General features: G+C 61.1%; 101 protein-coding genes and 3 tRNA genes (2 of these 104 cut by a window edge). 65 read left to right on the forward strand and 39 right to left on the reverse strand.

Annotated elements, in window-relative coordinates:
- On the reverse strand, window positions 1-761 hold the beginning of the coding sequence (locus tag VFG26_RS01215; RefSeq protein WP_325021381.1) for an L-lactate MFS transporter. Its footprint begins 931 nt before the window's first position; 761 of the gene's 1,692 nt are visible here — the first part of the coding sequence; it begins with the start codon at window positions 759-761; its stop codon lies beyond the left edge, outside the window.
- 287 nt (window positions 762-1,048) lie between these two features.
- Between VFG26_RS01215 and VFG26_RS01220 the strand changes: the two genes are divergently transcribed.
- Window positions 1,049-1,122, forward strand: a tRNA-Gly gene (locus VFG26_RS01220).
- Between the two features lie 179 nt (window positions 1,123-1,301).
- Window positions 1,302-1,616 carry a hypothetical protein gene (locus tag VFG26_RS01225; protein WP_325021383.1) on the forward strand — a complete coding sequence of 105 codons (315 nt, stop codon included), beginning with the start codon at window positions 1,302-1,304 and terminating at the stop codon, window positions 1,614-1,616.
- An 18-nt stretch (window positions 1,617-1,634) separates the two neighbouring features.
- Here the strand turns inward: VFG26_RS01225 and VFG26_RS01230 are convergent, their stop codons facing one another.
- Complete coding sequence (locus tag VFG26_RS01230; RefSeq protein ID WP_325021385.1) at window positions 1,635-1,916, reverse strand: hypothetical protein; 282 nt, start codon at window positions 1,914-1,916, stop codon at window positions 1,635-1,637.
- Window positions 1,917-2,193: 277 nt separating this feature from the next.
- Here VFG26_RS01230 and VFG26_RS01235 point away from each other — a divergent pair, with 277 nt between their 5' ends.
- The 9 genes from VFG26_RS01235 (at window position 2,194) to VFG26_RS01275 (ending at window position 12,196) form a co-directional block, all read left to right on the forward strand.
- Window positions 2,194-3,099 (forward strand): MBL fold metallo-hydrolase, encoded by a 906-nt coding sequence (locus VFG26_RS01235; RefSeq protein WP_325021387.1) that lies wholly within the window; start codon window positions 2,194-2,196, stop codon window positions 3,097-3,099.
- Between the two features lie 53 nt (window positions 3,100-3,152).
- On the forward strand, window positions 3,153-4,115 hold the full coding sequence (locus tag VFG26_RS01240; RefSeq protein ID WP_325021389.1) for a LysR family transcriptional regulator: 963 nt from the start codon (window positions 3,153-3,155) through the stop codon (window positions 4,113-4,115).
- 77 nt (window positions 4,116-4,192) lie between these two features.
- Window positions 4,193-5,047 carry a hypothetical protein gene (locus VFG26_RS01245; protein ID WP_325022000.1) on the forward strand — a complete coding sequence of 285 codons (855 nt, stop codon included), beginning with the start codon at window positions 4,193-4,195 and terminating at the stop codon, window positions 5,045-5,047.
- The gene (locus VFG26_RS01250; protein WP_325021391.1) at window positions 5,044-6,114 is read left to right on the forward strand and encodes a putative urea ABC transporter substrate-binding protein; all 1,071 of its coding nucleotides are present in this window, start codon (window positions 5,044-5,046) and stop codon (window positions 6,112-6,114) included. The genes VFG26_RS01245 and VFG26_RS01250 overlap by 4 nt, the downstream gene beginning before the upstream one ends.
- 41 nt (window positions 6,115-6,155) lie before the next feature.
- Complete coding sequence (locus VFG26_RS01255) at window positions 6,156-7,190, forward strand: isopenicillin N synthase family dioxygenase (RefSeq protein WP_325021393.1); 1,035 nt, start codon at window positions 6,156-6,158, stop codon at window positions 7,188-7,190.
- A gap of 157 nt (window positions 7,191-7,347) precedes the next feature.
- Window positions 7,348-7,797, forward strand: coding sequence for a DUF1810 domain-containing protein (locus tag VFG26_RS01260; RefSeq protein ID WP_325021395.1), 450 nt, complete (start codon window positions 7,348-7,350; stop codon window positions 7,795-7,797).
- A 734-nt stretch (window positions 7,798-8,531) separates the two neighbouring features.
- Window positions 8,532-9,575 (forward strand): hypothetical protein, encoded by a 1,044-nt coding sequence (locus VFG26_RS01265; RefSeq protein WP_325021397.1) that lies wholly within the window; start codon window positions 8,532-8,534, stop codon window positions 9,573-9,575.
- Between the two features lie 137 nt (window positions 9,576-9,712).
- Window positions 9,713-11,080, forward strand: coding sequence for a hypothetical protein (locus VFG26_RS01270; protein ID WP_325021399.1), 1,368 nt, complete (start codon window positions 9,713-9,715; stop codon window positions 11,078-11,080).
- Between the two features lie 162 nt (window positions 11,081-11,242).
- On the forward strand, window positions 11,243-12,196 hold the full coding sequence (locus tag VFG26_RS01275; protein ID WP_325021400.1) for a GNAT family N-acetyltransferase: 954 nt from the start codon (window positions 11,243-11,245) through the stop codon (window positions 12,194-12,196).
- On the opposite strand, the gene VFG26_RS01280 is transcribed toward VFG26_RS01275, so the two are convergent.
- Window positions 12,173-12,364 (reverse strand): hypothetical protein, encoded by a 192-nt coding sequence (locus VFG26_RS01280; RefSeq protein ID WP_325021402.1) that lies wholly within the window; start codon window positions 12,362-12,364, stop codon window positions 12,173-12,175. The two genes, VFG26_RS01275 and VFG26_RS01280, sit on opposite strands and share 24 nt — an antisense overlap.
- A 314-nt stretch (window positions 12,365-12,678) precedes the next feature.
- Here VFG26_RS01280 and VFG26_RS01285 point away from each other — a divergent pair, with 314 nt between their 5' ends.
- Entirely contained in the window at window positions 12,679-13,455 is a 777-nt protein-coding gene (locus VFG26_RS01285) for a glycosyltransferase family 25 protein (RefSeq protein ID WP_325021404.1), read from the forward strand.
- 244 nt (window positions 13,456-13,699) lie between these two features.
- Here VFG26_RS01285 and VFG26_RS01290 read toward each other — a convergent pair.
- Window positions 13,700-13,774, reverse strand: a tRNA-Thr gene (locus tag VFG26_RS01290).
- Window positions 13,775-13,956: 182 nt separating this feature from the next.
- Between VFG26_RS01290 and VFG26_RS01295 the strand changes: the two genes are divergently transcribed.
- Entirely contained in the window at window positions 13,957-14,145 is a 189-nt protein-coding gene (locus tag VFG26_RS01295) for a hypothetical protein (RefSeq protein ID WP_325021407.1), read from the forward strand.
- Window positions 14,146-14,236: 91 nt separating this feature from the next.
- On the opposite strand, the gene VFG26_RS01300 is transcribed toward VFG26_RS01295, so the two are convergent.
- Window positions 14,237-14,512 carry a hypothetical protein gene (locus tag VFG26_RS01300; protein WP_325021408.1) on the reverse strand — a complete coding sequence of 92 codons (276 nt, stop codon included), beginning with the start codon at window positions 14,510-14,512 and terminating at the stop codon, window positions 14,237-14,239.
- Window positions 14,513-14,706: 194 nt separating this feature from the next.
- A complete protein-coding gene (locus VFG26_RS01305; RefSeq protein ID WP_325021410.1) occupies window positions 14,707-15,537 on the reverse strand; it encodes a WecB/TagA/CpsF family glycosyltransferase in 831 nt (276 codons plus the stop codon).
- Between the two features lie 438 nt (window positions 15,538-15,975).
- On the opposite strand from VFG26_RS01305, the gene VFG26_RS01310 reads away from it, so the two are divergent.
- From VFG26_RS01310 to VFG26_RS01320, 3 genes are all read left to right on the forward strand, one after another.
- Window positions 15,976-17,418, forward strand: a complete 1,443-nt coding sequence (locus tag VFG26_RS01310) for an exopolysaccharide biosynthesis polyprenyl glycosylphosphotransferase (protein ID WP_325021413.1) — start codon at window positions 15,976-15,978, stop codon at window positions 17,416-17,418.
- Between the two features lie 166 nt (window positions 17,419-17,584).
- On the forward strand, window positions 17,585-17,917 hold the full coding sequence (locus VFG26_RS01315; protein WP_325021415.1) for a hypothetical protein: 333 nt from the start codon (window positions 17,585-17,587) through the stop codon (window positions 17,915-17,917).
- A gap of 184 nt (window positions 17,918-18,101) precedes the next feature.
- Window positions 18,102-18,431 (forward strand): hypothetical protein, encoded by a 330-nt coding sequence (locus VFG26_RS01320; RefSeq protein ID WP_325021417.1) that lies wholly within the window; start codon window positions 18,102-18,104, stop codon window positions 18,429-18,431.
- A gap of 67 nt (window positions 18,432-18,498) precedes the next feature.
- Here VFG26_RS01320 and rlmB read toward each other — a convergent pair whose 3' ends face one another.
- Window positions 18,499-19,380 (reverse strand): 23S rRNA (guanosine(2251)-2'-O)-methyltransferase RlmB, encoded by an 882-nt coding sequence (gene rlmB, locus VFG26_RS01325; RefSeq protein WP_414653248.1) that lies wholly within the window; start codon window positions 19,378-19,380, stop codon window positions 18,499-18,501.
- A gap of 156 nt (window positions 19,381-19,536) precedes the next feature.
- Here rlmB and VFG26_RS01330 point away from each other — a divergent pair.
- Both VFG26_RS01330 and VFG26_RS01335 read left to right on the forward strand, forming a co-directional pair.
- Window positions 19,537-19,621, forward strand: a tRNA-Tyr gene (locus tag VFG26_RS01330).
- A gap of 189 nt (window positions 19,622-19,810) precedes the next feature.
- Complete coding sequence (locus tag VFG26_RS01335; protein WP_325021418.1) at window positions 19,811-20,299, forward strand: hypothetical protein; 489 nt, start codon at window positions 19,811-19,813, stop codon at window positions 20,297-20,299.
- Between the two features lie 310 nt (window positions 20,300-20,609).
- Here the strand turns inward: VFG26_RS01335 and VFG26_RS01340 are convergent, their stop codons facing one another.
- Window positions 20,610-21,200 (reverse strand): TetR/AcrR family transcriptional regulator, encoded by a 591-nt coding sequence (locus VFG26_RS01340; protein ID WP_325021420.1) that lies wholly within the window; start codon window positions 21,198-21,200, stop codon window positions 20,610-20,612.
- 356 nt (window positions 21,201-21,556) lie between these two features.
- On the opposite strand from VFG26_RS01340, the gene VFG26_RS01345 reads away from it, so the two are divergent.
- The 8 genes from VFG26_RS01345 to VFG26_RS01380 all read left to right on the forward strand — a co-directional run bounded on the left by VFG26_RS01345 (window position 21,557) and on the right by VFG26_RS01380 (window position 30,575).
- Window positions 21,557-22,411 carry an ABC transporter permease gene (locus tag VFG26_RS01345; RefSeq protein WP_325021422.1) on the forward strand — a complete coding sequence of 285 codons (855 nt, stop codon included), beginning with the start codon at window positions 21,557-21,559 and terminating at the stop codon, window positions 22,409-22,411.
- 3 nt (window positions 22,412-22,414) lie between these two features.
- The gene (locus VFG26_RS01350) at window positions 22,415-23,245 is read left to right on the forward strand and encodes an ABC transporter ATP-binding protein (protein ID WP_325021424.1); all 831 of its coding nucleotides are present in this window, start codon (window positions 22,415-22,417) and stop codon (window positions 23,243-23,245) included.
- A 106-nt stretch (window positions 23,246-23,351) separates the two neighbouring features.
- Window positions 23,352-24,290, forward strand: a complete 939-nt coding sequence (locus VFG26_RS01355; protein WP_325021425.1) for an ABC transporter substrate-binding protein — start codon at window positions 23,352-23,354, stop codon at window positions 24,288-24,290.
- Window positions 24,291-24,393: 103 nt separating this feature from the next.
- Window positions 24,394-25,755 carry a type III glutamate--ammonia ligase gene (gene glnT, locus VFG26_RS01360; protein ID WP_325021427.1) on the forward strand — a complete coding sequence of 454 codons (1,362 nt, stop codon included), beginning with the start codon at window positions 24,394-24,396 and terminating at the stop codon, window positions 25,753-25,755.
- A gap of 10 nt (window positions 25,756-25,765) precedes the next feature.
- On the forward strand, window positions 25,766-26,533 hold the full coding sequence (locus VFG26_RS01365) for a creatininase family protein (RefSeq protein WP_325021429.1): 768 nt from the start codon (window positions 25,766-25,768) through the stop codon (window positions 26,531-26,533).
- A 287-nt stretch (window positions 26,534-26,820) separates the two neighbouring features.
- Window positions 26,821-28,581: an N-acetylglutaminylglutamine amidotransferase gene (locus VFG26_RS01370; RefSeq protein ID WP_325021431.1), complete on the forward strand. Its 1,761-nt coding sequence runs from the start codon at window positions 26,821-26,823 to the stop codon at window positions 28,579-28,581.
- The gene (locus VFG26_RS01375; protein ID WP_325021433.1) at window positions 28,571-29,764 is read left to right on the forward strand and encodes a carboxylate-amine ligase; all 1,194 of its coding nucleotides are present in this window, start codon (window positions 28,571-28,573) and stop codon (window positions 29,762-29,764) included. The genes VFG26_RS01370 and VFG26_RS01375 overlap by 11 nt, the downstream gene beginning before the upstream one ends.
- 10 nt (window positions 29,765-29,774) lie before the next feature.
- Entirely contained in the window at window positions 29,775-30,575 is an 801-nt protein-coding gene (locus tag VFG26_RS01380; protein WP_325021434.1) for a class II glutamine amidotransferase, read from the forward strand.
- A 572-nt stretch (window positions 30,576-31,147) separates the two neighbouring features.
- On the opposite strand, the gene VFG26_RS01385 is transcribed toward VFG26_RS01380, so the two are convergent.
- Window positions 31,148-31,339 (reverse strand): hypothetical protein, encoded by a 192-nt coding sequence (locus tag VFG26_RS01385; protein ID WP_325021437.1) that lies wholly within the window; start codon window positions 31,337-31,339, stop codon window positions 31,148-31,150.
- A 136-nt stretch (window positions 31,340-31,475) separates the two neighbouring features.
- On the opposite strand from VFG26_RS01385, the gene VFG26_RS01390 reads away from it, so the two are divergent.
- Together VFG26_RS01390 and VFG26_RS01395 are read left to right on the forward strand one after the other, a co-directional pair.
- Complete coding sequence (locus VFG26_RS01390) at window positions 31,476-31,925, forward strand: host attachment protein (protein WP_325021439.1); 450 nt, start codon at window positions 31,476-31,478, stop codon at window positions 31,923-31,925.
- 75 nt (window positions 31,926-32,000) lie between these two features.
- Entirely contained in the window at window positions 32,001-32,642 is a 642-nt protein-coding gene (locus VFG26_RS01395; RefSeq protein ID WP_325021441.1) for a CBS domain-containing protein, read from the forward strand.
- A 350-nt stretch (window positions 32,643-32,992) separates the two neighbouring features.
- On the opposite strand, the gene VFG26_RS01400 is transcribed toward VFG26_RS01395, so the two are convergent.
- Window positions 32,993-34,543, reverse strand: coding sequence for a DHA2 family efflux MFS transporter permease subunit (locus VFG26_RS01400; RefSeq protein WP_325021442.1), 1,551 nt, complete (start codon window positions 34,541-34,543; stop codon window positions 32,993-32,995).
- On the reverse strand, window positions 34,530-35,411 hold the full coding sequence (locus VFG26_RS01405) for an HlyD family secretion protein (protein ID WP_325021444.1): 882 nt from the start codon (window positions 35,409-35,411) through the stop codon (window positions 34,530-34,532). The genes VFG26_RS01400 and VFG26_RS01405 overlap by 14 nt, the downstream gene beginning before the upstream one ends.
- Window positions 35,412-35,718: 307 nt before the next feature.
- Between VFG26_RS01405 and VFG26_RS01410 the strand changes: the two genes are divergently transcribed.
- Window positions 35,719-36,342: an N-acetyltransferase gene (locus tag VFG26_RS01410; protein ID WP_325021446.1), complete on the forward strand. Its 624-nt coding sequence runs from the start codon at window positions 35,719-35,721 to the stop codon at window positions 36,340-36,342.
- Window positions 36,343-36,422: 80 nt separating this feature from the next.
- Here the strand turns inward: VFG26_RS01410 and VFG26_RS01415 are convergent, their stop codons facing one another.
- Window positions 36,423-36,596, reverse strand: a complete 174-nt coding sequence (locus tag VFG26_RS01415) for a hypothetical protein (protein WP_325021448.1) — start codon at window positions 36,594-36,596, stop codon at window positions 36,423-36,425.
- Between the two features lie 122 nt (window positions 36,597-36,718).
- Window positions 36,719-38,359 (reverse strand): L,D-transpeptidase family protein, encoded by a 1,641-nt coding sequence (locus VFG26_RS01420; protein WP_325021449.1) that lies wholly within the window; start codon window positions 38,357-38,359, stop codon window positions 36,719-36,721.
- A gap of 436 nt (window positions 38,360-38,795) precedes the next feature.
- Here VFG26_RS01420 and VFG26_RS01425 point away from each other — a divergent pair, with 436 nt between their 5' ends.
- The 3 genes from VFG26_RS01425 to VFG26_RS01435 all read left to right on the forward strand — a co-directional run bounded on the left by VFG26_RS01425 (window position 38,796) and on the right by VFG26_RS01435 (window position 42,484).
- Window positions 38,796-40,298 (forward strand): undecaprenyl-phosphate glucose phosphotransferase, encoded by a 1,503-nt coding sequence (locus VFG26_RS01425; protein ID WP_325021451.1) that lies wholly within the window; start codon window positions 38,796-38,798, stop codon window positions 40,296-40,298.
- Window positions 40,288-41,562 (forward strand): O-antigen ligase family protein, encoded by a 1,275-nt coding sequence (locus tag VFG26_RS01430; RefSeq protein ID WP_325021453.1) that lies wholly within the window; start codon window positions 40,288-40,290, stop codon window positions 41,560-41,562. Before VFG26_RS01425 ends, VFG26_RS01430 begins: the two co-directional genes overlap by 11 nt.
- A 175-nt stretch (window positions 41,563-41,737) precedes the next feature.
- Window positions 41,738-42,484, forward strand: a complete 747-nt coding sequence (locus VFG26_RS01435) for a DUF1194 domain-containing protein (protein WP_325021455.1) — start codon at window positions 41,738-41,740, stop codon at window positions 42,482-42,484.
- A gap of 15 nt (window positions 42,485-42,499) precedes the next feature.
- Here the strand turns inward: VFG26_RS01435 and VFG26_RS01440 are convergent, their stop codons facing one another.
- From VFG26_RS01440 to VFG26_RS01460, 5 genes are all read right to left on the reverse strand, one after another.
- A complete protein-coding gene (locus VFG26_RS01440) occupies window positions 42,500-42,700 on the reverse strand; it encodes a hypothetical protein (protein WP_325021457.1) in 201 nt (66 codons plus the stop codon).
- A 109-nt stretch (window positions 42,701-42,809) separates the two neighbouring features.
- Window positions 42,810-43,622, reverse strand: coding sequence for a formylmethanofuran dehydrogenase subunit C (locus tag VFG26_RS01445; RefSeq protein ID WP_325021459.1), 813 nt, complete (start codon window positions 43,620-43,622; stop codon window positions 42,810-42,812).
- Complete coding sequence (fhcD, locus tag VFG26_RS01450; RefSeq protein ID WP_325021461.1) at window positions 43,622-44,527, reverse strand: formylmethanofuran--tetrahydromethanopterin N-formyltransferase; 906 nt, start codon at window positions 44,525-44,527, stop codon at window positions 43,622-43,624. The genes VFG26_RS01445 and fhcD overlap by 1 nt, the downstream gene beginning before the upstream one ends.
- On the reverse strand, window positions 44,524-46,188 hold the full coding sequence (locus VFG26_RS01455) for a formylmethanofuran dehydrogenase subunit A (protein ID WP_325021463.1): 1,665 nt from the start codon (window positions 46,186-46,188) through the stop codon (window positions 44,524-44,526). The genes fhcD and VFG26_RS01455 overlap by 4 nt, the downstream gene beginning before the upstream one ends.
- A gap of 20 nt (window positions 46,189-46,208) precedes the next feature.
- A complete protein-coding gene (locus tag VFG26_RS01460) occupies window positions 46,209-47,495 on the reverse strand; it encodes a formylmethanofuran dehydrogenase (protein WP_325021465.1) in 1,287 nt (428 codons plus the stop codon).
- Window positions 47,496-47,727: 232 nt separating this feature from the next.
- On the opposite strand from VFG26_RS01460, the gene VFG26_RS01465 reads away from it, so the two are divergent.
- The 4 genes from VFG26_RS01465 to VFG26_RS01480 all read left to right on the forward strand — a co-directional run bounded on the left by VFG26_RS01465 (window position 47,728) and on the right by VFG26_RS01480 (window position 50,542).
- Window positions 47,728-48,270 carry an SRPBCC family protein gene (locus tag VFG26_RS01465; RefSeq protein ID WP_325021467.1) on the forward strand — a complete coding sequence of 181 codons (543 nt, stop codon included), beginning with the start codon at window positions 47,728-47,730 and terminating at the stop codon, window positions 48,268-48,270.
- 101 nt (window positions 48,271-48,371) lie between these two features.
- On the forward strand, window positions 48,372-49,235 hold the full coding sequence (locus tag VFG26_RS01470) for a beta-propeller fold lactonase family protein (protein WP_325021469.1): 864 nt from the start codon (window positions 48,372-48,374) through the stop codon (window positions 49,233-49,235).
- Window positions 49,236-49,478: 243 nt separating this feature from the next.
- Complete coding sequence (locus VFG26_RS01475; protein WP_325021471.1) at window positions 49,479-50,171, forward strand: hypothetical protein; 693 nt, start codon at window positions 49,479-49,481, stop codon at window positions 50,169-50,171.
- 56 nt (window positions 50,172-50,227) lie between these two features.
- Window positions 50,228-50,542: a hypothetical protein gene (locus VFG26_RS01480; protein WP_325021473.1), complete on the forward strand. Its 315-nt coding sequence runs from the start codon at window positions 50,228-50,230 to the stop codon at window positions 50,540-50,542.
- Between the two features lie 77 nt (window positions 50,543-50,619).
- Here the strand turns inward: VFG26_RS01480 and VFG26_RS01485 are convergent, their stop codons facing one another.
- Window positions 50,620-51,471, reverse strand: a complete 852-nt coding sequence (locus VFG26_RS01485; protein ID WP_325021475.1) for a quinoprotein relay system zinc metallohydrolase 2 — start codon at window positions 51,469-51,471, stop codon at window positions 50,620-50,622.
- Window positions 51,472-52,034: 563 nt separating this feature from the next.
- On the opposite strand from VFG26_RS01485, the gene VFG26_RS01490 reads away from it, so the two are divergent.
- The 10 genes from VFG26_RS01490 (at window position 52,035) to VFG26_RS01535 (ending at window position 65,584) form a co-directional block, all read left to right on the forward strand.
- Window positions 52,035-53,861, forward strand: a complete 1,827-nt coding sequence (locus VFG26_RS01490) for a methanol/ethanol family PQQ-dependent dehydrogenase (protein WP_325021477.1) — start codon at window positions 52,035-52,037, stop codon at window positions 53,859-53,861.
- Between the two features lie 281 nt (window positions 53,862-54,142).
- On the forward strand, window positions 54,143-54,958 hold the full coding sequence (locus tag VFG26_RS01495; RefSeq protein WP_325021479.1) for a c-type cytochrome, methanol metabolism-related: 816 nt from the start codon (window positions 54,143-54,145) through the stop codon (window positions 54,956-54,958).
- Window positions 54,959-55,152: 194 nt separating this feature from the next.
- Window positions 55,153-56,109: a substrate-binding domain-containing protein gene (locus VFG26_RS01500; RefSeq protein WP_325021481.1), complete on the forward strand. Its 957-nt coding sequence runs from the start codon at window positions 55,153-55,155 to the stop codon at window positions 56,107-56,109.
- A 132-nt stretch (window positions 56,110-56,241) separates the two neighbouring features.
- Complete coding sequence (locus tag VFG26_RS01505) at window positions 56,242-56,781, forward strand: PQQ-dependent catabolism-associated CXXCW motif protein (RefSeq protein WP_414653249.1); 540 nt, start codon at window positions 56,242-56,244, stop codon at window positions 56,779-56,781.
- Window positions 56,782-56,984: 203 nt separating this feature from the next.
- The gene (locus tag VFG26_RS01510) at window positions 56,985-58,826 is read left to right on the forward strand and encodes a monovalent cation:proton antiporter-2 (CPA2) family protein (RefSeq protein WP_325021484.1); all 1,842 of its coding nucleotides are present in this window, start codon (window positions 56,985-56,987) and stop codon (window positions 58,824-58,826) included.
- Between the two features lie 210 nt (window positions 58,827-59,036).
- Window positions 59,037-61,043, forward strand: a complete 2,007-nt coding sequence (gene tkt, locus VFG26_RS01515; RefSeq protein WP_325021486.1) for a transketolase — start codon at window positions 59,037-59,039, stop codon at window positions 61,041-61,043.
- 51 nt (window positions 61,044-61,094) lie between these two features.
- Complete coding sequence (locus VFG26_RS01520; protein ID WP_325021487.1) at window positions 61,095-62,294, forward strand: phosphoglycerate kinase; 1,200 nt, start codon at window positions 61,095-61,097, stop codon at window positions 62,292-62,294.
- 44 nt (window positions 62,295-62,338) lie between these two features.
- The gene (locus VFG26_RS01525; RefSeq protein ID WP_325021489.1) at window positions 62,339-63,136 is read left to right on the forward strand and encodes a cytochrome c biogenesis CcdA family protein; all 798 of its coding nucleotides are present in this window, start codon (window positions 62,339-62,341) and stop codon (window positions 63,134-63,136) included.
- 19 nt (window positions 63,137-63,155) lie between these two features.
- Entirely contained in the window at window positions 63,156-63,971 is an 816-nt protein-coding gene (gene thiD / locus VFG26_RS01530; protein WP_325022004.1) for a bifunctional hydroxymethylpyrimidine kinase/phosphomethylpyrimidine kinase, read from the forward strand.
- Window positions 63,972-64,339: 368 nt separating this feature from the next.
- Entirely contained in the window at window positions 64,340-65,584 is a 1,245-nt protein-coding gene (locus tag VFG26_RS01535) for an OmpP1/FadL family transporter (protein WP_325021491.1), read from the forward strand.
- Between the two features lie 75 nt (window positions 65,585-65,659).
- Here the strand turns inward: VFG26_RS01535 and VFG26_RS01540 are convergent, their stop codons facing one another.
- The gene (locus tag VFG26_RS01540) at window positions 65,660-66,208 is read right to left on the reverse strand and encodes a hypothetical protein (protein ID WP_325021492.1); all 549 of its coding nucleotides are present in this window, start codon (window positions 66,206-66,208) and stop codon (window positions 65,660-65,662) included.
- 156 nt (window positions 66,209-66,364) lie between these two features.
- Here VFG26_RS01540 and VFG26_RS01545 point away from each other — a divergent pair, with 156 nt between their 5' ends.
- Window positions 66,365-67,585: an MFS transporter gene (locus VFG26_RS01545; protein ID WP_325021495.1), complete on the forward strand. Its 1,221-nt coding sequence runs from the start codon at window positions 66,365-66,367 to the stop codon at window positions 67,583-67,585.
- Here VFG26_RS01545 and dgcA read toward each other — a convergent pair.
- On the reverse strand, window positions 67,551-68,528 hold the full coding sequence (gene dgcA / locus VFG26_RS01550; RefSeq protein ID WP_325021497.1) for an N-acetyl-D-Glu racemase DgcA: 978 nt from the start codon (window positions 68,526-68,528) through the stop codon (window positions 67,551-67,553). The two genes, VFG26_RS01545 and dgcA, sit on opposite strands and share 35 nt — an antisense overlap.
- A gap of 60 nt (window positions 68,529-68,588) precedes the next feature.
- Window positions 68,589-71,402 (reverse strand): hypothetical protein, encoded by a 2,814-nt coding sequence (locus tag VFG26_RS01555; protein WP_325021499.1) that lies wholly within the window; start codon window positions 71,400-71,402, stop codon window positions 68,589-68,591.
- A 376-nt stretch (window positions 71,403-71,778) separates the two neighbouring features.
- Between VFG26_RS01555 and VFG26_RS01560 the strand changes: the two genes are divergently transcribed.
- The 3 genes from VFG26_RS01560 to VFG26_RS01570 all read left to right on the forward strand — a co-directional run bounded on the left by VFG26_RS01560 (window position 71,779) and on the right by VFG26_RS01570 (window position 73,749).
- On the forward strand, window positions 71,779-72,171 hold the full coding sequence (locus VFG26_RS01560) for an Hpt domain-containing protein (protein WP_325022006.1): 393 nt from the start codon (window positions 71,779-71,781) through the stop codon (window positions 72,169-72,171).
- Between the two features lie 159 nt (window positions 72,172-72,330).
- Entirely contained in the window at window positions 72,331-72,651 is a 321-nt protein-coding gene (locus tag VFG26_RS01565) for a 2Fe-2S iron-sulfur cluster-binding protein (RefSeq protein WP_325021501.1), read from the forward strand.
- A 15-nt stretch (window positions 72,652-72,666) separates the two neighbouring features.
- Window positions 72,667-73,749 (forward strand): NAD(P)/FAD-dependent oxidoreductase, encoded by a 1,083-nt coding sequence (locus tag VFG26_RS01570; protein WP_325021502.1) that lies wholly within the window; start codon window positions 72,667-72,669, stop codon window positions 73,747-73,749.
- Window positions 73,750-73,754: 5 nt separating this feature from the next.
- Here VFG26_RS01570 and VFG26_RS01575 read toward each other — a convergent pair whose 3' ends face one another.
- From VFG26_RS01575 to VFG26_RS01600, 6 genes are all read right to left on the reverse strand, one after another.
- Window positions 73,755-75,026, reverse strand: a complete 1,272-nt coding sequence (locus tag VFG26_RS01575) for a GNAT family N-acetyltransferase (RefSeq protein ID WP_325021504.1) — start codon at window positions 75,024-75,026, stop codon at window positions 73,755-73,757.
- Between the two features lie 109 nt (window positions 75,027-75,135).
- Window positions 75,136-75,501 carry an ABC transporter permease gene (locus VFG26_RS01580; RefSeq protein WP_325021506.1) on the reverse strand — a complete coding sequence of 122 codons (366 nt, stop codon included), beginning with the start codon at window positions 75,499-75,501 and terminating at the stop codon, window positions 75,136-75,138.
- A 50-nt stretch (window positions 75,502-75,551) separates the two neighbouring features.
- The gene (locus VFG26_RS01585; RefSeq protein ID WP_325021508.1) at window positions 75,552-76,061 is read right to left on the reverse strand and encodes a hypothetical protein; all 510 of its coding nucleotides are present in this window, start codon (window positions 76,059-76,061) and stop codon (window positions 75,552-75,554) included.
- Window positions 76,062-76,227: 166 nt separating this feature from the next.
- Window positions 76,228-77,403 carry a VWA domain-containing protein gene (locus VFG26_RS01590; RefSeq protein WP_325021510.1) on the reverse strand — a complete coding sequence of 392 codons (1,176 nt, stop codon included), beginning with the start codon at window positions 77,401-77,403 and terminating at the stop codon, window positions 76,228-76,230.
- A gap of 124 nt (window positions 77,404-77,527) precedes the next feature.
- A complete protein-coding gene (locus VFG26_RS01595; RefSeq protein ID WP_325021512.1) occupies window positions 77,528-78,850 on the reverse strand; it encodes a porin in 1,323 nt (440 codons plus the stop codon).
- A gap of 384 nt (window positions 78,851-79,234) precedes the next feature.
- Window positions 79,235-80,524 carry a porin gene (locus VFG26_RS01600; protein WP_325021514.1) on the reverse strand — a complete coding sequence of 430 codons (1,290 nt, stop codon included), beginning with the start codon at window positions 80,522-80,524 and terminating at the stop codon, window positions 79,235-79,237.
- Between the two features lie 747 nt (window positions 80,525-81,271).
- Between VFG26_RS01600 and VFG26_RS01605 the strand changes: the two genes are divergently transcribed.
- Together VFG26_RS01605 and mdoH are read left to right on the forward strand one after the other, a co-directional pair.
- Window positions 81,272-82,849 carry a glucan biosynthesis protein G gene (locus VFG26_RS01605; RefSeq protein ID WP_325021516.1) on the forward strand — a complete coding sequence of 526 codons (1,578 nt, stop codon included), beginning with the start codon at window positions 81,272-81,274 and terminating at the stop codon, window positions 82,847-82,849.
- Entirely contained in the window at window positions 82,834-84,810 is a 1,977-nt protein-coding gene (mdoH, locus tag VFG26_RS01610; protein ID WP_325021518.1) for a glucans biosynthesis glucosyltransferase MdoH, read from the forward strand. Before VFG26_RS01605 ends, mdoH begins: the two co-directional genes overlap by 16 nt.
- An 18-nt stretch (window positions 84,811-84,828) precedes the next feature.
- Here the strand turns inward: mdoH and VFG26_RS01615 are convergent, their stop codons facing one another.
- From VFG26_RS01615 to VFG26_RS01625, 3 genes are all read right to left on the reverse strand, one after another.
- Window positions 84,829-85,860, reverse strand: a complete 1,032-nt coding sequence (locus tag VFG26_RS01615; protein WP_325021520.1) for a TIGR01620 family protein — start codon at window positions 85,858-85,860, stop codon at window positions 84,829-84,831.
- Window positions 85,857-87,305, reverse strand: a complete 1,449-nt coding sequence (locus VFG26_RS01620) for a YcjX family protein (RefSeq protein WP_325021522.1) — start codon at window positions 87,303-87,305, stop codon at window positions 85,857-85,859. The genes VFG26_RS01615 and VFG26_RS01620 overlap by 4 nt, the downstream gene beginning before the upstream one ends.
- 356 nt (window positions 87,306-87,661) lie before the next feature.
- Window positions 87,662-88,159, reverse strand: a complete 498-nt coding sequence (locus VFG26_RS01625; protein ID WP_325021524.1) for a hypothetical protein — start codon at window positions 88,157-88,159, stop codon at window positions 87,662-87,664.
- A gap of 84 nt (window positions 88,160-88,243) precedes the next feature.
- Between VFG26_RS01625 and VFG26_RS01630 the strand changes: the two genes are divergently transcribed.
- Both VFG26_RS01630 and ypfJ read left to right on the forward strand, forming a co-directional pair.
- Complete coding sequence (locus VFG26_RS01630) at window positions 88,244-89,686, forward strand: malonyl-CoA decarboxylase (RefSeq protein ID WP_325021525.1); 1,443 nt, start codon at window positions 88,244-88,246, stop codon at window positions 89,684-89,686.
- A gap of 141 nt (window positions 89,687-89,827) precedes the next feature.
- On the forward strand, window positions 89,828-90,781 hold the full coding sequence (gene ypfJ / locus VFG26_RS01635) for a KPN_02809 family neutral zinc metallopeptidase (protein WP_325021527.1): 954 nt from the start codon (window positions 89,828-89,830) through the stop codon (window positions 90,779-90,781).
- Between the two features lie 59 nt (window positions 90,782-90,840).
- On the opposite strand, the gene VFG26_RS01640 is transcribed toward ypfJ, so the two are convergent.
- Window positions 90,841-91,686, reverse strand: a complete 846-nt coding sequence (locus VFG26_RS01640) for an SPOR domain-containing protein (RefSeq protein ID WP_325021529.1) — start codon at window positions 91,684-91,686, stop codon at window positions 90,841-90,843.
- Between the two features lie 358 nt (window positions 91,687-92,044).
- Here VFG26_RS01640 and glmU point away from each other — a divergent pair, with 358 nt between their 5' ends.
- The 4 genes from glmU to VFG26_RS01660 all read left to right on the forward strand — a co-directional run bounded on the left by glmU (window position 92,045) and on the right by VFG26_RS01660 (window position 97,670).
- Entirely contained in the window at window positions 92,045-93,412 is a 1,368-nt protein-coding gene (gene glmU / locus VFG26_RS01645) for a bifunctional UDP-N-acetylglucosamine diphosphorylase/glucosamine-1-phosphate N-acetyltransferase GlmU (RefSeq protein ID WP_325021531.1), read from the forward strand.
- Between the two features lie 140 nt (window positions 93,413-93,552).
- Entirely contained in the window at window positions 93,553-95,373 is a 1,821-nt protein-coding gene (gene glmS, locus VFG26_RS01650; RefSeq protein ID WP_325021534.1) for a glutamine--fructose-6-phosphate transaminase (isomerizing), read from the forward strand.
- 163 nt (window positions 95,374-95,536) lie between these two features.
- Complete coding sequence (locus VFG26_RS01655) at window positions 95,537-96,796, forward strand: SPOR domain-containing protein (RefSeq protein ID WP_325021536.1); 1,260 nt, start codon at window positions 95,537-95,539, stop codon at window positions 96,794-96,796.
- A gap of 43 nt (window positions 96,797-96,839) precedes the next feature.
- Entirely contained in the window at window positions 96,840-97,670 is an 831-nt protein-coding gene (locus tag VFG26_RS01660) for a DUF502 domain-containing protein (RefSeq protein WP_325021538.1), read from the forward strand.
- On the opposite strand, the gene recG is transcribed toward VFG26_RS01660, so the two are convergent.
- Entirely contained in the window at window positions 97,667-99,781 is a 2,115-nt protein-coding gene (recG, locus tag VFG26_RS01665) for an ATP-dependent DNA helicase RecG (RefSeq protein ID WP_325021540.1), read from the reverse strand. The two genes, VFG26_RS01660 and recG, sit on opposite strands and share 4 nt — an antisense overlap.
- A 207-nt stretch (window positions 99,782-99,988) precedes the next feature.
- On the opposite strand from recG, the gene VFG26_RS01670 reads away from it, so the two are divergent.
- Both VFG26_RS01670 and mfd read left to right on the forward strand, forming a co-directional pair.
- Window positions 99,989-100,264: a succinate dehydrogenase assembly factor 2 gene (locus VFG26_RS01670; RefSeq protein WP_325021542.1), complete on the forward strand. Its 276-nt coding sequence runs from the start codon at window positions 99,989-99,991 to the stop codon at window positions 100,262-100,264.
- A gap of 10 nt (window positions 100,265-100,274) precedes the next feature.
- Window positions 100,275-103,760 (forward strand): transcription-repair coupling factor, encoded by a 3,486-nt coding sequence (gene mfd, locus VFG26_RS01675; RefSeq protein ID WP_325021544.1) that lies wholly within the window; start codon window positions 100,275-100,277, stop codon window positions 103,758-103,760.
- Between the two features lie 24 nt (window positions 103,761-103,784).
- Here the strand turns inward: mfd and VFG26_RS01680 are convergent, their stop codons facing one another.
- Together VFG26_RS01680 and VFG26_RS01685 are read right to left on the reverse strand one after the other, a co-directional pair.
- Window positions 103,785-105,320, reverse strand: a complete 1,536-nt coding sequence (locus VFG26_RS01680) for a class I adenylate-forming enzyme family protein (protein ID WP_325021546.1) — start codon at window positions 105,318-105,320, stop codon at window positions 103,785-103,787.
- Window positions 105,317-107,065 (reverse strand): extracellular solute-binding protein, encoded by a 1,749-nt coding sequence (locus VFG26_RS01685; RefSeq protein WP_414653250.1) that lies wholly within the window; start codon window positions 107,063-107,065, stop codon window positions 105,317-105,319. Before VFG26_RS01685 ends, VFG26_RS01680 begins: the two co-directional genes overlap by 4 nt.
- 382 nt (window positions 107,066-107,447) lie before the next feature.
- On the opposite strand from VFG26_RS01685, the gene VFG26_RS01690 reads away from it, so the two are divergent.
- The gene (locus tag VFG26_RS01690) at window positions 107,448-108,341 is read left to right on the forward strand and encodes an invasion associated locus B family protein (protein ID WP_325021550.1); all 894 of its coding nucleotides are present in this window, start codon (window positions 107,448-107,450) and stop codon (window positions 108,339-108,341) included.
- A gap of 108 nt (window positions 108,342-108,449) precedes the next feature.
- On the opposite strand, the gene hspQ is transcribed toward VFG26_RS01690, so the two are convergent.
- On the reverse strand, window positions 108,450-108,782 hold the full coding sequence (gene hspQ, locus VFG26_RS01695; RefSeq protein WP_325021552.1) for a heat shock protein HspQ: 333 nt from the start codon (window positions 108,780-108,782) through the stop codon (window positions 108,450-108,452).
- 47 nt (window positions 108,783-108,829) lie between these two features.
- A complete protein-coding gene (locus VFG26_RS01700) occupies window positions 108,830-109,891 on the reverse strand; it encodes a CoA ester lyase (protein ID WP_325021554.1) in 1,062 nt (353 codons plus the stop codon).
- A gap of 738 nt (window positions 109,892-110,629) precedes the next feature.
- On the opposite strand from VFG26_RS01700, the gene VFG26_RS01705 reads away from it, so the two are divergent.
- The 3 genes from VFG26_RS01705 (at window position 110,630) to VFG26_RS01715 (ending at window position 114,432) form a co-directional block, all read left to right on the forward strand.
- Entirely contained in the window at window positions 110,630-112,273 is a 1,644-nt protein-coding gene (locus VFG26_RS01705) for an isovaleryl-CoA dehydrogenase (RefSeq protein WP_325021555.1), read from the forward strand.
- A gap of 81 nt (window positions 112,274-112,354) precedes the next feature.
- Window positions 112,355-113,236, forward strand: coding sequence for a glycoside hydrolase family 16 protein (locus VFG26_RS01710; protein WP_325021557.1), 882 nt, complete (start codon window positions 112,355-112,357; stop codon window positions 113,234-113,236).
- A gap of 209 nt (window positions 113,237-113,445) precedes the next feature.
- Window positions 113,446-114,432 (forward strand): hypothetical protein, encoded by a 987-nt coding sequence (locus VFG26_RS01715; protein WP_325021559.1) that lies wholly within the window; start codon window positions 113,446-113,448, stop codon window positions 114,430-114,432.
- Window positions 114,433-114,449: 17 nt separating this feature from the next.
- Here the strand turns inward: VFG26_RS01715 and VFG26_RS01720 are convergent, their stop codons facing one another.
- Window positions 114,450-114,797 (reverse strand): DMT family protein, encoded by a 348-nt coding sequence (locus tag VFG26_RS01720; protein ID WP_325021561.1) that lies wholly within the window; start codon window positions 114,795-114,797, stop codon window positions 114,450-114,452.
- On the opposite strand from VFG26_RS01720, the gene VFG26_RS01725 reads away from it, so the two are divergent.
- Entirely contained in the window at window positions 114,796-115,194 is a 399-nt protein-coding gene (locus tag VFG26_RS01725) for a hypothetical protein (RefSeq protein ID WP_325021563.1), read from the forward strand. The genes VFG26_RS01720 and VFG26_RS01725 overlap by 2 nt on opposite strands.
- Before the next feature lie 140 nt (window positions 115,195-115,334).
- On the opposite strand, the gene VFG26_RS01730 is transcribed toward VFG26_RS01725, so the two are convergent.
- Window positions 115,335-115,343, reverse strand: partial view of a hypothetical protein gene (locus tag VFG26_RS01730; protein ID WP_325021564.1) — the final stretch only. It continues 285 nt past the right edge of the window; 9 of the gene's 294 nt are visible here — the last part of the coding sequence; its start codon lies beyond the right edge, outside the window; the stop codon is at window positions 115,335-115,337.

The following is a 115,343-nucleotide window of genomic DNA, read 5'->3' on the forward strand; positions in this document are numbered from 1 at the left end:
CATCCCGCTGGCGGCAGGCGATAAGCGAACGCGCCGATGAGCATGAACACGGCGTAGATCGCGGCCATGACGAGGAAGGTCTGCCAGACGCCCGGATCGCTTTCGGTCTTGAAGTGACCCATCAGCAGCGTGGCCAATGGCGAGCCGATCATGGCGCCGCCGCCGAAGCCCATGATGGCGAGGCCAGTCGCCATGCCGCGGCGGTCGGGGAACCATTTGATCAGGGTCGAGACGGGGGAGATGTAGCCGAGGCCGAGGCCGATGCCGCCGATCACGCCGGCGCCGAGCCACATGAGCCAGAGCTGATGCTGGTAGACGCCGAGCGCGGAGATCACCAGGCCGCCGCACCAGCAGATGGCTGCCACGACGCCGGCTTTGCGCGGGCCTGCCCGTTCCAGCCAGGCGCCCCAGATCGCGGCTGAGACGCCGAGCAGGACGAAGAAGAACGTGAACATCCAGCCGAGATCGAACTGGCTCCAGTTGCAGTCGGTGGCCGTCAGCGCTTTGAGGGTGCCTGCCGCCTTCTCTCCAAACGTCACCGCGCCGGCGGAGCATTCGGGCAAGGGCTTACCGTCGGCACCGAGGAGTGCGCCCTGGAGCGGCTTCCAGAACACGGAGAAGCCATAGGCCATGCCGATGCAGAGATGAATGGCGAGTGCGGCCGGCGGGACGAGCCAGCGATTGAAGCCTGCCTTGGCGATGATGCGTTCTCGAGCGAGCAAACCGGACGCGGATGCGTCGGCCGAGCTGGCTAGTGTCATGCGTTATTCCCCCCCGATGGTCCGAGGCAGTCTCGGCTGCCTTTTTCTCCTTTGTCGCAGGGGGGAAAGACACAATCAACCTGGGTTAGGCGAGATTTGTAATTTGCTTGCGACTAATGCGACTAAGCCGATGGTGACTTCCGTTGCGTGGTTCGCGGCGAAGCCGATGCAACCTGAGCCTTTGTTGGATAACTCGCCCGTTGCAAGCATTTGCGCAGTTTTGACCGTTTGCATGTTCTGCGGGGCTATGGCAGAAACCCGTCTCTTCCGGGCAATTAGAGTCCGTTGCGGGTGTAGCTCAATGGTAGAGCAGCAGCCTTCCAAGCTGAATACGTGGGTTCGATTCCCATCACCCGCTCCAAGCCTCCAGTACAATCTCTAAAAATCAAAGACTTGCGCGCTACTTAGGCGGCTGAAGCATTCTTGCGCGCGGGTGGCTGTTCAAGTGGCGGGAATGCGGAGTACAAAAGAGGTCAAGACTGCGGCTGCAACCTGTTAAGGGATGCGGCTTGTCGAGGTCGCACGGGTTCAGGGGATTACATGGCCAAGTGGCGTCGTCGCGTCCCGTCCGGTCCGGCTGAGCGCCGTCTCATTGCGCTCGATCTTCCTCGCTTCACCAAGCTCTGCGCCATGCTTGCGTCTCCCAATGAAGGCGAGCGCGCGTCGGCGGCGGCAAAGGCTTCCGAAATGCTGAAGGCTGCGGGACTTGGCTGGGAAGACGTCCTCAAGGATGCAAATGCGCTAGTCGAGCATCTGGTGCTCGCCAATCCGGACAACGACGAGGCGCGGGCGCATCGGTTCTGGAAGACGAAGGGATCGGCGGACCAGTCGGGGGCCGGGTCCGAGCCCACGTGAGCGGGCCTCGACAGGTGGCTAGCGATCCATTTCGAAGCCGCGTATCGCCCAGGCGGCTGCCAGGCCAAACAGCCAGAGGGCGATCGGCGGAGCGAAGAGCAGTATCGGCACTTCGATGAAATCGCCACGCGTGGTCAGGCTGCCTTGGACGCCCTGAAGCAGGAGATAGATCGTCCATCCCATGATCCATCCGGCGGAAATCAGGAGCCAAACCCGGAACAGGCCACGCTTCCAGTTCACGGCGGCGGACTCGGCCTTGAAATCCGCTCCAGCCCGGCGAGGAATTCCAAAGTTTGGCATGCCACCCCTCCTGGTTCCGGCGGGAGGCTCGCCCGTTCAGTATGTGAAGAGGACCCGCGCCGCACGTCTCTCACGGTAGCATGGGTGGCAAGGGCGTGCACGTCCTTCAGGGGGCGGGAGGTATGTGCGAGGCGGCTTGTCCGCAGGTTGATGTGATGTAAAGCGGAGTCTATCCCTGTGCGGAGTGCGTTGCGTTTGCCGCGTGGCGGTTTTCGGCGCTCTTCGGGCATAACTGCGACCGTACCTCATGCGAAAACCCTGATTGGCGGATGACCGGATGCCCGATGAACCATCGACGATGAGGCTGCTTGAACTCGGGCCTCATCTGCTTGGCTTTTATGACGGCCGGGTGCCGGGCAAGCGGTACCATTCGGCTGAGCCCAATTGGCTCGATGATGGCGGTTATGCGCTGGGCATTTGCAGCTACGCGATCGTCGACGGCGTGTCGGCGATCGTCTACGACACGCACCTGTCTGTCGCGCATGCAACTTTGATCAGGCGCGCGCTCGAGGCTCGTGGTGTTCGCGATATTCGCGTCGTGCTCAGCCACTGGCATCTCGATCACGTGGCGGGCAATGCCGCTTTCGCCGACTGCGAGATCATCGCGTGCGATGAGACGGCGCGGCTGCTTTTGGAGAAGAGGGCTGAGATCGAAGCGGGCAGCCTCGACGGGCCGCCCGTAATTTCGCCGCTCATCCTGCCGACGACGACGTTCTCCGGCGGGTTGGAACTCAGTTGCGGGAATGTGGGCGTCGAGCTCAGGCCCCTCGACATCCACAGCCGGGACGGCGTCGCGCTCTATCTTCCCGCCGACGGGACTTTGCTGGCGGGAGACACGCTCGAAGACACGGTGACGTATGTCGATGAACCCGGCCGGCTGCAGGCGCATCTTGCCGGCCTTGCCGAGGTTGCGGGCTGGGATTTTTCGCGCATTCTCCCGAACCACGGTGCGGCGGAGCGCATCGCGGGCGCGGGTTACGATGGCGGTCTGATCGATGCGACGCGGATCTATGTGGAGCGCCTGCTCGCCGCTGCAACGGACGAGCGCTGGGCGGCGCTTCCGCTTCAGGCTTTTGTAGCCGAACCTCTGGCGAAAGGTTCGATCGCCTACTTCGAACCCTATGAAGCTGTTCATAGGTCGAACGTTGCCAAGGTGCAGGCAACGGTTCACGGCGTGCCGTAAAGCGCTATGGTTGGGATGGCGCGAGTTTGGCTTCTTCTGATGGACGCACCGTGATGGCTGATGATTTGCGGGTGTCGAAAGCCGGTCTGCTCTTTGCTCGCAATCTCGATTGGAACCTCGTCAAGCTGTTCCTGGGTATCGTGCGTTCGGGAGGGATTAGCCCGGCGGCGCGTGCTCTCAACCGGCAGCAGCCGACGATCAGTGCCGGTCTCAAGCGCCTCGAGGATCATGTCGGCTCACAACTGTTCATGCGGAGTGCCAGGGGCGTTGTTCTGACGCCGGCCGGGCGTGCATTCTTGCGAGCAGCCGAGGAGATCGAAATCTTGATCTCCGGATTGCCGGGCGAGGTCGCGCGCACGTCGGGACGGCTGCAGGGGCTCGTAACGGTCCGTGTCATCTCGGATCTCGTTTCGCCCGCGTTCGACCAAGCCATGCTGACCTTCCACCGGAACAATCCGGACGTGGAAATCCATCTCGATATCGCGCCGTGGCGCGACGTGGTTCTGTCGGTCAAGGACGGCAGCGCCGATATCGGAATTGCTTGCGACACCGCAACAAGTCTGGAGCTTCGTTACCGGCCCATTGGGCGGGAGTGGCAGCAGCTCTTCTGCGGCCCAGGGCATCCTCGTTTCGGTAAAGAGGTGGCAAAGCCGGAAACCTTGGCCGATGAGGTTTTTGTTCTGACGGGTGAGGATGAGCCTGCCGAACTCGCGAGTTTTCGCAAAACGTATGGGTTGGGCGAGCGGACGGGCGGTTCAGCCGAGACGCTGCACGAGGTGAAGCGTCTCATTCAGATCGGCATTGGCATCGGCTTTCTGCCGACGGTCGTGGCAGCGGATGCCATCGAGTCCGGTCAGCTTTGGCCGATGCTCGACCCCGCGGTTCTGCCGAACTATGAGGTTTACCTCATCACGCGCGATGCGAAGCTCTCGGAGCCGGCTCGCGCCCTGCTTGATACGATCGACATGCACATCGATCCAGCTGGCGGCTCAAACCCTGAGCAGGAATTCGAGTGAGTCATAAATCTCATCAATGACTCGTATCGTTATCGGACGGCTTCTGGCGATCGGCCCCTGCTGTCATCGTGCGTCTTATGCAAGAGACGCAAAGAATACAGATCCGCGATACGATCGGTCTTTGGGAGCGCTCGCTGATCGCTTGGCCCGACGGTCGCCAGGACACCACGACCTTCGTCGCATGGCTGCAGGGGCCCAACCTTTTTGCCGATTTGCGGCAACCGGCCAATCCACCCTCATTCGACGGCGTTGCGTGCCTCGGCGATTTGGGCGCGCAGCACCTCGACTGGATGGCGCAGCAGGAAGGATTTGCGGGCCGGTTCGTCAAGGCCGGCGATGCTTTCGAATGGCAGCGCATCATCAATCTCCAGTGTCCCAGCGATGCGGCTGACGCGGGCTATCTGGACTTCGTCGATGGCGTCCTCGTCGAGCGCGGGCGGGATATCGCCTACATCGAGCATTGGCATCGGACGTCGCCAACTTTGGCGCCGCGCTTTGCTGTTCAGCTGCAGGACCAGGACGGCCGCGACGGCTTCCTCGTCAGGGTTGGCGAAATCTTCATGTATGCGAGGGGCCGGATAGAGCCGTTGCCGCACAACGGTTCTCTTTCCGAACTCGTCGCGACTTCCTCTCTGGAGGAGGCGCGAGCGCTCCTCGATTGCGAAATTTCGCTCGGCCGCGAGCGCAATGGTTCGTGGATGATTGGACGGTCGAGCCTGCCTTTCCGGGTTGGAGCCGATCTCGCGCCCAGCTTTTCGATCGATGATGGAGGTCTTGCGATCGCGGACGTCACGGGAGCGGGTCAGGCCTGCTCGAAAAACTGGAAAATCGTCGACCTCGACGTCGACGTTCAAGAACAAAAGTCATTAGGGCAGGAAGACAACCAAGAAGCGCTTTCCTTCCTTCGATCAGTGATAGGGAGAGCCTCATGACTAAGCGTTCGATCCTCACGACCGTCCTTTGCACGGCGGCGATTGTTGTTTGTGCCGGTGCGGCGCATCCGGCGCGGGCGGAAGAGACCTTCAAAGTCGCATGGTCCATCTACACCGGGTATCTTCCTTGGCCCTACGCGCAACACGCTGGCATTCTTGAAAAGTGGGCGAAGAAGTACGGTATCAAGATCGAGCTTGTGCAGGTCAACGACTACGTCGAGTCGATCAACCAGTACACCGGCGGCAAAGCCGACGCTGTCGCTGCAACGACCATGGACGCGCTGACCATTCCCGCCGCCGGGGGCGTCGACACGACCATCGCCATCCTCGGTGACTACTCGAACGGTAACGACGGGATTGTCCTCAAGGGAGAGAACAAAACGTTCGCCGATCTCAAGGGCAAGAAGATCAATCTCGTCCAGTACTCCATCTCGCACTACATGCTGGCGCGGGCCTTCGAGGCGAACCAGATGACGATCGACGACAGCAAGCTACGGAACGTTTCCGATGCGGACTTCGTCGCGGCCTTTCAGACAGCGGACGTCGATGCGGTTGTTGCCTGGAATCCGGGCTTTATGGAGCTCAAGAAGCAACCCGGCGTCAGCGTGGTCTATCAGTCGGGAGAGATGCCCGGAGAACTTGTCGATGCGTTGCTCGTCAACACCAAGGTTCTGAAGGACCATCCGGAATTCGGCAAGGCTCTCACAGGTGCTTGGTTCGAGACGCTCGCCGTCATCAAAGGCGATGACGAGAAGGGCAAGGAGGCCCGCAAATTTATGGCCGAGCTTTCTGGGACGACGGTCGAGAGCCTCAACGCGCAGATTGAAACGACGGCCTTCTATTACGACCCAGCGGAAGGCGCCAAGGCGATCCGTTCGCCGGACATGGTGACGGCGATGGATCTCGTCCGGACCTTCAGTTTCAATAATCAGCTCATGGGGAATGACGCGAAATCCAAGGACGCAATTGGCATCGAGCTTCCCGGCAAGACGCTCGGCGATACCTCGAACGTGAAGCTCCGGTTCGACGATACGTTCATGCAGCTTGCAGCCGACAACAAGCTTTAGGCCAATCACCACTTTCCAATTCAACGGAGCGAGAGGAAAAGATGAGCGCATCTGAAACCTTCCAGAGTATCCCGATTGTCGACGTCACCAAGCTCCGCACCGGTACGCTTGACGAGCAGAAGGCCGTAGCCGAAGAGCTCGGCAAGGCAGCGCGCGACGTCGGCTTTGTCTACATTACGGGCGGTGGGATCGATGAATCGCTTTTCGAAGGCGTTCTCGATGCAACCAAGCGTTTCTTTGCGCTGCCGCACGAAGAGAAAATGAAGGTCTATATCGGCAACTCGCGTTGCCATCGCGGTTACGTGCCGGAAGGCGAAGAGGTCTTCGCGTCGGGCTCCAAGGACAAGAAGGAAGCCTACGACCTCTCGATGGATCTGCCGGCCGATGATCCGGACTACGTTGCGGGCAATCCGCTTCTCGGACCTAATCAATGGCCAGACCTGCCCGGTTTCGCCCAGGCCGTTGATGACTACTATCGCGCGGTGTTCGGTTTGGGACGTGTCTTGTTGCGCGGTTTCTCGCTTGCGCTCGGGGAAGAGCCGACGTTCTTCGACAAGTACGTCACCAAGCCGCCGAGCCAGCTGCGCCTCATTCACTATCCGTTTGACGCCAGCGCGGAAGACCGGCCAGGCATCGGCGCTCATACCGATTACGAATGCTTCACTCTGCTGAGGTCTACAGCTGCGGGTCTCGAAGTCTTGAACGGGGCAGGCGAGTGGATTGATGCGCCGCCGATCCCCGGGGCTTATGTCGTCAACATCGGCGACATGATGGAGGTGTGGACGAACGGCACGTTCGTCGCGACGTCGCATCGGGTGCGGAAGGTTTCGGAAGAGCGCTATTCCTTCCCGCTGTTCTTTGCGGCCGACTACGACACGGTTGTTGCGCCTCTGCCGCGTTTTGCGGAGGAGGGGAAGGCGCTGCGTTCACCGCTGAAGGCCGGCGAGCATCTCTTCGCGCAGACGGCGCAGAGCTTCACCTATCTGAAGGAGCGGGTGGCGCGCGGCGAGCTTGCGCTGCCGCAAGATGCTGCGCCGCTGTCGTCATTCGGTCAGGAGGCCCGGCTAAAGTACTGATGCCTGCGTAGGATCAGGCCCGCTGCACCCAACACGTCGACTACGGAACGTCAGCATTGTGGGAAAGTTTGCGGTTTCGCGAATTGATCCCATAATGTTGGCTGAGGGGCGCTAAGTTTGGTGGGCGGGCCGGTCTCACGCCGGCCCAGGGAGATCCATGGAGCATCGGGCTGATCCTTACGACCTCGAGCGCTTCGTCGTTGCGCAGGAAGATATGTTTGCGCGAGCGGTCGCAGAATTGACGGCGGGGAAAAAGCGATCGCATTGGATGTGGTTCATATTTCCCCAGCTGCGCGGGCTTGGATCGAGTTCGATGGCGCAGACATACGGCATCGGGAGCTACGAGGAGGCGCAAGCGTACGTCAGCCATCCGGTCCTTGGTCCGCGTCTCGCGCATGCGACCGCACTGATGCTCGAGCATCGAGATAAGGCGCTGATCGATATTTTGGGCGCGCCTGATAACTTGAAGTTTCATTCCTCCATGACGCTTTTTGCTGCGGTGACCAGCCACGAAAGTATTTACGCGCGGGCGCTCTACACGTTTTGCAACGGACCTGACAGAAAGACCCTCACGCTTTTGGGGAAGGCGAACAGGGAGGCCTCGTGACCGGGCCCAGGCTCACGATTGCAATGCCGCGGCGGGGAAACGATCCCGACTGAGGGCTTGCGGTATTCTATCAACCACGCATCAAGTTTGCACTTTCTGAGATGCAAGCCGATTACGAGCCGGGCTACGCCACGCGGTCGCGAGGCCGGGTTTTTTTTGCGATAGCCAGCGTTCAGTGGAGCTGGGCTGGGCGACTTCGATGCGACCGACTCCGAACGTCGCGCTTGAGCGATGCAGCGGTCAGATCACCCTTCATATGCTCCCACACTTCGATGCCCCGAGTTTTTGGAACCAGGATTTTTCCATTGGGGCCGGATATGTAATTCGAAGCTCAACCCTTCAATGTTTTGCTTTTTGGAGGGATGGGTCATTTCTTGATATATTGCGCTGACATAAGTCTTTGAACGTGCGTCGCGGGAAAAACTCCCATTGTGTGGCGAAAAGTTTCCCGAAATGTGGATCTGAGTGCAGATCTATCATTTCCGTTCAAAAATTATTCCGGGAATTGTGTTTGCGCTATCGAACGGCTACCAGATCCGGGAAGGTCAGTGCTCGGTCGAGAGATTTCGATCAGCGATGCTGTGGGCGGACGAAATATGCGTATTGGCCAGCCGGTAATAGAGCGGGAAGCAGGGTGTTCTGTCCTGCGGGCCAGCGTTTCTTGCGAGGGGCTCACGCGGCAGAAATTTCCCGACACTCTGTGGTTTTCCGTTCCCGAGAATTTTGGACATCTCTTGCACGCCGCGTTTGAACCGTTCGTTGTTACGCTGAGTTCGCTAGCATCGGCGCGCGGCGAGGAGATTGCCTTCGACGGTGAATTGTCTGAGCAGTTGAGCGTCGGGCTTAATGAATACTGGCGGATTTTGAGCAGGTGGGATCCCGCCAAGTTCAACCCGATCACCGTCAAGGCGACTAGCCTTTCGAGCAGTGCTCCCGCTAAAGAGGGTGTGGCTGCGGCAGCGTTTTCGGGCGGTGTGGATTCATTCTTCACGCAGTACTTGAACTTCGATCGCCCCCCTGGCTTCAGAACGAAGTATGCCGTCTTTATTCACGGGTTCGACATCCCGCTTTCAGAAGCGAAGATCTTCGATGACGCGGCATCTGCTTATGAGGCGGCGCTTAGGAAGGAGGGCGTCGAACTCGTTCGAGTCACGACAAATGCCAGAGCGTTCATTCCGCCGGGTTTTTGGGAGATGGGACACGGCAGTGGACTTATTGGGACGGCGCTCGCATTGTCATCGGGCATCAACCGTTTCTTTGTTCCCTCGTCGAAAAGTTATGGCACGTTGGAGCCCTGGGGTTCCGATCCGCTGACGGATGGGCTGCTGTCAACTGAACGCGTGCACGTCATCCACGATGGCGCCTATTATTCGCGGTTCGACAAGATCAACCTTATGAAGGACTGGGACACCTTCCGGAAATTGGTCCGAACTTGTTACGTAAAGCCGGCCGCATTCGAGAACTGCGGCAAGTGTCAGAATTGCCGAAGAACGATGATGGTTCTTGCTTCGCTTGGCGTGCTTGACCGGTTCGAGACGTTTCCCAAAGTCTCGAGCCCATTCCATTTCGTGACTTGCAATTGGGAAACGCCGCACGAGAAGTTGTTTGGCTCTCAGGCCATCGCACATTCGATGAAGAATGGAAGGTTTGGCTTGGCCGGCGCTGGGATCGTCGCAATGCGTACGAGCCCCATCGCGAAGCTTCTGAAGAAGCAGAAAAAGATATCCCGGAGAATTCGCGGCGCATTCCAGGGGGAGAGCAGAGTTCTAACGAATTGATTGGCCGTGATCTCGATCACGGGAGCGCGCCGAAAGGAAGGCCGGACGAACCAACGAGGAACTTTCGTGCGTTTCGAAACGCACGGGATTGGACGGTTGGAATACAATGGCGAGGGCGCGAGAGGGCGGGGACTACCATGTCTGAAGTTACAAGTCGCAAATTCACATCAGTCTTACCTCAAAACTTGAGTAACTCGAGCCCGCTTTCGGGTGCAACGACGAACCACGTAAAATCTACAAGCGCCCTTGCGGCTCGCCCGGTCCGTGGCGAACAGCCCGGTCGAAAAACTCTCGAGACCAAAACGAGCGTTCTGCTCCTTGGCAACTACCGGCCGACGCTGACGCTTGCGCGCACGCTGTCGGCTTTGGGCTACAACGTCATCATCACACTCGAGCCCGAGAGCGTCGCCCAGTTCTCGCGTTTCGTTGACGAGTGCTGGCACAGTCCGTCCATCAATGATCCGCCTGCATTCTTCGAAGCTCTCGGCGAATTTCTGCGCAAGCGCCCGGATGTCTCCGTGGTTTACCCAGTGCTCGAGGTGTGCTTGAGGCATTTCGCGCGCCACGCCCACCTTCTTCCGAACGATCGCCTCTACGTGAAGACCGACGATGAGACGATCGCGACCTGTTTGAGCAAGCCCAAGATGATGGCGCTCGCAGCCGAGGTGGGTGTCTTGTGTGAGAGGCACGTGGAGGTATCCGATTACGCCGCCCTACGCGCAGCACTTCAGACGATAGGTTTCCCCCTCATTGTGAAGCCTTCGAACTCCAGCGCGCGAATGGGCACACGCAAGGCGGTGATAGCGAGCTCGGATGGCGAACTGTCCGCGGCGCTACCAGAATGGCCTGAAGGTCATAGCGATCTCATCGTCCAAACCTACGTGGATGGTCCTCGCATCAACCTTTATTTCGCCGCTCAGAACGGCGTGCCGATCAGATACCTCGCCGCCGAGATCCTTCGAACGGATGAGGAAGACGGGACCGGCTTGGCCGTCGATGGCCGCACGATCGAACTCGACGCCGAAATCAAAAGCATCGGCGACCGTTTGCTGGGCCGGCTCGAGTATCATGGAATCGGATGCATACAGATGTTGAGGGATACGCGATCCGGAAAATACTACTTCCTCGAGCTCAATCCGCGCATCGCCGGTAATCACGCTGTGCCCGAGCACTGCGGGCTGGGTCTCGGACCGCTTGCCATCGAACTGGCGCAAGGCGCCGCTGCCGACAGCAATCTCAGGATTGGCCCCGCAGGCAAGCGTTATGTCTGGACGTCATCAGCCGTCTACCGAACCTGGACCGCTGCGCGTTCGGGGCGGATCGGCTGGCCGGCTGCCGTGCGAAGGCTGGCGGCAACGATCGGTGCGGCGGCCGTAGCGGATGTGCACATGAATTGGCACAGGCGCGATCCTGTTCCGGCGCTCGCCGAGATTGGCAAAAGGCTGCCGTTCATCCGGCGCGTTAGAAAGCACTATTCGAAACGCCTCAAGCGTATTGTCGACTGAGCAATCGGTGCGAACGATGCGCTACTCCGCGCATATTTTGCGCCAGCCAATCAAGCAAATCGGGGAATGTCGTACTGCGTGTCAACTCAGGGGAAGCGCTTCGAACTCACAATCATTCGCGATGAAGCGGGTCTCTCGGCCCTGAAGCCGGAATGGGAAAGCTTGTTCGAGCGCAGCACCGTGCCGACACCGTTCCTGCGCTATGCTTGGGCGAGGCTCTGTTGGGAGCGGCACAGGAACAGCCCGGTACGCCTCTTCATCGTCGTGGTTCGCGAGCAAGGACGCACGGTGTTGATCGCGCCTTTTGTCGCCCGCCGCCGCAGGCTGATCTTCTATGACCTAGCCTTCTTGGACTCGCTGACGCCGCACTACAACGAAGTTTTGGTCGAGCAGTCCGAGAATGCTCAGGCATATGTCGGCCACCTCTGCGATTTTCTGAAGCGATTGTACCGTCTGCGGAAGCTGCAACTGCAATGGCAACGCGACGACAGTCCGCTATGGCAGCACTTCAAGTCGATCCCAATCTCCACCGGCGAAGACGTTCCCTCGCCCTATATCGATTTGACGAACTTCCCCAACTGGGAGACCTATTACTCCGGCCTTTCAAAAAACCTACGTGACGACCACGGACGCAAGCTGCGTCAGCTGGCCCGAATCGGAACCGTGGATTTTCGCCTTTCGACAGCCGCAACAGTTGAAGCCGATGTTGCGTGGCTCTTTGCTACCAAGAGGGAGTGGCACACGCGGAAACAAAAGCCTTCGGCTTGGCTTTCAGCGCCGGGCACAGAGGAACTGTTTGCTGCAGTGGCTGCCGATGGCATCCGCTCGGGCCGAACGTGGCTCACGGTTCTCTCCGTCAACGGCGAGACGGTGGCGGCATATTTGAACTTCCGCGAAGGTGCGACGCTCTATCTCTCGAAACTGACCTATGATGAGAAGTGGCAGCGTTATTCTGTGGGGCGCGCGCTCATGCTCATGACGATTGAGCATGCCTTCAAGAACGGCATTGAAAAATATGACCTGATGATCAGCGATGATCCTTGGAAGGAAAGGTTCGCGACAGGTGTCGTGGCTACCCGCAACGCCAGGGTCTTAATGCAAAAACGCTTCTGGTGATCTTGAGGCTGCGACGGCGGCATCCTGACAATCGAGCTCGGTCGCGTAGCGCGGCTCGTCGCCATGGCGGCGGCATGTCCGGTCCCCGCCAATAAAGCGATTGTCGGCGGCAACGTCTTTACGCACGATGCAATAAGGAGCGCCGATGAAGGCCTGCGCCGTCTTCAAATCGTTCCCGAGAGCGTCTGGAGCCGAGCCTTGCGCAAGGTGAGGAAAAAGTCCTTTGGAAAGCGTGCCTAGCTGACATGAAGTAGGCCATTGCGGACCTCTGTTGGGCCTCCGGCAAATGGAATTGGATATCGCGTTTAATCCTGGAATTAGCGAGCATTCTCCATATATCCAATAAGCAAGCCTCGCGTGCAATGAACAGTGGATGCTGCATTGCGAGGGGATAAGTTCCCTCACTTTCCATTATCTATTTAATATAGATTTCCGGCGTGCTGAGATGATTCAAATCTCTCGTTTCGGTATGGGGACCGTAAGTGGATATCCAGCGCATTCCTACCTTCTTCATCAATCTTGACCGCGATACATTTCGCCGTGAGCTGATTGAGGAGGAGTTGGCTCGCGCGGGTCTTGCCGGGGAACGGCTTTCGGCAATTGAAGGACGCTCGGTGCCCGATTGGCTGCGGTCATATTATGGTTGCGACCTCAGCGACGCAGAAGTCGGATGCTCGGCAAGTCATCTGGTGATCTGCAAGAGGATCCTAGAGCGTGGGTTGCCTTACGCTCTCACTTTTGAAGACGACGCACACTTGGCGGAGCACAGCAGGGACATCATTGAGGCGGCTATTGCGAATGCTCCGCAAGGCTGGGACGTCATCCGTCTAATAGAATCCTCGTCGCAACCGTTTCAGGCCCTTGCGGAGCTGGGCTTTGGAAGATCTCTCGTTCGGTATCTGCGGGTGCCAAGGAGCACGACGGGGATCATCGTCAGCACGGCCGGTGCGCGTAAGCTCTTGAGCCCCCGCGTCATCAGGGAGCCGATCGACGTTGAAATCAGATGGCCATGGCAGCTCGATCTGAATGTCTACGGAATTGAAGCACCCATCGTGAGTCAGAAGAGCGGCGTCAGCCTGGAAAGCACCATCCCCATCCGGCAACGCCCCAAGAAGTTCAACCAGCTGCAAAGGCTCGTATTCAACGTCAGGAAGTTCGGTCCAGCAGATTATCTTCGGTGTCGCTTCCTTGGGGCCAATGTGGGCGTGCCCGCTTCGCAACCCAGTTTCAGTGCTGTTCCCGAAGCTAGCCGCACCTGACCGCGCGCCGAGGACAACGTATCTGGCGAATGTCCTGTTTTCCCGGGAAACCAAAGAACGGAGCGCGGGAGCACACCTAAGCTCCTTTGCGCCCTCATCACCGGCCGCAAACGAGAAGGGCCGAAGAGGGGCGTCGGCCTCATAGAGAAGCTCCAGGAATGTCATCGTCGAGCCAGCAGTCATCGGATGCAATCCCACCGCCGCTGCGGGTACGTCAGAATGAAAACCGGAGGCTGGTTTTGATTGGTGCCGGCTGAGGGATTTGAACCCCCGACCCCCTGATTACAAATCAGGTGCACTACCACTGTGCTAAGCCGGCTTGCCAAGGAACATCAGCGCCATACGCCGCTACCAGATCTGAGATTCCGGCGGCGAGGGACGCGCCCGCGCTTGATACAGGAGGTTGCGTGCAATGCGCAAGGCGGCGAAGGGGCAACCGGGCATTATCTGGCGCGTTATGCTTGCCTCGGTTGGTTCCTTTCCCGGGCGGAGTTACGGCAGATGCAGTTCACTATCGGGTTCAACGTCGAAGGGCAGGCGGGCCGCGCGACGGTCGAAGGTGACGATGCGCTCGCGGCCGCGCTGAAGCTGAAGGCCGAGCGCCCTGCGGCGAAGATCACCTATGTCCGGCGCCAGAATCGCCGAGGCGATGCCCGTCATCCCGCGCCCGCGGCACTCGGCTCGAATTGAGACTGGCCTCCGGTATGTGCCCGTCGCCTTAGTGGCGGGGGCCAGGGAGCAAAAAAAAAGCAGAGATTGCTCTCTGCTTTCTTCGAGTTGGTTACGGGCACCACCAGATCGAACCGATCGCGAGGCAGCCGCGGCGGCTCCAATCGTGCGGGCGCTTGTTATGGCGATGCCAGCCTTTGGGCGGATGCCTGTCGTGGCGCTTGCGGAAGGTGTGGTGCTTCTTTTTGTGATGGGGCTTGTGGTCGACCTTCTGGATGGCCGTTGAATGTGCGGCGTGGTTTGCCGCCCCAACCGTGAGTGCCGATGCGGACGTGACCGAGACGATCGACGCAGCCGCCGCCAGCAGGGCAAGGTTTTTGATTTTCAAAATGTTCCTCCCGTTGATAACCACGTTAGAACGTCGCTGCGTTCATTCTGGTTCCCTTATCAACGTGACGGCAGAAAGCCAATCCTATCTGCGGTGTATGTGAGACGAGTGCTTCGACATGATCATCGCTGCCGGGTGGTCTGGCTCCTATCCCTCACTTCATGCCGGCCGTTCCCATCATACCCGCTGTTTGTTTAAAGCCTGGGTTGCGCGACGTAGCGGCGTACCGGTAGGGCCACGAGAATGCCGGCCAGGAGGACAGCGCATTCGGCGTAGCGCTTGGCGAGACGGCGCGGGTTGGTGGCCAATCTCCACAGCCATTCCATGCCCAGCGTTCTGAAAAGGCCGGGCGCGCGTATTTGAGCGCCGGCGATGAAATCGAGCGAGGCGCCCGAGCAGATCATCGCGCAACCCAATCCGCGGGCACGGGCGCGCTCTGCAAAGATCTCCTGCTTCGGAGCGCCAAGCGCTACGATGCAGATGCGGGCACCCGATCGTTTGATGGTGTCGATGGCACGGTCTGCCTCGGGGCCCTCTGGATCGAACGTGTGAGACGGCGAGAGCATGCCGGCGATGTTTGAGAGGCCATCCGTCACGTTGGCGATCTCATGGGCTGCTTTCGCCAGTACGACTTCCGTGGAGCCGAACAAAAAGACGGGCAGGCGCGCGTGTGCGGCGGCGTCGATCAATGGCAGAAGCATGTCGGATCCCGTCGCGCGGACGATGTCCGGACTTTGCGTGCGCGCGAGCCACGCGATTGGCGCGCCGTCGGCCGTGACGATGCTCGCTTGGCGGTAGGCGTGCCGGAAGCGCTCGTCACTGCGAAGCTTCACGAGGTGGTCGAGGTTCAATGTGAAAACCGTGCATGGCACTCCGGCTTTCGCACGGTTGAGGATCCGGCTGATCGCGGTTTCCATGTTCGGGGTGTTGATGGACCAGCCGTCGACGTAGGCGAGAGCGCGGGCCGGTTCTTCATTGGCGTCGCCCAATCCGGGATGCGCCAGGTCGAGGGCGGCTGTGGTCATCTGTTGCACTTGGACTCTTCTCATCTGGCTGCCGATTGCTCGGTAGCCAGAGGCGCAAGTCCCATGCCCGCGGGGAGGGCCCCGTAAACGCCCGTTAATTGGAGCGCAGAGCTGTTCGCGGGTTAATGATGTGTTTCATTTTGCGGGTTTGGACGTCCCGTTTTCGAACAACCGCGGGCGCTGGGTGTGGACGCGCGTGACGGAGGGAAGCGCAAACGGGACCTTAGCGAGTGCTGAGCGCTCTGCGCACATATCGCGGAAGCTCCACGTTTTCAGGGGATCTGCGCGCCTGAGCGCGCCACTGCAACTTAAAATCCGCAATCGGCTCAGGCTGGCTGCTGTGGCGGACCGCACGATACCGGGGCGCGGCCCGGGGAATGCATTGGACCCGTAGGGCAGGGCCGTGACCTGCTGGCGTTCTGACGGGAAAGACGATCCGTGCTTGGTAGTATCCGACAATTCGCTTCGCCGAACTTCGTGAAGGTCTCACGTTTTGCGTTGACGCAGGCGGGCATCGGCGCAGCGGCATTCGTTATCGAGCTTGCCAGCATCGCACTGATCGCGCTCGCGACGGGCGCGGCGTACCACTGCTTCGTCTATGGTGAGCAAGGATTGGTTGGGACTTACGCCGCGGTCGGCGGGCTCGCCGGGCTCGGCTATACTTCGGCGTTTCTGTTGCGCGACGAGTACGCGGCCGGCGCGATGCTCGAAGGCGGACGCAGCCCGGGGCGCATCTTTCTGACGTGGGGCCTGGTCTTCACGGGTCTTTCCCTGATTGGCTTTCTGACAAAGAGCACGCACGAATTTTCGCGCGGATGGCTCCTCGTCTTTTTCGTATCCGGTCTTGCCGGCGTGCTCGTCCTCAACGCGGCGTTGAACATCGGTATCGCACACATCATGGCGCGCGGCTGGGTGCGGAGGCGGAAGGTAATGATCGTTGCGCTCGCGAGCGATGCCATTTCGCTCGAGAGGGAAATCAACGAAGGTACCACCGGCTTTTGGGTCATTGCGCGCACGGCTGTTCCACAAAGTGCGCAGCAGCCCGAGGAGATCGATGCGGTTCTGGACGCCGCCGTCGTCAACGCACGGATGCTCGGCATCGACGACGTCGTCATTTCGGATGCGCTCTACGGCAGCCCCTTTGTGGAGCGCGCCGTCAACGCCTTCAACGTTCTTCCTATCGCCTTACACTTGACGACGAGCGGCTTGGTGAGACGGTTCAAGGATGCCCGTATCGCTCGGTTTGGGCAGACTGCTACGGTATCCCTGACGCGGCCGCCACTGGGGACCTTCGAGGCTGCCACCAAACGCGGGTTCGATATGGCCGCAGCCGGCTTGGCGCTGCTCATCCTCAGCCCGCTCTTTGCGGCGATCGCTGTGCTCATAAAAATCGATAGTCCGGGGCCGGTGTTCTTCAAGCAGCGGCGGCGCGGCTACAACACCGAGGAATTTCGCATCTGGAAATTCCGCACCATGACCTCGCTCGATGATGGGGATGTCGTCGTTCAGGCGACTGAAAACGATAGCCGCATCACGACCGTCGGCAACTTCTTGCGGCGTACCTCGCTCGATGAGCTGCCGCAGCTCATCAACGTGCTCAAAGGCGAGATGTCGCTCGTCGGCCCGCGGCCGCATGCGGTTGCGCACGACCGCTTCTTCGAGCGGCGCATTGCGCTCTATCCGCGCCGCCTCAACGTCAAGCCCGGGATTACGGGATGGGCGCAGGTGAACGGTTTCCGCGGCGAGACGCGGACCGAGGAGATGATGCGGCAGCGGGTGGAGCACGACCTCTATTATATCGACAACTGCTCGCTGGGCTTCGATCTCTACATCCTGCTGCTGACGCTGATTTCGCCGAAAGCCAGCCGCAACGCGCGGTGAACTCCGCGAGTCTATCGGCAGAGATGTAACGGCGGCTTCGAATTCAAGCCGCCAGGGCTCGTTGGCAGATGGCATTGAAGCGTTCTTAAGATAGTCTGGGCAACGATTCTTGCTGTTTTCGCGTCTTGCGTTACGCGAGCCAATGGAACCACGAGGGAGTTCACCAATGCGCTTTAAGTCCTTGATGGCGCTGGCCGTGCTTGCGGCCGCTTCGCTGGCGCCCAGCGGGGAAGCCTCTGCGTTTGGTCGCAACAGCCCGGATCTGAGATACCGCCCGTACCGCCCCAATCCTGCGCTGGAGCAGTATTACTCGTACTACTACGATCCACGCGGGTATTATCCCTACTACAACTCCGGCGAGTGGGGCCCACCGATCATCGCTCGTTTCAGAGGTCCGTTGCCGCCGTACTATGCGGCGTGGGGCGCACCGAACCGCCGCTACTATCACGAGGAATGGCACAACCGGCACTATCGTGGTCACCGCCGCGGCGACTGGTGATCTGGCGCCAAGTCATATGATCTGAGTTCGCGCGCCCGTCCGCATTCGGCCGGGCGCTTTTTTTGCGATATCGCCCGCGCAGCATCGGCTCACATTCAGGACATGTTCATAGGTGCTCGGCGAGTATTGGCACAACTCGCGGGATAAGAACGCGTATGAGTTCCTGTTGAAGGGGGTACAACCCATGATGAGAAGATTTGGCAATGCGATGATGGCGCTTGCCGCTGCGACTTCGATGACGCTCGCCGCCATTCCTGACGCGCAGGCGCGGCACGGCCGCGGCGCCGCGGTCGGCGCAGGCGTTGCTGCCGGCATTATCGGTCTTGGCATTCTTGGTGCGGCTGCGGCTGCGCGTGACCGTCCGCGCTACTATTCGCGTTATGACGACGGTGCTTGCTATCGTGGTCCTCTCGAGTGCCGCTGGACGGGCCGCCGGTGCTTCGAAAACGAATTCGGCGACACGATCTGCCGTGGCGGCCGTGAGATCTGCGAGCGCCCTCTCATCTGCGATTGATCGTGATCGATTGCTGAATTGATTTAACGGCTGGCGCGGGAACGCGCCGGCCGTTCGTTTTTCGCGTTCATTTTCTGCGGGCGAGGAGCGCGGTGTGAAGCGCTATTGCCGCCGCGTTGGAGACGTTCAAGCTCGCGAGCGTGTCGTCCGTCGTGATGCGGGCGAGGCTGTCGCACGTCTTTCGAGTTAGCTCGCGCAATCCTTTGCCCTCCGAGCCCATCACCAGTGCGGTCGGTTGCGACCAGTCGAGGCTTTCGATGCTTTGATCGCCCTGGCTGTCGAGACCGACCACGGTGAAGCCCGCGGCTTTCAATTCATCAAGGGCGCGCGAAAGATTGGCGACGAGGGCGACGGGAACGAGTTCCAGGGCGCCTGATGCAGACTTTGCGAGGACGCCGTTGAGGGGCGGACTATGCCGGCGCGTCATGACGAGACCGCTCGCGCCGAACACAGCGGACGACCGCAGGATCGCGCCGACGTTATGCGGATCCGTCACCTGGTCGAGGACGATGAGCGGGCGCCCGCCCGCCGATGCCGCCAGATCATGCCAATCCGGCTCGGGCAGGGGCTCCACGTCGAGAGCCGCGCCCTGATGGACCGTATCGGACCCTAGGAGCTTGTCGAGGTCACGGGGCGTCACCCGCTCGATCGGATGCGTGATGGTACCGACCGCCTCCAGGAGGCGGCGTTCGGCATTCTCAGTCAGGAGAACGCGCAAGACGCGTCGCGCCGGGTTTTTCAAGGCCGCCTCGACCGCGTGGAGGCCAAACAGACGAATCGGGCCATCCGCGTCGTCCGCGCGGCCACCGGCGTCCCTGGAGCGCGCGCTGGGATTGAAGCCCGATCTGGGCTGGCGGGAGGAAAAGTCGCCCGAGCGCTTCTTATCGCGCCACGGTTTGTTGAATCGCGGTTTTTGCAGGGGTCGCCTCGATAAATTGGTCGTTGTCAGCCCGCCGAAATGCACTCTGCGGCAACGGGATGCTGGGCTGAAGCGCACATTGCAGCTTTTCTGATTGACATGAAAGGCCCCCGTGAAGATAACGCGGGCGAAGGCCCTGCCCGGTTGGCAGGGCGCTTTCATTTTCTGAGCCGCATCAGCGGCCTGGGAGAGGTGCCCGAGTGGCTAAAGGGGACGGACTGTAAATCCGTTGGCTTCGCCTACGCTGGTTCGAATCCAGCCCTCTCCACCAATGACTTGTTTCAGGCAGTCACCGTTCTCCTGAAATTTTAAAACTTCTCCGTTCCAACAGCTTCGTTCTTCGCGGTCGTTCGAGGACGCCGACGATCATCCATTGCACCTCACGGGAAGCGCCGTTGACCTTGACCATATGCCGGTTATGGTTATGTCGAGCACATTGGGGGGATTCATGAGGAAGCTGTTGCTGGCCGTTCTCGGCCTATTGGTCACTGGTCCGGCGTTTGCGGAGGCGCCTTGGGACGCATTGGCCAAGATTGAGAGGCAGCTGCGCCCGCATTTTCCGATGGCGAATTTCGAAGAGTTCGAGTGCGCGGACAGCGACGGCACCTACTTGTGCAAGAATGTCGTCAGCTTCGGTGAGTTCGGCATCAATTATCTTCTTAAATTTTCCCTGGCCGGTGAACTCACATCGGCGATGCTCATGATGGCGGGACCCGCATATGTTGCGCAGGACGATCCCGCGATGACGAAGTTGATGACGATGGCGTTTGGCGAAGCGTCACTTTCTGTTTTGGAACTGACAGCATCTCCTATTCCCGTAGGCAAGAGATTAGGATTCATTACCAAAGCCATGGGAGCCGGCGATGACGGAGTCGTCCGCAATGGGTGGCGCTATAGCGGCGGAGCTGGCTTTATGACGACGTTTATGGCCGAGAAGGTCGGCCGCTGAACGGGCCGCGCCGAAAGGCCGGGCATCGCTGGGCTGGCCTGTCGTTTATCCCATCATGAGAGGGGAACAGAAGCGCACTTGCAGTCCGATCACGATGGGCCGATGCGCTTCCGTTCCTCGTGGGTGAGGGTGATTTCAGGCAACGGCCTGGGCGCGAAAAGCGCCGCCGGGTCCTTGTTACGTCAGCGAGCATCGCGAAGAGCTGCGCCCTTTCAAGCTCCCGTAGAGCAGGCGTGCGCGCTTCTCCTTCGATCACAGTGCCGAGGCCCGACCGGAGATCGCAGCGTAACCCGCCCTGGCTGCCGCCAACTCACTTCTTCCATTTCAACTGGGTGTTCAAGAAGGACCGGAGGTCGCCGATTGCATGGACTGGATCGAAGTCCTTCAGGATCATCGCGCGTGCGAACACGCCGTCGAGATAGGTGGAAATGAAGCTCGCCGTCTCTTCGACGTCGAGATCGCGGAAATCGCCGCGCGTTACGCCTGCTGCAAGCGCGGCCTTCAACACGTCCCGTTCATCGACATAGAAGCGCCTGATCGCATCGTCGATACGCACGTTCCGTTTTGATGTCTTGGCATAGTCGATGCCGATCTTGATGAGCTTCGATATCGTCTCGAATTCTTTCACGTGCGTATCGAGCCAGCCGTATATGATGTCACGGGGATGCTCCAATCCCTCGCGCGCCACGCGGAACTGCTCGAACGCGCGTTCGACGGCAAGCGTCACCGCGCGCCGGAACAAATCTTCCTTGCTGCCGAAGTAGTAATAGATCAGAGCCGGATTGAAGCCCGTCGCAACGGCGATGTCCTTCGTCGTGACGGACGAAAACCCGCGCTCGGCGAAGAGGTCGAGCGCGGCTGCGCAGATTATCATCTCCGCATCGGGTGAGTCGCCGTTCAATCGTGGCCTGCCGGCGCGCACCGGACGCCGCTTGGGCGCTCCTTTGGCCTTGCGTGGCTTACGTTTGCGTGCGGCTACCGATGAACTGCCTTCCGTTTTCAACCTCGTGGCTCCCCTCAAATCACCATTTGCGGCGTTCCTACCAAACTCGAAGGTCTTGCATTCGTCGTGCCTTGAGAATGTGCGAGCTGGTGCAAAGATTGTTCAAAAAAGCTGCATTTTGCTGGCCTCAAACACTTGCCTGCGAATATTAATTAAGCGTTTAATTAGTGAGGCTCAAGCGGGACTTCGACAACGCTCAAAGTCATCGCCAAAAGCCTGAATGACGAGCGTTTGGCCGATACGGAAGAATTTGGATGGATGCTTCGCCTCTGAAACTTGAAGCCCCGCAGGCAAACAAGCCCGCACGTAAACCGCCCCCAGCTAAGCGCCAATGGACATTGCGCGGCACGCTCACGAAGCGCCAGTACGCGCTCTACGCCTTCCTCGGGGTGGCTACGCCGATCGTTGTCTGGGCGTTTGTCAACGAGGCCGGCATCGTACCGAAGATGTTCATGCCCGGTCCGATCGACGTCGTGAATCGCTTTTGGTCCTGGATCGTGAACGAAGGCTTCGCCGGAGACTTGGCGATTAGCGTTCAGCGCGTCTCACTCGGCTTCCTTGCATCGCTCATCATCGCGCTTCCGCTCGGGCTCGTCGCAGGCACGTTCAAGCCGGCTGAAGCGTTTCTCGAGCCGGCGATGGATTTCATACGGTACATGCCGGCCGTCGCTTTCGTTCCGCTGATGATGCTGTGGTGCGGCGTCGGCGAGAATTCGAAGGTTGCCATTATTTTCGTCGGCACGTTCTTCCAAATGGTGCTGATGTTTGCGGACGACGTTCGCAAAGTGCCGATGCAGCAGATTGAGGCCGCGCAGACGATGGGCGGCACCCGGCGTGAAATCGTCTACAAAGTCATCTTCCCCTCGGCCGCGCCTGCGATGCTTACCACCTGCCGCATCACACTCGGATGGGCGTGGACATACCTGGTCGTTGCCGAAATCGTCGCCGCGAACTCAGGCCTCGGCTACGCGGTGCTCAAAGCTCAGCGCTTCCTGCAGACGGACAAGATCTTTGCCGGCCTGATCGTCATCGGATGTCTCGGACTTATCCAGGATCAGCTGCTGCGTGCGCTGCATCACGCTCTCTTTCCTTATCTCCGGAGGCAATAGGCGATGACCAAAGCCATCGAGATCAAAAATGTCGTCAAGGTTTTTGAAGGCAAGCGCGGTAGCAACCTCGTACTCGACAACGTCAGTCTGACGATCGAGGCCGGTACCTTCCTGACCATCGTGGGTGCGTCGGGCTGCGGAAAGTCGACACTTCTCCGCATTGTTGCGGGCCTTGAATCTGCCGACGACGGTATCGTCCTCATCGGCGGGAAGCCGATCACGGGGCCCGGCGTCGATCGCGCCATGGTCTTTCAAGATTACAGCCTCTTCCCGTGGCTCACGGTGAAGCAGAACGTCCTCTTTAGCCGCCGTCTCGTGGCGAACAGCCATGACAACCTCGCACTTGAACGGGGTGCCGAAGAGGCACGCGCCTCGCGCTTGATCTCGCTCGTCGGGCTTGCCGCTTCGCAGGATCTTTACCCCTCGCAGCTTTCAGGCGGTATGCGCCAGCGCATCGCCATAGCGCGCGCTCTGATGTCGAAACCGTCAATCATTCTGATGGATGAGCCCTTCGGAGCACTCGATGCGCAGACGCGCGAGGTCATGCAGGATCTCGTGCTGGACGTCGTCGAGCAGGAAGGCACGACGATCATGTTCGTGACGCACGATGTCGAAGAAGCGATTTATCTCGGCAAGCGCGTCGTCCTCATGTCGCCCCATCCGGGCCGGATCGACACGATCTACGACGTGCCGCTCCCGGACAAGCGCGACGGCGAGATGCGCGTCGATCCCCAATTCTTGAAACTCAAGCGGACGGTGATGGACCGGATCCGCGAAACGGTTGGCCTGTCGCTCGACAGGTCTGCATCGCGAAGCGTCGAAGCCGGTGCATGACGCCCGGTACCTTAACGGAGGAGTATACCAGACTATGCGTAGGCTTTTGTCACAACTGCGGACTGTGGGAATGGGCGCAGCGGCTGCGTTGGCTGGAATGGCGTCCATGCACGCCAGCTCCGCACGCGCCGAAGAGGTGAATCTCGCGACAGTCGCATGGATCGGCTACGCGCCGTTCTATGTCGCGGCTGAGAAGAACATGTTCGAGAAGTACGGCGTCAAAGTCGCTCTCAAGGACTTCGCTGATCCGGCGCTTATTCCTGCGGCTCTTCAGAGCGGCGGCATCCAGGGCGCGATGTACACCTACGATCAGGTGATCAATTTGGTCGCCAACGGGAACGACTATCGGGTCGTGATGCCTATCGATTATTCGAACGGTGCCGACGCCATCCTCGCCGAGAAGTCGATCAAGTCGATTGCTGACCTGAAAGGCAAGAAGGTCGCCTATCCCTTCGCAACGTGCGACAACCTGCTCGTCGCCTACGCGCTGCAGCAGGCTGGTCTGACGGAAGCCGATGTCGAAGGCCTCGACGCGACGCCTGAGAGCGTTGCCGCGGCCCTCATGGGCGGTGCGGTTGCCGGCGCTACGTACGAGCCCAACGTCAGCAAGATCCTGAAGCTCGAAGCCAACGGCGGTTACCACGCGCTCTACACATCGGCATCCGCTCCGGGTCTCATCACCGACGTCCTCTATTTCTCGGCCGACTACATTGCGAAGAACCCGAAGACGGTCGAAGCTGTGATCAAGGGCTACATCGATGGCATGGCCTTCCTGAAGGAAAATCCCGACGAAGCCTACGCGATCGTCGCGAAATACTTCTCGACGTCGGTTGACGACGTGAAGGAGCAGGCGAAGGGGGCCTACAACATTCCCGTCGCCGAGATGTCCGGATATTTCGCTCCGCGCGAAGATGCCAAGTCGTTCTTCACTTCGGGCAAGCTGATCGCCGACGTCCTCATCAAGCGGGGACAGATCAAGGCTGAGCCGAAGATCGAGGACACTTTCGACGCGAAGTTCGTCAGCGCTCTCGTCGCCGCGAAGTAACCAAGCAACAGACGAACCGGCGCGGATTGGCGAACAGCTAACGGCCTTGCCGCGCCGGCTTCAAGCCCCCAACACCTAAAACGGACACGGAGACTATAGGACAATGGACGCCATCGTGAACAAAGGGCGCTCGCAGCTTGAAGACCAGCTGGTATCGCAAGGGGTGAAGTACCTGCTCGCCAGCTACGTCGATATGCATGGCGTGTCGAAGGGCAAAGCGGTGCCGGTATCGCACCTGGAACGCATGCTCGGCGGATCGGAGCTTTGCACCGGCGCGGCTCTCGAAGGCGTTCCGCAGGACGTCAGCGACGAAGAAGTGGCTGCACATCCCGATGCGGCCTCTTGCACCGTTCTCCCTTGGAAGAACGATGTTGCGTGGTTTGCAAGCGATCTGTGGTGCCGCGGGCAGCCGTTCGAAGCCTGCAGCCGCAACATCCTGAAGCGCGTGCTCGCAAAAGCCGACGCAATGGGTTACGGCATGAACCTTGGCATGGAAGCAGAATTCTTCGTGCTGAAGGACGATCCGGTGCTCGGCTTCAAGCCGCTGTCGGAGCGCAAGCATCTCGAAAAGCCCGCTTACGATGTCACGCGCACGCTCGACAACATGGGTTGGATCGGTGAACTCGTCGACGCCATGAACGGGCTCGGCTGGGATGTCTACAGCTTCGACCACGAAGACGGCATCGGACAGTTCGAAATCGACTTCCGTTACTTCGATGCGCTCTCGATGGCGGACAAGTTCGTCTTCTTCCGCCTCATGGCGCACGAGATCGCCCGCAAGCACGGTGGCTTCGCAACCTTCATGCCGAAGCCCTACGCAGACCGGGCCGGCAGTGGCGCGCATTTCAACATGTCGCTCTCGGATAAGAAGACGGGCAAGAACCTGTTTGCCGATCCGGCAGATCCGCGCGGCTGCGGGCTTTCCAAGCTCGGCTACCAGTTCCTGGCCGGTGTCATGAAGCATCTGCCGGCGATCTGCGCCGTGGTTGCTCCGACCGTGAACAGCTACAAGCGCCTCGTTCTAAAGGGCTCGATGTCGGGCTTCACCTGGGCGCCAGTGTGGGCCTGCTACGGCAACAACAATCGCACCAACACGCTGCGCATTCCGCAGGGTGGCGGCCGTGTCGAGCTCCGTGCAGCAGACAGCGCCTGCAATCCGTACCTCGGTGCAGCGCTCGTTCTTGCCGCCGGTCTCGAAGGCATCACGAACGAACTCGATCCCGGCGATCCGCACACCGAGAACATGTATCTCAAGAGCGAAGCCGAGCTCAAAGAGATGGGTGTCTATCATCTCCCGCGCACGCTCGATGAGGCCGTCTCGGCATTCGATGCCGATCCGCTGAGCGAAGACGTGTTTGGCGCCGCGATGAAGAAGACGTGGGTCGATTACAAGCGCGATGAGTGGCTGAGCTACCTCAATCACGTTTCCGACTGGGAACGCGCCCGTTACCTGAAGTTCTACTAAGGGCGCGCGGATGAACTGGGCGGAAAGAACCTGGAGCGAACTGCCGGGTGACTTGGCGAATGCCAAGCACTCGGCGATCCTACCCGTCGGCGCAACCGAGCAGCACGGTCCGCATCTCGGCACAGGCATGGACTACGTTCTGGCAGATCGCCTCTGCCAGAAAGTGGCTGAGCGGACGAGCGTTCCAATGCTCCCCGTTCTGCCTTACGGCTGCTCGGTCGGCCATAGCCGCCGTTGGCCCGGCACGATTGCTCTTCAGCCGATAACGCTGATCAACGTCGTGAAGGAGATCGGCGACTGGGCTTATCACAGCGGGGTGAGGCGGCTCTTCATCGTCAACAGTCACGTGACGAATGCAGCACCGCTGAGATGCGCTCTCGAGATGCTGCGGGCCGAGCATGACGATATGATGATCGCGCTCATCAACACGGCGACTGTCAGCGAACGTGTGCGCGCTGCGCACTTTGCTGACGGAGATGATTGGCATGCGAATGCGGCCGAGACGTCGCTCATGCTCGCATCAGCTCCTGAGATCGCGCGGCCTGAATTGTCGGCGAGCTCGGATGATCCGGATCGCACAGGCGGGCTCGTTTTTGCGCACCCTGTTAACAGAACGAGCTTGAACGGGGTCACGGGTAAGCCAAGCCTTGCGAGTATCGATGAGGGCAGGCAGCTTTTCAGCTGGATGGTGGAAGATCTTGCAGCTGTCATCGAGCGAGGTAAGTCCGAACAGCCGCCGCTCGATCGATCGTACTTCGATGGACCCGTGACGAGCTGATGTGCAGCTTACCTGCATATAACAATTAAGGTGGCGGCAGGGGTTCGTCCCGAGCCGCCACTTTTTTGATGTTGCGTCCGCTAACCCTCATGCGACTCTGAATTGAGTGCCCATAAGGCCGAGCTTCGCTGGGTGCCGCATATGTCTGGGCGTACATTGGCAACTGCGCTGCGGTGCACCTAAGCTCAACTCCCACATATGAATTTGCGTTCGGTTACGCAAAGTTTGCGGAACCTTTTCCAAGGCCGACAGGTTTGCCAGGGCTTGTTTAGGCTGGAATGGGAATCATGTGCGGACTGTGCGGAGAAGTGAAGTTCAACGGGACAGCTGATCCCGCCATAGCATTCAAGATGGCGAACCGCCTTCAGCATCGAGGTCCTGACGCCGGCGGGGTCTATTCCAACGACCGCTTCGCTTTCGGTCATCGCCGCCTCAAAATTCTTGACCTCTCTTCTTTGTCCAGTCAGCCGCTGATCGATGGCGAACTTGGGCTCGCTTTGGCCTTCAACGGCTGCATCTATAACTTCAAAGAACTTCGCGAAGAACTCACACTGCGAGGGCACAGGTTCTTCTCCGGCGGTGACACCGAGGTGATCGCGAAAGCCTACCGCGAGTGGGGCACAAAATGCGTCGAGCGGTTCCAGGGCATGTTCGCGTTTGCGATCATGGAACTTGCCAGCGGGCGTCTTGTGCTGGCGCGCGATCGTCTCGGCATCAAGCCGATGTATATCGCAGAGTCGGGTGATGCCTTGCGCTTCGCATCAACGCTGCAGGCTCTCCTGGTTGTTCCTGGCGTCGACACATCGATCGACCCGGTCGCGCTGCATCATTATATGAGCTTCCACGCGGTCGTGCCCGCACCTTTGACGATCTTCAAAGGCATCAGGAAGCTGCCGGCAGGGACAATCCTGACAGTCGAGCCGAACGGCACGCGCTCCGAACATGTTTACTGGAGTCTGGGCGGCAAAGCTCAGGACAGCATCAACGCTGACGAGCGGGAAATTCTGGAAGAGGTGCGGGAGCAGTTTCGCACCGCTGTTCGGCGCCGGACTGTTGCCGATGTTCCGACGGGCGTCTTGCTCTCGGGCGGTCTCGATAGCTCGCTGATAGTTGGTATGCTGGCCGACCAGGGAAAAGAGACGAAGACGTTCTCGATTGGCTTTGATGCGGTCAACGGCTTGGCCGGCGATGAATTCCAGTATTCGGATATCGTCGCGCGCCACTTCGGTACCGACCATCATCGCATCGTGATCGATGGGCGCGAGACTGTCGAGGCGCTGCCCGGCGCGATTGCTGCCATGTCAGAGCCGATGATGAGCCACGACTGCGTCGCCTTTTACCTTCTATCGCGGGAAGTCTCCAAATGCGTGAAAGTGGTACAAAGCGGCCAGGGCGCGGACGAGGTGTTCGGCGGATACCATTGGTACCCGAAGCTGATGGACTCGAACGATCCGTCCAGCGATTACGCTGCGTTGTACTTTGATCGTGATCATAACGAGATGCTCAGGGCGCTCGATGATCGATACCTCGGCCGCGATTACAGTGGCGATTTTGTTGCGCAATATCTGGCTGATGCCAAAGGCTCAGGGATCGATCGCATTCTTCAGCTCGACACCTCGATCATGCTTGTCGACGATCCCGTGAAGCGCGTCGACAACATGACCATGGCGTACGGTCTGGAGGCGCGCGTGCCGTTCCTCGATCACGAACTCGTGGAATTCGCAGCGCGCATTCCCGCTCCGCTGAAAGTCGGCAACGGCGGCAAGTACATTCTGAAGGAAGCCGCGCGCGGGATTATCCCGGATGAGGTGATCGACCGGCCGAAGGGATATTTCCCGGTTCCAGCGTTGAAATACATTCAAGGCCCGGTCCTGGATTTTGTGAATCAAACGCTCACGAGCCGAGCTGCGCGGGAGCGTGGAATTTTCAAGCCGGAGTATGTGGAGTCGCTGCTTCGAGAACCTGAGAGCTGCCTCACTCCGAAGGGGCACTCCAAGCTGTGGCAAGTCGCTGTCCTTGAGGCATGGTTGCAGACCAATGGCATCTGACGTGAACGGTATATGTCATAGTCCCGGGTCCGAGGCGCTGGCCAACGCGCTGCGTGAGCGCGCCGTGGCGGAACCCGCCGGCTTTGCATTCGGCATCGAGGAAGAATATTTTCTCGTCGATTCGACGGGCAATCTTGCCTTCATCACGCCGGACAGCCTTTTTGAAAGCGCGAAATCGGCAACCGAGGGACAGGTCGATCGCGAATTCCTGCAGTCGCAGGTCGAAATTGCGATACCGCCTCAGCTCAAGATGTCTGATGCGAGAACCGAGCTGTCCTATCTGAGGAGGGTTGTCTCACAATACGCGAAGGCTCACGGCCTGCGGATCATTGCGTGCGGAACGCATCCGACGGCGAATTGGGAGCAGTCCGTTCAGTCACGCAAGCAGCGCTATGACAAAGTCATGGACGATTTGCAGATCATCGGGCGGCGAAATCTGCTCTGCGGCATGCACGTTCATGTCTCCGTGCCGGATCCGGCGCTCAGGGTTGAATTGATGCGGCGGATTACACCCTTCGTGCCGCTGTTCATCGCGCTTTCGACGTCGTCGCCGTTCTGGCAGTCCCATGTCACGGGGCTCCGCGGCTACCGGCTTGCGGCCTACGACGAGCTGCCGCGAACGGGCATTCCGGAGTACTTCAGCAGCACGCACGAATATGAGGCGTATGTTCAGGCGTTGGTAAACGCTGGCGCGATCGAGAGCTCGAGTTCGCTGTGGTGGACTCTACGTCCGTCCGCCAAGTATCCGACGCTCGAGCTGCGGGCGCCGGACTGCTGCACGCGGATTGACGACGCCATCGCCATTGCGGCTCTTTATCGCTCTCTCGTCAGACACTTCGTGTTGCGGCCCAATCTCGGGCGGCCGCCGGACACGGTTTCCAGGGCCTTGGCTGTCGAGAACAAGTGGCGAGCGCAAAGGTATGGGATCCACGGGACATTCGCCACGGAGGATGGCCCCATTCCCGTGCGGGACTTCTTGGATCGCACTCTTGCCATGATCGAAGAGGATATCGGCGCACTTCAGTGTGCGGATGAGATCGAGCGTTGCCGGACAATCGCCGCAGAGGGCACTTCGGCGGACTCTCAGGTGGCCATCTATGATAGGAACAGGCAGACGCCGGAAGCGTCCGATCCTTTCGCAGCTGTGATCGATTGGATCGCCCAAACGACTGTTTCAGTTTGATGGACCTCATATGTGCCGTTGGATCGCTTATCGGGGCGCGACAGTCGCGCTGGAGCATTATGTCACTCGCCCCAGCCATTCGCTGATTTCGCAAAGCATACGTGCTCTTGAGTCGACAGCCGCGACCAACGGCGATGGGTTCGGTCTCGGCTGGTATGGCGAACATCCCGAGCCTGGCCTTTATCGCGAGATCCAGCCCGCTTGGTCTGATGAAAATCTGCGCTACCTCTGCCGGCATCTCCATTCCCACTTATTCTTTGCGCACGTCCGCGCGGCCACCGGGACAGCGGTGACGAGACAGAATTGTCATCCGTTCGCGTGCGGGCGATGGCTGTTCATGCACAACGGCTTCGTCGGTCCTTGGACGCGTGTTCGCAGGAAGGTGGAAGCCTTAATTCCCGACGCGCTCTATCCATCGCGCGTCGGCACGACGGATTCCGAGGCGATGTTTCTGGCGATCCTCGGGCAGGGGTTGATATCGTCCACCGGAACGCCGGATGTTTTGGCCGCGACCGAGAACGTGCTCGGGAAGCTTGCGGATATGATGGGTAGTGAGCCGTTGCGCTTTACGTCGGCGCTGAGTAATGGCCGCGATCTCTACGCATTCCGTTATGCGATCAACGACAGAGCCAACAGCCTTTATTATCAGGCGTCGGAAAACGACGTCGTGATCGTATCCGAGCCCATCGATGGCGAGCACGGCAACTGGAAAGAGGTTCCGGAAAACTCGGCCCTCGTATGCCGCTTTGGGCAGCGCGTGGAAATCACATCGCTCGTGCCGGGCAAGCGGATGGCGGCGGCTCAAGGCTGAGCCCACGCCATTGGCATCGAAGCGTCTGATGAAGTTGCCAGATCATCTCCTCTCGGATGCGGACCAGGGAACGGACCCAACTGAGCGATGTTCCCCAGTCACAAAGACAGGAGAACAACATGAGCGCAAAAGCACCGCCAGTGCCTGAGGAAAACCGGAGCCACGCGGGGACGGGTTCGAACCCGTCTGAAGCGAAGCAGCAGAAACCCGACGACCGGCAGCGAAAACTTATCCGAGCAAGGCCGGCAGGAAAACATCCATCAGAACACGACCCACCAAGGCCGGCGGCAGGAACGCTGAGGCTTTATCGGCTCGGCCGCTGGCCGGCTGCCGAGCCGTCCCACGGGGAAACATCCCAGCTCTGCCCAGGCAGCAGGTGTGCGGGCCCTTTCCGACCCGGCCCGTAAACATGTCAACTCAGTTGCGGCTGCTTCCGGCGGATCACGGTGGCCGGAGATGCCGGTGATGGCTGCACACGCCCGGACACTCTCCCGATCAGGTGTCCCTTTGGGTAATCCTCTTCAGAATCTCCCCCGTAGAATCTGCCCAAGTTCAAATACTCTGTGTTATGATCAGTTGGTCCGCACGACCGGTCGACTTTGACGGACTTTAGTCATTAACCAGTCAGGTGCCCCCATGATAAATTGGGCTATCCGCTTGGTCATGGTGGTCTCGGCATTCATTGCCGGCTTGTTTGTTGCTCGTGATGCAACCAACTTCCAGATCGTCGAGATGGTCGTGGCGCTTTTGTTGATCACGGTCATTGTGGCGATTTCCGCTTGCCTGGAAAGCGTGGTTGGCCGTTTCAGGGACCGAAAGAAAACTCCTAAGTAGCCTGCGCTCTGCTTCCGATGGGCGGCATGGAAAAGCGCAAGTTTCTTGAAGTTTTAGGAGAGTGCTATGAAACCTACGCGCACATGGATCCTGGTTGCTGACGGCGGTCGCGCTCGGATACTGGAAGCGGTGGGCCGCGGCAAAGGCGTTCATCTGGTTCCTGGCTCGGAAAAAAGGCTCGATAATCCGCCAAGCCACTTACAGGGAAGGGACAGGCCGAGCCGGGTGCACGAGTCCGTCGGGCACACACGTCACGCCGTGGAGCCCCGGCAAGATTTGCATCGCGCGATGGAAGATCAGTTTGCAGGCCAGCTGGCCGCAATGCTCGGCGATTACGCCCAGAAGGATTCCTACGATCAGCTTGTGCTAGTGGCGCCGCCAACCATGCTCGGGGAATTGCGCAAGGCGTTGCCTTCCAGCGCACGAGAAAGGCTGGCTGCGGAAGTCGATAAGGACCTCACGCACGTCGGTGACGCTGACATACCTTCTCACATCGAAAATGTGATTGCGCTCTAGGGTACGCCCGCATTCTGCGGCTGCGCGCGAGTGCAGAATGTTTGAACACAGAAGTGCTTCAGCCCGGAGGATCTGATGATGCAGGCCAAGGACGTCATGACCAAAGACGTGGTGTCGGTCACACCCGATTGTTCGATCCCCGATATGGCAGCGAAGATGCAAGAATACCGGGTCAGCGGCTTGCCCGTCATCAATTCGAAAGGCGAGCTTGTCGGCATCGTGACCGAGGGCGATTGCCTCCGCCGCGCCGAGACGGGAACCCAGGTGAAGAGATCGCGGTGGTGGTCATTTCTCGTTTCTCCCGAAACGCTCGCCGAGGAATATATTCGCTCTCACGGGCGGACGGTCGGAGATGTGATGACGCACGATCCGATCACCATCACCGAAGATACGGATCTCGACGAAGTTATTCATCTGATGGAGAAGCATCAGATCAAGCGCTTGCCGGTCGTGCGGGACGGCGCGGTCGTCGGGATCTTAAGCCGGGCCAATCTGGTGCAGGCCCTCGCAGGCCTCGTTCGCGGCGGCGCCTCCCTTCGGCCAGATGATCTTGCGCTCCGCGAAAACGTACGTCAGGCCGTAAGCGATCTTCCGTGGGCCGCCAGTCAGTTCATCAGCGTGACTGTCAAGGACGGCATTGTCGACCTGTGGGGCGCGTTCACGCCTATCAGCAGGATGAGGCCGCCGTGGTTGCCGCAAAGAACGTGCCCGGCGTGAAAGAGGTGCGGAGCCACCTTGCGTGGGTCGATCCCGTTTCAGGGCTCGTGATCTATGCGCCTGAAGACAAAGTTTCGTCAGCCGCGTCAGCGTAGTCCAGCCGATCTGCCAGCACTCTCGTTGTGAAAGGCAGGCAGCGTTGCTTAGGGAGTGAGGCACGGCCCGTGAGGAGCACTTAAGTTGGGCCGTACCCGCCAAGTCAGAATTCTATTCTGCTTGAGCAGAGATTTCATTACCGGCGATCGCGGCGATAGGGTTTTGCAGCTTCTATCGATTAATCGGGCGAGGCGGCGTGTGGTGAGCCGTGGACATTGCCGGTTACGCCAAGAGGATGAGTTCTGCGGCGACGCTTAGTTCTGCGTGCTTGGCGCGTATGGAGACCCTGCGCCGGTATCCCGAAGGAGCAGCACGAAGGGGATCAGGACAAGGAAGCTCAGTTTGACGAAGCCGAAGGCCTCGATGAAGCCGATCATCATCGACTGGCGCATGAGTTCGGCGCCGAGCATCTGCTGCGCCTGAGGATCGGAGGCTGCCAGTCCCGTTGCGCCGAACCATGCGTGAAGGGTCGGATTATAGGGATCGAGTGAGCCTCCGAGGCTTTGCCAATTGCGCTGCGACGCGCGCGTTAGAATGGTTGCGGCGATCGCAATGCCGATGGAGCCGCCGATCGTACGCGCGATGTTGAAGATGCTCGCGGCTTGGTCCGAGGCATCTTTTGGCAAGGTCTGATAGGCGAGCGATGACAGCGGCACGAAGATCATGCCCATGCCGATGCCTTGTGCGATGGTCGGCACGATGATCCAGAACCTGTCGATCTCGAGATTATACGTTATCGTCGTCACGTAGGTGCCGGCGGCCGCGAGCGCGAGGCCGAAAAATACAAGCCATCTCGGGTCCACACGTGAAATCAGCGCGGCGACGATGATCATGCCGACCATGACGGCGATTCCACGGGGCGCCATGACAAGTCCCGCTGTGCTCGCAGGATAGCCGAGCAGGTGCTCGAGGAAGAGCGGCTGCAGCGCTATCGTGCTCAGCATGCCTACGCCGAATGCCATGATGAGAAACGTCGATGTGGCGAGGTTGCGATCCTTCAGGAGGCTGAGTTTCAGGATTGCATCGGGCCGGTTGAAGCTTCGCGCCACGAATGCCACGAGACACGCAGCCGATACGATGCCTAGTGAGACGATCACCGGTGATTGCAACCAGTCTTCGACGTTACCGCGGTCGAGCAACATCTGAAGGCTGCCGACGCCGATGGCGAGAAACGCCGCTCCCAGCCAGTCGATGGGCACGCGCATGGCCTTTGTCGGTCTGATGTAGGCGGCGAGAAGGGCTAAATTGACGATGCCGATCGGCAGGTTGATGTAGAACACCCATTGCCAGCCGAGATGATCGGTGATGAAGCCGCCGACTGTCGGGCCCATGATCGGGCCGAGCAGAACGCCTATGCCCCAGATGGCCATAGCCTTGCCGCGGTTCGCAGCGTCATAGGAATCGACCATCGTCGCCTGCGAGAGCGGTACGACGCTCGCGCCAAACGCGCCTTGGAAGAGGCGGAACAGCACCATTTCGAACAAGGTGGTCGACTGTCCGCACAGCATGGATGAAACAACGAAACCGCTGACGCTGACGAGCAGAACGTTTTTCCGTCCGAACCGCTGTGCAAGAAAGCCGCTCATCGGAATGATGATGGCTTCGGCAACGATGTAGGACGTGAGGACCCATGTGATTTGATCGGGCGTCGCGCCGAGCGCGCCCATCATGTCGGGCAGCGCGACGTTCACCACGGTCATGTCGAGGATGACCATCAGAACGGCGAGCAGAACGGCTAGGGAACTCAGAAGCCTTTCCGGCAGGGGCGCACTCTGCTGATCTGCAACGCGATTACTTGACGTCACTGTTCGCCTCTTCGGCGGTGTCGACGGTGACGTATGCCGAGGCGCCGACGCCGATTGCTGGATCATCCGGCTTCAGCGTCAGTCCGATGCGAACGGGGAAGCGCTGGACAACCTTCACCCAACTGCCCGTGGCGTTCTCCGCTGGCATCAACGAGAAGGCGGCATTGCTGGCTCGGCTGACAGCTTCAACCTTGCCGTCGAAGGTGCGGGAGGGGAACGCATCGATCGTGATGGTGGCGGTTTGTCCGGGCTTAATGCGGGCGAGATCGGTTTCCTTGAAGTTCGCATCGACCCACCAGTGCGCGGTGTCGACGAGAGGGAACATGGCCATTCCGGCCTTGGCGATTTCGCCCGGCCGGATGCGGACTTTCCCCACAGTTCCATCGACCGGCGCCTTGATCGTTGCATGATCGAGATCGGCTCGTGCCTGGTCGACGGCCAATTGCGCTTGCTCGAGGTTGGCTTTGCCTGCCGCGGCTTGTGGGCCCTGACCCGCGGGCTGCTGCTGGGCCAGATTGAGCCGCGTCTCTGCAAGTTTCAGCGCCGCTTCGAACGGAGCGCGGTCCAACTGAACGAGGACGTCACCGGATTTGACATCAGCGAAGTCCTGCACCTTGACCTCGGTGACGGACCCCGTGACCAATGGCGTAATCTGCACGATATTGGCGTGAACCTGAGCGTTCTCCGTCGAGGGGTGGAGTGCCGCGTTTTGCCAGTAGAAGTACCCGCCCGCGGCCATGGCGATGAGTGCAAGAACGCCAAGGACTGCTGCTGCTCGCCCGGAAAGAAGCGGGGCGTGCGCGGACGAAGGGCCTGGGCTTTGGACAGCACTGGGCGCCGGCTTCTTGTCTAGCGATCGATCGTGCATCGATTTTTTCCGATTATTTGTAACCTGCAACTTTCATGTTCCTTTAAAGTTGCCATTAGGGCTCAAGCGGATGGGGGCTCTATACGTGCAGTCACGCATGAAGCCCAAGAAATATTGATGACAACGCTAAAGCGGTGGCGGCCCGTGCGTATGCGTTCTGAACTGAGGGTTTTGCCAACATCGCGGCGCTTGCGCTGCATGGGGATTCCGGTGGGGTGTTAACGCCTTCAGGGAGATCTTCATCGTAGTTTGGGTAAATTGCTCTGCACGATGCCTAATACGCGAATAGGGTGGGAGGGGCCAGCCTGTGTCTCAGCTGCTTGATCGAGCTGAAGCGACTTATGCAAGGCTGATAGCGCAACAGGCGAAATCGGATTTTGCGCCGGTCGAGGCGGAGACCCGGCTTGGTGCTCTGGTGCGCGATCAGCCCCTGGTCAAAATTTACACCCAAAGCGGCAGAACCTTTTTCGTGCGGCGGGCGCTGTCGGACAGCGGCATCACGTACCGCGTTTTTCGCACCGAACTCTCGGCAATCATCGGCGAGGAGGCGATCGGTATTTGCGAGGTGGGCCGGATGATGAAGGGCATCGCGCGCATACGGAGAGCCGAAGTTCAGGGATCCTATCAGCGCAAGGGAATAGCGACGGCCGTCTACGATTTGGTGTGCGCGGATATGATCCATGCAGGCGGGCTGCTATGGCCGGTATCGCCGCGAGAGATGAATGACGCGCAGTTTAAAGTCTGGTGGCGGCGTTCGCCGGTGCTCGTATTTTACTATCCGCACCGGCACCGGCTTGGTTTGAAGCCGCGGTTCGAATTCGAAGAGTTGTTCGAAGGGGCGCGCAAGCCCAACCTCTGGGATCAGTCGCGCTATTTCTTTCAGGCAGTTGTTTCACGCCTGGGCCGAATTCTGCGTTTGCCGTTTGCCTGATCAAAGCTGCCCGCGACGTGCCACCACCGCATACGGTTCGTAACCGTTTCAAGCTCGAGCCGAGGGCTTCAGGCGTCCCGTCAGGCGCTGGCGTTGGCGAGGAAGCGTTCGGCCGTCCTCAGAGCGTCGCGCACTTTGGTCGAGATGACACAACGGCGCTGCAATTCGCCATCTGCATACTTCAAAGCATCGCGAAGTTGTTCGATGACTCCGAGCGTCGTCACATCGCTTGCGAGCCGCGATTGGGCGTTCATAACGTATCCTCCGAACTGGTTTGTTCGCAGGCAATAACGTCCTCGCGGCATTTTCAAGGAGAGGCGCGCGCCGCGGGCAATAATTCCAGCGGTGCGAACAGAAAGCTTAGACCGTTGTCAGATCACCACCAGAACAGCGGCTTCTGGCGCGGATAATACGGCCGCCGGCCGTTGCGGTCGTATCCGTAATAGAAGTCGTCAGAGCTATCCCGATAGAAGTTGTCGTAGCGGAAGAATTGCTTCGGACGCTTCTTGATACCGCCTTGCGGCTCTGTGCTGATCAAAACCACGAAGTCGGTCGCCTTCGAGGTTTCTTTGCTCATAGGCTCGTCGGAGATGATCAGCGACGAACCTGGCCAGGCTGCCTCGGACACGCGTTCGATGACATCCGCCGGAATGGTGATGCGGTCGAGGGCGGCTGCGGCTTTACCGGCTTCGGTCTGCGGCCTTCCTTCGGCGTCGCTCGCTAGGCGGTCGTCAGACGATGCGTAGTTGGAGCCTCTGTGCTCCAAGGTCACGGCCGTCCAGCGCAGATCTTTGCCGTCCTTCGTGAAATCGACTGCGGTATAGACGTGCGTGCCAATCGGCCTTTCGGGCTCGCTAATCGTAACGGGAGACTCGAAGACCGGCTCGTGGCCCTGGCGCACGTAGAGCTTCTGCGTCTTGAGGCTGATGAAGATGGAGACAGGTTGCGTTTTGCGCTTGGCCTCCTTGGCGCGGGCAACGGCTGCAACGCGGGCCTCTTCGACGGGGGCCGCCTGCTGCATGGCGAGCTGCAACTCGGACTCCTGCGTGGCAAGAGTTGCGCTCAAAGCCGCAAGCTTGGCGGCCAGGTCTTCGGCGGCTTTCACGGCCTTTGCCTTCGTGGCCTCCCAATTGGCTACCGCCTTGGGCGATTTGGCTCCGGCGAGGCCCTTGTCGGCGCGCGCAACTTTATCATCCGCGGACTTCTTGGCCGCTTCGAGCTTGCGCAGAGCCTTTGCCGTCTTATCGCGCGGCTCCTTCTTTTCGGCGACGATCTGCTTCATCTCGTCGGCCTGGCTGTTGGCAGCATCGGCTTCGATCTGCTTGCCGGCCGCCACCGACTTCAATGCTTCAAGCTGTGCGAGGCGAGCCGGCCAGCGCTTCACGTTCGGCTCGAAAGGGCTGCGGTCCTCGTCGCCGTAATCCTCATGGTAAGACATCGCTATGGGAACGGCGGCGTCGATTGCCGGCGGCGGCGTGGGCTTCAGCAGGAGAGGGTGCGAGATCTCGACGGGGGCCACGTCATCATATGAAATAACGACGCGCATGCCGATCTTCGTCATCGGGAAGAGGCGGCGGGCAAAGCTTTCGGGCAGGCGAACGCAGCCGTGAGAGGCTGGATAGCCTGGCAGCGCTCCGCCGTGGAGTGCCACGCCTGACCAGGTGATGCGCTGCATAAAGGGCATCGAAGCGTCATCGTAGAGGTTCGAGTAGTGTTCCTCTTCTTTCTGCAACACGCTGTAGACGCCGACGGGCGTCTCGTAGCCCGTCCGTCCGCTCGAAACGCGGGCGCGCATCCGGCCGCCGTCGGCATCGTAGATAGTGACGTGCTGATCCTTGATCGAGACGACGGCCATAACCGCGTCGCGGCTCAGGCTCTCCTCAGCGGCATCACCCGAATGCCGCTGGCGGCTTGCTGCGCTTGCGCTGTCGAGCGTCGATACGGATGCCAATGCAATCATCGCCAACGAAGCCAGACCCAATTTGGGGTGCTGCTGCTTTGCGTGCAGATGATCCATTTTTTTGACCTTGGATGTGTGGCAAGCCGGAGAGCCAGCCTAGACTGAAGAAGATTGAGCATCAATTAGCGGGCCGGCAAAAAGCCGCCTTTCGGCGTGCCGGACATTTCAAAATGCAATCATTGCTTCTGAAGTTTCCTCGCTTCGCTCTCGGACAGTGCGGGAAGGAAAGAGGAGTGGCACGCCGGCCATACGTGCAGGGTGTTCGCTTCGAGCAAATGGGCAGTAGGCGGGATATGCAAGCTGCTGTGGTCAGCAGGCGGACCCTGCGCGGGGAAAATTCCCATTAAGGAACGAAGCTAAGCAAAAAACACCGTTCATTAACCAAGGATGCGGTGTTACCCGTCGCGCATTCCGCAAAGTGCCGGCCGTTTACCGTCGCCTCACCAGGGCGATCGTATGGAATTGTATTCAATTCCCAAGGTTCCGAGTAGCAATGTCCGAGAAGTCCAGCTCTCCCCAGCTCGTCGTCCATGCCGCCTATCCGCGTGCAGCGGGCGTTGGCGCTTTCGCCAAGTCGTTTTTCTTCGACAGGCTCGGCAATGCCTCACGTCCGAAAATTCTCCTCGTCGTGACTTTGGCCGATCTTCTGGCGATCATCGCCGCTTGGCCATTATCGAACCTTCTGTTGGGGAATTCGCCCTCGCTGTCAGTCATGAGCTTGGCTCTGACCGCTCTGGTCGGTGTGCTGTCGATCTGCATACTGCGCCGGAACTGGTCCTATTCCATTCCCTCGCTGCGCAACTTCAGCAGCCAAGTCTGGAAGGTTTTGACCTCTCTTGCAGCCGTCGCGCTGGGCATATCAGGCCTTGCGTTTCTCTTCGACCAGACCGCCGTTGTCCCGCGCGAGGTTGCCGCCTGGATGGAATTATCGGCAGTCTTTCTCTGTCTTATTCGTTCGGTTGCGGCTTGGACCATTGAACGTTTGACGCGCGCCGGGCGTCTTGTCAGGCGGACAGTCATTGTCGGTGGCGGGAAGGACGCCGAGGAACTCATCGCTGCGCTTTCCAGCGATCCGTCGAACCATATGCGCATTCTCGGCATCTTCGATGACCGGCAGGATGATCGCGCCGTCGGCAACTATGGCGGCATCGCGCGGCTCGGCACGTTCGAGATGCTGACGGATTTTTGCCGCGACGCGGGAGTCGATTTGCTCATCGTCACCGTTCCCGCGCGTGCCGAAGAGCGGCTGATGCAAATCCTCTACAAGCTCTTCACGCTTCAGGTTGACGTTCGTGTCTCGGCTTTGAACTCGAAGCTGCGGCTCAACTCGCGCGCCTACACCTTCATCGGCCGCGTACCGATGCTGGCGGTCATGGACAAGCCGCTCAGCGACTGGGATCGAGTGTTGAAGAACATCGAGGATCGGGTTCTCGGCGCCCTGCTGTTGTTGCTGGTCTCGCCCGTCATGGCGCTCGTCGCCATCGCTGTCAGGCTGGACAGCAAGGGGCCGATTTTCTTCCGTCAGAAGCGCTATGGCTTCAACAGCGAACTCATCGAAGTCCTGAAATTCCGCTCGATGTACGTTGAGAAACAAGATGCGACGGCGAGCAACCTCGTCACGCGCGGCGATCCACGTGTGACCCCGGTCGGCCGCTTCATCCGGCGTACGAGCCTTGATGAGCTGCCTCAGCTCATCAACGTCGTGAAAGGCGAGATGTCGCTTGTCGGGCCGCGCCCGCATGCAACCGGCGCCAAGGCCGACCGCGATCTCTACGAGAATGTCGTGCAAGGCTACTTTGCGCGCCACCGGATGAAGCCAGGCGTTACGGGCTGGGCGCAGATCAATGGCTGGCGCGGCGAAACTGACACGCACGAGAAGCTCGTCCGCCGTGTCGAGCATGATCTCTACTACATCGACAACTGGTCGGTGCTGTTCGACCTTTACGTCATCGCGATGACGCCGATCTCGCTCATCACAGGTAAGAATGCGTACTGACGCCGCTTCAGCTCCTGAATTCTATTCCGCGGCGCCAAGGTCACTGGCTATCCGCCGGAGCACGCTTGCCGGCCTCTTCGTCGCTGTTGCGACGGCACTCAGCACGATCGTTTTTTCGGAGCCTGCGATTGCGGATGCGTTGATGGCCGCGGTCATCGGCCTTCTGCCGGTGCTCGGCGTATTGAAATTCGGGAAAGCTGCGTTCTTCAACTTTGCGGCTTGGCTCGCGATCTTTGCGCTGGGCTTCGCGGCGACCATGCTGTCGACGACGTTCTCGACGGCCGTCATCCATCAGTTGGTGACGCTATTTCTCGCGGCGGGCGCTTTTATTATCGCGGGGTATGTCGCGGAAGATCCCGAGCCGCGAGCGAAGCTCGTGCTCAGCTGCTACGTGATTGCCTGCCTGATCGCCACGGCGGCCGCGCTCGCCGGTTATTTCCGCCTTGTCCCGTCGGCGTATGAACTCTTCACGAATTACGATCGCGCGCGCGGCACTTTCAAGGATCCGAATGTCTACAGTGCCGCCGTCGCTCCGGCGATCGTCACCGTCGTTTGGGTGATGTTGCGGGGCAGACCCCTGCACGCGCTCATAGCGGCGGCGGTGGCGTTGCCGCTGGTTATCGGCCTCCTCGTCAGCTTTTCGCGTGGCGCCTGGATTTCGACATTCCTATCCGTTGCGATATTGGCCGGGTTCGTCCTGTTCCGGTCGCGGCGCGCCACGGATTTCAATCGCTTCGGGAAAGTGAGCATCATCGGCATCGCAGGGCTCATGTGTGCGCTCGCTATGGCGACACAACTTGATCAGGTCCGCGACCTGCTCAGCCAGCGGGCCAACCTGGATCAGAGTTATGACGAGGGCCCGAATGGGCGTTTTGGCGGCCAGCAAAAGGCGCGTGCGTTGATCGTGGAGCATCCCTTCGGGATCGGGACCCATACCTTCCGCGACACCTACCATCACGAGGAGCCGCATAACGTCTATCTCACGATGTTCCTGAACGCCGGATGGCTCGGAGGGATGCTCTACGTTGTGACAGTGATCGCGACGCTCTACGTCGGGTTTCGAACCGCGCTGCAGCGGACGAGGATACAGGGGCCTGCCGTCATCGCGTTTGCGTCGTTCGCAGGGTTGGCGTTCGAAGGTTTTGTGATCGACAGCGATCACTGGCGCCACTTCTTTCTGATGGCGGGCCTGATCTGGGGCCTGGCCGACGCTGCACCTCTCAAGAGCGACGCGCGGCGGCGAGCCGGTGACGTGAATATCTAGGGGCCCTGTAAACGTTGATGCCCCGGTCCCCGGCTTCAGGGGACGGCTTGGCGGGGAAATTTCCCTTTGGTAGGTTTGTCACCATAGGCTCGGCATATGTCGCCGTGCGCTGCCTGCAGGAGTTTTTTCCATTTTCAGCTTCATCAATCAGCGGCGGGCGGCAATTGCCGCCGTCATGTCGGCCGGCGCAATTTTGGCCGGAGCTTTCTCGTTATGGGCGCAAGAGGGGGCACCGGCCGACACCGCGCTCGTCGTCTCCGTGGACGTCTCGAACTCGGTCGATGACTCCCGCTACAAGCTCCAGATGGAAGGCATTGCCAAGGCGCTTGAGGATCCCGGCGTGATCGAGGCGATCACCGGCGGATCCGCAGGCGGCATCCTCTTCTCCATGGTGACGTGGGCCGACACGCCGACGTTCGTCATTCCGTGGATACGGATCGCGAACAAGGCGGATGCTCTGGCCGCCGCCAAACGCGTGCGGGCATTGCCGCATCAGGGTGGCGAGTTCACCTGCATGACCCGCATGCTGCGATCGGTGAACGATAAGATCGTCCCGCAGATCCCAGCCAAGGCGGCTCGCATCCTCGTTGATGTTTCGGGAGATGGGCCCGACAACTGCAACGCCGAGGAATCGATTGAAAGCGTCCGCAACGAGCTCGTGGCCAATGGTGTCACGGTCAACGGACTGCCGATTCTGCTCGATACGCCAGAGAGTTCAGCGCTTCTGCCGAAGGCCGTACCGGGAGGCAAGCACCCGCTCGAAGAGTGGTATCGCGCGAACGTCATGGCTGGGCCCGGCAGCTTCGTTCTGCCTGCTCAGGGCTATGGCGATTTCGAACGCGCCATCCGGCAGAAGTTCGTCATCGAGGTTAGCGGCGCGCAGCCGCCCGCCCCTTATCGCGTGACGAACGTCGACCGTTGAAGCGTGAGTTCCGGCTCAGATATCGTTCTCAGACGCGCTTGCGCAGCGCCAGCGCATCACCTGCCAGCCGGGATGCTCCTCGGCCCATTTTGCGAAATGGGGAGGGGCCTGGGCCATGCAAGTCATAGCGTCGACATCCGCCTGGATCGGGATCTTGTAGTCGCGGCAGACATTCGGATCAGTCGTGAGGCATGCAGAGAGAACGAGTGCAAGCATGGCGTTTGTCCGGTTGAGCGTCAGCGGTACTTGACAATAAAATGACGTCGCGACCCGGGGATTTGTTTCGGGCCGCCTCAACCGGAATTGTAGATGCCAAATGCGCGCGTCAGGACGCCGGCAATAGGATCTCGCCTCGTCCGATGGTCGCGAGGTCGCCACCAATCTTCTGCACAAACAAAGGCATAGGCTTGGGCGCCAAATCGCCAAGCACCGTCTTCAGATAGCGCGAGATAATGCGCACGATCACGAGATCGTGTTTCCCCGTGTCGACAAAAGTCGGCAGCAGCTTCTCGACGCTCGGGCCGATCAAGGTACCACGGCGCATCATCAGGCCGGGTTCGGGACCAAAGCCGCCCTCAGCCCAGATGGTGCCGCCGATCATGCGCGAGCCGGTGTGGGCGCCCGTCTTGCCGCGAACGACGATGGTGCCGCGGCGCATCTTATCGCCGGCGCGGGCACCGATATTGCCCTCTACAACTGCGAGACCGCCCAGCATGCCGAAGCGGTCGCCTTGCACCATGCCGCCGAGGTTATCGCCGGCATTGCCGCGAACATGGATCATGCCGCCGGTCGATCCGGAGGCGAGAAAGTCGCCAGCGTTGCCGTGGATCTCGAGCTTGCCGCCCGACATCTTGCGGCCCGCGTACGTGCCGGCGTTGCCGATGACGCGGATCGTGCCGCTGTCGAGGCCGTGGCCGATGTAATCGAGTTCGGCCGTCGCGCCTTCAAGGGTCAGGACGTCGCCGGCGCTGCCTGAGATCTCGAAGGCGTCTCCGAGCGTCACCCCGCCCTTCTCGACACCGACGGGGAGGCGCGCAATTTCCAGGGCCGAAAGGGCCGAGAGCTTGGCGGGCGTTATACCGGAGAGCGTCAGCCGCTCGGTCGCGGGCGCCTTAAGGCGCAGCGTGAAGCCGCTCATCAGATGAGATCCTTCAGATGATAGTGATGCTGTCCAAGCTTGCCGCCGTAGTTGCCGGCTGTGATGCGCGTGACGCCGCGCTTGGCGCCGATGTCGGTCACGGCCTTGAGGCCGGCACGCATCGCGTCAGCGACGGCTTTCGAGGTCAGGCCGTCGATGACGATCTCGAGGACCGCAAGCGTATCGGGCGCAAGTTCGGTCTTCTTGGTCGTGCCGCGCAGCGTCGGGCAGAAGGCGTCGTTCGTGGACGCAAACATGCCCGCGTACTTGGCGCCGACCTTTGAGCCCGAGCGAACGATGCCACCGGGAAAGGGCGTGATGACGTCATCGACCTTGGCGATGGCGTCGACCGCGGCTTCCGCCGTCTCGAGAAGTCCTGCGCGATCGGTGCCGAGGATCAGCATGTTGCCGCCGCCAACGGCGTCGGTGGTCAAGCCGGTTTCCTCTTCGATCACGAACTCGCCGTCCATGACGGGTACGCGCCAGTAGCGCGTGCCGCCCAATTTCTTCGCCGTCTGGAAGCCGTCGCCGAAGAGGCGAGGGCCTTTGCCGAGGCCAATCGTCTTGTCGGCTTTGAAGCCCGCGTAGCAGGCGGAGCCGGGGCTCGTCAGCACGCACTGGCCGATGCGGTTGCGGATTTGCGGAACGAGTGCGTCGGGCGAGAACCCGAAGATGAGGATGCGAACGCCGGGACGGCCGTCGGGCGTCTCGTCGGGCGACAATTCCTTGTCGATGCCGCATTCCGCGCCGCAGCCGATGACGGACGTGCCGAAGCCCGTTGCGACGGTTGCCGCGATGCGCGCCCATTTGAGCGTATCGGCCGTAATGATGATACCGGTTCCGCTCATGCCGAAGGCTTCGGCGAAAGTATCGTCGATGACGACCCCGTTGACGGTCTTGCTCATGCTGCGCGCGCCCTGGTCGGTTGAATGATCAGCGAGCCGCGGCCGCCGTCGATGATTTCATCGTCCGTGAGACGGAAGTTCTCCATGCGGACGGTGTGATAATCCTCGAAATACCGCTTCAGCGATCTCTCGATGCCCGGATCGTAGTTCGGACGCGCCACGTGCGTTCCGCCGTTGACGACCTTGATGATCTTGCCGTTGCGCACGATCAACTCCCCGTTCTTGAACAGAAGCTCGGGCGTCGAGAACATGGCTTCGCGGTCGGGATTGTCGTCGTAGACGGTGATGTCGGCCCAAGCGCCGACGCCGAGGTGGCCGCGATCGACAAGTCCGAGGCTCTTTGCCGGGCCGGCGCGCGTCATGATCGCGATTTCGTAGAGAGTATATTCGCGGTCGAGAGAGGCGAGCGTCGAATACTTCAGCGCGTCGGGATTGATCTTCTGCATCATGTCCTGACGGAAGTTCTTATCCATCAGGAGGCGGATGAGATGCGGGTACCAGGTGAACGGACCGCCGTTGGGATGGTCCGTCGTCAGGAACAGGCGCCACGGATCGTTGACGAGTAGGAACAACTCAAGTCCGATCGCCCACTGCAGCGCGTTGACGAAGCTCTTGTCGCGATACTTGAAGGGAACGACGCCGCAGCCCGCATCGCATTCGATGTCCATCACGACCCACTTCTTCGGATCGGCGGAACGGCTGGTCACGAACTGGCGCATGGAGTCGCCTGATGCCGTGCAGGTCTGCCCGAACATGACTTGGCCGACGTCGCACGAGACGTTCTTGTGCTGGTTGATCGCTTCGGCGATGGGAGCCGCGGCGGAGGAGAACTTCAAATCGCCTTCGGTACCGTAGCTGTGGAACTGAATGTGGGTGAGGTGGATCGGCAGGCCTTCCGAGCCCTTGATCGTATCGAGCGTCGTCTCGTAGCCGCCGGGGACGCCCAGGTTGCAGCCATGAACGTGCAGGGGATGGACGACGCCGAGTTCGTTCAGGCCACGCGCCAGCGTCAGGATGATGTCGCGGGGCGTGACGCCGTAATAGACGTGCTTCTCGTCGAGATCGAGTTTGCGCTGATTGAATTTGAAAGCGCTGATGCCGCCGGGGTTTACGACCTTGACGGCGATCGCCTGCGTGGCGTGCATCGTCCAGGCGATGTAGTCCTTGATCGCGGAGAAGTCGGCCTTGCCGGCGAGCTGACGCAGAAAGAAATCATCGGAGCCGAGCATCGCGAAGGCGCCTTTGTCGATGATCGACGTATCGGCCATCTCCATGTGCGTTTGGCGAGCGTTCACGGGAAGCATCGCGGGCTCAAAAGCTGCGGTGTAGCCCATCTCCGCGTAGCGATAGCCCGTCAGCATCGTCGAGGGGACCGCGTGGCCGGCGCCGGCGCGCGTCAGCTCGGTGCGCGCCACCTCATGGCCGAGGTGGTCCTCGGGCAGCATCATGCGGGCGATGTTCATCTTGCCGCCGCCGATGTGGGAGTGCGGATCGATACCGCCCGCCATGATCACGCGTCCGTGCAGCGCGTATTCCTGATCAACCTTGGCGTTCGGTTCGGGAGAGACGATGCGGCCATTCTCGATAAAGATATCGCGAACCTCGCCGTCCACGCCATTTGCGGGGTCGTAGACTTTGCCGCCGGTGAGCTTAATCAACATTATCGATCTCGATATTGGGCCTAGAGGGCAGCTTCAATTTTTTCCAGTACGCTGGCAGCGCTAGGCAGCTTCGACTGCCTGAGCTTGCGCAACGGGAGCGATACGGCGCTGTCGACGCGCATCAGCACGCCGGTATGATCGACCCCGGGTGTTCCGACCGGAATATAAACCTTGGGCGTGCGCGCCGGTTTGATCGACGGCGTGCCGAGCAGGATCATCGGAATATCGGTATCCGGCGGCGTCAGGTCGGGCGAGAAGGATGCGAGCCACAGCAGCAGGTCGCCTTCCTTCGCAAAGAGCAGGCGGTTCAGCGAATAACGCTCGACATCGTAGTCGGGCTTGCCGCTGGTGTAGGACACGCGCAGAGGGAAGCCTGACTGCCAGGTGCAGACGGCGCCTGCAGACGTGCTGCCTTCGCTGCCGCCGAGGGAAAGACCTGCGAAACGCGACGTGAGGTTGATTTCCTTCACGAACTCGTTGACAGCCTGCACCGTGAGATCGGCGCTCGGGAAGCCGAGCGACGAGGGCGCCCATACGATGACGCCGTAGCTTGCCGCCTTGCAGCGGGCCAGAAGGTCGTCGACGGCGGCGCGCGGTAAGCCACCAATGTCGTTGCCGGGGATCGTCGCGCCTTTATTCAGCGCACGCATGGTGTCGAGGACTTCCCCAATCCGCTCCGCTTTGACGGGCAGCGTGATGACCTCGCCGATGCGCTCTTGTCCCTTAAGGGCGGAATGATCGAGGCCTTCGCCGATGAACACGACCGTTCGCTTCGGCGGGGTATCGGAGAACATCGAGGCTTCGTTGCAGACGATGCGTTCGAAAAAGCGCGGGTGCATTTTCTGCACATCGCAGCCGGCGATGATGAACAGGTCGGCGCGGTTGCGCGCTTCCGTCAGGGTCGTCGTCACCCAGCCGGAGGACTGCATAACGCGGTAATTGCGATACGAACCGTCGCTCAGCGCATGGTCGACGATGCCGCCGCCCTTTTCAGCTAGCGCGATGACTGAGCGGACGCCATCGATGTCGGTGCCAAGTCCGCCGAAAATCGGCAGGCGGCTTTCCTTAATAAGACGAGCGGCCGTCGCGATCGCTTCATCGAGCGACACGTCTTTGCCGTCGACCTGCGGATTGGGTTCCACGAGCGGGCGTTCGAAGCCGGCAACCGCCTTGGCGCAACCGTTCTTCAGGACTTTCAGACCGTCACCAGAGGGGCCGATCTCTAGATCGTCGCAATGAAGGCCGCAAAAAGGACAGGCGACATTTTCAAAATGATTGGCGCCGTTACTCGACTTTTGGGAATTCAAATCCTGCTCCTCATGGTCCCTGGTCACGCAACCGGCGGGATTCGACCAAAGCACGCGGGGGCAGGTAAAACAACGGAGTGCAGACGGTCAAGAGTTGCGAACGGTCACCTAGAATGCGACGAATGCGACACATTTTGCCGTCTTTCCGTTGATGATGAACCTGCCTAATGTCCCCGCGCTCGGCCCCGGCCCACAATCCGGCCAAACGCATGAAACCTTCCGGAGGAAATGTATGCTCAAACGCTTGCTGATCGCCGCGGCGATCTTCGGCCTCGCGCCGCTGTCCATGGCCGCTTCGGCGTGGGCGCATGGCCCGTCGCGCCAGAAGGTGGTCGAGACGATTGAAATCAACGCGCCGGCCGACAAGGTCTGGGCTGCTATCGGCAACTTCCAGGACGCGAGCTGGATCCCGGTCGTCGCCAAAACGGAAGGCAAGGGCGGCAATGAGAAGGGCGCAACGCGCACCCTGACGTTGCAGAACGGCGGCACGGTCGAAGAGCAGCTCGACACGTATGACGCCGAGGGCAAGTCCTACAGCTACGAGATCACCAAGGTCGACGTGAAGGTTCTGCCGGTCAACGATTACTCGTCGCGCATCACGGTTTCCAGCGAAGGCGACAAGACCACGGTGGAATGGAAGGGCGCGTTCTACCGCGGCTACATGCTTAATGACCCGCCGCCGGAGCTTTCCGACGAAGTTGCCTTCAAGGCCGTCAAAGACCTCTACACCTCGACACTCGAAGCGCTGAAGAAGAAGATCGAGGGCGGAAGCTGATCGCGCGCTTGCGGACTACAAGCTTTGGGCGCGAGCTGGGTTTTTGCCTGCTCGCGTTCATCTGCCTGAGGGCGGTTTCTGCCGTTGCGGGCGAGGCGGTCGTGACGGATCAACCGTCCGATAGCGTTTCGTTCGTCGATCTCAAAACCATGAAAGAGATCGGCCGCATCAAAGCAGGCAGCAAGCCTGCGGGCGTCGCCCTATCGCCCGACAAGGCAACGGCGTACGTCACAGCGCCAGACAGCAAAGAGCTTATCGAAATTGACGCCATATCGCGCAGCGTGAAGCGGCGTCTCGTTCTCGGCGGCGCTCCGCTCGGGATTGCCGCGCATCCTTCGCGACCAGAGGTTTATGTCGCCGACTGGTATGCGCATAAGCTGATTATCGTCGATACAGGAAAACTCGAGGTTTCGGGCGAGGTCGCCGTCGGGCAATCTCCATCCGGACTCGCGGTGACGCCGGACGGCCGTCTTTTACTGTCAGCGGACCGGGACAGCGACGCGATATCGATCATCGATGTCGAGACCCGAACGCGTCTGGGCTCGGTTGCGGTTGGGAGCCGCCCGTTCGGGATCACGATCGACGGAGCCGGTGCGCGGGCCTTCACAGCGAACGTCAAAAGCGACGACGTTACCGTGATCGACATTGCGAAGCGCGCGGTCGTGGGCCGCGTGCCATCGGGCCGGCGCCCTTATGCAGTGGCTTTGGCGCAAGGGCGCGGGTTCGTCACCGATCAATATGACGGCACGATCACGGTGTTCGACGAGAAGACGCTTACACCCATCACGCGGATCACGGCCTGCGATCACCCCGAAGGCATCGAGGCAGATACAAGCGAAGCCAATGTGTATGTCGCCTGCTGGGGCGATGACGTGTTGCTGCGGATCGATCCCAAGACGCTCCAAGTCACCGGAAAGGCCAGCACCGGCAGCGGCCCGAGGGCGTTCGGCAAATTCGTGCGCTAGTTGAGTCTCGCAACGGCTGACGAGCCGCAATTGTAAGCCCGTGTTCCGCATCGCCGGCTTACTGCCTTGTAAGTTGAGACTTTGGGATCTTGCGTCATCCTGTCCGGACATTTGCTCCGGCCGGGACGGGGCAGGGCCGCCGCTCGTTGACCGAATATCGCAACTCATCTGGTCAAGCCGCCGCAGTACCGCTACACACCCGGGCAAAAAAATTCGCAATAGACGGCTGGAGGATCGCCCCGAATGTCCAAACTTTCCATCCGCAAAGCCGCCCTCGCGGCCTTCGCGGTTACTTGCTTCAGCGCTTTCGGCGCCGCTGCTGAAGACACGCCGAAACCCACCGAGATTCTTTTCAACCGTCCGCACATCGCGTCAGTCGCGCCCGGCACCGATCTTGTCTACAAATTCGAGCGCAAGCCGTCAGATCCGAAGGCGCTGGGCGAGGGCTTCACCGACGACATCGTCGTGAAGGTCGAGAGCGACGGTGCGCCCGGCAAGAAGAACGTCCTGGTCAACATCTATACCGGCGATAGAGCCCGCGAGCCGCAACGGATCACGGATATGGACGGCAATCCGATGCTGATCGTATTCCTGGACAACTCGGTTTCGCATTTCCGTATGCTGGCAGGCGGAGATACGGCTTATCTCAAGGGTATGTTCAGCAGGTATCTCGCCAAGAGTGCCACCGTCACCCCGGGTACGATCGTCTACAAGGGGCAGCCGGTTGAAGGCTACAAGGTGACCGCTACGCCATTCGCCGAGGACCCGAACCGCGCGAAGATGAACGGTTTTGAAGGCGCGACGTTTACAATTGCACTCTCGGACAAGATCCCAGGATACTTGGCCAAGATGACCGCGAGTTTCACGAACACGGACAAGAAAGCGCCGACTCTCGAAGAGACGACGACGCTCGAGGGGGTAGGAGACGTGAAATGACAAGACACTTTGCGGGCCCCGCATGCAGGGGGCTCTTCGCAGCGGCGGCGCTATTGATGTCAGCTTCTGCAGCGCGTCTCAACGCGCAGGAGCTTCCGGCGAACGATTATCCGACGTCCGTGCGCGCCGACTATGTTTATGCGTGCATGGCGGTGAATGGACGAAGCCGCGAGATCCTCGAGAAGTGTTCGTGTTCCATCGACGAGATCGCGAACATCTTGCCTTACGCCAAGTACGAGGAAGCGGAGACGCTTTTGTCCGTCGGCTTGCGCGGCGGGGAAAACGTTGCGTGGACTCACGCACCGGAATTCCAGGAAAAGATCAAGGATCTGCGGCGCGCGCAAGTCGAGGGCGAGTTGCGCTGCTTCTGATTTTTAACTCCGCCGAAATCGCTCGTTTGCGCTTGGCGATTCCGCTTCGTGGAGCCGGTGGAGGGCGCTTGGCGAGCTTACTCCCATTCGAGTTCGGTAAAGGCTGCCGTAACATTGCGCGGGTGGTGCTCGTCGAATAGAGCCCACTTGCCTTTCTCGGACGGTCCTGCGGTTGCGACCGCTTCTTCGATCGTTCCACCGTCCTTGATGATCTTGCGCACATCACGTGCAAGAACGCTCAGATAGCGCTCTACGGGTGTAATAGCGTCAGGCCAGGACATCGCGTTCGGCCCATGTCCCGGGACGGCACGCGCCGCGTTCTCCCCCCGAAGCACCTCTATGAGATTGAGCCAACCGACGAGCGATCCGTCGAGGGTTGGTATGTGCCCGGAGAACAGAAGATCGCCGAGAATAGACGTGCCGGTGGCTGAATCGAAAACCGTGAGATCATTATCGGTGTGCGCCGTCGGCCGTGCCTTCAAAGTCAGCGTCCGCCCGCCGAGATCGAGGTCGAGCGTGTCTTTGACCAGGAGGCTCGGCGCGATGATTTCGGTGCCAGCGAACGCCGTTTCGCCAAGGCGTTCACGCGCATTGTTGAGATAGCTTTCCTTCCGCGCATTGAGGGCTGCCGGGAGTTTATGATGGCCCACGAACTCGACGCCTTGCGCTTTGAAGGCCGCATTTCCCATTACGTGATCGGGGTGCATGTGCGTGTTGATCACGTAGCGAATGGGCGTATGGGTTATCTCCTGGATAGCCTCGCGAAATTCATTACCGGCGGCAAACGAGCCGCTGGTGTCGATGACGGCGACAGCGGATGTGCCAACAACACAAATCGCATTCGAAATATCTCCGCGATTCCCGCTCGTTACCAATTCGAATCTGCCGGTGTGGACGAAGATCCCCGGCGCGATTTCAGCAACCCCCATGCGCAGAGCGTTAGCCCGCGAAATGCGAGGCAGTAGAGGTAACAGGCCTATCAGGGTTGCTCCGCGTATGAACTTCCGGCGGGAAGTATTTGCAGCGTAAGCAGGAATTTCGCTCATTTTGGTCCTGGTTCGTGGAAGTCACGGATTATGACTGGCAGAAAGGGCACTTTCGCCTCGAATTTTCACGAACGCGCGAGGATTCGTGATCAGAACGCTCAATTTTCAGTCCGGGAGAAGAACTAGACGTGCGTTGCAGCAATTTTTGTGCAGCGCAATTTACCCCCGCGAATACAGGTGTTTTTTGGGTCAGAAGTATTGTCCTAATTTGCCGCAGCGGAATGAGTGTCGCAGTTCGTGTTGCGGGCGGGAAAAAAAAGTGTCTACATGCCGCTCGTTCACGAGGACTACCGATCTCTACACGGTTTCGTGAAGAACCTCTCGCTCCGGCAGGCAAAGACGGGAAGAAAATCCCGCAATTCCTAAGTTCGGAGAAGGGGATATCGGGAGTTTTCGGGATCGACTTGCAAGCGTGGCAAGACTTTTCTCAAAACGGAGGAAGCGCGATGCGCAAAAGTGCATTCGCCTACGGTTTGCTCGCAACTGCCGCGTTCTCGTCGCCCGTCTGGGCGAACGAGGACGTGATCAAGTTGTCGAGCGATCCGAATAACTGGGCCGTCCAGTCCGGCGACTATGCCGGTACGCGGTATTCGACCCTGGATCAGATCAACACCGAAAACGTTGGTCAGCTCAAAGTGGCTTGGACGTTCTCTACGGGCGTTCTTCGTGGTCACGAAGGCGGTCCGCTCGTCGTCGGCAATACGATGTACCTTCACTCGGCATTCCCGAACATCGTGTTCGCGTTGAACCTTGACGACGAACAGAAGATCATCTGGAAGTACACGCCGAAGCAGGATCCCTCGGTTATTCCTGTGATGTGCTGCGACACGGTCAACCGTGGCGTTCAGTATGCCGAAGGCAAGATCTTCCTCCACCAGGCCGACACGTCGCTCGTCGCTCTCGACGCGAAGACGGGTAAGGAACTGTGGAAGGTCGTCAACGGCGATCCCAAGAAGGGCGAGACGGGCACGGGTGCTCCGCTTGTCACGAAGGACAAGGTGATCATCGGTATCTCGGGCGCCGAATTCGGCGTTCGCTGCCACGTCACCGCCTACGACATCAACAGCGGCAAGAAGGTCTGGCGCGCCTACTCGATGGGCCCGGATTCCGACATCCTTGTTGATCCGGAGAAGACCCTGTCGCTCGGCAAGCCGGTCGGTAAGGACTCTTCGCTCAAGACCTGGAACGGCGATCAGTGGAAGATCGGTGGCGGTTCGACCTGGGGCTACATGGCCTTCGATCCTGAACTCAACCTGATCTACTACGGGACGGGTAACCCCTCCACCTGGAACCCTGCACAGCGTGCGGGACCGGATGGCAAGCCGATCGACCAGAAGTGGTCGATGACCATGTTCGCTCGTGACGTCGACACCGGTGTTGCCAAGTGGGCATACCAGATGACGCCGTTCGATGAGTGGGACTATGACGGCATCAACGAGCCCATCCTCGCTGAGCTCGATTTCGATGGCACGAAGCGTAAGACGGCGACCCACTTCGACCGTAACGGCTTCGGCTATACCTGGGATCGCGCTACCGGTGAGCTTCTCGTCGCTGAGAAGTATGATCCGGTCGTGAACTGGGCTTCGGGCATCGACATGGACAAGTCGTCCAAGGAGTATGGCCGTCCGATCCGCGTCGCTAAGTACTCGACGTTCAAGGATGGCAAGGGCCAGGACGTGAACACGAAGGGCATCTGCCCTGCAGCTCTCGGTTCCAAGGACCAGCAGCCGGCTTCTTACTCGAAGCTGACGGGCTTGTTCTATGTTCCGACGAACCACGTTTGCATGGACTACGAACCCTTCAAGGTTTCGTACACGGCTGGTCAGCCCTACGTTGGCGCCACGCTGTCCATGTTCCCGGGTCCGGATGAGCCGAAGCGTATGGGTAACTTCATCGCTTGGGACGGAACGAAGGGCAAGATCGTCTGGTCGAAGCCTGAGCAGTTCTCGGTCTGGTCGGGCGCTCTGACCACCGCTGGCGGCGTTGCCTTCTACGGCACGCTCGAGGGCTACTTCAAAGCCGTCGACCAGAAGGATGGCAAGGAGCTCTTCAAGTTCAAGACGCCGTCGGGCATCATCGGCAACGCTATGACTTACACCCATGGTGGCAAGCAGTACGTTGCGATCTTCTCGGGCGTTGGTGGTTGGGCCGGTATCGGTCTCGCCGCTGGCTTGACGAACCCGACCGATGGTCTGGGTGCCGTTGGTGGCTACGCCGGTCTGTCGGAGTACACGAACCTCGGTGGTTCGCTCACCGTGTTCGCTCTCCCATAAGGCGCGAGCCTACACATAGAGGAGCCGGTGCGGGGAAACCTGCACCGGCTCTTTTTGCCGTCCGAAATCAGCGCTTGCCCAAAAAGCTAAATGGCCGAATACAAACGCCGGCGCCCCAGGTGGCGATCTTCGTTCGTTTGAGAACGCGGACTTAAAGTGTATGCGTTCGATGCGACGGAAGCTCACCACCGACGATCCACGGTCAAAAAACAAAAACGGATCAGGAAGCGTTCAGTGAAGTGGGGACCCACGCAATTAACGACAGGATGAAGAGGAACCTCGTGAACAAGTTCAGTAAGAGACTGGCCGTCGCGCTGATGGCCTGTGCCGCGGCTGGCACTGCCGCTTGCCAGGAACAGAGCAAGCCTGAAGACAAAGCTGCCGCTTCGACGCCTGCTCCGGCAGCGGAGACGAAGTCTGAGGCCGCTGCAACGCCTGCAGCCGAAGCGCCTGCAGCAGCACCGGCAGCCGAGCCCGAGAAGACAGCCGAAGCGCCTGCAGCGCCTGCTCCTGAAGCTGCTCCCGCTCAGCCGCAGCAGGTTGCTCAGGCCGAGCCCGCAGCAGCAGCTGCTCCCAATCCCGATGATCCGAACGCGCCGGAAGCTGGATCGCGGAAGCCCGATGGCGACGCCGTCTATCCGAACCCGGTCAGCGAACTCGCCAAGAGCGAAGGCCTCAAGTTCGAAGATGGCCGCTATCGCACGAAGGATGGCGACCCCGCACCCGTCGTGACGAAGGACTATATGGTCGATTGGGGCACCTGGAATGGCTTCCGCCGTTACCACGACGCTTGCCACGTCTGCCATGGTCCGAACGCACTGGGCAGCACGTTCGCTCCGGCGCTCGCCGAAAGTCTGAAGACCATGGACTACAATGAGTTCCTTGCGACCGTCTCGAGCGGCCGTGTCGCCAACCGCGGCGGAACGGAGTACGTGATGCCCGCGTTCGGCGAAGACAAGAACATCATGTGCTACATCGACGATATCTACACGTACATCAAGGCACGTTCGACGGGCGCTATGCCTGCTGGCCGTCCGAATGGCCGCGAAGATATCTCGCCGGAAGCAAAGAAGGGCGCCGACGATTGCATGGGCTGAGGATCTGGGAATTTTATCCAGTCCTCATCATATGATCATCGGGCTTCATTGCAGGCTTGCCGTGACAGCGTCGCGTCAAGCTGCCTGATATCGCAAGGAAGATTTAAGAGGGGGGGCGGGCCGCGATGCGGCGTGCCCCCACTTCTTATCAGGAGCCGCGACGTTCACGCCGCCATAACAAAAAGGTCACCAACGTGAGGAAACAAGCGCTCAAGATTTCATCCTTCTCAGTGGCTGCATTGGCGCTGGCGGCAGCCGCCGGCGTTTCGCTCATTGCTTCCGCATCTCATTTGCGAGCCGCTGAAACTCCCAAGGCCGATCTCGTCAACAGGCAGCAGCTGCGCGTATGCGCAGACCCGGCGGACCTTCCGTTCTCGAACCAAAAAGAAGAGGGTTTCGAGAACAAGATCGCGAATATCATCGGTGACGAGCTTAAGCTCCCTGTCACCTACACGTGGTTCCCGAAGGCAACGGGTTTCGTGCGCATGACACTCGGCGCCAAGCGGTGCGATCTCGTGATCGGTTGGGGGCAGGGCGATGATCAGGTCCTCAACACCAACGCGATCTATCGTTCGACGACTGCGCTCGTCTACAAGAAGGGCACCGGGCTTGATGGCGTAGACACGCTTGCTGATCCGCGTCTTCAGGGTAAGCGGTTCGGCGTACAGCAGGGATCGGCCGGCGGCACGCTTGCTGCGCGCTACGGCCTGATGAGCAACGTGCACGGCTATCCGATGATGGTCGATCGCCGGTTCGATAATCCGGCCAAGACGATGATCGAGGATATCCGCAAGGGTGATGTCGATGCCGGCGTCCTGTGGGGGCCGATCGCTGCCTACTGGGCTGCGCGCGATGGTGAGCCGCTGGTTGTCGTACCGCTCGTCAAGGAGACTGGCGCGGAGCGGATCGCCTTCCGCATCACCATGGGTGTGCGCAACGGTGACGATGCCTGGAAGCGCAAGCTCAACGAAGTCATCCGCAAGCGGCAGGGCGACATCGACAAGGTTCTGCTCGATTATGGCGTGCCGCTTCTCGTGGATGACGATACTTCGACGGAGATGATCACGAAGCCACGCACCTCTGCTGCCGCAGAGCCTGCGCCGGGCGGAGACGCTGCAGCGGCGCAAGCTCCCGCTCCTGCTGCGCAGTAGGATCGAAGTTTACTCGGAAGCGGCTGACGGTTGCCGCTTCCGTTTCTACCCGGACGGCAAGCTGCCCAAAGGAAAGAGCCGCGCTTGCGATTGATCGTTGCGTTGATTATCTGCGCGGCGCTTTTTATGCCGATGGCGGCCGGCTCCGTGGTCAATGCGGAGGAGGACGTGTCCGGTCCCGCACCCTCCGGCGAGCCACCTACCGAGCCGCCTTCCTATCGCACCTCTGATTATCGCCGGCCTGTTCCTCTCACGCTCAAGGGCGCCCAAGTGCTCTCGGACGATGCGGCCATGGAACTGTGGTCGCGGAAGACCGCGATATTCATCGACGTTTATCCGCATCCGCCAAAGCCGGCAGGGCTTCCGGCGGACACGATCTGGCGCGATCCCACTCATATGACGATCGAGGATGCGGTGTGGGTCCCGAACGTCGGATATGGCGTGCTGGCGTCCCCGGCCGCCGACTACTTTCGTCGGAGCCTTGAAAAGCTGACGCAGGGCGACAAGGCGAAGCCGCTCGTCTTCTTCTGTCTGAAGAATTGCTGGATGAGCTGGAACGCGGCAAAGCGGGCCCTGAGCCTCGGTTACACGAACATTGCCTGGTACCGGGATGGAACCGACGGTTGGCAGGAGGCCGGCGGACTTGTCGTCGAGGCGCATCCGTTCCGTTAATGCCCCGGGCCCGGCCGGGCCTCTGAAACTTTCAGTTCAAATGCAATCTGTCGCATTCAGGCGTCATGCTTTGCACGCGTGTGCGAATTACCCCGGCGCGTGACGGCGTTCGGCGTTGTAACATGGTGCTGTGCACGGCGTATTCTGGACGCGCGGTGAAGCTTCGCTTCATCCGCCCACACAGCTAGACCAGCGGGGACAGATTGACACTACACGAACTCGCCATCCTCTTGGCCGCATTGGCGCTTGCCGCGCCGCTTGCTCGCTGGCTCGGCATCGCTGCCGTTCTTGGCTATCTGATCGCGGGCGTCGTCCTTGGTCCCTACGGCGTCGGGCGGCTCTTCAATGAGCACGATGCCAAGCAGGTTCTCGATTTCGCGGAATTCGGCGTCGTTCTTCTCTTGTTTTTGATCGGCCTCGAACTTCGGCCGAAGCGGCTTTGGTCCATGCGCCAGGCCATTTTCGGCATCGGCACGATGCAGGTGGCGATCACGTCGGTTGCGCTGGGCCTTCTTTGCATTCTGTTCTTCGGCACGCAGTGGCAGCCATCGCTCTTTGCGGGCGCGGCTTTGGCTTTATCGTCCACGGCCTTTGCTTTGCAGGTGCTCGAAGAAAATAACGAACTCTCGACACGTCACGGCAGGCTCGGGTTCTCGGTGCTCCTGTTTCAGGACCTCGCAGCCATTCCGCTCATTGCGCTTGCTCCGTATTTCGCCGTCAGCGCGGCGAAGGCAGCGCCGTCGATCGACTACATTGCATTCGTCAAAGGGCTCGCAATCATCGTTCTCGTCATTGTCGTCGGGCGCTATGTGCTCGATGCTTTTTTGCGGCTCGTCGCCCGGTCGCGCGTGAAGGAAGCGATGACGGCGGCGGCGCTTCTGACGGTGGTCGGCATTACGTTGATCATGGAAACCGTCGGACTGCCGGCCTCACTCGGTGCCTTCATCGCGGGCGCGCTGCTTGCTGAGAGCAGCTACCGGCACGAACTCGAGGCGGACATCGCGCCGTTCGAGGGACTGCTGCTCGGGATCTTCTTCACTGCCGTCGGCATGTCGCTCAATCTTGGGCTTATCCTCGCCGAGCCGGTGCTGATCCTGGCGCTGACGGCGTCGCTGATCCTGGTCAAGGCGGTCATTCTGTTTCTGCTGGGCCGCTGGCAGGGTCTGGAGGCAGGGCCGTCACGGCGGCTTGCGTTTGCGCTGTCGCAAGGCGGCGAATTCGCGTTCGTCCTCCTGTCGGTCGGGCAGGCGGCCGGTGTTCTCGGCAGCAAACCCTCGCAGATCCTCGCGGTCGTCATCACGCTATCGATGGCGATGACGCCGATCCTTTTGCTGCTCGACAGCAGGTTGTCGAAGAAGGCCAAGCCCCACAGTCGGCCCTTCGATACCCTGCCTGAAAAAGACGGGCATGTGGTCATCGCCGGTTTCGGACGCTTCGGGCAAATCACGGCACGTATTTTGCGCGCGAAAGGGATCCCGTTCACCGCGCTCGATATCAGCGTCGAGCAGGTGGACTTCGTCAAACGCTTCGGCAGCAAGGCCTTCTTTGGCGATGCGAGCCGGCCGGAAGTGCTGGAGGCCGCGCAGACGGGGAAGGCGCGGGCGTTCGTGCTCGCCATCGACGATGTCGAGGCCTCGATGCGCGCGGCGGAATACGTCAAGACGCACTATCCGCATGTTCCGATCTACGCACGTGCGCGCGATCGCATGCACGCTTACCGGCTGCTCGATCTTGGCGTGACGGCGCTTCAGCGCGAGACCTTCGCGGCATCCCTCGACCTCACGCGATCGCTGATGCTGGGGCTTGGCTATTCCGAGCGGGTCGCGACGCGGATCGTCACGACCTTCAAGGAGCACGACGAACGCCGCCTCAACGAGGACTACAAGCTGTCCTCGGACGTCGAGAAGCTTCTGGAGCGGGCGCGAACGTCGCAGGCGATGCTCGAGAAACTGTTCCGCGAGGACGAGGTGGAGGAGGCCAAGACCGCGCAGAAGGAAAAGAGCCTGCGCGAGGTCAAGGCCAAGGCGGGCGGCATTCCCTCGTGAGGGAGCGGTCTGGCGCGGTCTTCGAACATGAAAATATGCGCGGTCAGCCGCGTGACACTTGGTCCTCACGGGTAAGGGGACCTAAAGGTGCCCTTTTGCCGTGCACCAAGGGGCTCGGCGCGGTAGACGACGCTGCAACTCCCCGGTAAATGTCCCTCGTCCTTACGGCGGCGCTCGGGCGACGCTCATAAATGCGGATTCACGAACAGAATGAGTAAAGCTCAGATCAAGGCCGACACGTCGCCGGCGGCAAGCCTCAGCGAAATGGCCAATGCCATCCGCGCGCTCGCGATGGATGCCGTTCAGGCGGCTAATTCCGGCCATCCCGGTATGCCCATGGGCATGGCGGACGCCGCAACCGTGCTCTTCACCGAAGCCTTAAAGTTTGACGCGAGTGCGCCCGAGTGGCCGAACCGCGATCGCTTCGTTCTCTCGGCCGGTCACGGCTCGATGCTTCTCTATTCGCTCCTGCATCTCACCGGCTATCCGGAGATGACGATCGAGGAGATCCGGAATTTCCGTCAGCTCGGATCGAAGACGGCCGGCCACCCCGAATATGGCCATGCGCCGGGTATCGAAACGACGACAGGTCCGCTGGGGCAGGGGATTGCTACCGCGGTCGGCATGGCTCTCTCGGAGCGGCTGCTGTCCGCGCGCGCCGGCTCGGATCTCATCGACTATCATACGTACGTGATCGCCGGCGACGGCTGCCTGATGGAGGGCATCAGCCAGGAAGCCATTTCGCTCGCGGGCCACTTGAAGCTCGGCAAGCTCATCGTGCTGTGGGACGACAACTCGATCACCATCGACGGCGCGACGAACCTTTCCGTCTCGGACAGCGAAGTGAAGCGGTTCGAAGCCTCGGGCTGGAACACCATTCGGGTTGACGGCCACGATCCTGCAGCCGTGTCAGACGCGATCAAGGCCGCGAAGGCGGATCCATCGAAGCCGTGGCTCATCGCCTGTAAGACGCAGATCGGATACGGCTCGCCGAACAAAGCCGGTAAGGCGTCGGCGCACGGCGAACCGCTCGGCACCGATGAGATCAAGAACACGCGCGAGAAGCTCGGCTGGCCGCACGGCGCGTTCGAGATCCCGGACCATGTTCTCGCCGCCTGGCGCGCCGCCGGCAGCGCGCACGCGAAGACGCGCGCGGAATGGGTCAAGCGTTTTGCCAATGCGAGCGCCGAAACGAAGGCGCTGATCGAGGGCCGCAATACGAAGGAGATCGTCGCCAAGGCGATTGCCGAAGCCAAGACCGCCTTCGCCGGCGACAGCGCCAAGCGCGCGACGCGGGTCTGGTCGCAGCTCACGATCGAACGCCTCGTTCCCGTCTTGCCTGAACTCATTGGGGGTTCGGCCGATCTTTCGGGATCGAACGGTACGCGGACCAAGCATCACAGCTCGGTGACGCCGGAAAACTTCGCCGGCAACTATCTGCATTACGGTGTGCGCGAGCATGGCATGGCGGCGGCGATGAACGGCATCGCGCTTTCCGGCTCGTTCATTCCCTACGGCGGCACGTTCCTTGTTTTCGCGGATTACTGCCGTCCTTCGATCCGTCTTTCCGCACTGATGCAGCAGCGCGTGCTCTACGTGCTGACGCACGATTCCATCGGGCTTGGTGAAGACGGGCCGACGCATCAGCCGGTCGAGCACTTGAGCTCGCTGCGCGCCATTCCGAACCTCAACGTGTTCCGTCCCGCCGACGGCATCGAAACCGCCGAGTGCTGGGAGGTTGCGATCGCTTCGGAAGGAACGCCCTCGATCCTCGCTCTGTCGCGGCAGGCCGTGCCCAATCTCCGCTTGGATGGCCGCGAGAACCTGAGCGCGAAGGGTGCCTATGTTTTGAAGGCACCTGAGGGCAAGCGCGATGTGACCTTGCTCGCGACGGGCTCTGAAGTCGGCCTTGCAGTCGAAGCCGCTGAGGCGCTCGCCAAGGACGGGATCAACGCAGCCGTCGTCTCGATGCCGTCGTTCGAACTCTTCCGGGCGCAACCCGAGAGCTATCAGCGCGAAGTTCTGGGCGACGCACCGCGCGTTGCCGTGGAGGCCGGCATCGCGCAGTGCTGGTACGAATGGCTCGGCTCCAATGGAACCTTCGTCGGCATGAAGAGCTTCGGTGCCTCGGCGCCTGCGCCTAAGCTCTACGAGCACTTCGGCATCACGGCCTCTCACGTTGCGGACGCAGCGCGCCGCTTGGTTTCGAAAGCCTGACGCCGAGCTAACTCCAAGACACCATCATCGCAAATCGGGAACGGAAGTCGAATGAACCTCGACAAGTTGAAGACCACGGACGGAACCGACGTCAAAGGCAAACGCGTCATCGTTCGAGCGGATCTCAACGTTCCCGTGCGCGAGGGCAAAGTGACGGACGCGACGCGCTTGGAGCGTTTGCTTCCGGGTCTGAACGCGCTCGCCGATCGCGGCGCGAAGGTGATCGTCATCTCGCATTTCGGCCGGCCGAAGAACGGCCCCGAAGCCGAGTATTCACTGCGGCCCGTCGCCGTGACGCTGCAGCATCTTCTGGGGCGGCCCGTCGAATTCGGCGAAGACTGCATTGGCGAGGAAGCTGCCAAGACGATTGCGACACTCAACGACGGCGACATTGCCGTTCTCGAGAACCTGCGCTTCCACAAGGGCGAAGAGAAGAACGATCCGGCTTTCGCCGAGGCGCTTGCAAAGCTCGGCGATATCTTTGTCGGCGATGCGTTTTCGTGCTCGCACCGCGCGCACGCCTCAACCGAGGGGCTCACGCATCATCTTCCGTCCTATGCGGGACCGCTGTTGATGGAAGAGATCAACGCGCTCCGCACCGCGCTCGAGAAGCCGACCCGCCCGACGGCGGCCGTCGTCGGTGGTGCCAAGGTTTCGACCAAGATCCCGGTTCTGACGAACCTCGTGTCCAAGGTCGACCACCTGATCATTGGCGGCGGTATGGCCAATACCTTCCTGCAGGCAATGGGGCATGCCGTGGGCAAGTCTCTCGCCGAGCCCGATTTCCACGACACCGCATTGAAGATCATGGCGGAAGCCAAGGCTCAGGGCTGCGAGATCGTGCTCCCCGTCGATGCCGTCGTCGCACGCGAGTTCAAGGACGGCGCGGCGCACATGGTCGTCGGCATCGACAACGTTCCCGACGACACCATGATCCTCGATGTCGGTCCGCAGTCGGTCGCGCGCACGAGCGAATTGCTCGAGCATACGAAAACGCTGCTATGGAACGGCCCGCTCGGCGCATTCGAAATTGCGCCGTTCGGAGAAGGCACGTTCGCGCTCGCACGTGCGGCTGCGGCTTTGACGCGAGAAGGAAAACTCGTGTCGGTTGCGGGCGGCGGCGACACGGTGGCCGCTTTGAATTCGGCTGGCGTAACGGATGATTTCACCTATGTCTCGACGGCAGGCGGCGCCTTCCTCGAGTGGCTCGAAGGCCGCGAATTGCCGGGCATCGCTGCGCTCGCGCGCTAAAGGCGTGCTGAGACGGCAGTAGCACGTTCGTTAGGAAGCAAGGCATGCTGGCAGATGCGCAAATCTATTTTGGGGTCGCCCTGGCCGGCCTCGCCAGCTTCCTATCGCCATGCGTGCTGCCCCTCGTTCCGCCCTATCTCGGTTATATCGGCGGCACGACGCTCGATCAGCTGACGGGCGAGGAGCGGATCGACCGCCGCGTCTGGGCGCGTGTTGTGGTCTCCTCGATCTTCTTCGTGTTGGGCTTCACGACCGTTTTCGTCAGCCTTGGCGCCGGAGCCAGCACGATCGGGCAGGTGCTGCTGTCCTACCGCGCCATCCTCGGAACGGTCGCGGGCCTCGTCATCATCCTCTTCGGCCTGCACTTCCTCGGCATTTTCCGGGTGCATCTTTTCTACAATGAGGCGCGCTACTCGAAGGCGGCATCGGAGGCAAGCTTTGCCAGCGCCTACCTGATGGGGCTTGCCTTCGCGTTCGGCTGGACGCCGTGCATCGGCCCGATCCTGGCGACTGTGCTGACGGTTGCCGCGAGCGCATCGAGCCTGTGGACCGGCGTCAGTCTGCTCTTCGTGTATTCTCTGGGATTGGGTATTCCGTTCGTGCTGGCCGCCGTCGCAATCAGGCCGTTCCTCGGCTTCATGCAGCGGTTCAAACGGCACTACGCGACGCTCGAGAAGTTCATGGGGCTCGTGCTGGTGGTGACGGGTCTGTTGTTCGTATTCGGCGCGCAGAACTGGTTCAGCCAGTGGATGATCGAGAATTTTCCTGCGTTGGGGCGGATCGAATCCTGGATTACGCCTGCGGATCTCGGAAATGAGATTTTGAGGAAGGGCGCGCCTTAAGCGTGTTGGAATGACAGTTATGGCTGCCGAGGCTGTTCCGATCGCGCTGACAATTGCCGGATCCGATCCTTCCGGGGGCGCTGGGATTCAGGCGGATCTCAAAACGTTTTCGGCATTCGGAATTTACGGCGCGACGATCATCACCGCGCTTACGGCGCAGAATACGCACGGCGTGTCGGGTGTCTTTCCGATATCGCTCGAGTTCATCGCCGCGCAGTTTCATTCCGTCGTCTCCGATCTCGAAGTCTCCTCGATCAAGACGGGCATGCTGGGTGATGCCGCAACGGTGGAGACCGTCGCGCGGCTGCTCGCGGAAGTGCCGCGTGTTCCCGTCGTCGTCGATCCGGTGATGGTGGCAACGAGCGGCGACGTTCTGCTTCGTGCCGATGCTATCGAAGCGGTGCGTTCAGCGCTTATTCCGCGGGCGCAGTTGATCACGCCGAATATCCCCGAGGCGAGTAGGCTGCTCGATTGTCCCGAGGCTGAGACTGAAGACGAGATGCGCACGCAAGCCGAAGCGTTGATGAAGCTCGGCTGTGGCGCTGTTCTCGTCAAGGGCGGGCATGGCGCTGGTGCGGACGCCGTCGATGTTTTCTTTGATGGGCGGGAGCATCAGGCTTTCCGCCGTCCCCGAGTCGAGACGAACAACACGCATGGCACCGGCTGCACGTTGTCGGCGGCGATCGCTGCGGGCCTTGCCGCGGGTAAGCCGCTGCCAGAGGCGGTGGAAGCTGGCAAACTGTTCGTTTGGCGCGCGCTCGATGCGGGGGCCGACATGCGAATCGGTTCAGGCCATGGTCCAGTCGACCATAATTTCGCGCTTCGAAAAGCGTAGCTTCACTCGCTCGCGCTTTGCTCCGTACGCTCCGCATCTGTTGCGAGTGAGCATCAAGGAGGATCGACTCGCACGCCGATAAAAACGTCAAGTCTTGCGCCGCATCTGAGACTTTGGCAGCTTGCGCGCGATTTCGGCGATAGACGCCGTTCACCGACTCCGGGGGGAGCGCCAAGCGAAGTTTCGAGGGATTGAAACGGGGCTTGGCAAGAACCGGTCCGCCACTGGCGGGCCGGTTTTTTGTTGCTCAAGTAGCACATATACCAGCTTTCAGCATGAGCCAGCGTCCCGACGATGTCGTAAGCGCCCGATGCGCGGTATTGTGAACGATAAGTTTAACGCTGTTTGTAAGCGTCGGGGGGCGTGAAATGCGGAACTTCAAAAGTCGTCAAAACGTGTTCCGTCTGGCAGCAGCGGGTCTGGCCGCATCGGCGGCTTGCTCAAGCGCGGCGACGGCCGGTGGATTTGACATTCACGAGCAGTCGACGGTCTTCCTTGGATCGGCATCCGCTGGCGCCGCAGCGGGCGGCAGCCTTGGCTCGATGTTCTGGAACCCGGCCGCGACGGCGCAGTTTCCGGGGCTCAATTCGGAATCGTCCTACACGCTGATCCTGCCGGACGCGAACATCGACATCAATTCTCCCCTTGCCGGCAATAGCGGCAACATCGGCATCGACGCAGTGGCGAGCGCGAGCTACGGCGCCTATCAGGTTTCGAAGGACGTTTGGGTCGGTATCGCGATCAATTCGCCCTTCGGCTTGGCATCGAAGCCCGAAAACGTCGGTTATCCCGGTTCGTACCTGGGGGTCACAACCAAGCTGCTGACGATCAACGCCAATCCGACGATTGCCTATCGCATCGCACCGGGCATTACGATCGGCGCAGGTGTGCAGATCGAATGGGCGCAGGGCAAGCTGCAGTTCCGCGAGAGTCCCGATTCCATCGCTCAGTTCGGAGGGACCGACTGGGCGTTCGGCGGCACGGCGGGCATCACGATCGAGCCGCGAGCAGGCACCACGATCGGTCTCGGCTATCGCTCTCAGATGACCCATGAGCTCGAGGGTACGTTTCACTCGGATGGTATTACCTCCGGGTTCAACGTTCCCGGAACTGCCAAAGTCAACCTTCCCGATATCGTGACGTTGAGCGCAAGGCAGGAAATCACGCCGACGACGCGGCTGCTCGGCACAGTCGAATGGAAGAACTGGAGTGTGTTCAAACAATTGCCGCTCGATCTCCCGGGTGGCAATCAGCTCGCGCTCGACACGAACTGGCACGACGGCTGGTTCTTCTCGGTCGGCGGTGAATACGATTATTCTCCAGTTCTGACGCTCCGTAGCGGCGTTGCCTACGAGATTTCGCCTATCCGAGATGCTTCGGAAAGAATCGTTCAGATTCCCGACAACGACCGAGTTTGGCTGAGTATCGGTGCGAGCTACAAGTGGAGCGACTCCATCACGCTGGATGCTGGCTATTCGCATATCTTCGTTCAGGATGGCGGCATCAGCCGGAGCCCTGCAACCTTCAACGGTTTTCCAACCGGTCCGACGTTCAACGGTACGGTGGAAGCATCGATCGATCTCTTCTCGGTCGGCGTGCGGACGAAGTGGTAAGCCGCTTCAAGAGCTAAACAAAAAACCGGGCGCTTCGGCCCGGTTTTTTTGTGCGCAGCTTTTCGATGATGCGATCTATGCGGCGCTGTCCACCTGCATCTCGTGCATGATGCTTTCGAGAATGCCCTCAAGTTTGTTCGCGGAGGTTTCCAGCGCGGTTGCGGCGGCGACGACGCGCTTCGACTGCGCGGCCTGCGATTGGCTCATCGCATAAAGCTTACCGGCGTTGCGGGCGATTTCCTCGCAGCCCTTCGGATCGAACGGATTGGCCTGCAGCGACCAGGCGATATCGTGGATCTCCTCGGCCGCCTTCAGGATCGCGTGTGTCGGGAGAATGCTTTCATCGAGAACAGGTTTGGCGAGCAGGGTGGACCGTGTTTCGGCCATCTGCGCCTTGATACCCTCGATCTCGGCCTTCAGCTGCCCGAGGAGGGCCGGGGGCTCGCGCAACGAGCTTTGCAAGCGCTTGATCGCATCATCAAGAAGAGTGCTGTCGAGCCTGCGCGCGCGGCGCCCGTGCTCAGCCAGGAACCATCGGCCGCGAGCGGTTTCCAGCAGCGTCGTTTCGATAGCTCGATATTCGGTTTCAGTGTCGCTAGGGAGAGCCGGAGTTAGAGGCTGCATGCCGTGTGTTGCTCCGCAAAATGATCAGCTCAGAGACTTACGCGATTCTCGAAAAGCGCAGGCGCAACCTCCAGCTGAACCCACTTGAACACTGACCATCCGCAGCGGTCCGGCTTATACGGTGACCTGAGCAAATTGAGAGGACGAGACAAACGCATGAGCGCTGACGGCCGAAAGCGGCAAGCCTTTGCGGTGCGTGTGGCGCTGTTCTTTGCGGCGCTCTTCGTCGTCTATGGGATGAATGTTCCGTTCATGCCGGTATGGCTGAACTGGCGCGGCCTGACTCCCGGAGAGATCAGCGTCGTCATAGCGGCTCCGCTGTTTCTCAGGCTGTTCGTCACTCCCATTATCGCCATGGCGGCCGACCGCGAGATGGCGCATCGGCGATACCTGATCATCCTGGCGTGGCTGAGCTTGGTGTTCGTGGTGTCGCTTGGGCTTTCGTCGTCGTTCGGCACGATCCTTCTGTTTGCGACGCTCCTCATGCTCTGCAATTCGACGATCATGCCGCTGATCGAGACGATTGCCGTCGGGGGCATGCGGCAGAGTGGGTTCGATTACGGCCGGGTGCGCCTTTGGGGTTCATTATCGTTCGTTGCGGCGAGCTTCGCGGGCGGCTTCGCGATCAACGCGTTCGGAGGCGGCGCTGGCGTCTGGCTCATTGCGTTCGGCTGTGTCTTGACGGTCGCCGCGGCTCACATCCTGCCGTCGCAAGGTGGTGTCGATGAGCGCGCGAAGCCATCGGTGACGCTTTGGCGAGCCGATGCTATCCGTGAGCTCGTTCAGAGGCGCGAATTCCGCTTCTTCCTGCTTGCTGCCGGCTTGGCGATAGGCTCGCATGCCGCGTTTTACGCCTTCGGCATTCTGATCTGGGAGGCGCACGGGCTGTCGGCGGCGTGGTGCGGAAGCCTGTGGGCGATCGGCGTTTTTGCCGAGGTGTTGCTGTTCTCCGTTTCGGGGCAGCTCCTTCAACGTATCGGCGCCGCGCGGCTGATCGCACTAGGCGGTGCGGCATCGATCGTGCGCTGGCTGGCGATGGCGTTCGATCCGCCGCTTGCCGTGCTGCTGCCACTGCAGATACTGCATGGTCTGACCTATGGGGCGACGCACATCGGCGCGATCCACTACATCCACGAGACGGTCTCGCGCGACAAGCAGGGCACTGCGCAGGCGCTTTACGCGACGATCTCTTCGGGCCTCGCAATGGGCTGTTTAACGCTGATAGCGGGCTGGATTTACGCGAGCGGAGGATCGCTGTCCTATCTCGCCATGGCCGCCACATCCCTTGTCGCGCTGGTAGCGGGCCTGTGGCTCGTGAGCTCGCAGCAAAGAGTTGACGTGATCAGCCCCAGAGTTCCGGCTGAGGCGGATAGATGATGCCGTTTTCGACGTGCAACCCGTGCTCACGATCGTGCGCGAGGAGCAGGGGGCCGTCGAGATCGATCCAGTCCGCTTCGGGCGCGAGCAACATTGCAGGTGCGACGGCAAGGGAGGTCGCCACCATCGACCCGACCATGATTTTGAGCCCGTGCCGCCGGGCTTCGCGAAGAAGCGCGATGGCGCCGGTCAAGCCGCCGGCCTTGTCGAGCTTCACATTGACAGCATCGTAGAGAGCGGCAAGACGCGGCACGTCCGCTGCGGTGTGCACGCTTTCGTCGGCACAGATGGGCACGGAGCGATCGAGGTGGCGCAAGGCGTCATCGCGGCCCGCGGGTAGCGGCTGTTCGATCAGCTCGATGCTGCACTCGGCGGCGACGGAAAGGAGATGCGCGAGGTTCTCTGACGTCCACGCCTCGTTGGCGTCGACGAGCAGGCGGGCATCGGGACGCGCTGCCCGTACGGCTCGCATCCGGTCATCGTCGCCGAGGCCGCCGAGCTTCAGCTTCAGGAGCGAAAGGTTCGAAGCGTGAGCGGCCTTTTCCGCCATGGTCGCGGGCGCATCGAGGCTCAGCGTAAAGGCTGTCGTCTTCGCTTCAGGCGGAAGAAGCCCCGCGAGTTCTGAAGCGCGGGCGTTCGACCGTTTGCATTCCAAATCCCAGAACGCGCAATCAAGAGCGTTGAGTGCGGCGCCGGGCTTCAGATGATTTGTGAGATCTGCGCGGGCGGAAACACGTCCGGCGATGGCGCGGATATCCGCGAGAACGCCTTCGACCGTTTCGCCATAGCGCGCGTACGGCACGGCTTCGCCGCGGCCACGATGCTCGCCATCGGTGACGGTTGCGACGACGACGTCTGCTGCGGTTTTAGCGCCGCGTGAGATGACGAAGGCTTCTCTAAGGGGCCAGCTTTCGCCGCGAGCTTCGATGGTGGGCGCCGTCATCGGAGGGTCTGGGCCTGCATCATGTTCATCGCCGCCCGGTCGCAAGCAGGCGGCGCGATCCTAGCGGATGCGGCCTACTGCGTGGGCGAGGAACAGATACACCCGGCCGGTTTCGGAGACGAGATGCGTTTGTGCCGTGCGGCCGCTCGTGTCGCGGGCTTCCGCTTCCTTGATGATGCGTTCGAAGTCCGCAAGATAGCGGTAGATCGATTGCGAGAGCTCGTTATCGGTTTTGACGCGGTTGGAGATTTCGTCGAACAGTGCGCGGGCTTCCGGAGCGTAGATGCTGCGCACAAGGACGTTGCGCTGTCCGGCGCGGATACGGTTCCAGATCGCGCCGGCCGTAGCCTGATCGAGCGAGCGTGCAATCATGCCGACGTCAAGGCGGACGGGCGCCTGGGCCGGCGGCGGCTCAGGAGCTGGAGCCGGGGCTTCATCCTCGTGCGAGGCGCGGGCCAGCAGATCACCGAGCGACCAGCCTTCGCGAGATTCCGGTTGTGCGGCAGCCCTGCTGCGGCTCGGCGGGCTTTCCGGGTGTGCGAGCGAGGAGCTCAGCGCGTTCGTCAGGCGTGCCGGAGCGGGATCGGGACGAACGATTTCGCGCGGTGCGTTGGCGCGCTGGGAAATCTGCGTCAGCTGCTCGATGGCGCGCAGCTGATCCTGGAGGGCGCGGCGCATGGATTCTGCCGTTTCGCGCGTGGACGCCGGGAGGCGCGCTGCTTCCTCGCGGATTCGCGCCTGTTCCCGGGCGAGGGTCGCTGCTGCCTCGGCGGCCCGCATGCGCGTTTCGTCCGATGCAGAGGAGAGCCGCGTCGTCAGCGTTTCGAATTCGCGGGAGAGTTCACCCGAAACGTTCTGGAAGCGGTTCCGAAGATCGGCGAGTGCGCGCTCGCCTTGGGCTTCGGTCTCGTGCTTGACGCGGTCGAGTTCCGCCATGAGGGCACGCGAGCGGCTTTCGGCACTGTCGCGCAGCTCTTCGGCGATGGCGCGCGCCTTGAGCTCGATATTCGAGAACGAGCCTTCGAGGTTCGTCGAGTAGCCAGCGATGGTGCGGCCGAATTCGTCGGCCTTGCCGGAGAGACGATCCAGCGTGTGGGAGAGTTCGGCGTGCCGCGATTGCAGCGTCGAGTCGATCTTATGGTTGGCCGAGTCGAGCACGGTCGCCGCTTTGAGAATTTGCTGGCCCTGGTTCTCGAAGCGGTCGGTGACGCCGTGGATTTGCGCGAAGAGGTTTTCGGCAACATCCTGGAGAACGCCTGTCTGCTTGGAGAGCCCGTCGATGGCCTTCATGGTCTGGCGGGTGATGTTCTCGCTGGTGCGGCGGACGGCGTTGATGCCGTTCATCACGGAGTCGTCGAGTTCTGCCGCCTGGTGCGCAATCGTTTCGCGGAACGTGCGCGAATGCAACTCGAGCGCGTTGGTGAGGAGCGATGCCTTTTCGCTGACGGCGTGATCGATCGCCGTCGTCGAGCGCATAATCTGATCGTCGAAAAGCTCGAGACGCTTCTGGAAGGCCTCATCGAGAGAGCGCGTGCGTTCGACAAGTTGCACGTCGAGCGCCTGAGCGCGGTTCGACAGCGTGGTATCGAGGGCGCGCGCATACTCCTCGAACACGGTCTGCAGGTTTTCGGTGCGATTGCCGAGCGTGGTGTCGAGCGTCTGCATGTAGCCGTCGAACGTGACGCGCATCTGCTCTGTGCGGGCGCCGAGCGCGGTCGAGAATGCGGCCGTGTAGTCTTCGAGAACGGACTGCAGCTGCAGCGTGCGGGATCCCACCGCGTTCTCGAAGCGGCCGGTGGCGGTCGCCAGTGAGCCTTCGAGGTTTGCGAGGTTCTCGCCAGCGTTTGAGATGATGCCGCGAAGCGTCAGCTGCTGCTGGGAGAGTTTCTCGATCAGCGTCGGAATTTCGGTGCCGAGCGTCTTCAGCGTTTCTGTGACGTTTGTCGAGGTATCGAGGAGGGCGTGCCGTTCGCCACCCAGTTCGTTGATCAGCTCGCGGATACGGCGTTCGTTGTGCTCGTAGGAGCGCTCGAGTTCGGCGACGTGATTGTGCACGAGTGCTTCCAATTCGCCGGCGCGGCCCAAGGCGCGCGAAACGGCGTCGTTCATGAAGGAGACTTGGCGCCGGACGGCTTGGCCGAGGCTTGCGATCGACTGCTCGGCGGTTCTGTCGGGTTCGGCGAGGCGGATGGCGACCTCGCTCATAGTCGCGGATTTGAGAGCGAGCGAGGCGATGTGCCAGTTCAAGAGCGCCAGCAGCCAGATGATGCCGATCGGCGCGACGATGGCGGTAATGGTGTAGAACGTTGCCGGCTGCAGGAGCAGCGCGGAGAACGCTTCGCCTGCCTGCCACCCTGGCGCGATCGTCAGAGCGCCTACGGTCAATCCGGCAAGCGCCCACACGGCACTGCCGATGGCGGCGAAGCGGAAAACCTTGCTCGAGGGTTTTTGCTCAAGCGCGTAGATCAGACCGCCGATGCTCGGCACGTCGTCGTTAGCGGCGATTTTGCCGCGTACGGGGCCGGCGGGCCGGCGGCGCGCTGTGCGGCGGCTTGGCGGCTCATCGTTTGAAGCTTCATTGCCGGTCTTGAGCTGCGCCGCGGATGAGGGGCGGGGCGTGTCGTCACCGAGCATGGGCGGTGGCGGCGGCAGCGCGAGCGGCATGTCGATCGAGCCCTTCTGAATGGCTGAGGGGCCTGACGGCTGGCTTGATGTCTGGTTCGTTGTGGGCGTCGATGATGGGGTTGCTGTTTGGCTCGCGGCTAGACCTGTCGCTTGGCGCAATCCGTCGGGAGCGCTCAACGTGGGCTCCGCCGATCCCGGCTGCGTTCTGCCGCCGATAGCCATGAGCTTCGCAATCTGATCCTGCGACATGCGCAATGCCCCCCACTTGATCCGGTACGCGACACAAGCCCGTGCGCTTCAGGCCCACCGGAACTCCCACTCGCACCCTATAAGATTTTTACTTGGTTACAAAATGGAAACACATGGGTAACCAAACGGAATGTCTATGCATCCAAATGGTTTAGCGATTTTGGGCCACGCATTGCGGCCGGAATGCGGCCGATCCTGCCGGATGGCGAGCCTGCGGCCTCACGCCAATAGGTTAACTAACCGTTTATGGAGGTGTCTGAAAGACGGCAGCGGACTTTACCCAGAGTTATCGCGGCTTTGCGAGCATGTTGCTTCAAATGCCGGCCATGGCGGCTTGTGGGTGCAGCGATGAGAAGTGCGGTTTCGCGTGGGTGATATGGACAGCTGCCGGGCGCAATCGTTCGATATCGAGGCTCCTGCTGATCAGGAATATTCGAGCGGACAGCCGGTCAATCTCGCGCATCTCAGGCGCTACACACTTGGGGATAAAGCACTGGAAGACGAGGTTCTTCAGCTTTTCCTCACGCAATTGCCCCTGACGTTGGCCGCCTTAGGCTCTGCTGCGACCGAACGCGACTGGAAAATCGCGGCTCATACGTTGAAAGGGGCGAGCCGGGCCGTGGGTGCTTGGCGGATTGCCCGAATGGCGCAGCTCGCAGAAGAACTCGCCGGGAATGAGAGCAAGGCCCGCTCGGAGGTGCTTGCAAAGCTCGACGCCGCTGCCTCGGAGGCAAGCCGGTTCATCCAGCAATCCGAGAAGCTTGGCTGAGCATTGAAGCCACAGCACCGGCGCGTCGCAGGGGGCGCGCTCCCGTGCGGCTTGAAATGCTTGCGGTGTCCCTCTAAGTGTGCCCGCTAACTAATCAATCCCTAACGTTCGCGCGCCGCTGACGAGCGGTATTTCCAGCTTGAGGATTCGTACGCAACCATGACGAAAATAACGTTCATCCAGCCCGACGGCGAAAGTCAGACGGTGGAAGCGGAAAACGGACTGACCGTCATGGAAGCGGCTAAGCTTAACGATATTGCCGGCATCGAGGCTGAGTGCGGTGGCGCCTGCGCCTGCGCCACCTGCCACGTCTATGTCGACGAAGCTTGGCGGGACAAAACGGGCAAGCCCGCCGATATGGAAGAGGACATGCTGGATTTCGCGTTCGATGTCCGCGAAGGCAGCCGGCTCTGCTGCCAGATCAAGATCACGGACGCTCTCGACGGGCTCGTCGTCCGCGTGCCGGCAAAACAGTTCTAGGAACGGACGATCGCGATGATCGAAGACACTGCCGCGGCAGCTAAGACGACTGAAATTTTGGAAGCCGAGGACAACTCCGGGTCGATCGAAACCGATGCCGTCGTGATCGGCGCGGGACCTTGCGGTCTCTTCGCGGTGTTCGAACTGGGTCTGCTCGATATCAAGTCACATGTGATCGATATCCTGGATCGCCCGGGCGGCCAGTGCGCTGAGCTTTATCCCGAAAAGCCGATCTATGATGTTCCTGCGCTTCCCATCGTGACGGGTCAGGAATTGACCGACCGGCTGATGGAGCAGATCAAGCCCTTCAACCCGCAATTTCATTTCAACGAGCGCGTGGACGGCTTGAAGCGCGAAGCCGACGGCCGCTTTCGCCTGACGACGGATGCGGGCACGGAATTTCTCGCTAAGGTCGTCGTCATCGCAGCGGGCGGCGGATCATTCACGCCGAAGCGGCCGCCGCTCAACGGCATCGAGGAATACGAAGGCAAGTCGGTCTTCTACTCGGTGCGCAAGATCGAGACGATGCGGGGCAAGGATATCGTCATCGTCGGCGGCGGCGACAGCGCGCTCGACTGGACGCTCAATCTCGCGCCGGTCGCCAAGAGCCTGACGCTCATCCATCGCCGCGATGAATTCCGCGCGGCGCCGCATTCCGTCGAGAAGATGCGCAAGCTCGTCGAAGAGGAGAGCGTGCGCCTGCTCATCGGTCAGGTGACGGCGCTCGAGGGATCGAACGGGCAGCTGTCGGCGCTGGACGTCAAGACGGCATCTGGCTCCGAGCGCATCCCCTGCACGGCCATGCTGCCGTTCTTCGGGCTGACGATGAAGCTTGGTCCCGTCGCCAACTGGGGCCTCAATCTTCACGAAAACCTTATTCTGGTCGACACTGAGCGCTTCGAGACGAGCGAGCACGGCATCTTCGCGATCGGCGATATCAACTGGTATCCCGGCAAGCTGAAGCTCATTTTGTCGGGCTTCCACGAAGGCGCGCTGATGGCCCAGGCGGCACACAAGATCGTCTATCCGGACAAGAAGCTCTTGTTCCAGTACACGACGTCGTCATCGAGCCTGCAGAAGAAACTCGGCGTGAAGTAACCGCGTCACTCAGACGTGGGCGACGCCGTTTTAGCCCAGCCCTCGCGCATCAAGCGGCGCAGGGGCTGGGGAAGCTTCTTGAGCCACCTCTTGAGACGGCCGCGCAAAAACTCAAGATACACGCGCGTGTAAAGCTCGCCCTTCAGCGTGAGGGGCATTACCCAATCCGTGACGCCATCGGATTTATCGCACCAGTCGAATTTGTAATCGTCTCCGGGCGCCAGCATATCGAGCGCGTCGAAGCCTTCTGCGTACCCATCTTTCAAGCCCTGCTCGAGAAGCAGGACGCCCGCGCCTGATTTCTCGAAGGCCAGATTGAAGACGATCATGTGCATCGCCAAGCGGGCTTTGCAGCCGAAGGAGACTTCGAGCGCTGCGATCTCGCCGTTCGATTTCAAAGCCGAGACAACGCAGCCTACGGGTCTTGTTTTGCCTTCGGCGAAGTCGGCGAAAAGGCCTACCATGCGCCGGTCCGCTATCGCGTTAGAGACGAGCCCCCGCGATTGGAGCCACTTTGCTTTGAGGGCAACGGCTTTGCCCGCAAGCTCACGCGCTTCATCGCCGCCATGGAGGCGGAGGAACTGCATCGGCCCTTTTTCTTCGAGGCGGCGCGCAAGGCGGCGGCGGTTTTTTCGCGTCTTGCTTGCGTAGCGTTGCTCGAACGCCGAAAAGTCTCCCGCTGTCGTCAAATCCATATAGGGCGCGAGCTGACGGTCGGCAGCGGTGGCGCCGATTTCGGTCATCAAAGCGGTTATATTCGCGTCATCACGAACGCGGCGCAGGCGGAGGATATCGGCTCGCGCTTGTGCCCGTATGAACTTGAATGCGGACCGGAGGACCACCGCTTCGTCGGGCCCGGCGTCGATCAGCACGTCACCATATTGGCTGACCGAGCCGCCCATCCAGAAGAGCTGAGTGATGCCGCGTACGCGTTCGCAGACGAGGGGCCAGACCATGATCAGGCGGCCATCGCGGCGTGCCGTGACAATACGAAGTTGCAGTCCGCTTTTGGCTCTGCCGCGCGGTTCGCCATGGGCCGGCTCACGCACATAATGATTGGCCCAATGCCAGCAGAAATTGAACGTTTGGAAGACGTGGTGGGATTTGCCGGCGCGGTCGAAGAGGCCGTTCCACTCAGCTTCGAGAGCGTCGAAGGCTGCGCGTTCGGTGATGAGGTCGAAGTCGCAAACCGTGGGATGGCGCGCTACATGGCAAGAGACGCGCTCGTCCGCGGCCGGTAGCTCAAGAGATGTCAGCGAACGAGCGGCAACAGGCATGTGTCGGTGCGACCTAGGTCAGGCGGGTCCCCCCGCGGCTGCACGATTTTCATAGATGTAGCGAGGAAATGTTAGGTGAGCGTTACGCCGCTTAAATTTGAAGAAAGTCTTAGGCGTGTGCGATTTCGAGAAACCCAAGCGCAGCCAGGAGGATAGCGCTCAACCCGATTGCGAGCTTGCCCCGTTTTGTGGGGGCCGCCACTCCCATGACCAGGGCTGAGGCCAGTACGGCTGCGGGCAGGAGATTGAGGGGAACGAGGGCCGCCGGACCAATCGAACCCCGCGCTCCCGGATATTGCAGTCCTATCCAGATGCTGGCTGCAATAGCGAGCAGCAAAGCACCTACAAGGCGTGGCCAAAGGCCGGTGATAGGCCGCGCCAAGCCAATGATGGCAAGCATCTGTTGCGGCGCGATCAGGAGTAGGAGGCCGGCGACGGCTTTAAGCGCGATCTCGGTCCAAAGGATCTGCTGCACGCGTTCGCTCCGGCCAAGCGTGAGTTAGATCGGCTGCCAGTTCGCCATCGCTACTGGAACATGTCCTGCATGTTCGCGCCTTTGTTGGAGCTGCTCGAGTCGCCGCCGCCCCAGCCGCTGAGCAGTCCACCTTCGTCTTCGGAGGGTTCGGGAGGCGAGGGCGTGTAGTCGCCATTGAGGTGGCGCGCCAGCGCAAGCTTGATGCGGGCCACCTTGAGTGGCGAGCAATAATCCGCGCCCTTTTGAGCAAGCGCCTTCGAGACGCCGTTGAAGGCCGTATCGTAGACCTGCGCGAACTTTACGGCATCGGCCGGATTAGCCGCCGTTTCTGCGGTGATGAATTGGTTCTTAAGTTTTGCGGGATCGAAATTATAACCGCACTTGATGGCGCGCGCGGACGTCGCCGCAACGTCCATCGTTCGTGTCAGCGGGTCGTTCGGCGTGACTTTCGGCTGGGTGCCTAGAAGCGATCCGGTCGTCGGAAGGCTTGGCAAAGACGCGCCGCAACCGCCAAGCGCTGCAGCGGATAAGGCCACGAGAAGGACTTTTAGGCTTTTCATTGGGATGTTTCCCCCCACCCCTGACATTCCAAACCCATTGTCCCCAGACGGGGCCCAAGGTCAACGTTTAGAATCACGTTTGCCACACCTGGAGCCTAATGGTTTGTGAAGCAACTTGACAGCGGCATGGGCATCTTAGGGCTCGAACTGCGTCAGCGTGATGATTTCAGCGCATCAGGCTGCGCATTGCAGCATCGAGGCCATCGAGCGTGAGCGGAAACATGCGGCCCTCGAGAAGCTGGCGGATCATGCCGATCGAGGGGGTCCAATCCCAATGCCGTTCATCGACGGGGTTGAGCCAGACGGCGTGCTTATAGGTATCCGTCACGCGTTTCAGCCAGACGGCGCCCGGCTCCTCATTCATGTGTTCGACGGAGCCGCCTGGGACGGTGATTTCGTAGGGGCTCATCGAAGCATCGCCGATGAAGATCACTTTGTAGTCGGCAGGGTAGGTGTGCAGCACCTGCCAGGTATCGATCCTGTTCGTGTAGCGGCGGGCGTTCTCCTTCCACACGCCTTCGTAGAGACAATTGTGAAAGTAGTAGTATTCGAGATGCTTGAATTCGGAACGAGCCGCCGAGAAGAGGTCTTCAACCTCGCGGATGTGATCGTCCATCGAGCCGCCGATGTCGAAGAACATCAGGAGCTTTACCGCATTGTGCCGCTCCGGGCGAAGGCGAACGTCGAGATAGCCTTTTTCAGCGGTGCCGCGGATTGTACCATCGAGATCGAGTTCGGAGGCAGCGCCGGTGCGGGCGAATTGCCGTAAGCGCCGGAGCGCGACTTTGATCGTGCGTGTACCGATTTCCGCGGTGCCTGCGAGATCCTTGAACTCGCGCTTATCCCAAACCTTGATGGCGCGGCGATGCCGGCTCTCGTGCTGCCCGATGCGGATGCCGGCGGGATTATATCCGTAGGCGCCGTAGGGCGAGGTACCGCCGGTGCCAATCCATTTGTTGCCGCCTTGGTGGCGCTCTTTCTGTTCGGCGAGGCGCTTCTTCAGCTCCTCCATAATCTTGTCCCAGCCGCCGAGGGCCTCGATCTTCTTTTTGTCTTCTTCGGAGAGGTGCAGCGTGCTGATCCGGCGAAGCCATTCCTCGGGAATTTCGGCTTCGATGGCTTCGGGCAGCAGGTCGATGCCTTTGAAAACGTGCGCAAAGATCTGGTCGAAACGGTCGAGATTTCGCTCGTCCTTCACGAGCGTGGCGCGGGCAAGATAGTAGAAGTCCTCGACGCGGCCGCCTGCAACGCCGGCGCCGACGGCTTCGAGCAACGTCAGGTATTCCTTGAGGCTTACCGGCAGTTTGGCTGCGCGGAGCTCGGCAAAAAAGGTCTCAAACATGGCCAAGAGGTAGGCGCTTTCACCGGCGCCGGCAATGCGCCCAAGAGCCCGTGGCGGCCTTGCAAAAAAGCAAAGAAGCCGCCGGATCCGGCGGCTTCCTGCATGTCTGTGATCGTGCGCCGGATCAGTAATTGATCAGACCGCCGAAGGAGAAGTACTGGAAGTCATCGTAGCGGATGCCGGAGTTGTCGTCGTAGTCGAGGTGGCGATACTTGAGCCATACGGACATCGCCGCCGCGTCGATTTCCTGCACAATGCCGCCGCCTGCAACCTCGGTCGTGTCTCTGTTGCGGGGGCTGAAGTCGCCGAGCGGAGCAAAGCCATCGATGCCCGATTCCGCGAAGACGCCGACGCCGTGAGCATGCAGGAACTCGCCGTAGAGAACGGTGTGCCCGAGCGGGGTCCAACGCTGACGGATACCGCCCTTCAAGTACCATGTCTCTTCCTGGCCGGGTCTGCCGGTCAGGTTCGTGTCGTCGTCATAGTCGTTATGACCGTACGCACCGTAGATCCAGAGGCCTGTCGCGATGTGCTCGACGTAGCCGGCAGTCTGGAAGTACTGCTGCGTGTTGTTCAAGACGGTAAAGCCGCTCGCATTGTTGCAGCAGAACTCGTCGGTGCTTTCCGCGTAAGAGGCGACGGCTGCAACCTTGAAGCCGTGCCATTCGCCAGCATAGCGGGTCGTGACGGCCCAGATGTCGTCCTCACCCCACGAGGCCGAAACTGAGAAGCCACCAAAGGTCGGCGAGTCGTAGCGGACGACGTTGCGCGGTACGCCATCGCAGTCGCCCCATGCGCCGCCAAAAGTCTGGCAATAATTGCCGCCCCAATGGAGGGGCGTGAGGTCGCCGCCCTTTTCGCGAATGAAGAAGCTGTTGACGTCGAAGGCCACCCAGTTGGCTGGGATGAGAGAGCCCGAACCGTCAACCAGGATCGCGGAGTTGTCAGCCGCGTCGGACTGTTTGCCGATAGAGACCTTGCCGAGCTGGTCGCTCTTGACGAACCAGAACGACTGCAGGGTGCTGACGCCGTTGATCGTGGCGGGCACCAGAAGCGCATTAGGGCCATCGGGCACGAATTGGTTGGTCGTCAAGCTGTCGGAGCCGATGGCTTCGAGTTGGAGGACATAGCCTGCGTACCAGCCTGGCAGGATCGTCGCCTGGCCGGTGAACTTCACGTGGCTCGCAATGGTCGAGCCAAGGTCGGTGACATAGACGTTCGATTCGCGTCCGTCGTCCCACCACATGACCTGTTGGCCAACCCAGCCGGAGATTGTCAGTGAGACTTTCCGGTTGCCCTTGCGCGCGGTGGTTGCTTCCAGCTCTGCGATGCGTTCCTCTAGGTCTGCGCAGCAATTGCCCCCGAGGTCGGCTGCAGAGGCGCTCGTGGCGAGACCGCCAGCGAGGACGCCTGCAGCGACCAGAGCGCCTACCCTAAATTTCGTCATTCTGCCTTCTCCCGTCTTCAGCACTTCTATCCTGGACGCGGTACTTCGGCGTTCGCCGTAGAGGCCACTCTGGAGCAGCGCGAGGCTGAACACCTGGCAAGTGACTTCGCCGCTTGGACGGGGAGATTAGTGATTCGTACGTGCGCAACAATTGAGCTTCGCACTTCGCATATTTATTCCTACGTGATGCGAGAAAAGCTCATTCAGATTAATTGTCTGTGTGCGCTCTAAAATTGAAATGCAAAATCAGGGGGCTATAAAATGGGGTGACGACTAGGTGGCAACACTTCATTGTTGCTCAGCGGCCACTTCCACGAATTCGTGCGACACGCAAAAAGGCCGCCCAAATTGGGCGGCCTTTCGTATTTCCGGAATGGTCTCGGATCAGAAGTTGATCAGAGCGCCCATGCCAACGTACTGGAAGCTGTCGGTCGGGATGCCGCCGGTTTCGAAGTCACGCAGGTCGGCATCGATGTGACGATACTTGACCCAGAGCGACATTGCAGCAGCGTCGATTTCCTGGACAACGCCGAGGCCCCACATGCTGATGTGGCTCTCGCCGGTGAAGGTTGTAACGGGGACGCCGCCGTCGTCAATGAACCCAGCTACCAAGCCGTTGTTCTCAGCACGCTCGTACTCGCCGTAGAGGACGGTGTGGCCCAGCGGATTCCAACGCTGACGGATACCGCCCTTTACGTAGAACGTTTCGTTTGCATCAACGCCCGAGTCATCGATGTCCAGGTGGCCATAGGCACCGTAGGCGAAGAGACCGGTCGGGATGTGCTCAGCGTACAAGCCAACCTGCAGGTACTGGCTGCCAAAGGGCTGAACCATGTTGGGCGAGTTACGGTTGAACTCGGAGCTCTCGCTATATGCGACAGCGCCCGACACCTTGAAGTCAGCCCATTCGCCAGCGTAACGAGCTGCGACGTCCCAGAAATCGTCTTCACCCCAAGAAGCCGAAACCGAGAAGCCACCAAACGTCGGTGAGTCGTAACGGACGCTGTTCGTGGGCAGACCGTTGCAGTCGCCCCAGACGCAGCCGCCAGCAGCACCCAGTGTCACGTCGGTGAATGCTCCGCCCGACGTACGGACGAAGAAGCTGTTGACGTCGAACGACACCCAGTTGGCAGGAACGAGCGAACCCGAACCGTCGACCAGGATTGCCGTGTTGTCCGAAGCCTGCGACTGCTTACCGACCGAGACCTTACCCAGCTGGTCGCTCTTCAAGAACCAGAACGACTGAAGCGTACCAACGCCGTTGGTGCCACCAGTCAGAACCGAAGGACCATCGGGTGTGAACTGGTTCGTCGTCAAGCTGTCAGAGCCGACGGCTTCGAGGTGAAGAACATAACCAGCCGTCCAGCCCGGAAGGATGGTCGCCTGACCCGTGAACTTCACGTGGCTGGCGAGCGTGGTGCCGAGATCGTGCACATAGACGTTTGACTCGGTGCCGTCATCCCACCAGGTGACCTGCTGGCCGACCCAGCCAGAGATCGTGAGGGAGACCTTGCGGTTGCCCTTACGAGCCGTCGTTGCTTCGAGTTCTGCAATCCGCTCCTCGAGGTCTGCGCAGCAGTTACCCCCCAGATCGGCTGCAGAGGCGCTGCCGGCCGACAGACTGCCTGCAACCAGGCCTGCCGCCATAAGCGCACTCAGACTATATTTGTTCATGAATAGCTCCCGTCTGCTTCGACTTGAGGAATGAGGACGGAACGGTCTGTTCAGCCCAACACTCTTCTTCAGTGGTGCTTCTTTTTTAACCGTCCTCAAACCCGTCTTCTGCGGTCACGGGCTTCCCCCCGAATTACCGCTCAGGCCCAATGTATAGGCAGATCCGTTTCGGGCGGGAAATAGGGTTTAGAGTTGTGGACAGTTGAATCGCCGCGGGTTGTGACAGAATGGCAACGAGAGCTGATGTTGCCACACGGAGGCCACTGGGCGGCCGAATTGCGGACGAACTAATTTTGAAGGCATTTCGAGTGGTTGCAATTTTCAATCGCTGCAACGTGTGCGTTGAGCACAAGGATTATACGATTTGCGACCTTATTATATGGAGCCTCCATAGCGGGGTGCTTTGGATAGGCCAAGAGCATTTCAATAATGATTTTTGAGTGTGTGCTGTTTGCATCACCGATTCGATGCTGATTCGGGTTCTGCTCGCCACTGGATATTGCGTTAGTGCGCTATTGTTTAACAGGAAAAACTGGTTTCGGTATTACGCGTCGGGCGCCATTATGGGTCCGGTGATGTTGAGTGTGTCGAGTCCTAAATCGATGACGGGAAAGTCACAGGGCGCGCTGGTGCACGTGGAAAATCTGCCACAATCGTCCCATACCGATTTCACACCGGCCGCCCGCTGCGCTCGTGATAGAGCGTGGGGCGAAACGTTTGCACCGCAAGAGTTGGCTGACATCGGAAATGACAGGTAATTTGGTTGATCGCCGCAAACTGCTCGAGAAGGCGGTGGCGGGAAGTTTTGCGCTTGGACTCGCGAAATTGGCCCTGGCCGCCACCGAGGCCCACGCTCAAGGGGAGGCCGCGGCGCCACAGGCGACCCCGCAGGGCATGTCCTTTGGGCCGACGACTCTGAAGGCGGAAGCCAAGCGCTTGGCGGATCAGCCGTTCGCGAAGCCCGCCATGGACGCGCTGCCGCCGCCGTTCAACAAGCTAACCTACGATCAATACAGGGATATTCGCTTCCGGTCCGAGAAGGCGATCTGGAAGGGTGACCACGTCGACTTCCAGGTCCAGCCGTTCGCCATGGGCTGGCTGTACGACGTTCCCGTCGATCTTTGGATCGTGGAGAACGGCAAGGCCACGCGACTCGTCGCGGACGGCAATCTGTTTTCCTTCGGTCCGCTCATCGGCCCGGGTCCCGATTCGGCGCCTTTTGGATTCTCCGGCTTTCGAATCCACGGACCGATCAACCGTGCGGATGCCTTCGACGAGTACACAGTCTTCCAGGGCGCGAGTTTTCTGCGCGCGGTTGGGCGCGGTCAGGGCTACGGCACGTCGGCGCGCGGTCTTGCTCTCAACACTGCTCAGCCATCCGGCGAAGAATTTCCGTTTTTCCGGAGTTTTTGGATCGAGCGGCCGAAAACGATTGCAACCGAGATCATTGTCCACGCGTTGCTCGACAGCCCGTCGACGACAGGCGCCTACCGGTTTGCGATTTCGCCTGGAGAGACGACGGTGATGGACGTCGAAGCGACATTATATCCGCGAACGACGCTCACGCATGTCGGTATCGGCCCTTTGACGAGCATGTACTTCCATGGACAGGCGAGCCAACGACGAATCGATGATGCCCGTCCGGCTGTGCACGACAGCGAAGGCCTGGCCATGATCAATGGCAGCGGCGAACGTCTCTGGCGGCCGCTCAACAATCCCAAGACGCTACAACTCAGCGCCTTCACGGACCGGGATCCGCAAGGGTTCGGCCTTTGGCAACGCGACCGTTCCTTCCGCAACTATGAAGACCTCGAGAGCCGGTATGAGCGGCGGCCCTCCGTGTGGGTTCAGCCTGAAAGCGGGTGGGGCGACGGCTTTGTCGAACTCATCGAGATTCCGATCGAGGATGAGATCCACGACAACATCGCCGCCTATTGGAAGCCGGCAAATGGGCTGGCTGCAGGCGGTCCGCATGTCTTCAATTACAAGATCTACTGGGGCCCCGATGTGCCTCCATCCTGGTCCGGCGCCCGCGTCCTCAAGACGCGGATCGGACGCGGAAAAAAGCAGGGGAACGTCATCTTCGTCATCGATTTGACAGGACCTACTGTCAAAGATGCCAAAGACTTGCCTGCCGTCGACCTGTCGGCGAGTGCGGGCAAGGTCTCCAATGTATCCGTTCAGCGAAATCTCGAAATTTCAGGTGTTCGAGTGACGTTCGAATTGGCACCCGGCGACAGCCAACTGGTTGAGCTGCGGGCTGTGTTGAAAGCAGGCGATCAGGCGGTTTCGGAGACTTGGCTCTATAGATGGACGAAGCCGTAAGCGAGAATTTCGTACACGGGGTGCGGGGGGACGCATCTCCCGATTCCAATACTCATCGCGATGCGGGTCCGTGGCGGCATTTGCCGGCTGCGGCTCCGCTCGACATGCCCGTTCAGGATTTCGCAACGCCGGTAGCGGCGGTCGCGGATCCGGACCGGGCCGGGTATTGGGTGCCACGGACGGCGATCTTCGCGGGCGCTGCCGTTCTGACCGGCGCTTTCGCGCATGAGCTTTTTACGATCCTGTCGTTCGTCGTCATCACGCCAGTACAGTTTCTCTTTCTTATCCTGTCGACGATCGCGTTCGGATGGATCGCGATCGGTAGCCTCAGCGCGGCTCTCGGGTTCCTGCCGCTCTTTACCGGGGAGCGGCCGGACAGCATTCCGCCGCCACCGCCGACGTCGCCTTTGACTTCGCGCACGGCCTTGCTGTTTCCGGTCTATCACGAGGACCCGACACGAATTGCCGGCGCCGTCGAGGCGATGATGCGTGAGCTCGATGAACTCGGCCGCAGCCGCTACTTCGATGTGTTCCTGCTTTCCGATACCCGCGGCGATAACGACGGCGACAAAGAAGCCGCTGTCTACCGGGCACTCAGCGAACAATTGCGCGGGATCGCTCCGGTCTATTACCGGCGGCGACTGAAGAACACCGGGCGCAAGGCCGGCAATATCTCCGACTGGGTCGAGCGGTTCGGCGCTGCTTATGAGTCCTTCATTATTCTCGACGGCGACAGCGTCATGTCGGGCGGGACGCTCGTTTCGCTAGCTGCCGCCATGGAGGCCGACGAGAAGGCTGGGCTGATCCAGACGGTGCCGAGGCTCGTCGGCGGCGAGACGTTGCTACAACGCTTGCAGCAGTTCGCTTCCAATACCTACGGGCCGGCCGTCGCCGCCGGTCTTGCATTCTGGCATCGCGACCAAGGCAACTATTGGGGCCACAACGCCATCATCCGCACGGCGGCTTTCGCCGAAGCGGCGGGTCTGCCCGAGCTTCCGGGCCGGAAGCCTTTCGGCGGCCATATCATGAGCCACGACTTTGTGGAGGCGGTTCTTCTCCAGCGGGCCGGCTACGGCGTGCACATGATGCCGTCGCTGCAAGGTTCCTACGAAGGCATGCCACCCAACATTATAGATGTCGTGGCGCGCGACCGCCGCTGGGCGCAGGGCAACCTGCAGCATCTGGCCATCGTCTCGCAGCCCGGATTGACGCCGATGGGCCGGCTGCATCTGGGCATGGGCGCGGCGTCCTATCTGATCTCAGGCATCTGGGCGCTGTCGCTCATCGTGGGCGTCGTGCTGGCGCTGCAGGGTCAGCAGATGATTCCGAGCTACTTCAGGGATGACAAGACGCTGTTCCCGATCTGGCCGACGATTGATCCCGGCGCGGCGCTCCGGCTCTTCATGGCGACCATGGTCGTGGTGCTGCTGCCGAAGGCGCTCGGGCTCGTGCTTGCCTGGCAGCAAGCGTGGAAGGAACGTAATGTGTTCGTGGCCATCCGCGTTTTTGTGGGTGTGCTGATCGAAACCGTCTATTCGATGCTCATCGCGCCCATCTTCATGGTGACGCAGACGGTCGGTGCCGCCGAAATTCTGGCGGGGCGCGATTCCGGCTGGAAGGCCCAGAAGCGCGGAGACGGAGCCCTGACGTTCGACGACGCGATGTGGTTCGCGCGCTGGCACACGGCAATCGGCGGCATCGCCGGTGCGATCGCCTGGACGGTGTCGCCCGCATTGCTCGCGTGGATGTCGCCCGTCATCGGCGGGCTGGTGCTCGCGGGTCCGGTGAGCTGGCTGACGTCGTTGAGGGCTGGGCCGCTCGAGCGGTGGGCGCTGGCGACGAACGAGGACCGGAAGCCGCCGCCCGTGCTGGTCGATGCGGGGCATCGCTCCAACGACTGGGCACGAAAGAGCGCCACGCCCGGCGGCTTGGCACGGCAGCCCGACGCCGCGGCGGCCTAGGGGCTCATTCGGCTACGGTTACACCCCGGCTTTTTCGGAGCCGCGCAACGAGCGGAAAAGCTCGTTGAAGATTTCGCGTACGCGCAGAGGCTCGGCATCGAGATAGGGAAGCGGGCGGATGACTTCGACCGCGACGACGCCGAGGCGGGAGGTCAACGCGCCATTGAAGGCGCCTTCTCCAAGACGGCGTGACAGTCGCCTCAGGACGTCCTGGCCGACGAATTGACCGAGCAGGTCGTCCGTCATGGCAATGCCGCCGGTCGCGATGATGTGGCCGACAACGAGCCGGGCAAGGCGAAGCGCTCCGAGCACGCCGGGCCTGCCACCGTAGAGCGCGGCGATGGCGCGGAACATGCGGACGTTCTCGACCAGAACGAAACCCATGGCGATCCACATCATCGGGGAGATCGCCGTGACGGTCGCCACGCGCTTTGCGGATTTGAGGATGACGCGCCGGCTTTCGCCATCGACCGGACGGAGCAATTCGCGATCGGCGAGGCGGAGAAGGTCGCCTTTTTCGAGCACGTCGCCGGTGTGATCCTTCACGCGCGCCAAGCCCCAGGCGAGGTCGGGCCGCCCGCGAAAGTGCGATAGGAGAGCCGAAACGGCCTTCCGTTCGCTCTGAACATTCGGCTTGGCAATCGCGTCGCGGACGAGCGTGCGCAACCTCGCCAGCCGAGCCAAGCGCCGGAAGCCTAAGAGCTCGCGCAGCACGATGCCGAGCAGTGCCAGGGCGATGATCGTCATCAGCCCGAAGGCGACCCAGCCGACCCAGTCCTGCCGCTCCAGCGCGACCGAGACGAAACGGGTGAACCAAAGTCCCGCCGCCAGCGAGGCGAGCGCGGCCATGGCGGAGAACAGAATGCCGCCGAAGCGGAAGCCACGATTGATGTCGCCGACCGTTAGGCGCTGCGATGCGGGCAGCGCCGTTCGTCTCGAAGTCACGGCTCCGGCGCCGGGCACGGCCTCTTCGAGTTCGGGCTCGTCGGCGATGTCGTCGAGCTTGAATATGCGCGGCTTTCTGGGCGGCTGATCGTTCTCGAATGTCATGCGAGATAATCCGAAATCAGGAAATCGAGCGCGCGGTCCAATCTGATATGCGGAAACGCTGCCGGTTTGCCATCGGGAAGCGTGTCGAGGAGCTTCGGCGGCGCAAACCGCACGAGTTCCAGAGAGGCCGCCTTGGCGTGGCGGGCGGCGTCGAGCGCGGCTGCGGGATCGGCGGGAAGGTCGCCGGGAAAGATCGCGGCCTCGGTCGCCCCGTCGAACGTTACATTGCCGATCTTCTCGCCTTTAATCGGCGTGCCGCGCAGGCAGGGGAGGATTTCGCCGCTGTGTTTGACTGTGGCTTCGCGTGTCGCGCGCAGCGCTGACAAAGCCAACGAATGGACGCCCGCGCCTTCGGTCTCGGCGCGCTTGGCGGCGTCGTCGACGATCTCTTTCAGCAAAGCCTCCAGGCGATCGTGGCTCGAGGCCGGTAGATGGTCGGCCTTGGTGGCAGCGAACAGGACGCGGTCGATCTTGCGGCTCAAGAACACGGATAGCCAGGAGTTGGCTCCGGGCCGGAAGGCCGACAGGATGTCGGTCATCGCGCGGTCGAGATCGCCCATGGCTTCGGCGCCGCGATGAAGGGCAGTCAGCACGTCCACGAGCACGATCTGGCGATCGAGGCGGGCGAAGTGGTCGTTGAAGAACGGTTTGACGACGGACTGCTTATAGCTTTCAAACCGCCGTGCCATCATGGCGGCGAGCGATCCGCGCGGCAGGCGCGCCTCTGATGCGAGCGGCATTGGAAAGAACGTGAGCAGCGGCGAGCCTTCCAAGTCTCCGGGAAGCAGAAAGCGGCCCGGAGCGAGCGTCGATTGCGCGCCGCTATCGCGCGTTGCGCGGAGATAGTCCGTGAAGAGCTTGGCGCCCGTCATGGCGATATGCTCATCCTCGGCAGCTGCCGGATCGGTGCCGGCGAGAAAGGCGAAGAAGGGTTTGGCGAATTCGGCACGCGAGGGCGCGCTCGCGAGCTTCAGCGCCTCGTTCGAGAAGGCGCGATAGTCCTGTTCGAGAAGCGGTAAATCGATCAGCCATTCGCCCGGGTAATCGACGATGTCCAAGTGAAGCTTGGAAAGCCCGATGGCGCGCTTCAGCAGATAGGCCGAGCGATATTCGATGGTGACGCGCAGCTGCGATATGCGCTTGGTGCTCTCGGGCCAGACGGGCGGCGCCGACAGAAGGTCGGCGAGGTGCGCCTCGTAGTCGAACCGGGGAATGCTGTCGTCAGGCTGCGGCTCGAGATAGGCGCGGATGATGCGGCGCTCGGCGTCGGGGGCGAAAAACGGCAGGCGGCCTCCAGCGACGAGATTGCGGACGAGGGCGGTGATGAAGACGGTCTTGCCCGCGCGCGACAGGCCGGTCACGCCCAATCGCACCGACGGCGTCAGGTAATCGGCGAAGCGCGCCTGAGCATCTTTGAGAAGATCGGAGTAGGAGGTGTCTGCCAAGTGATGCCGCGCATGAGGCCAGAGAATAAAGGGGGCAATCGAAGCCCCCTCTAAGTGGCGTAACTTGCGCGTCTCGACAAGGCGGCTTCGTAAAGCGCCGCTTGGCGGGTGCGCCTTATCCGTAAAAGACCACGGCGACGCCTGCTGCCAGCACCACGACCGCCATTAACATGATGGCGCTCGAACGAACGAACTCGGCCACGGCCTCTTCTCCCTTTGCCCGGTCCAATGATGGGTGATGGAACCATCTATAGGCTCAAGCCTTGAATAGGCCGTGAAGCGCGGGTTCATACGCCGTTCATCCGCCGCGCGATGATCTGACCGGCCGGGGAGACGCGTGGATGCCCGAAGGGCTTTTAAGCGTCGTGTGCTTTCTTGACTTCGAAGACTTCCATGATGCGGCAGCCGCGATGCGGACCGTCGACCACGAAGGTCCATTTGCCCTCCGTGAAGGTGTCGCACATCTTCACCCCCTTCACGAGGATCCAGTGCCCTTCTTTGCCCTTGTGAATCGCCAGGATGTAGTAGGCCCAGGCGTTGCGCGGCTTCTGCATCCACGTCCAGAACGTCGGGCGCTCTTTGCGCGCCCGGTGCATGAAGCTTTCCTTGAGCTCCATGCGAAAGCCGAAGTAGGCGAGCGCGGCTTCGACTTCGTCGGCGTAGGTGCCGCGCACGACGGGCTTGCGATGGGGAGGCAACTCGCGTCCTTCACGGATCACGTCCTCGATCTTGGCGATGCCGTAGCCCGTGATGGCGGAGAGGACGTAAGGTCCGCAGAATGCGACCCGTCCGGTGTCATTCTTGGCCGCGTCGAGCGACGACGCGGGCCAGCCCGAAGATAATCGATCGGTCATGGAAAGGCCCTATACAAGTTAGGACGGGATGCTCGTTCGATACGGTTAAGCAAAGGTTAACGCCTGTAAGGAGCTCCACAGCTGATGGCAGAACGCGTGAACGTTTCGTTCTTTCAGGAATTGATGGCGACCGTCGCCGAGCAAGGTCGTGCGCTGCTGCCGAAGGCGCTCTTTCGCGAGGCCGGCGGCGAGTCCATCGAGGTTTTGTCGCGCGCGCTGATGTCGGGACGCGGCGAAGCGTCGGGCGTTGCCATTGCGCGGCAGCTTCTCAATCAGCTGAGGAAGGCTTCGAGCGAGGAACGCCTTCAGTTTTTCCGCTTCCTCGCGGAAGATTTACAACCCGATCCGGCTGTCGTTGCGGACGCTGCGCGCAGCTATCTCGAGCATCCTTCCGAGAAGACGCTGACGCGACTGCAGAAGGCCTCCTACAGCCCTCGGCTCGAATTCTTCCGCCGCTTGAACCTTGCGGCCGGCGCGACAGCGGAGATCGTGGCGCTGCGAGGCGACCTTCTTCGCCACATCAAGTCGGATGAAGCGCTCGCCGCCGTCGATGCCGATCTCGAGCGGCTTTTGACGTCGTGGTTCAATCGCGGCTTCCTCGTGCTCCGGCGCATCGACTGGCAGACGCCGGCGGCCATTCTGGAAAAGATCATCGAATATGAAGCGGTGCATGAAATCCGCGGGTGGGACGACCTCAGGCGGCGGCTCGACCCCAAGGACCGGCGTTGCTTTGCCTTCTTCCATCCCGCGCTCGTCGACGAGCCGTTGATCTTCGTCGAAGTGGCGTTGATGCGCGAGATGCCCGATGCCATCGCGACCGTGCTCGACGGACATCGCTCGGACGAGGACGATGCGCCGCCCACGACGGCCGTCTTCTATTCGATCTCCAACTGCCAGGAAGGTCTCAAAGGCATTTCGTTCGGCAACTTCCTCTTGAAGCAGGTGGTCGAGGATCTGGCCCGGGACGTATCGAGCCTCAGGACCTTCGTGACCCTCTCGCCCGTGCCGAGCTTCGCGCGCTGGGTGGACCGGACGCTCGCCAACGGCAGCGACGTACCGATTTCGCCCGCAGACCGCCAGGCGCTGTCGCGGCTTCGCGATCCGCGCTGGGTCGAGGATGCGATGAAGGACACCCCGGAGGCCGAGGAGATCAAATCCGCTCTGATGGGCCTGGCTGCGCATTACTTTCTCGTCGCCCGGTCAAGCGACGCGCGGCCGGTCGATCAGGTGGCCCGCTTCCATCTGGGCAACGGCGCCCGTCTCGAGCGGTTGAACTGGCTCGCGGACACTTCCGAGAAGGGCCTGCGCGAGGCGCATGGATTGATGGTCAATTACCGCTACGATCTCACCGAGATCGAGCGCAACCACGAGGCATACGCCGATGACGGGACCGTTGTGGCCTCCCGATCGGTCCGTGCACATCTGAAGCCGGCGCCGAAGCCGAAGGGCCTCGCAGTGCCGGATCTGCTGGCGCTTCCGGGCACAGCCAAGACCAAAAAGGCGCGCTCCGACGAGCCCAAAACGTAGCGGGAGGGGCGCCGCGGCCAGTTTGCAGGGTGCTGCTTGTAAAGGTTCGACACGCGTGCAGTATGCGGATCGGTGTTGCGGCCCATGCGTTATCTTGGGCCGCCCCCGAACCGTACTGCTTCGCCATTTGCAGAGGCTGACATGCGCTACGATCAGAACGACCGTGAAAGCAGCAACGTCGAGGATCGTCGCGGGCAAGGGCCGGGCGGTTTTCCATTCCCGCGCGGGGGCATGCAGATCCCGATTGGGGGGCGGGGCGGTTTCAGTCTGACGTCATTGCTGATCATCGGCGCGGTGATGCTGCTCTTCGGGATCAACCCGCTTGAAGTTCTGCTTGGCCCGAACAGTCAGATCAGCATGCCGGACATGCCGCATTCGGAACGGCCATCCCGTGGGCCGTCCGACATTCCCGGGCTTCCGGGTTCGCGGCAAAGCCAATCGCCGGGAAGCGATGACGAAGCCATCTTCGTTAAGCGCGTGCTCGCCGATACGGAGGACGTGTGGAATTCCGTCTTCAAAAGCTTCGGGCGGGCGTACCGGGATCCGCCACTCGTGCTCTATTCCGGCATTACGCGGACGGCGTGCGGCGCAGGCCAAGCGGCCATGGGTCCCTTCTATTGCCCGCTCGATCAAAAGGTCTACATCGACCTCGTCTTCTATGATCAGTTGAAGCGCAAGTTCAATGTTAGCGGAGACTTCGCGCAGGCCTACGTCATTGCGCACGAGGTCGGCCATCATGTGCAAAAGCAACTTGGCATTCTCGACAAGGTGCAGGCACTCAAGGAGCGTTCCTATGATGAGGCGACCGCCAATCAGATTCAGGTGCGTGCCGAACTCCAGGCTGACTGCCTTGCGGGCGTCTGGGCCAATCTCAACGATCAGATGAAGAACCGCCTGCAGCCGGGCGATGTCGAAGAAGCGCTAAATGCCGCGACGCAGATCGGCGACGACATGATTCAGCGCAGAATGACGGGGCGGGTCATTCCGGATGCGTTCACGCATGGTACGGCGGCCCAGCGCGTGCGGTGGTTCAAGACCGGATTGGAATCGGGCCGGATGGAAGTCTGCGATACCTTCAATACCGCGAGCCCCTAGGCGGCGAGCTTGAAGCGGCTCAAGGGACGGGCTGCATCCCGTCCCTTGACGTTCAGCTCTTAAAGAGCTGCCCCCTTGAAGTCGCTGATCTTGCAGCTCACCGATTGCGCGGCGAGTTCCTTGCAGATCTTCTTCGCCTCAGTTTTCGATTTGATCGGGCCCGCGATCAAACCGTAGTTCGGATTGGCCGCCGTTCCGAGATCGGCGTACTGCGCGGTCAGCGAGCCGAGCGTATCGCCGTGGAGCTGGGCCAATGCGCTCCAGGTAATGCGAAGAGCGTCGACCGATCTATCGGTGGCGAGCTGAATACCGACCGGCTTTGGCTCGGCCTTCACGACGGCAGGACCGAAGCTGATGGCTTCCTCGCTGGCAGCCTTGTTGCTCTTGTTGACGCTGCCCGTCACGATCTCACCGACCTTCGGCGCGGCCGGGGCGGCGTTGATGACCTTCGTGGGGGGGGGCGTGTCGTGAGCCTCTTCTTCAGCGTGCTGCTGAGGTGCGCCCGAGAAGTCCGGCACATCCGGCGTGGGCGGTGGCACGGGTTCGGCGAGCGCCGACGTTTGCATCGGCGGAGCCTGCATCTTCTCGTCGAGGGCGGCGAGCTTTGAACTCAGCTGGTCCGTGTGCGCCGCCTGTGCGCTGACGTCAGCCTTGACGCTGTCGACGTCGAGCTGAAGTTTGCTCAGCGATGATTTCAAGTCTTCGACATCCGCCGCCACCCGCATCACCTGTGCTTCGCTGCCGCCTGCGAGCCGGCCACCGGAGAAGTCCGGGAGCAAGTGCGGCGCGAAGAACGCCACGCACAGGTAACCAAGGCCGGCGCCGCCAAGCGTGAACCATAAGGCTGCATAGGGCGTGGCGCCGCTGGCTCTGCGGATCGGTTTGTCGCTTGCAGTCTTGGTCATTGATCTGTCGCCCTACTGGAGGGAATTGGCCGGACCGACCATTTCCCCGAATCGTTTTCACCCTATCGTCAACGTTGGGTCGGGCGCGGGCTTGCCGCAATGGCAGTGGGGCCGTTCGCTGCTAGAAGCTGTGGACGAAGGCAGAGATGTTGCAAACGGCCTATCCATCGGGAACTGTTAGGCAAAGAGGCGTTCTAAGTCGCGGGTGAGTGGCCCGGCTGCGACGGAGCGGATCGACGACGCGAGCCGCACTTGCCGCCGATAGATCGCAGGCGGTATGGCATGAGCGGCGGCGCGGCGAAAACGTTGGCAAACGCTCGTCACTTGGCTCCGTCACAAACGCAAAGCAAGGTAATCCATGAGTTTCCGGCCCTGTCTGTTCGTCGTCCTCGCTGCGGGCAAGGGCACGCGCATGAAGTCGTCCCTGCCGAAGGTCCTGCATAAAATTGCCGGGCAGTCGATGCTCGCGCACGTGCTGACCACGGCGTCGGGAATTGCGGGTGGGAAGATTGCTGTCGTCGTCGGGCCTGACATGGCGGCCGTTGCGGCGGAGGCCAATCGCGTCGCGCCCGGCGCTCTCATATTCGAGCAACCGGCCCAGCGCGGAACGGCGGATGCCGTGCTTGCAGCCAAGCCCGGAATTGATGCGCAGGCGGGCGATGACGTCATTGTGCTCTTCGCCGATACGCCGCTCGTGCGGGGCGCGGTGATCGAGCGGCTGCGTGCGGCGCTTGCGGCAGGCGCCGGTGTCGCCGTTCTCGGCTTCCGGCCGAAAGATCCGGCGGGTTACGGCCGCTTGCTTCTCGATGACAGCGGGGCGCTTACCGGCATTCGCGAAGAGCGGGATGCGTCGGAGGACGAGCGCAAGATTAGCCTCTGCAACTCCGGTGTGATGGCGTTCCGAGTGCCGAAACTTTCCGAATTGCTGTCCCGGATCGGCAGCGACAACGCGAAGGGCGAGTTCTACCTGACGGATGCCATCGCGTTGGCGCGCGCTTACGGTCTGAAGGCTTCCGTCGTCGAGTGCGACGAGAGTGACGTCCTCGGCGTCAACACGCGGGAGCATCTTGCCGCGGCCGAGGCCATTTGGCAGGCGCGGGCGCGCTCGGCATTCCTGCGCGATGGGGTCACGATGATTGCGCCGGACACGGTCTGGCTGCACTTCGATACTGAGATCGCGGCAGATGTTTCAATCGAGCCCAACGTCGTGTTCGGCGCGGGCGTCAAGGTGGAGGAGGGGGCGCAGATCCTCGGCTTCTGCCACATCGAAGGGGCGGTGATCGGTAAGGGCGCACGTGTCGGCCCATTCGCCCGCTTCCGGCCAGGTGCTCGCATTGGCGAGAAGGTGCACATCGGCAATTTCGTCGAGGTGAAGAACGTCACGATGGGGGAGGGCGCGAAGGCCAACCACCTCTCCTACCTTGGCGATGGCACGGTAGGTGCAGGGGCGAACATCGGCGCCGGCACGATCTTCTGTAACTATGACGGATACAACAAGGAGAAGACCGAGATCGGGGAAGGCGCCTTCGTGGGTTCCAACACGTCGCTCGTTGCGCCCATAAAAATAGGTGCTGGCGCCTATATCGGGTCCGGCAGCGTCATCACCAAGGACGTCAGTCCCGGGGCTCTGGCGATCGAACGGAGCCCGCAGGAGGAGCGTCCTGGGTGGGCCGAGAAATTCAGGGCTGTGATGTCGCGGCGCAAAGCGGCAGCACAGAAAAAGTAGTTAATTTACCAAAACGGGATTTTGCGCGCGTTTCAGGGCAAAAAGCGGTCGTGTTGCTCTGAAACACTCTGTGATTTGAGAAGAACGTTAACCGCCTCCATCGTTCGATTTGGGGGATACCTTTCAAGGGGGACGGGTCGATGTGTGGGATCGTCGGAATACTCGGAAAATCCTCGGTTTCGACCAACCTGGTCGACGCGCTACGCAGGCTCGAATACCGGGGGTATGATTCGGCCGGCATCGCGACCGTCGAGGATGGCGCGATTGAGCGCCGCCGCGCCGAGGGTAAGCTTCGCAATTTGGAAAAGCGGCTGATCACCGAGCCGCTCGCCGGGCGCACGGGCATCGGGCACACGCGCTGGGCGACGCACGGCCGGCCGACGGAGCGTAACGCACATCCGCACATGACGGCGAAGGTTTCGGTCGTCCACAACGGCATCATCGAGAATTTCCGCGAGCTTCGGAAGCAGCTTGAGGCCAAGGGGCACAAGTTCGAGACCGATACCGACACCGAAGCCGTGGTGCACCTCATCACCGACGAGATGAACCAGGGCGCCGAGCCCGTCACGGCCGTTCGCAACGCCTTGCAGCATCTTCAGGGCGCCTTCGCGCTGGGGATCATCTTCGCGGGCCAGGACGATCTGATGATCGCGGCGCGCAAGGGCTCGCCGCTCGCCATCGGCCATGGGTCGGGCGAGATGTATCTTGGTTCGGATGCGATCGCGCTTGCACCTTTCACGGATGCCATCACCTATCTTGAAGAGGGCGATTGGGCGGTACTGCGCCGCTCGGGCGCCGAAATCTTCAACCTGGACGGTGTGCGCGTGGAGCGGCCACTCGTCAAAGCCGTTGCGAGCTCGCTGTTGATCGACAAGGGCAACTATCGCCACTTCATGGCGAAGGAAATTCACGAGCAGCCGGAGGTTATTTCGCATACGCTGGCGAACTACCTCGATATGACGGCGTCGCGCGTGCGGTTTCCCGATCTCGGCGTCGATCTCGCAAAAATCAGCCGCGTGACGATCTCGGCGTGCGGCACGGCGTATTATGCCGGCCTCGTCGCCAAGTACTGGATCGAGCGCTATGCGCGCCTGCCGGTCGACATCGATGTCGCCTCGGAAATGCGCTATCGCGAGTCACCACTGCCCGAGAACGGGCTGGCTGTTTTTGTTTCGCAGTCGGGCGAGACGGCCGACACGCTGGCGACGCTGCGTTACGCCAAGTCGAACAATCAGCGCATTGCCTCGATCGTCAACGTTCGCACCTCCACCATCGCGCGGGAATCACACGCGGCGCTGCCGACGCTCGCTGGCCCTGAGATCGGCGTTGCTTCGACGAAGGCCTTCACGTGCCAGCTCTCCGTGCTCGCTTGCCTTGCCATTGCCATCGGCAAGGCCCGGGGCAAGATCACGGACGCGCAAGAGGCGGCGCTCGTCAACGCCCTGATGGAGGTACCGCGCCACATCGCGTCGATCCTGCGGAACGACGAACAGTATGTAGCCGTCGCGCATGAATTGGCGAAGGCGCGCGACGTTCTCTATCTCGGCCGGGGCTCAAGCTTCCCGATTGCGCTTGAGGGCGCGCTCAAGCTGAAAGAGATTTCCTACATCCATGCCGAAGGCTATGCCGCCGGCGAGCTGAAGCATGGCCCGATCGCGCTCATCGACGAGAGCGTGCCGGTGGTCGTCGTTGCGCCCGAAGACGATCTCTTCGAGAAAACGGTGTCCAATTTGCAGGAAGTGGCGGCGCGCGGTGGGCAGGTCATCCTGATTTCGGATGCGGCACCGGAAAATGCGGGCTGCAAACTTGCCGCCCATATCCAAATGCCGAAGGTCGATTCGTTCGTTGCGCCGATGATTTATGCGGTTCCGACGCAGCTCGTTGCCTATCAAACGGCCGTGCTGATGGGGACGGACGTCGATCAACCGCGCAATTTGGCGAAATCGGTGACCGTGGAATAAGCTCGGCGGTGGAATAACCGCCAATAATGCTGTTAGAATTGCTAAAGCTGATAAGCTGGGAGCGAGAGGGCGGGGGCCCACAATTTGCCTCGTTCAAATGATTGCACTACCTTTGAGGGAGGTTGCGCGATCCAGAACGTGACCATTGGGGAAGGTACGACAAATGACGCAGTTCCAGGTGTTGGCGCGCCCGCTGGCGCTCGCTGCCATCGTGACGTGCGTATTTTCCGGCGCGGTCGCCGTATGGCCGTCGGAAGGGTTAGCCGCCAAAGCGAAGCCGGCGCAGGGTCCGGGGGCGGCTCAAAGCGGCGACGGCAGCGAGGAACAAAAGGCTGCTGCGAAGGCGGCTTCGCGCAAAGCGTACGACGCGGGCCTTAAGGAATATGCCGCGGGCCGCTATCAGAATGCCGTTGCCCAGCTGACACTCGCCATCAAGGCCGGTGTGCTCTCCACCCAGGAAATGGCGAAAGCTCTCCATACGCGCGGGCTTGCCTACAAGCGGGACAACAAGCCTGGACTTGCCATCTCCGATCTGACGAGTGCGATCTGGCTGAAGAACGGCCTGAGCCCGGGCGATCAGAAGTCGGCCATTGCCGAGCGCTCCGAGGCGTACCGAATGGCCGGGCTTCCCGATACGGGCACGACGCCCGATCGTCCGCCGGTGGTTGCTCGGCCCGCTGCTACGGGCGGTAACGTCGTCGCCAATGCGGCGCCGGGGCCCAACGCTGGTTCGGCGGGCCTTTCGGCTGCTGCAATCGCGGAAGCTGCGGGCACCCAGAACTCGGGGGGCGCTGGTTCGGGTGACGGCACCTCGGCTACGATCACGCGCCAAGACGCTGCCGCGGGTCAGTATGATTCCAGCCTGCAGTCAGCGGCCGTGCCGGCTTCCAATGGAGCCGCGCCAGCTCCCACATCCGGATCGTCGTTCGGCCAGTCGATCACCGCCATTCCGGGAAACGTGACGGGCTTCTTCTCCAACATTTTCGGCGGCGGTTCATCGGCGGCCGCACCCGCGCCGTCGGGCAGCGGGACGGTCACGACAGCGTCGACATCGCCGCCGCCCGTGCCGGAAACATCGAGCTGGAGCAACGCGACCATCGTGGCGCCGGGCTCCGTCAACAAGCCCACAAAGGTGGCGCTCGCCGATACGCGGGCCAATCCCGTCGCAGCTAAGGGTAAATACAAGATCCATATCGCAGCTTTGCGCTCGCGCGCCGACGCCGAAGCGCTGGCTCAGAACGTCGTTGCGCAGCACGGGGCAGAGCTCGGCGATCATGTACCGATGGTCGACGAAGCCGTCATCGGCAGCATGGGGACGTTTTACCGCGTGCGGATCGGTGGTTACGCCTCGCAAGATGAGCCTCGTGGCCTCTGCAACAAGCTCAGAACCAGTGGCCTTGATTGTCTTGTCGTGACAAACTGAGAGCTGCCCGGCTTCCATCGGGCTGAAGCTCGAGTGGGAGAGAATGGCCCCTGTACCGCCTGCTCACGATGCCGGCCGCCCGAAGGCTCCGGGCATCGACGCGAAGACTGAGGCGCAGCTGACCGCTGGGCTGAAGCGGCTTGCCAGCGATGATGGCCGAACCGGCTGGCGCCTGGGATCCCGCATCCGCAACGCCTTCCTGACGGGTCTCGTCATTGTCGGGCCGGTCACGATCACGCTTTGGATCATGTGGGGTGTGATCCATTGGATCGACGCCTGGATCAAGCCGCTCCTTCCGACGACCTTCAATCCTGATACCTATCTGCCGTTTCCGGTGCCGGGCCTCGGGCTCGTCATCGCCATCGTCGGGCTCACGCTCATCGGCGCGCTCGCGGCCAACCTGCTCGGCCGCACGCTCGTGTCGTCCGGTGAACTCATGTTGTCGCGGACGCCGATCGTCCGGAACGTCTATGGCGCGCTGAAGCAGATTTTCGAAAGCGTGATTTCGACGACCGGGCCGAACGCGAGTTTCCAAAAAGTCGGGATGATCGAGTTTCCGTCGAAGGAAATCTGGAGCCTCGTGTTCGTGACCGGCGAGACGACGGGCGAGATCAAGGACGTGAAGCCCGGCGGCACGGAGGACCTGCTGACGGTTTTCATGCCGACCGGTATCGTGCCGCCGACCGGGTTCATTTGCTTTGTGCCGAGATCGAACGTCGTCTTCCTGACGATGACGGTCGAGGAGGCGGCGAAGATCATTCTCTCGGGCGGCATCGTGATGCCGGACCTTGAAGAGAAGAGACGGCTCGCGGCCGCCGCCGCGCAGAAGAAGGCATCGCGTTTCCGCGTGGGAGCGGACAATCCTCCGGCTTAAGCGGCGCGGAAGAGGCGCACGGCCTCGTCGCACTCGAAGAGATAGAGCAACGTTCTGAGCGCCTGGCCGCGCGGGGACACGAGGTTCGGGTCCTTCTGCAGAATGAGTTCGGCATCGTCGCGAGCGGCCTCTAGCAGCGCGTCGCGGCCGGGGACTTCAGCGATGCGGAAGGCCGGCGCACCGCTTTGGCGCGCGCCCAGGATTTCGCCGCCGCCGCGGAGCTCGAGATCCTTCTCGGCGATGCGAAAGCCGTCCTCGGTTTCTTCCATCATCTTGAGCCGCGCTTCGGCGGTCTCTCCGAGCGGCGCCTTATAGAGCAGCATGCAGAAGGATTCGCGCGAGCCGCGGCCGACGCGGCCCCGCAACTGATGGAGCTGCGCGAGGCCGAAGCGTTCGGCGTGCTCGATCACCATGATGTTGGCGTTGGGAACGTTGACGCCGACTTCGATGACGGTTGTCGCGACCAGGATTTTGAGATGCCCGGCAGCGAAGGCCGACATGGTCTCATCTTTCTCCTTGCCCGATAACCCACCGTGCAAGAGGCCGATGCCTTCGCCGAAAATCTGGCGGAGGTAGGCGAAGCGTTCTTCCGCGGCGGCGAGATCGGAGACTTCGGATGTTTCGATCAATGGGCAAACCCAGTAGACCTGCGCGCCCTCGGCAAGCTGGACGCGAACGCGGTCGATCAGGCGCTCCAGCAACTCGAGCGGCACCGCCTTGGTGACGATGGGTTTGCGGCCCGCGGGCTTTTCGGTGAGCTTGGAGACGTCAAGGTCGCCGTAGTGCGTCATGAGAAGCGTGCGGGGAATGGGCGTCGCCGTCATGACGAGGACGTTGGTGTCGCCATTCGATCCTTTTGACTGCAGCGCCATGCGCTGGTGAACGCCGAAGCGGTGCTGCTCGTCGATGACGGCGACCGCTAGGTCCTTGAACACGACGTCGGATTGGAAGAGCGCGTGGGTGCCGACCAGAATGTCGATCTCGCCGCTTGCAAGGCGCGATATCACGGCATCGCGGGCTTTGCCTTTTTCCCGCCCCGTCAGCAGCGCGAGGCTGAGGCCAGCGGCGTCCGCGAGCGGCGCAATGGTATCGATGTGCTGGCGGGCAAGTACTTCGGTCGGCGCCATCAAGGCGGCTTGCGCGCCGTCTTCGACGGCAATCGCCATCGTCAGCAGCGCGACCAAAGTCTTGCCGGAGCCCACGTCTCCTTGCAGCAGGCGCAACATCCGATGTGGCGCTGACAGGTCCTCGGCAATTTCGGCGAGCGCGGTTTTCTGCGATCCAGTCAGGGAGAAGGGAAGCGCATCGATGATCTTCGCGCGGATCCGGCCGTTGCCTGTGAGGCGCCGTCCACGTTCGGTTTTCATGGTCCGCCGTACGAGTGCGAATGCGAGTTGGTTGGCGAGAAGTTCGTCATAGGCCAGCCGCTGCCAGGGGAGCGCGCCGTTCGAGACGTCTTGCGCTTCGACGGGGCGATGCACTCTGGCGACCGCCTCGTTGAACTTTGGCCAATAGCGCGCTTCGAGCCAGCTCGGGTCCTGCCATTCGGGAACTTCCGGCACGCGTTCGACCGCCTGACGCGCCGCCTTGAGCGCGATCTTGCCCGAGAGACCTGCGGTGAGCGGATAAACGGGTTCGAGTAACGGCATTTCATCGCGCGCATCGGGTGACACGATGTAGTCGGGATGGGTCATCTGCAGCTTGTCGCCGTAGCGCTCGATGCGGCCGGAGACGAAGCGGATTTCGCCTGGCGGCAGCTGGCGCTCGATGAACTTGTGTTCGGCGTGGAAGAAGACGAGGTCGATGCGGCCGGTGTCGTCCTCGCATGTCACCTTATAGGGAGCTTTGGTATTGCCGCGCGGCGAGGGCCGGTGCTTCAGGACGCGCAGCTCGAGCGTGACGATGGTCCCCGGCACGGCGGCTGAGAGCTGCGGCTGACTGCGGCGGTCAATGACACCCGTCGGCATGTGCCAGAGCACGTCGACGACGCGCGGTTCGGAGACGCCTGGCGGCAGTGCGAGGCATTTCTTCAACAGCTGCGTGAGACGGGGGCCGATGCCCGTCAGGGTCTGTGCCGATGCGAAAAGCGGGTTTAGAAGTGGTGGACGCATCGTCGGATTCGGCTCGCCGTTGGCAGATCTCGGGGGATGGCTACCCGCTACCGTTGGTCGCGGCAATAAGCATCGGCCTCATCCGCTAGGCGCGGGCGGTGGCGGACGGTATAGGAACCCTTCGCGGACGGCGCACCGTGACGGCCGGCCGGCGCTCAGTCAAGCCGCCGCCTCAGCTTTTACCATGCCTACGCAACCGGACGGCAAATGACGGACGATCTCGAAGCGCAGAGGCGGCGTGCGTTTTACCGCGCTCACCATCGCGGAACGAAGGAAATGGACGTGCTGGTCGGCCGCTATGCCGATGACCGTCTCGCATCCTATACTATTGAACAGATAGAACGCTTCGAGCGTTTTCTGGCAATTCCCGATCCCGCTCTCCAACAGTGGATCTTTTCCGGCGAGGGTTACAACGGCTTTGAGTTCGAGGACCTGTTGAATGATATCCGCGCCTTTCATGGCCTAGGCGCCGAGGCGAAATAAGACACGGTAGATGACCACAAAGGTTCAAAACACTCGCGCCGTATTTTCCGGTGTGCCGGAAGGTTTCGACGGACGCGTCGTTGCCGACATCACGAAGGCTGCGCGCACGGACGATCAGCCCGGGCTGCATCTTCATATCGCGCGCGATGACCGCCGGCTCGATGAGCTGCAGGCGGCCGTCGCCTTTTATGCGCCGGACATCGCCATCGTGCCCTTTCCGTCGTGGGACACCGTTCCCTACGACCGCACGAGCCCTAATCCCGAAATCGTGTCGAAGCGCATTACCGCGCTCGGGCGGCTGGCCGTCGGCGGCCGGAAAAAGCCGACGCTCGTTCTGACGACGATCAATTCCATTCTGCAGCGCGTTCCGCCCAGAAGCTTTATTCGCGGCGCGGTGAAGACGATTGCTCCGGGCCAGCGGCTGGACCCTGCCGATCTCATCAAGCGGCTTGAATCCTACGGCTATGACCGTTCGAGCACGGTCATGGAGCCTGGCGAATATGCGCAGCGCGGCGGCATCATCGATCTTTATCCGCCGGGGCGCAGCAATCCCATTCGGCTCGATTTCTTCGGCGATCAGCTGGAGACGATCAAGGCGTTCGATGCGGAGACGCAGCGCTCGCTGAAAGCCGTACCGAAATTTTCGCTGATGCCCGTCAGCGAGGTGGCGTTCGGGGAAGCTGCGACAGCATTGTTCCGCACGCGTTATGTTGCGCTGTTCGGCGGCAACACGGGCGACGATCCGCTCTATGAAGCAGTGTCGAGCGGACGGCGGTACGTCGGCCAGGAGCACTGGCTGCCATTCTTCCATCCTAACCTCGAGACGCTGTTCGATTATCTGCCGGGGGTAGGCGTCAGTTTCGATCATCTCGACGACGAGGCGATCGACCGGCGCTTCGAGCAAATCCGCGAGCACTACGAGGCGCGCGTCGATTCACTCGAAGGCCAGCGCTTCGGCGCGCCGCCGTATAAGCCGGTGCCGCCCGACCAGATGTTCCTCACGCCCAAGGACTGGAGTGCGGCGCTCGATGCGCGCACCGTCTCGCGGCTGACGCCGTTCGAGAGCCCGGGCGAGACGAATGTCTATTCGATGCACGGCAAACGCGGACGCACGTTTGCCGCCGAGCGCGCCAATCCCGATGCCAACGTTTTCGATGCGGCCGTGGCGCATATCCGGCGCATCCATGAGGAGAACCGCCGGGTCATTCTCGCGGCGTGGACGCCGGGTGCGCGGGAGCGGCTGATTACGCTGCTGCAGGATCATGGCCTCGATAACATCGCGAAGGTCGAGAACTTCTCGGAAGTGCTGGCGCTGCGTCCGGGGCAGACGGCGTTTGCCGTGTTCGGCGTCGAGGAAGGTTTCGAGACGCCGGACTTCGCTGTCATCGCCGAGCAGGACATTCTGGGCGACAGGCTGGTGCGTCAGCGACGGCGCGCGCGCAAGGCGGCCGACGTTCTGACGGAGGCGACGAGCCTTTCGGTCGGCGATCTCGTCGTGCACAGCGATCACGGTATCGGCCGGTTCGCGGGGCTGCAGACGATTACGGCGCTTGGCGCACCACATGACTGCCTCGAGCTGCAGTACGCGGGCGGGGACAAGCTGTTTCTGCCGGTTGAAAACATCGAGCTTCTGTCGCGCTATGGCGCCGATGAAGGCGATGCGCAGCTCGACCGTCTGGGTGGCGTCGGCTGGCAGACACGCAAGGCGAAACTCAAGAAGCGCCTGCGCGAGATCGCCAACGAGCTCATCAAGATTGCGGCCCTGCGCGCGATGCGGGAAGCGCCCGTGCTCGTTCCGCCGGCTGGCGCTTACGACGAATTCGTCGCCCGGTTTCCTTATGAGGAGACCGAGGATCAGGCGGCGAGCATCGACGCGGTGCTGGGCGATCTTGCTTCGGGTAAGCCGATGGACCGGCTCGTTTGCGGCGACGTCGGCTTCGGCAAAACCGAAGTTGCCATTCGCGCAGCTTTCGTTGCGGCGATGAACGGTTTGCAGGTCGCCGTCGTCGTGCCGACGACGCTGCTCGCGCGCCAGCATTACCGCACGTTCGCGCAGCGCTTCCAGGGATTGCCTGTGAAGATCGCGCAAGCATCGCGCATGGTGAGCCCGAAGGAGCTTGCCGAGGTGAAGGCCGGCGTGAAGTCCGGCGATATCGACATCGTGGTCGGCACGCATGCCTTGCTCGGCAAAGGCATCGACTTCGCGCGGCTCGGCCTTCTCATCATCGACGAAGAGCAGCACTTCGGCGTCAATCACAAGGAACGCCTGAAGAAGATGCGCGAAGACGTGCACGTGCTGACGCTTTCGGCGACGCCGATCCCGCGGACGCTGCAGCTCGCTCTGACGGGCGTGCGCGAGCTTTCGCTGATCACGACGCCGCCGATCGACCGCTTGGCGGTGCGCACGTTCATTTCGCCATTCGATCCGGTCATTATCAAAGAGGCGTTGCGGCGCGAGCGTTTCCGCGGGGGGCAGACGTATTACGTTTCGCCCAGGATTTCCGATCTCGACGATATGGCGGAGTTCCTGCGCGAGGCGGTTCCCGATCTCCAATTCGCGCGTGCGACGGGGCAGATGACGCCTACGGAACTCGAGGACGTGATGACCGCGTTCTACGAGGGCAAGTACGACATCCTGCTGTCGACCGCGATCGTCGAGTCCGGTCTCGACGTGCCCAATGCGAACACGCTGATCGTCCATCGCGCCGACATGTTCGGTCTCGCGCAGCTCTATCAGCTTCGCGGACGCGTCGGCCGTTCAAAGACGCGCGCTTACGCCTACATCACGACGCCGCCTGACAAGAAGCTGACGGAAGGCGCGGAAAAGCGGCTGAAAGTTCTGCAATCGCTCGATACGCTGGGCGCGGGCTTCTCGCTCGCCTCGCACGATCTCGACATTCGCGGCGCGGGCAACCTCTTGGGCGAAGAGCAGTCGGGCCACATCCGCGAGGTTGGCTTTGAGCTTTACCAGTCGATGCTGGAAGAAGCGGTTGCCGCGATGAAGGGCGGCGATCTCGAAGCCGACGACAAGTGGAGCCCGGAGATCCAGCTCGGAACGTCGATCATGATTCCGGAGCCATACGTCGCCGACCTGCAACTTCGTTTGGGTCTCTACCGGCGGCTTTCGAGCTTGGAGAAGCGCTCGGACATCGACGCGTTTGCGGCCGAATTGGTGGACCGGTTCGGCCCGCTGCCTCCGGAAGTTTCGCATCTGCTCGACGTCATGGAGATCAAAGGCCTCTGCCGGACAGCTGGCATTTCCAAGGTCGATGCAGGGCCGAAGGGCGGCGTCATCACGCTGCACAAGGCGAAGTTCGCAAATCCGGAAGGACTTATCGCGTTCGTGCAGAAGTCGAGGGGCGCGCTCAAGGTTCAGCCCGATCAGCGGCTCGTCTACCGCGCCGATTGGGATCTGCCGGAGAAGCGCTTGAAGGGCGTGCGCGCGCTTATTCAGCAGTTCGCTGATATTGCCGAGCAGACGAAGAAGGCGGCCTGAGCCGCCTTTCTCTAAATATTTCTATCAGGCGTTCGCCGGGACCAGCGCAGCGAGGGCTTTGCGCTGGATCTTGCCATTCGGCGTTCTTGGCAGCCGATCGACGAAGATGATTTCTCGCGGCACCTTGTAGGCGGCTAGGCGTTCGGCGGCGAAAGCTTTGATGGCCTCAGCATCCTTCTTGCTGGCGTCGGTTGGAGCCACAAATGCGCCGATGATCGAGACATCGCTGCGAATGCGGATTTCCGTGCAGGCGACTTCGGCGACGCCGGGGCAGGCGGCGAGCGCTGCCTCAATCTCCAAAGGCGAGACGCGATAGCCGCCCGCGTTCATCAACTCGTTGGCGCGGCCAAGATGGGTGATGTAGCCGTCGGCATCGACGGAACCCAGATCGCCGCCGGTAAACCACTCGCCGCGAAAAACTTCGGCTTCTTCCTCCGGGCGGTTCCAATAGCCGATCATGAGGCCCGGATCGGAGCGATGCACGGCGATCAAACCTTCCGTGCCGGGAGGCAGCGGCTCGGTTCCGCCATCAGCTGGAATGATCGCGATGCGCCGTCCGGCTTGCGGTTTGCCGACGGTGCCGGGCCGATAGGGCACTCCCGGACCTGTCGAAATGTAGGTCGAGATTTCGCTCATGCCGAGCGCTTCATAGAGCGGCAAGCCAGCTGCTTTGGTCCACTCTTCGACGAGGCCGGGCGGAGGCGTTTCTCCTGCCATCAACCCGTGGCGCAATTTGCCGAGAGAGCCTGGTTCAGGCCGCGCATACTTCAGGATTTGCCGGTAGACGCCGGGAACCGCAGCGAAGAGCGTCGCGCCCGTCGCTGCGATGAGGCGCGGCCAAAGCTCGGGTGATTTTTCGCCGGTGCAAACGACCGCCGTCGCGCCGTTCGCCCAGGGATCGGTGAGGCCGACGCCGAGCGTGAACGTCCAGTTGAAGGCGCCGGCGTGCAGCATCCGGTCATCGGCGTTGATGCCGTACCAGCCCTGATACATGGGTGAGCGTCCGCGCGCGGAGCGATGGGCGTGGAGAACGCCTTTCGGCTTCGCCGTGGTGCCGGATGTATAGATGAGGAACGCGGCGTCATTCGCACGTGTCGCCGCGTAACCGGCGCGCGGTGCGTGTTGAATGAGGCCGGCGATGTCGTCTGGCGAGAAGATGGTGATGCCGCGCGCGATGTCAGCGGACAGCGGCTCGAAGCTCGCGATTGCCGCTGCGCCGCTATCGTCGAGCAGGCTCCTGAGTTCGGTTGCCGTCAGCTGATCGGACAGGGGCAGCGCGATGAAGCCTCCGGCAATGGCCGCGAAGAACAGAAGTGCGGACTGGCTGGAATTTCCAAGCCGGATGGCGATGCGGTCGCCGGGCTTCAGGCCGCGCTGAGCCAATCCCTGGGCGAGGCGGAGGATCGCGTCTTCAAGCGCTGCGAACGACCATGTCTCCGATGGGCTTTCGGGGTTGGCCGTATTGTAGACGAGGAGCGCGGTCTTTGATGGCGTGCGTTGAGCGGCCGCGCCGATGGCATACTGCGCCATGTTGAAGGGTTCATTCGCAACCGGCGTCATTTCGATTCCGTCCACCACGTATCTACTGCGTATCCGAACACGGGCGTCTTATCCGGATGCTTCAGCCGCGCCCAATAGGCCACCCACTGATTGGGCGTATAGAAGAGCGGGACGACATAGTCACCTGATAGCAGCACGCGATCGAGGGCGCGGACCGACGAGATGAAATCCGCTTCGGTTTCGGCGGCCAACATGCTCTCGATCATGGCATCGGCGGCGGGATTTCTGACGCCGGCGAAATTATACGACCCTTTGGCATCCGCGGTTTTTGCCGACCATCGGAACAGCTGCTCGTTGCCAGGCGACAAGGACGAGGGCCATGTGCTCTGGATCATGTCGTAGTCGAAGCTCGACAGTCGCTGCTGATATTGGGCACTGTCGACGACGCGCACGCGCGCAGCGATGCCGAGCGGCGCGAGGCTGCGGGCATAGCTCAAAAGCAGAGCTTCCTGGGCGCCGCTATTGGCCAGAATTTCGAAGGCGAGTTGCTCGCCTGTTTTCGAATTGATCAGACGCCCACCTTTCAGCACGTAACCGGCTTCCGTCAGCAGGGCGAAAGCCGTTTTCTGGTTTGGGCGGTTCTGGCCGCTGCCGTCGCTGGCGGGCAAGCGGTAGGCGCCTTCCATGACTTCGGGGCGCACGGCGTCAGGGAATGGTGCGAGGAGTGCTCGTTCGCGGGCATCCGCGGGGCGTCCGTTCGAAGCCAAATAAGAGCGCTCGAAATAGCTCTCAGTGCGCTTGAAGAGGCCATTGTAGAGCGCGCGGTTGCACCATTCGAAATCGAACAGCATGATCAGTGCGCGGCGCACGCGCGGGTCGGCAAACATCGCGCGCCGCGTGTTGAAGACGAGCGCGGTCATGCCCGCGGGCAGACCGATTTCGAATTCAGCCTTGATGATGCGGCCATCGCGAACGGCCGGGATGTCGTAGCCGCCTGCCCAGCGGCCCGGATCTTCTTCGAGGCGCAGGTCGATGGTGCCGGACTTGAAGGCTTCGAACATCACCGAGGCATCGCGGAAATAGTCGAAGCGGATGTCGTCGAAGTTGAAGCGTCCGCGATTGACGGGCAGATCGATGCCCCAATACTCCGGATCGCGGCGGAAGCTGATCGAGCGGCCCGCATCGATGTTGGATACCGTGTAAGGGCCTGATCCGACGAGCGGCGTCATGCCGCCGGATTGGAACTGCTCGGGCGTCATATCGCGCGCGGAGAAGACCGGCATCAGACCGAGAATGAGGGGAAGCTCGCGGTCGCTCGCATCCTGGAACGTGAAGCGGACGCCGCGGTCGCCGACCTTTTCAGCGCTCGTGACCTTGGCGAAGTACGTGCGGTGGTTGGGACGGCCTTTTTCCTTCAGCAGCTCGAACGACTTGATGACGTCGTGTTGCGTCACGGGCTGGCGATTGGAGAAGCGGGCTTTGGGGTTGATCGTGAAGGTGACCGATTGGCGGTCGTCAGCAACGTCGATGGTCTCGGCGAGCAGGCCGTAAAGCGTGAAAGGCTCGTCGAGGCTGCGCGCCATCAGCGACTCCACGACGAACTCTCGGATGCCGGAGGCGGGCGTGCCCTGAACAATGAAGGGATTGACGCTCTCGTAGGAGCCGGTGACGCCGAGGGTCAGCGTGCCGCCTTTGGGAGCGGCGGGATTTACATAGGGAAAGGCCGTGAACCCGGCTGCTTCCCGCGGCGTGCCGTGGAGGGCGATCGCGCTTTGCGGAGCGGCTGAAGCGGGAAGACTTCCCATCGCTGCAAGCAATAAAGTGAGGATAACCTGCCGGAATGACATCGCCCGTCCTGGATTACTTTCATCACCTTGGTAACACGGGATAATCCCGGCAGTGTGGCGCCAATCGGCCGCCGCTGTTTGGAACTTTAAACGGGGCTAAGCCTTCGCTGTCCAGCTCGTCGCAGTGGCAGCTGGGCAACGATGGACAAAGGTGAGTCGCGTCCCCCAGCCGGGCTCGGCTGCGGTCACGCGATTGCCGTAATCCGAGCCTTACTCGGCGCCGGAACGGCAGTACAGGCCGGGTCTGCGCAGGCTTGGTGGCGAGCTTTTGACGCACGGCGACGTGAGGGGTAGGGCCGGGAACGCCGGCACAACGAACAAAGCGAGGATTTTTAGGTTGATGGCAAACGCACTAATGCGCGCGGGCAGCAAGGCCCTCGTATCGGCCGTGGCCGCGGCTGCGGTGATGTCCGCTCTGCCGGCCTTGGCACAGGAAGCGCCGAAGGCAGCAGCTCCGGCTGCCGCGCCCAAGGCGGCGGCACCGGCACCGGCAGCAAAGAAGGCACCCGCTGCGGCTGCGGCACCGGCTGGCAAAGCCGCTGCTGCGGCGGCGCCCCAGAGCGCCTGGGTGAAACTTTGCGAGAAGGCCCCGGTCGATAAGAAGGGTCCGGACGGCAAGGAAGTGAAGGAAGAGAAATCTCTCTGCCTCACGCACCATGAGCGTCTCGATGGTAACACAGGCATGGTTCTCGTGTCTGCCGCCATTCGCGAAGTCGAAGGCTCCGACAAGAAGTCTTTGATGATCATGGTCCCGCTCGGGATGGCAATTCCGCCGGGCATTCGCGCTGCGATCTATACGAAGGAGCAATGGGCGGCTGCGTCCAAAAACGAGAAGATCGACGAGAAGGCGCTGAAGCCGATCGAGCTGCGTTACGCGCTTTGCCATCCGGCCGGCTGCACGGCTGAAACGGAAGCTACTCCGGAAATCCTGGCCCAGATGTCGAAGGGCGGCGGGCTGATGGTTCTCGCTATGAACGCCTCGGCTCAGCCGATCGGCTTCCCGGTTCCGCTCGACGGCTATAACGAGGCTGCCGCCGGTCCTCCGGTCGACAACAAGAAGTATGCCGAGGCCCGCAGCGCGCTGATGCAGCAGATCCGTCAGCGTCAGCAGCAGATGGCCGAGAAGTGGAAGGAAGACCAGCTGAAGAACCTGCCGCTCGATGCTCCTGGCGCGCCTCCGACGACGACCGGTTCGACGAAGGCCCCGGCCGCTGCGGCGAAGCCGAAGCAGTAACAAGACGGCAATCGACTCAGACGTTTGGACCGCTCCGGATTTCGCATCCGGGGCGGTTTTTCTTTGCGGGGGGCGAGAGATCAGGATCTCAGGTCTTCTGGCCGCTGCTCAGTTCGTGGAGCCGGGACGCAGGCGATAATTGCCGTCGGAGTCCTTGAGGAACCGCTCGGAAATGTCGGGATGGCGAAGCGGCGCGTCCGTTTCGTCGAGCAGCAGGTTTTGCTCGGAGACGTAAGCGAGGTACGTCGTCTCCGAGTTTTCCGCATAGAGGTGATAGTAGGGCTGGTCTTTCCGCGGCCGGACTTCCTCGGGAATGGACAGCCACCATTCCTCGGTATTTGCGAACTCCGGATCGATATCGAAGATAAGTCCGCGAAACGGATAGAGCCGGTGATGTACAACCTGGCCGATCGCGAACTTGGCGTGTCTGATGGAGCTCATGGCGTTAATGTGTGACAGGTCAACGGACTGTGCAAGCCCGCTGCCTGTCAAAGGTCGCCGTAAAGGGCAGCGCGTTCGGCATCCTTCGAAGCGACGATCTTCGCCAGATCGACGATGACCTTGGCCTGCTTCCAGGTGGCGTCGTCCTGCATCTTGCCGTCGAGCATGACGGCGCCCGTGCCGTCGGGCATCGCATCCAGAATGCGCTTGGCGAACTTGACCTCGGCCGGGTCCGGCGAGAACACGCGCTTGGCGATTTCGATCTGCGTCGGGTGCAGCGACCAGGCGCCGAGGCATCCCTGCAGGAAGGCGTTGCGGAACTGGGCCTCGCAGGCGGCGAGGTCGGAGAAGTCGCCGAAGGGGCCGTAGAAGGGCTTCAGACCGTAGGCGAGGCAGGCGTCCACCATCTTGCCGACGGTGTAGTGCCAGAGGTCCTGCTGATAGAAGGCGCGGGGCGCGGACGGATTATCCTTCTGCGCATCGGCGAGGACGCCGTAATCGGGGTGGCCGCCGCCGACGCGGGTCGTCTTCATGCCGCGCGAGGCTGCGAGGTCGGCGGGCCCGAGGCTCATGCCGTGCATTCGCGGCGAGGCGGCGGCGATCGCCTCGACGTTGTTGACGCCTTCGGCGGTTTCCAGAATGGCGTGGATCAGGATCGGCTTCTTCACGCCGTGGCGGGCTTCGAGCTGCGCCAAGAGCTGATCGAGATAGTGAATATCCCAGGGGCCTTCGACTTTCGGCAGCATGATGACGTCGAGCTTGTCGCCGACGTTGGCGACGATCTCCGTGATGTCGTCGAGCACCCAGGGGGAGTTCAGACAGTTGATGCGCGTCCAGACGCCGGTCGATCCGAAGTCGTTATCCCTGACCATCTGGATGAAGCCTTTGCGGGCGTTCTCCTTCTGATCGAGGGGAACGGCGTCCTCGAGGTTGCCGAGGATCACGTCGACCTGGGCGGCCAGTTCCTTGATCTTGGCGCGGATCTTCTCGTTGTGCGGAGGGACGAAGTGGATCATCCGCTCGAGCTTGACGGGGAGCGCCCGGTAGGGCTCGGGGGCGCCGATGGCCAGAGGCTGGAAATGCTTGGCGGGGGTGCGCGTCGAGGCCATCAGCAACTATCCCTTTCAAAGGCTTGGGTGAGGGCGCCACCATTGTGGCTCGGTTTGCCGCTGTCAACGGGGCACACTTTCTTGTCGGCGCGGGCGACACGCCTGCGGCGCGCCGGCCGCCCGCGCGCAGGGCAGCGGGCCAAGCTGGATATCCGTGATGAATGGAGGCTCGGACGGATCCCCGCCTACGCGGGGATGACGTGGGGCTGTGCGCGTTTATCGCCGCGTGCGGGGCACCGGCGCGACAAGTCGGAGTACGGAGCGCGCCGGCACCGGGTGCCGTCGATCCGAAGAAAGAACAGCGCCTTGGCGCGCTCCGTAGCTGGGGTTCTGATCGACCGGTCCGGTATGGGAGGTGCCTTAGTCCTCCGACGGTTGGTACCGTATGCACATTGATCACCGGGCGGTTCGCTCCGTTCGGGCCTCGGGCCGTTACCCCCTTGTGCCGCGAACGTTCGTCCAGCCGCTCACCCCCAATCTCCAAACGGTCTCGAGACTGTCCGTCGTTTCGTCGAGGCGAGGTGCGAGGAGTATGCGGGACGTGTCAGAGGCGGGGATAAGTTTTTTTGGTCAGAAACGCCGGGTGATCCGACGAGCCCCAACCGATAATCAAGTCATCGCCCATCGCCAGGATGCCAAGAAAACGCTGAAGGGATAAGCTGTCCAGAGAGCATCATTTCCAGAGGCGATGCTCATCCAAGTGCCTCAGAGCGTGCCTTGGAGTAGCCAACACGTTGAATGAGCGTGGCCATACTCATGATCGATGTCACCAACCAACCGCCGCCGCTTCAGGACTATGATCTCTTATCGAGTGATCCGATCCTCAGGGAGGCGCTGATCCGCGAGGGTGCGGGCTGGGCGCTTGAGGATCTGCAGCAGCTTGGTCGCCATCTCGGATCGGCGGATATGATCGCCGCCGGGGCAGACGCCAATCGCAATCAGCCCGTGCTCAAATCATTCGACCGCTATGGCCATCGCCTCGATGAGGTGGCGTTCGATGACAGCTGGCATACGCTCATGCGGCTGGCCCTGGAGAACGGTCTTCACAGCAGTCCGTGGGTCAACCCGCAGAAGGGTGCGCACGTCGCCCGGGCGGCCGGATGCTTCATGCTTTCGCAGATCGAGAGCGGCGTCTATTGCCCGGTGTCGATGACGTACGCGGCGGTGGCGACGCTGAAACATGCGCCGCCGATTGCGGCCGAGTGGCTGCCGCGCATTTATTCGCGCACCTACGATCCGCGTTTCAGGCCCGCAGCGGAGAAGACCTCGGCGCTGGTCGGCATGGGCATGACGGAGAACCAGGGCGGCTCCGATTTGCGCACCAACGTCACGCGCGCCGAGCCCTACAGGCAAGAGGGCGAGCGGCGCTTCTATCGGCTTTACGGGCACAAATGGTTCATGTCGGCGCCGATGTGCGATGCGTTTCTGATCCTGGCGCAGACCGGGGCGGGGCCGACGTGCTTCCTCGTTCCGCGATGGACGCCCGAGGGAACGCGAAATGCCATTCACATTCGCCGTCTCAAGGACAAGCTCGGCAATCGTTCGAACGCGTCGAGCGAGGTCGAACTGGAAGGCGCGCTGGGTGAACTTGTCGGTGAGGAAGGCCGCGGGATTCCGACCATCATCGAGATGGGAAACTACACGCGTCTCGATTGTGCCATCGGAACTTCGGGGCTGATGCGGCAGGGCTTGGCCCAGGCTGTTCATCACGCGCGTCACCGCCGCGCGTTTCAGAAGCAGCTGATCGACCAGCCTTTGATGGCGAACGTTCTGGCGGATCTGGCGATTGAATCGGAAGCAGCCACGCTTTTGGCCATGCGGCTCGCTCGCGCCTACGATGAAGAGGATGAGGCGGCATTGGCGTTCCGGCGCGTGGTGACGCCAGCAGCCAAATTCTGGATCTGCAAACGCGGACCTGCATACGCTGCCGAAGCGATGGAAGTGCTGGGCGGCAACGGCTACGTCGAGGAATTCAACCTAGCGCGTCTTTACCGCGAGATGCCGCTCAATTCGATTTGGGAAGGCTCGGGCAACGTCATGTGCCTTGACGTTCTGCGCGCGTTTGCGCGGACGCCGGGCGCGATCGGCATGCTCATGGATGAGTTGGCCGAGCCTGCGAAGCAGGACGCGCGGCTGCAAGCCCATCTCGCGAAACTGAACGCGACTTCAAAACAGCCTGCGGATGAAGGGCAGGCGCGTTCGTTCGTCCGCGATCTTGCCGTGGCCTTGCAAGCGGCATTGCTCCTCCGCCATGCGACGGCAGACGTTGCCGATGCGTTTTGCGCGACGCGATTGGCAGGCGATGGCGGCGCTTATGGGCTTCTTCCCGCCGGCACAAATACGCGCGCGATTATCGATCGCGCCGCCCCAGCGTTGAATTGACACGTTTGGCGCCATTCGCGGGAGGTGCAACTTCATTCAATCCGGGGGCGTTTTTCCAGGCGTCAAGACGGGAGCGGTTGAGTGAAGGCATATCCATTCTGGTTCGGCATTTCGTTTTTCTCCGTTCTTCTTGCCGATCCGGCGTGCGCTCTCCGCAAATCTAAGCCTGGTTGGAACGCCGTTCTGGATTGGTCTGCTGGGCAGCCCTTCGACACTTCGGAATGGACGTTCGAAGCCGGATTTCTGCGCAACGAGGAACAGCAATATTACGCGGGGCAATCGAATTTCAGTGTTTCGGATGCCGGCATTCCGCTGACGGCGCGAAAAGAGCGGGTGGACAATCCCGATTACCGCAAAGGGGCTCTCAATTGGCGGCAGGCGAGGGCTGAAGCCAAATATACGTCCGCCAGCATTGTTTCCAAGAAAGCCAGGCAGAACCTGCGCATTGAGATCGTTGCTGCGGTTCAAGGGGGAAAGGGCGCGTGGCCGGCGATCTGGCTGAGGGGCGCCAACGCCCGTGGCTTCGGCGAGGTCGATCTGATGGAGCAGCTCGGGCGGGAGCCTGACTTGGTGCACGCGACCGTGCACTTCGGTTCGTCGTTCATCAATCGTACTGCCAAGACGGCCGAGCGCACCATTCCGGGTCTGCAGGGCAGGGAGGTGCTCTATGAAGCGGAGCTGACGCCGGATTTGCTGGCGTTGTCCGTCGATGGCCAGCCGATGCTGACGATGGATCGCAACACTGGGTCCGGGCGCATTCAGCCTCTGCAGCAGCCGTTCAACCTCGTCATCAATCTGGCTCTCGGCAGCGCGTGGGCGGGGCCCGTCGATGAGGAGGCGCTGCCTGCTACGATGACGATCAAGTCGCTCCGTATCTCGGAGTGGCAAGGGCAACAGCCTGTCAACAAGACGGCCGAGAAGGCGCGTTCGGGAAAGAACGGGGCGGTCATTGTCGCTGATTGAAGGCGATCCGAGTGTCCGAGCACGACGCTGCGGCGAAGGTTTCGTTCGACACGCGTTTGGCAATCGGTAAGCTTTGCGCCGGTAACCTTGGAAGAAGCCATGATAGAGATGCTCGATCACGTCATCGGCTGACGGCACAGGTGACGTGCGCTCAGTGCTCCTGAGGTGCCCGCCACACCATCATCAAAGTTCGCAGGTAACTGGCGCCTATGATCAAACGCAAAACCCGTCCTTCGTTCGGTAACCGCTCTGCGCGCGCGGGTTTGGCCGCTTTCGCCTTGGTTTTGTGCGCGGCCCCCAGCGTTCGCGCGGAGGAGGATTGCGTCGACGTTCAGTCGAGCACGGCGGACGCGGATTTTCTCTCTTGTGACCAGGATATTGCGTTCGACCTCGACGCCGCGCTCGCCCAACAGGCCATGCCGGCGCAGGCCAGCGCGTCATCCGACGGCATGCCTTGGATCGCGCTCAGCAAGAACACCGTGCCGTCGAAGTTCAACGCCAGCGACAGCAGCGTGTCCGTTCGCACGAGCCTTGGCACATTGCGCGACTTCAATTCGCGTAGCGTGTCCGTGCAGAAGCCCGAATATGCCACGTCCGAGGTTTACGAGGTGAAGCTGCCTAAGGCGGCGGCTGCGCCAACGACGCCGGTCGATGTTTGGACCAACATCGATCTCAATGGTTACAACGAGCGCGCGTCCGATAAGACGACCCGCGTCGGCTTCGGGGCGGACTACAAGATCAGCAAAAAGGCGAGCGTCGGCCTGTCGCTCGAACGGGCCGACACGCGCTCGTCCGCGGCGTCGGCGCAAGATCAGAAGGCGGCAGCGTACGTGTCGCTGCAAGCGGCGCCGATGTTGAGCCTGGACGCTCGCACGGAGTGGGAGACGTCGGCGGGTTCTTCCGGCACAGCAGCAGGCGGGAGCGCCTTTATTCTGGCGCCGAAGGTCAATCATTCCTTCGCGCTCGAAGGCGGCACGACGCTCGAGCCGTTCGTCACCTACAAGAAGGCCTTCGATCTATCGACGAGCCATGCGGCCGATACGTCATTCGAGACGAACTCCGCGGGCGCCGGCGTCACATACTCGAAACCCGACGCCTATACGCTGAGCGTGACGGCGGACGTCGATAATCTCGGTGCCTCGAGCGAGCCGCAAAGCCTCAGCAGCAAGTTCCAGCTGAGCGTTCCGATCCGGTAGACGGAAGGCGCCGTTGCCTATAGCGGCGCCTTGAAGATGAAAAACGCGCCGAGCGCGATGAAGGCGAACCCGACCCACTGGTTGATCGAGAGCGGTTCGCCGAGATAGGTCGCGGAGAAGCCCGCGAATACCATCAGCGTTATGACCTCCTGAATGGTCTTCAATTCCGCCGGCGAATAAACCGCCGCGCCATAGCGATTTGCCGGCACCGCCAGGCAGTATTCGAAGAATGCAATCCCCCAACTGACGATCACGACGAGCCAAAGCGGTTTGCTCGTGAATTTGAGATGGCCGTACCAGGCGAATGTCATGAAGACGTTCGACATCGCCAGGAGGACGATGGGCAATATCGCTTGAGGGATCATGGGGCTGGCAAGTCCAATTCAGGTTGACGTCGAATGCGCGGATTTCGAATGCGCGTCCCAGCAAAACGCAGAAGCGGAACCGGAAATCAATGGGATGCGTTCAGGGAGCAGTTCCAATGGTGAGGCTCAGATGTCGGAAAACATCAGAGAAACGCTCCCGAAGGTTTTGAAGACACTTTGGGATCTGGAGAACGAGTTACGCGGCGCCGCGCGCAACGGCGTTGTTCTCCGGCGCGAGGAGGCCAGTCAACATCTGGCTGAGGCGCGACAGCATCTCGATCGATTGCTGAGCCTTGTTCGTTCAAGCGATGCAGAAAGCGGGAGCGTTCCTGAATCGCCGGCTGAATCTGGAATTCCACCATTGATCAAACATCGAGGAGAGCATCATGGCACGTGACGTAATTCTTTGGCTGGCAGGCGTTCCGCTGGTCGTGATCATCGGCCTGCACCTGTTCGGCGTCCTGAACTAATCGCAGGGAATTCACCGCAACCCAGAGCCTCAGCTCTGGGTTTTCTCTTATTGTTGGCTGCAGTCGATCAACTGCT

This window comes from Hyphomicrobium sp. (assembly GCF_035687085.1).
GTDB lineage: Bacteria > Pseudomonadota > Alphaproteobacteria > Rhizobiales > Hyphomicrobiaceae > Hyphomicrobium_B.

Coding starts and splice junctions, on each gene's coding strand:
- VFG26_RS01225 (WP_325021383.1), top strand. CDS start 1,302: ATGGCCAAGTGGCGTCGTCGCGTCCCGTCCGGTCCGGCTGAGCGCCGT.
- VFG26_RS01230 (WP_325021385.1), bottom strand. CDS start 1,916: ATGCCAAACTTTGGAATTCCTCGCCGGGCTGGAGCGGATTTCAAGGCC.
- VFG26_RS01235 (WP_325021387.1), top strand. CDS start 2,194: ATGCCCGATGAACCATCGACGATGAGGCTGCTTGAACTCGGGCCTCAT.
- VFG26_RS01240 (WP_325021389.1), top strand. CDS start 3,153: ATGGCTGATGATTTGCGGGTGTCGAAAGCCGGTCTGCTCTTTGCTCGC.
- VFG26_RS01245 (WP_325022000.1), top strand. CDS start 4,193: ATGCAAGAGACGCAAAGAATACAGATCCGCGATACGATCGGTCTTTGG.
- VFG26_RS01250 (WP_325021391.1), top strand. CDS start 5,044: ATGACTAAGCGTTCGATCCTCACGACCGTCCTTTGCACGGCGGCGATT.
- VFG26_RS01255 (WP_325021393.1), top strand. CDS start 6,156: ATGAGCGCATCTGAAACCTTCCAGAGTATCCCGATTGTCGACGTCACC.
- VFG26_RS01260 (WP_325021395.1), top strand. CDS start 7,348: ATGGAGCATCGGGCTGATCCTTACGACCTCGAGCGCTTCGTCGTTGCG.
- VFG26_RS01270 (WP_325021399.1), top strand. CDS start 9,713: ATGTCTGAAGTTACAAGTCGCAAATTCACATCAGTCTTACCTCAAAAC.
- VFG26_RS01295 (WP_325021407.1), top strand. CDS start 13,957: ATGCAGTTCACTATCGGGTTCAACGTCGAAGGGCAGGCGGGCCGCGCG.
- VFG26_RS01305 (WP_325021410.1), bottom strand. CDS start 15,537: ATGACCACAGCCGCCCTCGACCTGGCGCATCCCGGATTGGGCGACGCC.
- VFG26_RS01315 (WP_325021415.1), top strand. CDS start 17,585: ATGCGCTTTAAGTCCTTGATGGCGCTGGCCGTGCTTGCGGCCGCTTCG.
- VFG26_RS01320 (WP_325021417.1), top strand. CDS start 18,102: ATGATGAGAAGATTTGGCAATGCGATGATGGCGCTTGCCGCTGCGACT.
- VFG26_RS01345 (WP_325021422.1), top strand. CDS start 21,557: ATGGATGCTTCGCCTCTGAAACTTGAAGCCCCGCAGGCAAACAAGCCC.
- VFG26_RS01350 (WP_325021424.1), top strand. CDS start 22,415: ATGACCAAAGCCATCGAGATCAAAAATGTCGTCAAGGTTTTTGAAGGC.
- VFG26_RS01355 (WP_325021425.1), top strand. CDS start 23,352: ATGCACGCCAGCTCCGCACGCGCCGAAGAGGTGAATCTCGCGACAGTC.
- glnT (WP_325021427.1), top strand. CDS start 24,394: ATGGACGCCATCGTGAACAAAGGGCGCTCGCAGCTTGAAGACCAGCTG.
- VFG26_RS01365 (WP_325021429.1), top strand. CDS start 25,766: ATGAACTGGGCGGAAAGAACCTGGAGCGAACTGCCGGGTGACTTGGCG.
- VFG26_RS01370 (WP_325021431.1), top strand. CDS start 26,821: ATGTGCGGACTGTGCGGAGAAGTGAAGTTCAACGGGACAGCTGATCCC.
- VFG26_RS01375 (WP_325021433.1), top strand. CDS start 28,571: ATGGCATCTGACGTGAACGGTATATGTCATAGTCCCGGGTCCGAGGCG.
- VFG26_RS01380 (WP_325021434.1), top strand. CDS start 29,775: ATGTGCCGTTGGATCGCTTATCGGGGCGCGACAGTCGCGCTGGAGCAT.
- VFG26_RS01385 (WP_325021437.1), bottom strand. CDS start 31,339: ATGACCGTGATCAACAAAAGCGCCACGACCATCTCGACGATCTGGAAG.
- VFG26_RS01390 (WP_325021439.1), top strand. CDS start 31,476: ATGAAACCTACGCGCACATGGATCCTGGTTGCTGACGGCGGTCGCGCT.
- VFG26_RS01395 (WP_325021441.1), top strand. CDS start 32,001: ATGATGCAGGCCAAGGACGTCATGACCAAAGACGTGGTGTCGGTCACA.
- VFG26_RS01405 (WP_325021444.1), bottom strand. CDS start 35,411: ATGCACGATCGATCGCTAGACAAGAAGCCGGCGCCCAGTGCTGTCCAA.
- VFG26_RS01415 (WP_325021448.1), bottom strand. CDS start 36,596: ATGAACGCCCAATCGCGGCTCGCAAGCGATGTGACGACGCTCGGAGTC.
- VFG26_RS01420 (WP_325021449.1), bottom strand. CDS start 38,359: ATGGATCATCTGCACGCAAAGCAGCAGCACCCCAAATTGGGTCTGGCT.
- VFG26_RS01425 (WP_325021451.1), top strand. CDS start 38,796: ATGTCCGAGAAGTCCAGCTCTCCCCAGCTCGTCGTCCATGCCGCCTAT.
- VFG26_RS01430 (WP_325021453.1), top strand. CDS start 40,288: ATGCGTACTGACGCCGCTTCAGCTCCTGAATTCTATTCCGCGGCGCCA.
- VFG26_RS01435 (WP_325021455.1), top strand. CDS start 41,738: ATGTCGGCCGGCGCAATTTTGGCCGGAGCTTTCTCGTTATGGGCGCAA.
- VFG26_RS01440 (WP_325021457.1), bottom strand. CDS start 42,700: ATGCTTGCACTCGTTCTCTCTGCATGCCTCACGACTGATCCGAATGTC.
- VFG26_RS01445 (WP_325021459.1), bottom strand. CDS start 43,622: ATGAGCGGCTTCACGCTGCGCCTTAAGGCGCCCGCGACCGAGCGGCTG.
- fhcD (WP_325021461.1), bottom strand. CDS start 44,527: ATGAGCAAGACCGTCAACGGGGTCGTCATCGACGATACTTTCGCCGAA.
- VFG26_RS01455 (WP_325021463.1), bottom strand. CDS start 46,188: ATGTTGATTAAGCTCACCGGCGGCAAAGTCTACGACCCCGCAAATGGC.
- VFG26_RS01465 (WP_325021467.1), top strand. CDS start 47,728: ATGCTCAAACGCTTGCTGATCGCCGCGGCGATCTTCGGCCTCGCGCCG.
- VFG26_RS01475 (WP_325021471.1), top strand. CDS start 49,479: ATGTCCAAACTTTCCATCCGCAAAGCCGCCCTCGCGGCCTTCGCGGTT.
- VFG26_RS01480 (WP_325021473.1), top strand. CDS start 50,228: ATGTCAGCTTCTGCAGCGCGTCTCAACGCGCAGGAGCTTCCGGCGAAC.
- VFG26_RS01485 (WP_325021475.1), bottom strand. CDS start 51,471: ATGGGGGTTGCTGAAATCGCGCCGGGGATCTTCGTCCACACCGGCAGA.
- VFG26_RS01490 (WP_325021477.1), top strand. CDS start 52,035: ATGCGCAAAAGTGCATTCGCCTACGGTTTGCTCGCAACTGCCGCGTTC.
- VFG26_RS01505 (WP_414653249.1), top strand. CDS start 56,242: ATGGCGGCCGGCTCCGTGGTCAATGCGGAGGAGGACGTGTCCGGTCCC.
- tkt (WP_325021486.1), top strand. CDS start 59,037: ATGAGTAAAGCTCAGATCAAGGCCGACACGTCGCCGGCGGCAAGCCTC.
- VFG26_RS01520 (WP_325021487.1), top strand. CDS start 61,095: ATGAACCTCGACAAGTTGAAGACCACGGACGGAACCGACGTCAAAGGC.
- VFG26_RS01525 (WP_325021489.1), top strand. CDS start 62,339: ATGCTGGCAGATGCGCAAATCTATTTTGGGGTCGCCCTGGCCGGCCTC.
- thiD (WP_325022004.1), top strand. CDS start 63,156: ATGGCTGCCGAGGCTGTTCCGATCGCGCTGACAATTGCCGGATCCGAT.
- VFG26_RS01535 (WP_325021491.1), top strand. CDS start 64,340: ATGCGGAACTTCAAAAGTCGTCAAAACGTGTTCCGTCTGGCAGCAGCG.
- VFG26_RS01540 (WP_325021492.1), bottom strand. CDS start 66,208: ATGCAGCCTCTAACTCCGGCTCTCCCTAGCGACACTGAAACCGAATAT.
- VFG26_RS01545 (WP_325021495.1), top strand. CDS start 66,365: ATGAGCGCTGACGGCCGAAAGCGGCAAGCCTTTGCGGTGCGTGTGGCG.
- dgcA (WP_325021497.1), bottom strand. CDS start 68,528: ATGACGGCGCCCACCATCGAAGCTCGCGGCGAAAGCTGGCCCCTTAGA.
- VFG26_RS01555 (WP_325021499.1), bottom strand. CDS start 71,402: ATGTCGCAGGATCAGATTGCGAAGCTCATGGCTATCGGCGGCAGAACG.
- VFG26_RS01560 (WP_325022006.1), top strand. CDS start 71,779: ATGGACAGCTGCCGGGCGCAATCGTTCGATATCGAGGCTCCTGCTGAT.
- VFG26_RS01565 (WP_325021501.1), top strand. CDS start 72,331: ATGACGAAAATAACGTTCATCCAGCCCGACGGCGAAAGTCAGACGGTG.
- VFG26_RS01570 (WP_325021502.1), top strand. CDS start 72,667: ATGATCGAAGACACTGCCGCGGCAGCTAAGACGACTGAAATTTTGGAA.
- VFG26_RS01575 (WP_325021504.1), bottom strand. CDS start 75,026: ATGCCTGTTGCCGCTCGTTCGCTGACATCTCTTGAGCTACCGGCCGCG.
- VFG26_RS01585 (WP_325021508.1), bottom strand. CDS start 76,061: ATGAAAAGCCTAAAAGTCCTTCTCGTGGCCTTATCCGCTGCAGCGCTT.
- VFG26_RS01590 (WP_325021510.1), bottom strand. CDS start 77,403: ATGTTTGAGACCTTTTTTGCCGAGCTCCGCGCAGCCAAACTGCCGGTA.
- VFG26_RS01595 (WP_325021512.1), bottom strand. CDS start 78,850: ATGACGAAATTTAGGGTAGGCGCTCTGGTCGCTGCAGGCGTCCTCGCT.
- VFG26_RS01600 (WP_325021514.1), bottom strand. CDS start 80,524: ATGAACAAATATAGTCTGAGTGCGCTTATGGCGGCAGGCCTGGTTGCA.
- VFG26_RS01605 (WP_325021516.1), top strand. CDS start 81,272: ATGACAGGTAATTTGGTTGATCGCCGCAAACTGCTCGAGAAGGCGGTG.
- mdoH (WP_325021518.1), top strand. CDS start 82,834: ATGGACGAAGCCGTAAGCGAGAATTTCGTACACGGGGTGCGGGGGGAC.
- VFG26_RS01615 (WP_325021520.1), bottom strand. CDS start 85,860: ATGACATTCGAGAACGATCAGCCGCCCAGAAAGCCGCGCATATTCAAG.
- VFG26_RS01625 (WP_325021524.1), bottom strand. CDS start 88,159: ATGACCGATCGATTATCTTCGGGCTGGCCCGCGTCGTCGCTCGACGCG.
- VFG26_RS01630 (WP_325021525.1), top strand. CDS start 88,244: ATGGCAGAACGCGTGAACGTTTCGTTCTTTCAGGAATTGATGGCGACC.
- ypfJ (WP_325021527.1), top strand. CDS start 89,828: ATGCGCTACGATCAGAACGACCGTGAAAGCAGCAACGTCGAGGATCGT.
- VFG26_RS01640 (WP_325021529.1), bottom strand. CDS start 91,686: ATGACCAAGACTGCAAGCGACAAACCGATCCGCAGAGCCAGCGGCGCC.
- glmU (WP_325021531.1), top strand. CDS start 92,045: ATGAGTTTCCGGCCCTGTCTGTTCGTCGTCCTCGCTGCGGGCAAGGGC.
- glmS (WP_325021534.1), top strand. CDS start 93,553: ATGTGTGGGATCGTCGGAATACTCGGAAAATCCTCGGTTTCGACCAAC.
- VFG26_RS01655 (WP_325021536.1), top strand. CDS start 95,537: ATGACGCAGTTCCAGGTGTTGGCGCGCCCGCTGGCGCTCGCTGCCATC.
- VFG26_RS01660 (WP_325021538.1), top strand. CDS start 96,840: ATGGCCCCTGTACCGCCTGCTCACGATGCCGGCCGCCCGAAGGCTCCG.
- recG (WP_325021540.1), bottom strand. CDS start 99,781: ATGCGTCCACCACTTCTAAACCCGCTTTTCGCATCGGCACAGACCCTG.
- VFG26_RS01670 (WP_325021542.1), top strand. CDS start 99,989: ATGACGGACGATCTCGAAGCGCAGAGGCGGCGTGCGTTTTACCGCGCT.
- mfd (WP_325021544.1), top strand. CDS start 100,275: ATGACCACAAAGGTTCAAAACACTCGCGCCGTATTTTCCGGTGTGCCG.
- VFG26_RS01680 (WP_325021546.1), bottom strand. CDS start 105,320: ATGACGCCGGTTGCGAATGAACCCTTCAACATGGCGCAGTATGCCATC.
- VFG26_RS01685 (WP_414653250.1), bottom strand. CDS start 107,065: ATGGGAAGTCTTCCCGCTTCAGCCGCTCCGCAAAGCGCGATCGCCCTC.
- VFG26_RS01690 (WP_325021550.1), top strand. CDS start 107,448: ATGGCAAACGCACTAATGCGCGCGGGCAGCAAGGCCCTCGTATCGGCC.
- hspQ (WP_325021552.1), bottom strand. CDS start 108,782: ATGAGCTCCATCAGACACGCCAAGTTCGCGATCGGCCAGGTTGTACAT.
- VFG26_RS01700 (WP_325021554.1), bottom strand. CDS start 109,891: ATGGCCTCGACGCGCACCCCCGCCAAGCATTTCCAGCCTCTGGCCATC.
- VFG26_RS01705 (WP_325021555.1), top strand. CDS start 110,630: ATGAGCGTGGCCATACTCATGATCGATGTCACCAACCAACCGCCGCCG.
- VFG26_RS01715 (WP_325021559.1), top strand. CDS start 113,446: ATGATCAAACGCAAAACCCGTCCTTCGTTCGGTAACCGCTCTGCGCGC.
- VFG26_RS01725 (WP_325021563.1), top strand. CDS start 114,796: ATGGGGCTGGCAAGTCCAATTCAGGTTGACGTCGAATGCGCGGATTTC.
- VFG26_RS01720 (WP_325021561.1), bottom strand. CDS start 114,797: ATGATCCCTCAAGCGATATTGCCCATCGTCCTCCTGGCGATGTCGAAC.